At 37.7% G+C, this 115343-nt stretch carries 84 protein-coding genes (2 of these 84 only partly in view); 43 read left to right on the top strand and 41 right to left on the bottom strand.

All coding sequences use genetic code 11. From position 1 onward, the window contains the following. From BM207_RS06730 to BM207_RS06630, 21 genes are all read right to left on the bottom strand, one after another. Positions 1 to 30, bottom strand: the 5' end (the start) of a protein-coding gene (locus tag BM207_RS06730) for a glycosyltransferase family 2 protein (protein ID WP_090992804.1). Its footprint begins 819 nt before the window's first position; 30 of the gene's 849 nt are visible here — the first part of the coding sequence; its start codon is at positions 28 to 30; its stop codon lies beyond the left edge, outside the window. Then, positions 20 to 1183 (bottom strand): XrtY-associated glycosyltransferase XYAG1, encoded by a 1164-nt coding sequence (locus tag BM207_RS06725; protein WP_090992803.1) that lies wholly within the window; start codon positions 1181 to 1183, stop codon positions 20 to 22. Before BM207_RS06725 ends, BM207_RS06730 begins: the two co-directional genes overlap by 11 nt. Beyond that, positions 1180 to 2577 (bottom strand): hypothetical protein, encoded by a 1398-nt coding sequence (locus tag BM207_RS06720; protein WP_090992802.1) that lies wholly within the window; start codon positions 2575 to 2577, stop codon positions 1180 to 1182. Before BM207_RS06720 ends, BM207_RS06725 begins: the two co-directional genes overlap by 4 nt. Next, complete coding sequence (locus BM207_RS06715; RefSeq protein WP_090992801.1) at positions 2574 to 3545, bottom strand: glycosyltransferase family 2 protein; 972 nt, start codon at positions 3543 to 3545, stop codon at positions 2574 to 2576. The genes BM207_RS06720 and BM207_RS06715 overlap by 4 nt, the downstream gene beginning before the upstream one ends. Further along, complete coding sequence (locus BM207_RS06710) at positions 3535 to 4683, bottom strand: glycosyltransferase family 4 protein (RefSeq protein WP_177217073.1); 1149 nt, start codon at positions 4681 to 4683, stop codon at positions 3535 to 3537. Before BM207_RS06710 ends, BM207_RS06715 begins: the two co-directional genes overlap by 11 nt. Continuing rightward, on the bottom strand, positions 4684 to 5349 hold the full coding sequence (locus BM207_RS06705; RefSeq protein WP_177217072.1) for an FkbM family methyltransferase: 666 nt from the start codon (positions 5347 to 5349) through the stop codon (positions 4684 to 4686). A gap of 218 nt (positions 5350 to 5567) precedes the next feature. Further along, entirely contained in the window at positions 5568 to 6839 is a 1272-nt protein-coding gene (locus BM207_RS06700; RefSeq protein ID WP_090992799.1) for a glycosyltransferase, read from the bottom strand. Next, the gene (locus BM207_RS06695) at positions 6832 to 8091 is read right to left on the bottom strand and encodes a glycosyltransferase family 4 protein (protein WP_090992798.1); all 1260 of its coding nucleotides are present in this window, start codon (positions 8089 to 8091) and stop codon (positions 6832 to 6834) included. The genes BM207_RS06700 and BM207_RS06695 overlap by 8 nt, the downstream gene beginning before the upstream one ends. A gap of 3 nt (positions 8092 to 8094) precedes the next feature. Further along, on the bottom strand, positions 8095 to 9240 hold the full coding sequence (locus BM207_RS06690) for a glycosyltransferase family protein (protein ID WP_218155025.1): 1146 nt from the start codon (positions 9238 to 9240) through the stop codon (positions 8095 to 8097). Between the two features lie 74 nt (positions 9241 to 9314). After that, positions 9315 to 10439, bottom strand: coding sequence for a glycosyltransferase (locus BM207_RS06685; protein WP_090992796.1), 1125 nt, complete (start codon positions 10437 to 10439; stop codon positions 9315 to 9317). Beyond that, complete coding sequence (locus BM207_RS06680) at positions 10436 to 11359, bottom strand: glycosyltransferase family 2 protein (protein WP_090992795.1); 924 nt, start codon at positions 11357 to 11359, stop codon at positions 10436 to 10438. The genes BM207_RS06685 and BM207_RS06680 overlap by 4 nt, the downstream gene beginning before the upstream one ends. A gap of 1 nt (position 11360) precedes the next feature. Further along, positions 11361 to 13496: an NAD-dependent epimerase/dehydratase family protein gene (locus BM207_RS06675; RefSeq protein WP_090992794.1), complete on the bottom strand. Its 2136-nt coding sequence runs from the start codon at positions 13494 to 13496 to the stop codon at positions 11361 to 11363. Further along, on the bottom strand, positions 13489 to 14430 hold the full coding sequence (locus BM207_RS06670) for a glycosyltransferase family 2 protein (RefSeq protein WP_090992793.1): 942 nt from the start codon (positions 14428 to 14430) through the stop codon (positions 13489 to 13491). The genes BM207_RS06675 and BM207_RS06670 overlap by 8 nt, the downstream gene beginning before the upstream one ends. A 31-nt stretch (positions 14431 to 14461) precedes the next feature. Beyond that, the gene (locus tag BM207_RS06665) at positions 14462 to 15292 is read right to left on the bottom strand and encodes a glycosyltransferase family 2 protein (protein ID WP_090992792.1); all 831 of its coding nucleotides are present in this window, start codon (positions 15290 to 15292) and stop codon (positions 14462 to 14464) included. A gap of 59 nt (positions 15293 to 15351) precedes the next feature. Further along, complete coding sequence (locus BM207_RS06660; RefSeq protein ID WP_090992791.1) at positions 15352 to 16578, bottom strand: ABC transporter ATP-binding protein; 1227 nt, start codon at positions 16576 to 16578, stop codon at positions 15352 to 15354. Between the two features lie 13 nt (positions 16579 to 16591). Continuing rightward, complete coding sequence (locus BM207_RS06655; protein WP_090992790.1) at positions 16592 to 17446, bottom strand: ABC transporter permease; 855 nt, start codon at positions 17444 to 17446, stop codon at positions 16592 to 16594. After that, complete coding sequence (locus BM207_RS06650) at positions 17440 to 18549, bottom strand: glycosyltransferase family 4 protein (protein WP_090992789.1); 1110 nt, start codon at positions 18547 to 18549, stop codon at positions 17440 to 17442. The genes BM207_RS06655 and BM207_RS06650 overlap by 7 nt, the downstream gene beginning before the upstream one ends. 79 nt (positions 18550 to 18628) lie before the next feature. Continuing rightward, positions 18629 to 20416, bottom strand: coding sequence for an asparagine synthase (glutamine-hydrolyzing) (gene asnB, locus BM207_RS06645; protein WP_090992788.1), 1788 nt, complete (start codon positions 20414 to 20416; stop codon positions 18629 to 18631). A 169-nt stretch (positions 20417 to 20585) separates the two neighbouring features. After that, positions 20586 to 21113 carry a UpxY family transcription antiterminator gene (locus BM207_RS06640; protein ID WP_245768049.1) on the bottom strand — a complete coding sequence of 176 codons (528 nt, stop codon included), beginning with the start codon at positions 21111 to 21113 and terminating at the stop codon, positions 20586 to 20588. Then, positions 21086 to 23488 carry a GumC family protein gene (locus BM207_RS06635; protein WP_090992786.1) on the bottom strand — a complete coding sequence of 801 codons (2403 nt, stop codon included), beginning with the start codon at positions 23486 to 23488 and terminating at the stop codon, positions 21086 to 21088. Before BM207_RS06635 ends, BM207_RS06640 begins: the two co-directional genes overlap by 28 nt. After that, on the bottom strand, positions 23488 to 24309 hold the full coding sequence (locus BM207_RS06630; RefSeq protein WP_090992785.1) for a polysaccharide biosynthesis/export family protein: 822 nt from the start codon (positions 24307 to 24309) through the stop codon (positions 23488 to 23490). Before BM207_RS06630 ends, BM207_RS06635 begins: the two co-directional genes overlap by 1 nt. 307 nt (positions 24310 to 24616) lie before the next feature. Here BM207_RS06630 and BM207_RS06625 point away from each other — a divergent pair, with 307 nt between their 5' ends. From BM207_RS06625 to BM207_RS06510, 24 genes are all read left to right on the top strand, one after another. Then, entirely contained in the window at positions 24617 to 25006 is a 390-nt protein-coding gene (locus tag BM207_RS06625; RefSeq protein WP_090992784.1) for a hypothetical protein, read from the top strand. Between the two features lie 203 nt (positions 25007 to 25209). Further along, positions 25210 to 25635 carry a hypothetical protein gene (locus BM207_RS06620; protein WP_143095923.1) on the top strand — a complete coding sequence of 142 codons (426 nt, stop codon included), beginning with the start codon at positions 25210 to 25212 and terminating at the stop codon, positions 25633 to 25635. 298 nt (positions 25636 to 25933) lie between these two features. After that, entirely contained in the window at positions 25934 to 26392 is a 459-nt protein-coding gene (locus BM207_RS06615; RefSeq protein ID WP_090992782.1) for a hypothetical protein, read from the top strand. A 326-nt stretch (positions 26393 to 26718) separates the two neighbouring features. Then, positions 26719 to 27246 (top strand): hypothetical protein, encoded by a 528-nt coding sequence (locus tag BM207_RS06610; protein WP_090992781.1) that lies wholly within the window; start codon positions 26719 to 26721, stop codon positions 27244 to 27246. 31 nt (positions 27247 to 27277) lie between these two features. After that, positions 27278 to 28021: a glycosyltransferase family 2 protein gene (locus tag BM207_RS06605; protein ID WP_090992780.1), complete on the top strand. Its 744-nt coding sequence runs from the start codon at positions 27278 to 27280 to the stop codon at positions 28019 to 28021. 32 nt (positions 28022 to 28053) lie between these two features. Then, complete coding sequence (locus BM207_RS06600; protein WP_245768048.1) at positions 28054 to 29184, top strand: MraY family glycosyltransferase; 1131 nt, start codon at positions 28054 to 28056, stop codon at positions 29182 to 29184. Between the two features lie 16 nt (positions 29185 to 29200). After that, a complete protein-coding gene (gene gap / locus BM207_RS06595; RefSeq protein ID WP_090992779.1) occupies positions 29201 to 30196 on the top strand; it encodes a type I glyceraldehyde-3-phosphate dehydrogenase in 996 nt (331 codons plus the stop codon). Beyond that, positions 30189 to 30626 carry a GNAT family N-acetyltransferase gene (locus tag BM207_RS06590; protein WP_090992778.1) on the top strand — a complete coding sequence of 146 codons (438 nt, stop codon included), beginning with the start codon at positions 30189 to 30191 and terminating at the stop codon, positions 30624 to 30626. Before gap ends, BM207_RS06590 begins: the two co-directional genes overlap by 8 nt. Then, positions 30623 to 31813, top strand: a complete 1191-nt coding sequence (locus BM207_RS06585) for a phosphoglycerate kinase (protein WP_090992777.1) — start codon at positions 30623 to 30625, stop codon at positions 31811 to 31813. The genes BM207_RS06590 and BM207_RS06585 overlap by 4 nt, the downstream gene beginning before the upstream one ends. Before the next feature lie 557 nt (positions 31814 to 32370). Then, entirely contained in the window at positions 32371 to 32841 is a 471-nt protein-coding gene (mraZ, locus tag BM207_RS06580) for a division/cell wall cluster transcriptional repressor MraZ (RefSeq protein ID WP_090992776.1), read from the top strand. Beyond that, complete coding sequence (gene rsmH / locus BM207_RS06575; RefSeq protein WP_090992963.1) at positions 32831 to 33736, top strand: 16S rRNA (cytosine(1402)-N(4))-methyltransferase RsmH; 906 nt, start codon at positions 32831 to 32833, stop codon at positions 33734 to 33736. Before mraZ ends, rsmH begins: the two co-directional genes overlap by 11 nt. Beyond that, positions 33733 to 34143, top strand: a complete 411-nt coding sequence (locus tag BM207_RS06570; protein ID WP_090992775.1) for an FtsL-like putative cell division protein — start codon at positions 33733 to 33735, stop codon at positions 34141 to 34143. The genes rsmH and BM207_RS06570 overlap by 4 nt, the downstream gene beginning before the upstream one ends. Further along, complete coding sequence (locus BM207_RS06565; RefSeq protein WP_090992774.1) at positions 34140 to 36245, top strand: penicillin-binding protein; 2106 nt, start codon at positions 34140 to 34142, stop codon at positions 36243 to 36245. Before BM207_RS06570 ends, BM207_RS06565 begins: the two co-directional genes overlap by 4 nt. Positions 36246 to 36405: 160 nt before the next feature. Then, complete coding sequence (locus BM207_RS06560) at positions 36406 to 37863, top strand: UDP-N-acetylmuramoyl-L-alanyl-D-glutamate--2,6-diaminopimelate ligase (RefSeq protein ID WP_090992773.1); 1458 nt, start codon at positions 36406 to 36408, stop codon at positions 37861 to 37863. Then, positions 37863 to 39110: a phospho-N-acetylmuramoyl-pentapeptide-transferase gene (gene mraY, locus BM207_RS06555; RefSeq protein ID WP_090992772.1), complete on the top strand. Its 1248-nt coding sequence runs from the start codon at positions 37863 to 37865 to the stop codon at positions 39108 to 39110. The genes BM207_RS06560 and mraY overlap by 1 nt, the downstream gene beginning before the upstream one ends. Continuing rightward, the gene (gene murD / locus BM207_RS06550) at positions 39110 to 40453 is read left to right on the top strand and encodes a UDP-N-acetylmuramoyl-L-alanine--D-glutamate ligase (protein WP_090992771.1); all 1344 of its coding nucleotides are present in this window, start codon (positions 39110 to 39112) and stop codon (positions 40451 to 40453) included. Before mraY ends, murD begins: the two co-directional genes overlap by 1 nt. A 2-nt stretch (positions 40454 to 40455) precedes the next feature. Next, positions 40456 to 41628: an FtsW/RodA/SpoVE family cell cycle protein gene (locus BM207_RS06545; protein ID WP_090992770.1), complete on the top strand. Its 1173-nt coding sequence runs from the start codon at positions 40456 to 40458 to the stop codon at positions 41626 to 41628. Positions 41629 to 41684: 56 nt separating this feature from the next. After that, on the top strand, positions 41685 to 42791 hold the full coding sequence (murG, locus tag BM207_RS06540; RefSeq protein ID WP_090992769.1) for an undecaprenyldiphospho-muramoylpentapeptide beta-N-acetylglucosaminyltransferase: 1107 nt from the start codon (positions 41685 to 41687) through the stop codon (positions 42789 to 42791). A 142-nt stretch (positions 42792 to 42933) separates the two neighbouring features. Further along, the gene (gene murC / locus BM207_RS06535) at positions 42934 to 44286 is read left to right on the top strand and encodes a UDP-N-acetylmuramate--L-alanine ligase (RefSeq protein WP_090992768.1); all 1353 of its coding nucleotides are present in this window, start codon (positions 42934 to 42936) and stop codon (positions 44284 to 44286) included. Further along, positions 44279 to 45316 carry a cell division protein FtsQ/DivIB gene (locus BM207_RS06530; protein ID WP_177217071.1) on the top strand — a complete coding sequence of 346 codons (1038 nt, stop codon included), beginning with the start codon at positions 44279 to 44281 and terminating at the stop codon, positions 45314 to 45316. The genes murC and BM207_RS06530 overlap by 8 nt, the downstream gene beginning before the upstream one ends. A gap of 21 nt (positions 45317 to 45337) precedes the next feature. Continuing rightward, a complete protein-coding gene (gene ftsA / locus BM207_RS06525; protein ID WP_090992767.1) occupies positions 45338 to 46693 on the top strand; it encodes a cell division protein FtsA in 1356 nt (451 codons plus the stop codon). A gap of 128 nt (positions 46694 to 46821) precedes the next feature. After that, complete coding sequence (gene ftsZ / locus BM207_RS06520) at positions 46822 to 48468, top strand: cell division protein FtsZ (protein WP_090992766.1); 1647 nt, start codon at positions 46822 to 46824, stop codon at positions 48466 to 48468. Positions 48469 to 48600: 132 nt separating this feature from the next. Then, the gene (locus BM207_RS06515; protein ID WP_090992765.1) at positions 48601 to 49842 is read left to right on the top strand and encodes an aminotransferase class I/II-fold pyridoxal phosphate-dependent enzyme; all 1242 of its coding nucleotides are present in this window, start codon (positions 48601 to 48603) and stop codon (positions 49840 to 49842) included. A 256-nt stretch (positions 49843 to 50098) separates the two neighbouring features. After that, positions 50099 to 50275, top strand: coding sequence for a histone H1 (locus BM207_RS06510; protein ID WP_090992764.1), 177 nt, complete (start codon positions 50099 to 50101; stop codon positions 50273 to 50275). Positions 50276 to 50348: 73 nt separating this feature from the next. Here BM207_RS06510 and BM207_RS06505 read toward each other — a convergent pair whose 3' ends face one another. The 4 genes from BM207_RS06505 to BM207_RS06490 form a co-directional block, all read right to left on the bottom strand. Next, the gene (locus BM207_RS06505; RefSeq protein ID WP_090992763.1) at positions 50349 to 50681 is read right to left on the bottom strand and encodes a YegP family protein; all 333 of its coding nucleotides are present in this window, start codon (positions 50679 to 50681) and stop codon (positions 50349 to 50351) included. A 59-nt stretch (positions 50682 to 50740) separates the two neighbouring features. Next, on the bottom strand, positions 50741 to 51622 hold the full coding sequence (gene dapA / locus BM207_RS06500; RefSeq protein ID WP_090992762.1) for a 4-hydroxy-tetrahydrodipicolinate synthase: 882 nt from the start codon (positions 51620 to 51622) through the stop codon (positions 50741 to 50743). 70 nt (positions 51623 to 51692) lie between these two features. Next, positions 51693 to 53705, bottom strand: coding sequence for an NAD-dependent DNA ligase LigA (gene ligA / locus BM207_RS06495; RefSeq protein ID WP_090992761.1), 2013 nt, complete (start codon positions 53703 to 53705; stop codon positions 51693 to 51695). 27 nt (positions 53706 to 53732) lie between these two features. Then, entirely contained in the window at positions 53733 to 54407 is a 675-nt protein-coding gene (locus BM207_RS06490; RefSeq protein ID WP_090992760.1) for an ACP phosphodiesterase, read from the bottom strand. A 164-nt stretch (positions 54408 to 54571) separates the two neighbouring features. Here BM207_RS06490 and tyrS point away from each other — a divergent pair, with 164 nt between their 5' ends. Further along, a complete protein-coding gene (gene tyrS / locus BM207_RS06485; protein ID WP_090992759.1) occupies positions 54572 to 55858 on the top strand; it encodes a tyrosine--tRNA ligase in 1287 nt (428 codons plus the stop codon). Between the two features lie 5 nt (positions 55859 to 55863). Here the strand turns inward: tyrS and BM207_RS06480 are convergent, their stop codons facing one another. From BM207_RS06480 to BM207_RS06470, 3 genes are read right to left on the bottom strand one after another with little or no spacing between them, the layout of a single operon-like run. Continuing rightward, entirely contained in the window at positions 55864 to 56847 is a 984-nt protein-coding gene (locus BM207_RS06480; protein ID WP_394332965.1) for a LuxE/PaaK family acyltransferase, read from the bottom strand. Positions 56848 to 56873: 26 nt separating this feature from the next. Then, on the bottom strand, positions 56874 to 57224 hold the full coding sequence (locus BM207_RS06475) for a hypothetical protein (protein WP_090992758.1): 351 nt from the start codon (positions 57222 to 57224) through the stop codon (positions 56874 to 56876). Positions 57225 to 57226: 2 nt separating this feature from the next. Further along, a complete protein-coding gene (locus BM207_RS06470) occupies positions 57227 to 59659 on the bottom strand; it encodes a penicillin acylase family protein (protein WP_090992757.1) in 2433 nt (810 codons plus the stop codon). Between the two features lie 230 nt (positions 59660 to 59889). On the opposite strand from BM207_RS06470, the gene BM207_RS06465 reads away from it, so the two are divergent. The 8 genes from BM207_RS06465 (at position 59890) to glgB (ending at position 75476) form a co-directional block, all read left to right on the top strand. Beyond that, positions 59890 to 62808, top strand: a complete 2919-nt coding sequence (locus tag BM207_RS06465; protein ID WP_090992756.1) for a TonB-dependent receptor — start codon at positions 59890 to 59892, stop codon at positions 62806 to 62808. Between the two features lie 71 nt (positions 62809 to 62879). Continuing rightward, entirely contained in the window at positions 62880 to 64721 is a 1842-nt protein-coding gene (locus tag BM207_RS06460; RefSeq protein WP_090992755.1) for a glycoside hydrolase family 13 protein, read from the top strand. A 1-nt stretch (position 64722) separates the two neighbouring features. Then, a complete protein-coding gene (gene pgmB / locus BM207_RS06455) occupies positions 64723 to 65376 on the top strand; it encodes a beta-phosphoglucomutase (RefSeq protein WP_090992754.1) in 654 nt (217 codons plus the stop codon). Positions 65377 to 65378: 2 nt separating this feature from the next. Next, the gene (locus tag BM207_RS06450) at positions 65379 to 67700 is read left to right on the top strand and encodes a glycoside hydrolase family 65 protein (protein ID WP_090992753.1); all 2322 of its coding nucleotides are present in this window, start codon (positions 65379 to 65381) and stop codon (positions 67698 to 67700) included. A 29-nt stretch (positions 67701 to 67729) separates the two neighbouring features. Beyond that, positions 67730 to 69520 (top strand): alpha-amylase family glycosyl hydrolase, encoded by a 1791-nt coding sequence (locus BM207_RS06445; RefSeq protein ID WP_245768047.1) that lies wholly within the window; start codon positions 67730 to 67732, stop codon positions 69518 to 69520. A 22-nt stretch (positions 69521 to 69542) separates the two neighbouring features. Further along, complete coding sequence (locus BM207_RS06440) at positions 69543 to 70955, top strand: MFS transporter (protein WP_090992752.1); 1413 nt, start codon at positions 69543 to 69545, stop codon at positions 70953 to 70955. Positions 70956 to 70969: 14 nt separating this feature from the next. Next, on the top strand, positions 70970 to 73435 hold the full coding sequence (locus BM207_RS06435; protein WP_090992751.1) for a glycoside hydrolase family 31 protein: 2466 nt from the start codon (positions 70970 to 70972) through the stop codon (positions 73433 to 73435). A gap of 94 nt (positions 73436 to 73529) precedes the next feature. Beyond that, positions 73530 to 75476 (top strand): 1,4-alpha-glucan branching protein GlgB, encoded by a 1947-nt coding sequence (gene glgB / locus BM207_RS06430; RefSeq protein WP_090992750.1) that lies wholly within the window; start codon positions 73530 to 73532, stop codon positions 75474 to 75476. A gap of 42 nt (positions 75477 to 75518) precedes the next feature. Here glgB and BM207_RS06425 read toward each other — a convergent pair whose 3' ends face one another. From BM207_RS06425 to BM207_RS06415, 3 genes are all read right to left on the bottom strand, one after another. Continuing rightward, positions 75519 to 78203 (bottom strand): CHAT domain-containing protein, encoded by a 2685-nt coding sequence (locus BM207_RS06425; protein WP_090992749.1) that lies wholly within the window; start codon positions 78201 to 78203, stop codon positions 75519 to 75521. Positions 78204 to 78383: 180 nt separating this feature from the next. Further along, a complete protein-coding gene (locus BM207_RS06420) occupies positions 78384 to 80369 on the bottom strand; it encodes a DUF7849 domain-containing protein (RefSeq protein ID WP_090992748.1) in 1986 nt (661 codons plus the stop codon). Positions 80370 to 80479: 110 nt separating this feature from the next. Then, a complete protein-coding gene (locus tag BM207_RS06415; RefSeq protein ID WP_090992747.1) occupies positions 80480 to 81451 on the bottom strand; it encodes a hypothetical protein in 972 nt (323 codons plus the stop codon). Positions 81452 to 81597: 146 nt separating this feature from the next. On the opposite strand from BM207_RS06415, the gene BM207_RS06410 reads away from it, so the two are divergent. Together BM207_RS06410 and BM207_RS06405 are read left to right on the top strand one after the other, a co-directional pair. Then, on the top strand, positions 81598 to 82170 hold the full coding sequence (locus BM207_RS06410) for an RNA polymerase sigma factor (RefSeq protein ID WP_090992746.1): 573 nt from the start codon (positions 81598 to 81600) through the stop codon (positions 82168 to 82170). After that, positions 82163 to 82882 carry a hypothetical protein gene (locus tag BM207_RS06405; protein WP_090992745.1) on the top strand — a complete coding sequence of 240 codons (720 nt, stop codon included), beginning with the start codon at positions 82163 to 82165 and terminating at the stop codon, positions 82880 to 82882. The genes BM207_RS06410 and BM207_RS06405 overlap by 8 nt, the downstream gene beginning before the upstream one ends. Positions 82883 to 82951: 69 nt before the next feature. Here BM207_RS06405 and BM207_RS06400 read toward each other — a convergent pair whose 3' ends face one another. From BM207_RS06400 to BM207_RS06355, 10 genes are all read right to left on the bottom strand, one after another. Beyond that, positions 82952 to 84097: a thioredoxin family protein gene (locus tag BM207_RS06400; protein ID WP_090992744.1), complete on the bottom strand. Its 1146-nt coding sequence runs from the start codon at positions 84095 to 84097 to the stop codon at positions 82952 to 82954. A 2-nt stretch (positions 84098 to 84099) separates the two neighbouring features. Further along, positions 84100 to 85593, bottom strand: a complete 1494-nt coding sequence (locus tag BM207_RS06395; protein ID WP_090992743.1) for a retropepsin-like aspartic protease — start codon at positions 85591 to 85593, stop codon at positions 84100 to 84102. Between the two features lie 182 nt (positions 85594 to 85775). Beyond that, positions 85776 to 86966 carry a TlpA family protein disulfide reductase gene (locus BM207_RS06390; protein WP_090992742.1) on the bottom strand — a complete coding sequence of 397 codons (1191 nt, stop codon included), beginning with the start codon at positions 86964 to 86966 and terminating at the stop codon, positions 85776 to 85778. Between the two features lie 43 nt (positions 86967 to 87009). Next, positions 87010 to 88395 carry a TlpA family protein disulfide reductase gene (locus BM207_RS06385; protein ID WP_090992741.1) on the bottom strand — a complete coding sequence of 462 codons (1386 nt, stop codon included), beginning with the start codon at positions 88393 to 88395 and terminating at the stop codon, positions 87010 to 87012. 24 nt (positions 88396 to 88419) lie between these two features. Next, positions 88420 to 89943: a PKD-like family lipoprotein gene (locus tag BM207_RS06380; RefSeq protein WP_090992740.1), complete on the bottom strand. Its 1524-nt coding sequence runs from the start codon at positions 89941 to 89943 to the stop codon at positions 88420 to 88422. Between the two features lie 23 nt (positions 89944 to 89966). Further along, a complete protein-coding gene (locus BM207_RS06375; RefSeq protein ID WP_090992739.1) occupies positions 89967 to 90725 on the bottom strand; it encodes a DUF4843 domain-containing protein in 759 nt (252 codons plus the stop codon). Positions 90726 to 90742: 17 nt separating this feature from the next. Next, positions 90743 to 92173, bottom strand: coding sequence for a RagB/SusD family nutrient uptake outer membrane protein (locus tag BM207_RS06370; protein ID WP_090992738.1), 1431 nt, complete (start codon positions 92171 to 92173; stop codon positions 90743 to 90745). 13 nt (positions 92174 to 92186) lie between these two features. Next, on the bottom strand, positions 92187 to 95531 hold the full coding sequence (locus BM207_RS06365; protein WP_090992737.1) for a SusC/RagA family TonB-linked outer membrane protein: 3345 nt from the start codon (positions 95529 to 95531) through the stop codon (positions 92187 to 92189). A 156-nt stretch (positions 95532 to 95687) separates the two neighbouring features. Further along, the gene (locus BM207_RS06360; protein WP_090992736.1) at positions 95688 to 96845 is read right to left on the bottom strand and encodes a FecR family protein; all 1158 of its coding nucleotides are present in this window, start codon (positions 96843 to 96845) and stop codon (positions 95688 to 95690) included. A gap of 102 nt (positions 96846 to 96947) precedes the next feature. Continuing rightward, positions 96948 to 101012 (bottom strand): hybrid sensor histidine kinase/response regulator transcription factor, encoded by a 4065-nt coding sequence (locus tag BM207_RS06355; protein ID WP_090992735.1) that lies wholly within the window; start codon positions 101010 to 101012, stop codon positions 96948 to 96950. Positions 101013 to 101195: 183 nt separating this feature from the next. Here BM207_RS06355 and BM207_RS06350 point away from each other — a divergent pair, with 183 nt between their 5' ends. The 8 genes from BM207_RS06350 to BM207_RS06315 form a co-directional block, all read left to right on the top strand. Further along, complete coding sequence (locus tag BM207_RS06350; protein ID WP_090992734.1) at positions 101196 to 101681, top strand: CHRD domain-containing protein; 486 nt, start codon at positions 101196 to 101198, stop codon at positions 101679 to 101681. Positions 101682 to 101705: 24 nt separating this feature from the next. After that, on the top strand, positions 101706 to 104534 hold the full coding sequence (locus BM207_RS06345; RefSeq protein WP_090992733.1) for a SusC/RagA family TonB-linked outer membrane protein: 2829 nt from the start codon (positions 101706 to 101708) through the stop codon (positions 104532 to 104534). 43 nt (positions 104535 to 104577) lie between these two features. Further along, a complete protein-coding gene (locus tag BM207_RS06340) occupies positions 104578 to 106314 on the top strand; it encodes a RagB/SusD family nutrient uptake outer membrane protein (protein WP_177217070.1) in 1737 nt (578 codons plus the stop codon). Positions 106315 to 106332: 18 nt separating this feature from the next. Then, complete coding sequence (locus BM207_RS06335; protein ID WP_090992731.1) at positions 106333 to 109446, top strand: SusC/RagA family TonB-linked outer membrane protein; 3114 nt, start codon at positions 106333 to 106335, stop codon at positions 109444 to 109446. Between the two features lie 11 nt (positions 109447 to 109457). Beyond that, complete coding sequence (locus BM207_RS06330) at positions 109458 to 111224, top strand: RagB/SusD family nutrient uptake outer membrane protein (RefSeq protein ID WP_090992730.1); 1767 nt, start codon at positions 109458 to 109460, stop codon at positions 111222 to 111224. Positions 111225 to 111385: 161 nt separating this feature from the next. Further along, entirely contained in the window at positions 111386 to 112993 is a 1608-nt protein-coding gene (locus BM207_RS06325) for a beta-N-acetylhexosaminidase (RefSeq protein WP_090992729.1), read from the top strand. Position 112994: 1 nt separating this feature from the next. Then, the gene (locus tag BM207_RS06320) at positions 112995 to 114182 is read left to right on the top strand and encodes a glycoside hydrolase family 88 protein (protein ID WP_090992728.1); all 1188 of its coding nucleotides are present in this window, start codon (positions 112995 to 112997) and stop codon (positions 114180 to 114182) included. Positions 114183 to 114203: 21 nt separating this feature from the next. Further along, positions 114204 to 115343, top strand: the 5' portion of a protein-coding gene (locus tag BM207_RS06315; protein ID WP_090992727.1) for an alpha-L-fucosidase. The gene runs 339 nt beyond the window's last position; 1140 of the gene's 1479 nt are visible here — the first part of the coding sequence; its start codon is at positions 114204 to 114206; the stop codon falls past the right edge of the window.

The raw sequence follows: 115343 nt of genomic DNA, 5'->3' as shown, positions 1-115343 counted from the left end.
GAGGATGATAAAAGAAAAATCAGGTTTCATTTAAGATTTGCTGGTACAGCGTTAAATATTTTTGTGTAAGTGCTTCTTCGTTAAAGTCCTTCGCGATGAATAGGGGTGCTTCCAATCGGATACTTTGTCTTTTTGCTGTGTTTTTATAAGCCTGGAGAAGATCTTCAGTAATTTGCCGGGAATCTACACTGGTAATGAATCCTAATTGATTTGCTTCCACATAGCTGCTTAAACCAACTTCCCTGCTTATAAATACGGGAGTACCCACATGCAAACTTTCAATCACTACATTAGCAAAATTTTCGTTGTGAGAAGTTAGTACTAACAAATCGTGCTTTGCCATGAGTTTAAATTTGTCGCTGTTGCCAACTTGTCCCAGCCAATTTATGTGGGAGTCTATTTTTAAACTTTTAGCTTTCAGCTTCAAACTTTCAAGGTAGGTTTCTTTACCAGTTCCGGCGATGGTTAGGTGCCATGGGATAGTTGTCAGGCTTGCTAATGAATCAAATAGGATGTCGAGCCCCTTTTTTTCTTCTATTCGAGAAAGGAATAGTAGCTGGAATGTTGAGGGATTCATACCTGTATTCTGAGTCTGTAAGTTTTTTGGCAGGCTAACCAAATTGGGAAGAATATTGATACTTTTTGGTCTGATAATTTGCAGCACATCTTCTTTTTCTTGTTCGCTTGAGGCGATGATATGCGCATATTTTAATAATGATTTTCCTATAAGAGAATGCAATATCTGTTTGAAGAAAGAATTGCGGTTGTTTTGGGTATAGTTGGTGAGCATACCCCGTGGAGACACTACAACAGGAATTTGGTATAGCTTTGCTACCCAGCAACTGAAAATAGTGACTAGGTTCCACCAGGAGTGTATGTGAATAACTAGGGCGTTATTATTTTGGTTCTTGATCTTTTGTCGGAGCGCTAGGAGCAAAGCTGGTGAAAAGTGCGTATGATCTTTTGTAATTCTTTTAAAATAGGTAACGGGAACGCCATCAACGTTTACTTGTTTATTTTGTTCAACGTCTAGTTCATTTTTTCCATTAGCAGTGGTAGTGAGTACTTCGAGATTGGAATCCTTGTCATGCACCAATGCTTCACATAGTTTTGCTACAGACATGGTTGGACCACCATAAATGTAAGCGGGTTTATAGGAAGGGGTGATTTGGAGGATTTTCAATTGGTAATATATTGATCGATTTTTTTGATCACGTATTTATTTAGGAACCAACAAATAAGCACGAAGAAAATCATACTCCCGAAAGCTTTGTCTAATGCAGTTTCAAAGAGATTAATTTGAAATGTGAACGGCATAATCAACGCATAGCCCCATAACTCGTTATAAGAGTTTTTAATTATATAATTAAAAATAAGGCCAATTAAGACTCCCCATAACAACAAGGGAATTAACATTAGCGGATAGCCAAAATCAATATATGTTTCTGCGACATATCCCAAACTAATTGATGTTCCTGACTCTGAGCCCGCAAAAGGAAGACCAGTGTACGTTATTGTTTTTCCAGTATCATCTATGATGCTTTTATTTGGGAACAAAATTCTAGGCATAAAAATTCTACTAATTGCATCAAACCACAGGCGTCCCTCTTCATGTGGTTTTGCATGAGGCACATAGGTGATGGCCGCTGAGAAAATATCGATGTAAGCCATACGGTCCAATAGTGTAACTACTGCATCCTCATATCTGATATTTTCTGACTCGGATGTCAAATCATATAATTTCAAAAGGGCATCTGATTTGGAAACTGTTACAGATTGTGCATTTTCGCCTCCAGAAAGATATTTTCTGTATTCGGGTTTAACATATTGCCATACAACTAGCAAGTTAAAAAGTAACACTACAATGACACTTGAGAACATATAGTTTACAAGGCTAAATGACCTTTTAACGAAGATGTATGCTATACCCCCTATAAAGAAGAAATCCTTAAAACTACTAAAGTAGCCTGTAAAACTCATCAATATTTCTAGAACCAATATGATGTAAATAATTTTTTTGTTAACATCAAAAAGAAAATATCTACAAAATAGCATGAAAAACAGTGCCCACTTTAAGTCTAGAAGCTTAACGAAAAATTGTTGCGTACCTGGAATCAAATAAGAGACTAAAATTATAAAAGGTAGTGTCGCGGTCGCAATTATATAAGTAATCGTAACCTTCTTAAGGTTGTAGTCTTCAAATTTCTTTTTGATTACCTCGAAAGTTATTGGTTCCTTATTCCTTAACACCAAAAAGATACCTATGTTTATCGCATAAAGTGATGACAAACTATAGTAATACGCTTTATGGATATCTGTGAAATACAGAAATAGATTTCCAAAGTCTTGAAAAATGTAATCTGCATAAAGCACTTTTACACATACTTGTGCCCATTGCATTAGTAGTGCAAAAAATAGTACAGGTGGCTCGTTTTTTTTCCATAGCAATTTAGCGGAAACCGGTAGATAAAGTATGGCTAAAAATGTTGCAAGTGGATTAATAGTAAATAGAGAAAGGACAAGAATTATCCCAATCCCAATTTTAAGACTTCCAAATTTGATATAGTATTCGTTCATCTATCGCTAGGTGTAAAAAGTTGATCGATTAAAGATGCCTTATGTTTTGCAAAATGAGCTTTACCTAAAGCTTTAGACTTTGCCCAATATAAAGCAAGCAAGAAAATATTATCTTCCTTTGCTAATGCACTGAGACCTGTTGTAAAAGCTTTAAATTCTCGATTATATAAAAGCTTGATAGCGGTATTAAAATAGTAAACTAGGACTATTTCTCTCTTTACTTTTTGTTTAAAATAATCTGGGGCATTTAATCTTGATAAGAGCTCACGTAGTATCGGAATATTCTCCAAAATGGAGTGCAGCGTATTTACGGGCCTATGGGTAACTTGATTTGCATGATTTCTAATCAAGCATAACTTCGTATTAATAAAACCCACTGGATACTTTTTAGCTATTCTTGTCCATAGCTCAAAATCCCCAGAATGCTTTAGGTTTTCATTAAACAAGAAATCACCTTCAATATTTTTTATATTGAGCGAAACCTGAGAAATGCTTCCTGCTAAACAACCAAATGCGATTGAAAATTGTGCATAAGTTAATTGATTTAATACTACTGGGGTTTGGTCATCTTGCCAAGAGATGGTTATTTCTCCGGCTTCATTTATGTAATTGCTTCCACAATAGCTCATCCCAAGGTTTTGATGAGTTTGATGAAAGTTTAGCACAGTACTGACTAATTCAGGGAGCATAACGTCATCATGGCTCCAGAATTGGACAATTGGCGCCTTTGCATTTTTTAATAAAAAATTAAAGTTGCCAAACTGACCAAGTCCTTTTGATTGTTTAAAAACAGTAATCCTGTCATCGTCAAATTGATTAATAATTGCTAAGGTATTGTCATTTGAATGATCATCGCTAATTAAGAGTTCAAAATTCAGATGATCTTGTTTTAGAACAGAGGCAATGGATTCATAAATGAAATCAGCACCGTTGCGTACAGGTAATAAGATCGATATTTCAGGCTTCAATTAAATGTTTTTTAATAATATCTATAGCAATTTGGTAACTAAAATGTTTTACTTTTTGTTTTGATTCAACGCCCTTCTGAAGCAAGTCTTCTTTGGTAAGGGAAATTAAAATTGAGGTTAATTTTCCTTCATCACCTGCTTTAAATATAAAGCCATTTGAAGAATTTACTAAATCAAAATGACAGCCAACTTTATCACTTACTATAACAGCTTTTCCAGCTGCCATTGCCTCATTTATAGCCAACCCCCATGTTTCACCAGGACCCTTCGAAGGTAAGCAAAATAGATCACACGCTTGATAAATTACTGGCATCTCCGTTTGATTTTGAAAATTCATAAAATGTATTCTCTGAGCACGAGATCCTGAGCTTTGGGTTTTGAGCTTTGATTCAAGTTCACCATTTCCGACGAAGAGAATATGAATTTTTGGATTATCCAGTTTTAAAAATGCACTTAACAAGGTTTCCGGATCTTTCTTGGATTCAAATTTTCCTGCAAACAAAATAAGTATATCATCGGTGTTGAGACCTAATTCTTTACGTAATGTATTGCTTTCAGTGCTTCTATCTTGTGAAAAACGGTTATTATCTATCGTATGGGGTAGATAAATAAGTTGAGAAGGTTTTAAACCAAACTGTTCATAATAGCGCTTGTTGGCTTCTCCGACATAAAATGCAGTATCAACATAACTGTAAATCCATTTTAAAAGGAGTGAACGGATTACTTTTTTAGCATTGCTTTGATCATCTAATAGATTAGAATCACCTCGAAAATAAATAGGAACCTTATTTTTAAAGTGTCTCATCACTTTTAAATGGCTTGCATATGACCAGCCATACACAAGTAATTTATCTGGATTAAAATTTGTTAGTTGACCTATTAAATCGGGATTACGAATTCCCATAAAATGATGAGAACCGGGATCACTAGCCGTGTTTTTAACGACTTCAAAAGAATAGCCATCCAACAGAGGGATGTCCCAGCTAATTTTTCGGTTAAAATCTGGATCAAATTTTTCACCTAAGCCTCCCTCTCCCCAGGTATAAAATACTTTTAAATCACAAATTTTTGCCAATAATCGAAATAATGGCACATAGTATTGGATAGGGTGGGTAACGATGATTGCGAGTTTTGTCAATTAAATTTTTTCATTAAAAATTTCAAATGGTTTAGCTTCATTTAATCTCTTTTCGACAAAAGCAAGATCCCGTATGTAAATGGTGTTGGAATTCCTAATACTTTGAAGTTCCTTTAGTGCTCTTGTAATTGGATCATATGTATAAGATTTAAAGGAGAGATCAAGTAATTTTAAATGAATTTCATTTTCGTCATAACCATATTGAGCACCTCCACCAATTAGTTCAATAATTATGGCTTTCAAACAGTTATCCTGCAATATACTAGATGCTCCATTGAGTACCTCTGTCTCAAAGCCCTCCACATCAATTTTAAGTAAAGCAGGCTTTGAAGATGGGTAATAGCCATCTAACGTTACTACGGGAACATTCACTGCGGCCGTATTTCCGTCATCGCCAATGAGCACATGATTTGTTGTATCACCATTTGTAGTAAATTTGAGATTGCCGACTTCCTTTCCTACGCCTTTATTCTCCGCTTGCACTAAATGAACGATTTTATTGAGTTCGATATTTTGCTTTAGTATATCATAAGTTTGCGGAATTGGCTCAAAGCTAATTGATTTTGCTTTGCAGACAGATGATGCGAGCAGCGTATACGACCCTACATTGGCTCCAACGTCAAAAAATGTGTCGCCAGATCTCAAGAAGTGTAATAAAAAACCCATATCATTAAATTCATGCAGACCTGTGTAAATATTCCCAGTTAGGCCCGTCAATCCTTTTTTCGCTAAAAAGTAAGTTTTTTCTAAGAAATGGACTTTTATTAAACCAAAGTATATACGCGATCTAAATTGCCAAAATATGAAGCGCAAATATGACTTTATGAGATGTCGTTTTGCCAATGGATGCTGGTTAATAAACCCAAAAGTTCTTCTGAAAGCGTTCATTTAATAATTTTATTAAAGAGATTGCATTGTCGCTCAGTAAATTCCTGTGCTTTATTCAACTTAAGCACAGTTTCGTTTATTAAAGAATGAGGGTACTTTTCTACTAAATTTTTTATGGATAACTCGAACTCCTTCACAGCAGACTTTCCCTCGTAATCTAAGATGGTGGCTTCACAGTATTGGTTAATAAGATGTTTGGCAGGGCTTTCTGATTTGAAAATAGCAATTACTGGTTTCTCTGCTAATGCATAAGTGAAAATTTTAGACGGGTTATATGCCTGATCATCTGACCCAAGGATAAGTAGAGCACTTGCCTCTTTTAGGGTTGCTAGTGATTCAAAATAACCAATTCGATTAGGTTGCTCTGTAATAACATCTTCAATAGCGTAACTTTTAGCTAATGGTAATACTGTGGGAAAGCCCTCGTTATTTGGTGCGTAACTGGTTCCAATAAAGTAAAATTGGATCTGCCTATAGAGCTGGTAATTGCTAATTTTGAGTTGGGCTAATGCGTTACATAGAAAAGTGATGCTTTCCCTCATGATATGACCAACGGCACCCACATAAACTATATTTAATTTTGAACTATCCAACTCAATACTTTTACTTTTAATATGGCAATTTGCTATTTCAAAATCTAGTACGTGGCTTCCAAATGGAATAATGTCGCTTGGTTTATTAGCTAATTTAGGATACCTTTCGATTAAAGAGGATACATAATCCTTAGAAACACTTATCAAGCCGTCGACCTCTTTCATGGCAATTGGTTCTAAGTATTTGTTCAGGCGATAAGAGAACCAATATTTTTTTGGACGCTCGCTCTTCGGCTTTGACTGATAGTATTCAGTGTGCCACGGATCTTGTACATCAATTACATAAGGAATATTAAATTTTCCTTTCCAATAGCTCCCTAAAATGCATACTGGAAATTGGGTGGTTGAGAAATAAATCAGGTCAAATTTTTCTTTTTGCAAAAGTCGATTTACATAAGATTTATAAAACCATATAGATCTTAACGCAATGCTACCCAAGCCTAATTTTGAGGTCCATTTTTTTGAGAATGCCTCAACGCGATGTATTTTGATATTAGGTGGAACCGATTTAAGCAAAAGGTGATCTTTAGTTAAGTCCGAATATTTTTCCTCAACACAAACTATTTCGGGTATCCATCCAAATTTTTCAAAATAAGGCAGGCTCGTCCGCACACGCTGCATGTCTGCAGCATTGCTGGGCGGGAAATACGGTGAAATGATTAGAACCTTAGGCATCAATGTGTTGGGAGAGCTCAGTAATTAATTTTTTCTGGTAGGCAGGCCATTGATATACTTTGGCTCTCATTAGCGCCTTTTCCCCCATGTTCGACAAAACATCCTTATTGTCAATGCACCATTTCATTTTCTCAAATAAATCTAATGTTTCTCCAGCCTTTATGATCAATCCGCTGTGCTCATGTTCTATTAAATCTGGGCCGGCTGAATTGTCACTAGCAATCACCGGTAATCCTCTGGCCATTGCTTCTGTTATTACCATTCCAAAACCATCAGCTAATGTTGGAAAGACAAAAATGTTTGCTTGATCATATAATTTTTCAAGTTCACTTTGATGTACAAAATCATGTATTTCTATATTACTTGCCCTTATTGCTGTTACGGCTGCTGGAAGTAAATTCTTGCCAACTAAAATGAGTTTAACGTTAGTTTGATTAGCGAATTCTTTTTCCCAAACTTCTAATAAAAGGTGTGTGCCTTTTCTAATACTTAAAGAACCTGCATATAGGAAGGTGAAAATTTCTGTGGACCTGATTGGAGACTTGGTGACGGCTTCTGGAAATGCTAGGGGTATCACGATAATTTTTTTCTCCTCGATACTAGCATTTAGGAGTGTTCTTTTTGTAAATGTTGAATTGCATATGATAAAATCAGCCAATTCATGTTCTTTTTTCTTTCTATTATTTCTTTTCAACAGAAGATCTCCAGAGATCCGTTCATTATATGTAGACTTCAAATGAGGATATCTTTCAAATTGCTCATTTATTAGATTCTCATAAAATGCATAATGCTGGCTGGTTTGTTCTAGAATCTTAATAATTCCTATTTGTGTAGCTCTCTCAAATGTAGTTAAGGCGGCATGCTCATAAGCATGTACAATCTTTATTTTAGAATTTAATTGTTTAGCTGCCCATTTGTCAAAACTAAGTTCAGCCCACTCCCATATTTTATCGGCAGTTATCAAAGAAAAAAATTTCACAGCAACTAGTCTTAAAATTTCTTTAAAAGGATATAGTTTCTGTTTATTCACGGGAATTTCACTAAAGTTTCGGCTCTTAAATTTATATATGATGCTTGGATATAGAAAACGAACTAACTTAACCCAATTTTTCTGTTTATTGACAACAATTGTGGTTAACATCTTGTTTAACCAACCAGCTTCCTGATATGCGGTAATGGTTTTTGTTGTAAATATGCCAATTCCTGGAAAAGAATGGATAACACTATTATTTAATTTCTCAGTTTTAGGCATCCCTTAATTTTTACTAATCAACGAAATTTGCTCTAGGAGCTTATTTTTTTCTAAGTCCCAGTTAAATATTAGTTTTGCGGCATTTACCGATTGCTGTTTAGCTGTTTCAAGAGTTTCAGGATTTTCAGTCCAGTAGGCTAATTGGCATGCTGCCGATCCCATATCATCTTCTCTTACCACAATTCCAATACCTGGAGTTTTATCAAAAACCCATTTTTGCCCATTGGTATTGGTTGCTATTACCCCTAAACCAGCGGAAATGTATTGAAAAATTTTATTGGAGATACAAAGTTTCTTATTAAGGTCCCCTGAGTGTTCTAATGCTAAACCAATATCAAAATGCCTTAGCCATTCTTCGAGGTAAATACCAGAACACTGGGGATAGAAGAATATTCTCGATTTCCATTCCTCAGTTGTGTAATTTAATAAGGCAGATTTAACCTCTTCTGTATAACTGCCTCTCAAATGCAGTTCAAATAAATTAAATTCAAGCGCAGATAATGCCTGAATAAACTCCTGAAGACCTCGATTTAAACCAATAGTTTGAGAAAACCACACAAGTTTTAATGGCTTAGAAACGGTGCTCCCTTCTGAATTTATATGACTAAACGGGAATACGTTATTAATTGTAATTATCTTGACTTCTGGATATCTTTTCCGGTAGAACTCACTTGAGAGTGGGCTTGCTGTACTGAGATAGGCACAGTTCTGAATGAATTCGTTTTCAAGCGCAGTTATGATTTGTTGCCTTTCAATATTATTTGTTTCACCACTGTGATAGTCTTCCGCATCAAGCGCATATTTACTATGATGGTATTCTGCTGCCCAGGCCGCCGCAGGAAATGCCGCGACTGTATGTGCAATATAAAGATCAGTTTTTATTGATTTTAAGGCAAATTTCATCTCTGGGAGCATACGACTTTGCGCAAGCCATTTGTATTTCTTTAACGATTTTATAAATCCAGCATTAACTAACTTTAACCTTATAGCTGATTTTACCCTCAAATACCGTCCCCACAAAGTCTCTTTCTGATAATTAATAATATGAATATTCGCAGGATAAAGCTGTTCGAAAATTTCAGCATCAAATCTAGAAAGCTCAGCTAAATTTTGTGCACAGAGTATATTTAGCTTATATCCTGCAGACAATAATGCGCTAGCTTCTTTAACTAGCCTCGGATTAGAGCTTAGATGACTACTTGTGATCAGCGTTATTGTTAAACTCATAATTTTAAAAGTGAGTCTAATAACTCTTTCTTATTGTTATAGGTCTTTATCCAATAGCCCTTTTTTCTCCACGCATCCATGTCTCCTAAATTATTGGCGATAATAGGTAGCTGGAATTTGATGGCTTCGTAGAGGACAAATGGTCCTGTCTCGTACCAAATTGAAGGAATGCAAATGAGATCGACTTTTTGATAAAATTCTTGGATATCAGTATTATTTAAATCGAACTCCCAAAAAATATTATCATTGCCATTGGATAACTTAATAAGTTTATGAAAATATGGGTCTTGTTTATCCGGAACAATTGCCGCCACATGCAATTCCAATTTTTCTATTTTAGCTTCTAAAAAAGCATCTAACAAAATGTGAAGTCCTTTCTCATAAGTTATCCTGCCCACAAAACCTATCTTTATTTTGTTTTTTCCTCTGCTTATAACCGGAAAGTCTGTATCCTTTGGCGGTGCAGCAACTTCCATTTGCCGAACCTGAACTAATTTCTCTGGCTCAAACCCGTTTTTGATGAAAATCGTTTTCTGCCAATCTGTAAAAATGAATACCTTGTTGCAAAGTCTGTTTAAAGCTGAAATCTCGGCGAGCTTCATTTCTACTGCACTGCTTATGCCTTTCGGATAATTTATGAGAGTAGTAAGTCCTCCAATTAAATTTGAAAAAGGTTTTGGTATTTTTTTTTTACTGATATAACATGATGTACACCGATGTTTAAGTATATAACCATCACATGCTATTTTTCCAAATTGCATTAAATCACCACGAATGCAAGTCACTGCAGGAATGTGAGCAGTAAAATAAATTTCAGCACCTGTTGTTTGGGCTACCGCAATATGATAGGTATCAAATGCAGGTGTGAGCGTATGGAAGTGTATTCGATTATACTTTTCCCTAGTTAGAATATCCGCAAACAAGTCTAGGTTGTTAGCAAGTTTAACCACTTTCACAGAAATACCGTGATATTGATAGTCTGCGAATTCAGTAAGACTGACAGTGATAACCTCGACCTCATTTCCTTCTAAAATTAACTTATTAGCTAATTCGAAAACATACTTTTCAGTCCCTCCCTTACTCTGTGGATAAAAATATTCTGAAACTAAACAGATCTTCATTCTAGCAACTTCCTTTTGATTCTGGCAATGCCTTCAGCATTTTTATAGCCAATTAGCTTAGAAATATATCGTAATAATCCCTTTTCCTCTGGAATATAATTTGGTTCTATTTGCAATAGAAAATCGATAGCCTGTTGAGCAGTATGGTTATCTAGCAATGTTAACCGATTAATACCATGTCTTAAAACATCTATCACTGCTTTCTTTTTCAGTGGATTATTGCCAAAATCGGCCTCCCATATTTGACTTATATCGCGTGCATTCATCACACAATCCTTCACAAAAGCAGTATCATTCCTTTTGGAAAGTGAATTTTGCTGACCGTCTCTATATTGAGCCATTAATGCTGGTAAATAGACAAATTTTCCTTTAGCAAGCGCTGCATCAAGTAAATATCTTGCATCTTGGATTACCGGTAAATTTTCATTCCAGGACAATCGATTGGTGATTCGCTTTGAATATAGCAAGACAGCAGGGGGGCACCAAAAATTGGTGAAAAGAGCGATCTCGACATCTCCAGTTATTTGCTGGTTAACAGTTTCAGTGACCAAGATTTTTTTATTTTCTTGTATAAACCTTTGCCAATTGCCATATGCCACGTCGGCATCATTTTCTTGGAGAGCTTTTACCTGCAAGGTTAATTTCCCTGGTAGTATAAGGTCATCCGAATCTAGAAATTGAATATATTCGCCGCGGGCATGGCTCAAACCTAAATTTCGTGCATGGCTTACGCCTTTATTTGGCGTGGATATTAACTTAATTTTAGTTCCGTAATTAGCTAATATTGACTCCGTAGCGTCAGTCGACCCATCATTTACTATAATGATTTCAATCGGAGAATAATCTTGTGCAAAGACTGATTCTAAAGTTTGCGTTATCGTTTTGCTAGCGTTATATGCTGGAATAATTACCGAAACCATGTTAATTTAATGAGTCCTCCAACCAAGCTTTAGTGTTTTTCAATCCTACATCAATAGATATCTTAGATTTCCATTCTAAAATTTCATTTGCCTTTTTTGAAGAAAATCTACTTCTCGTTAAACCAAATAACTCATTAAGCCATGTAGGAGGATTAAATTTTTCCTCAGTGTTAGTGGTTAGCATATCTTGGCTTAATGCTGACCATACTATTTGGCGTTGATCGTCTAATTTCCCCCTAAAACTGGGTATCTTCGAAAATAATGATTTTTTAACACTGCCTAAGAACGGATGAGCGTTAATTAAGGAAACGAATTCAAAATTGCTTAATAGATACCTAAGTATTTGTTTAGTAGAGGTTTTTTCGTTAAAAGTTGCATTTAATAAATCACTTGTTTTTAGTGAAGGAATTGTTTCAGCCTTTTTGCCTAAGAGGGGAGTAAAAAAATCCTTCCATGTTAATGCACCATCAGTTATGATAAAGTTCTGACCATGTGCAGCTTTCACTGATAAAGCTTTTTCAATAGCATCTAACAAGTTGTCGATGTATACAACATTTGCTAAACCCTGACCCTCCTCAATCCAACAAAATCGATTGCCATCCGCTAAAGTGCGAGGTAAGGTGGTGTATGTTTTTCCATTTGGTCCATAAACGCAGGTGGGGTTTAAAACAATAATACGCGTTTTATGTTGTGTTTTCGCAAAGTCTAAGCACCACTTTTGCATGATCTTTTTAGTTTTACCATAATTCCCTCCAGCCGAATTTTGAGGCGAGTTTTCTGTTACCACACCCGATGGAAAACCATAGACATTCATGGTACTTAATATCACAACTGCTTCAGCACCTTGTTCGCAAGCTGCCTTCACTATGTTCTGGGTTGCAGTAACATTCATTTCATATGCATTCCCACCGTCAGTAGAATAGGCAAGGTGAATTACGTATTTTTTATCTTTTAGGCTCTCCTTTACCTCCGTATAATCTAACAGGTTTAACCTTGGCAGACCAATCTTAAAGCGTGCAATAGGAGCACAGTTTTTATAACTCCTTACAGGAGCTAAGATGTTTGTTTTTCCTTCACTCCATAGTCTTTCGATTAAGGCCGAGCCAATAAAACCTGTTCCACCAGTAACCAGGTATGAATCTTCCGATTTCCTCACCTCAGCCAACGGTCTGTTCTCATAGGCAAACTCGATTAGCCTCACTACAGCCGTTGCTTCTTTTATATTAACTAATTCAGTCTCCTTTTTCTCAACAAGGTTAGTGAGTTGTTCTACAAAGCATGATTCGAATATATAATTGAGCTTATCATCACTAAAGGCGTTATTAAGCTTAATTTGATGTGTTGTTTGATCATTTCCCTCAAAATAACACGAGGCAAACTGATCTTTCTCTATCCACAATTTTCCTTTTGTTCCAATCACTTCAAAAGTGTTTTTAAGCGTATGTGTTCTGGAGAGTTTAAGGGAGATGGGAATATTATTGGAAGTTTTTAAAGTGTATTGACAATTGGCTTCCACGCCACCGTGTGCGTCATCTTTATAACTCACTGGACTTAGTTCTCCAAGTAAATGATATAATAAATCCAGATAATGTACACCCATGTCTGCAAGCACCCCTCCATTTTTAGGGTCAAAAAAAGCATATGTGTCAGCTACCCAAGCAAAAGGATTTCCGTCTTCTACGTTCACTTCGGTAATTTTACCCACAAGTTCTAAGCTGTTTTTTAATGCTTTGAAGGAAGGCATAAACCTACGGACCATTCCAGTAAAAACCTGAACATTTGATTCTGCTTGGTATTTCCCAATAAGTTCACAGGACTTGCTACTTAAACTTAAAGGTTTTTCGCAAAGTACAGTTATGTGGTTTTTCGTACAATTCCGAATAGCATCTTCGTGAAGGTAGTTTGGAAGTGTTATAATAGCGAAGTTGTACTCGTCCGTATTTTGTTCAAAAAAGGTCTCATATTTTAATTCAATTACAGATATATCTTCTGATTTTAGTAGCTTGGAGGCCTTTGGATCAGGTTCAATAATAGTAATTGAATCTAGTAAATTCAAGTGTTTTAAAGCAGGTATGTAGTATTCTCTAACTACTGCACCACCGCCGAGAATTAATATTTTATAATCAACGTTATCCATTCAGTTTTTCTTTTGTGATTTTCATGGTAAATTTTATTAACCAAGTTTTTTTTGGAAATTTAAAAAAAGATAAAGATTTGATATACTGAGATAAATATTTCTTTTTGCCGTAAAAAGAAATATAAGATTTCCAGTTATTATAAAATGCACCTTCCAATACTTCAAAATCTTTTTTGCTGCTGCAAAAATGTTTTAAACACATTAAATGAATATCTTGAATTTCTTTCTTTACCAATATCTTCCTACCTAAGCTATGTGTTACAGTGTTGTCGTGTCGTCTGTAAAAGTTTAATGACTGAGAACAAAACATAAGGTTATGGTCTCTCATCATACTTATCCATGTATACCAGTCTCCACATAATTTGAAATTTTCATTTCCTTCAACATACTCTAGATATACATTTTTTTTAAATAATGCGGAACTTGCGTTTATGAGTATGTTTTTATGAATCCAGTAATGTAATACTGCATCTTTTCCAACAAGACAAAAATCTTTTAACCAAAGATCCTTAGATAAATCATTCGTCCAGTTTAAGATATTATTCGTAATTGTTCCTTCTGAAACTAAATGACTTTGACAATAAATTAAGCTTACTTGCGAATTCTCTTCCAAATATGAAGTAAGGACGGATAAAAAGTTGTTTTCAGCATAGTCATCGCTTTCAGCAATCCAAATGTATTTTCCTTTTGCAATAGAAATGCCTTTATTCCATTGTTTAAATGTGGAACCACTATTTGTATCGTTTCTTATATAGGTAATATTTGATTTATTTTCTATAAGTTTTTTGATAACGATATCACTATCGTCACTCGAGGCATCATCAAGAATTATTAGCTCGTAGTTTATGAAGTCTTGTGAGAAAATCGAATTTAATCTTTTTTCTAGATAAATTGAATGATTAAAATTTGGTACTATTATGCTAACTAAATACATATGTTGAATTTACTGATACAAATTGTAAGCTTCAGTTCTTTATCAAAAAGGATTTAATTGAGTTAAGAAGTCTATAGGCTATCATACTCTTAACGCGTTTTTCAAATCCAATAAGATGCAATTGTTTTTTTAAAATAGCGTGTATTTCTCCAAAATGCTCATCATATATTTCGATGTTTTTAATATAGATTTCTCTCTTAACAAGCTTGAATAAATTTTCAGTTTCATGAAGATTTTTAATCATTGAAGACTCCTTCAACCTATAATAAAAGCCTATTGTTTTTAGTTGTACTACATTAGAATTCTTATCGAGTAACCTTATCCAAAAATCCCAATCTTCTAAACCGTTCTTTAAATTTTCATCATAGCCGTTTATTCTCACCGCATCAGATTTTCTATAAATTGCAGAACAGAATATCATATTAGAAATCAAAAGATTTGAGTAACTATAAACTCCTAGTTCCCACTCCTTATTTTCGGCACCAAAATTAACCGCTTTACAATAAATTAATGTAGTGTTTCTTGATGTAGTGAATAATTCAATTGCTTGTTGAATATACTCCTTTCCAATTTTATCGTCAGCATCTAAGGGAAGAATAAATTCGCCTTTAGCTAAAACTATTCCACTATTTCTAGCACTGGAAAGACCACCATTAGTTTTTCTTATGTAAATAAAACGTTTATCTTTTTTTTCCCATTCGCGAGATATAATTTCCGTTTCGTCTGGAGATCCGTCATCTATTATAATGCATTCCCAATTCTGATAGTTTTGATCGAGTACAGATTTTAATGCATCCTCTAAGTATTTGGCTTGCATATAGCAAGGTACTATAATCGATACCAAAGGCGATTCGGATTTCATAGAAATTATTTTTTGAAGAGTATTTCTCCTTAATTTGAAGACTTGTTTAAGATTGGAAGTTATAAATTATCCAGTTGCTTCCAGTCAACTGTAGGGTATACTGATCCTATATCATTGGGAGAAACATCTTTGTCTAGATTAATCATGTCGGAGATCTGGATTGAAAGAATGTTTTCACCAATAAAATAATCATCTTTACCATTGCCGAACCAGACCGATAAATTATAAGTTCCATTTAATAATTTAGGATTTCTAATCTCGGCGATTATAACCCCTCGTGACGATTTCTTAATTTCTATTTCAGGGATTTTAATTCTTGGATTAGTTCCAAAAATTTTATTATTGTAGATGTCGCTCACTATAAACCCTAGGAACGGAAAATCAAAATCTTCGCAGTTTTGGTAATAACATTCAATTTGTAGGTAATCTTCTATTTGATTAAAACGAAGGCGGCTTACATATTTATTGGATATAATCAACTCTTGAAATTTGGATTGTGCCTCTTGATATTTTTCAATAATTCTATTAGTTGTGTCAAATCCAATGTTTTTTCCATTTTTCAATAACAATGATTTATTGCACAAGCGATTAATTGACTGCATATTATGACTAACAAAAAGCACCGTTCTTCCTTCACCCTTACTTACATCACCCATCTTTCCTAAACACTTCTTTTGAAACTCTGCATCACCAACCGCCAACACCTCATCAACAATTAAAATCTCAGACTCGAGATGTGCGGCCACAGCAAATGCCAGACGAACATACATACCGGAAGAATATCGTTTTACTGGCGTATCAATGTATCTTTCTATCCCTGCGAAGTCTACAATCTCATCGAACTTACGTTGAATTTCTTTCTTACGCATTCCTAAAATAGCTCCATTCAGAAAAATATTTTCCCGGCCACTTAGTTCGGGATGGAAACCGGTGCCAACCTCTAATAAACTGGCAATACGCCCATGTCCACTAATTTTACCTGTGGTAGGGGCAGTAACTTTACTTAATATTTTTAACAGCGTACTTTTTCCTGCTCCATTTCGACCAATGATCCCTACGGCATCACCTTGCTCTATCTCGAAATTGAGATCTCTCAAACTCCAAACAATATCACTCTCCCCTTTAATGCTGCGGTCATTTGCTTCACCAATTCGAAGGTATGGATCTTCTTTGCCGCGCATACGTGCATACCAACGCTCAAGATCTCTACTAATCGTACCTGTTCCGATTTGTCCTAATTGGTATGCTTTACCTAAATTTTCTGCTTTAATTGCAATATTAGACATCTAAATAATTTGATTAAACCGTATCAACAAATGTTTTCTCTACCTTGTTAAAAATGACAATACCTAATATTAAAAATAGCATTGTTATCCCCGTAGCATATCCCAAGGCACCCCAACTGAAAGCACCTTCACCTAAAAAGCCATATCTAAATGTTTCAATGATGGGTGTCATTGGGTTGAATTCAATAATCCAACTATAGGCAGGATATTTTTCAATAGCCGTTGAGAGTGGGTAGATTACAGATGTGGCATACATTAACAGCTGCACTCCAAAAGTAACCAAGAAAGCCAAATCTCTGTACTTGGTAGTCATAGCCGAGATGATCATTCCAGTACCTAAGCCCAATAGCGCCATTAAAACCACTATAACTGGAAATAATGCAATTGCCCAGGTAATTTGAAATGATGCACCAGTAAAGTAATAGTATGCTACCAGCATCAAAAATAGAATCATCTGCACCCCGAAGCGTACAAGGTTACTCACTACAATACTTAAGGGCATAATTAAGCGAGGGAAATAAACTTTACCGAAAATATTGGCATTATCTTTAAAAACTGTTGACGTTTTGGTTAAACAATCTGCAAAATAATTCCAAGCGGTAATGCCAGCCATATAGAATAGCGGCTTAGGCAAACCGTCTGTAGAAATGCCCGCTAAATTACCAAAGATGAACGTAAAGATAATCGTTGTAAACAAGGGCTGAATAAAAAACCATAGGGGCCCTAAAATGGTCTGCTTGTAAAATGATACAAAATCTCTTCTTACCAACAGCCCTAAAAGATCGCGATAAGCCCATACCTCTCTTAACTTAAGATCAATTAAGGAGCTTTTCGCTTCAATGGTCCAGCTATGATTGTCTTTTAACATAAAATTAGTTTTTTAACTTGGTCTACATACTTTGCATAGCTAAAATTCTCGATGCATAGGTCCTGTATGAGCCTTGGTTCTTTTTTATTTATGAGGTTATTTTCAATAGCCACAGTCATTTCGTCCGAATTGCTTGGATCTATCAATGTACCCATTTTGCCATTTAGTAAGGCATCCACACTTCCGTCCTTATTTCCACCAATGATTTGCGCACCACAGGCAGCGGCTTCAATAAATACAATTCCGAAACCCTCCATCGTACTTGGCATGATAAAAATGTCGCCTAGCTGGTAATGATCTAATAGCTCTTCATCTTTCACGAAGCCAATTAAAGTTACGTTTGCTTTAAGATTTAACTGTTCAATTAAATCTTCTACTCTTTTTCTTTCTGCCTTATCCGCTTTACCTGCTAAGAAATAATGTAAGGTAGGAAATTTCTTTAAAAGATTAGGAATTGCCATTATTACCCTGTCATAACCTTTATAAGTTTCTTGAGATGATAATCTTGTTAGTGTGAAAAGAGTTGGCTGGTTCTCATTTATATTATATCTTTTTAGTAAAGATAGTGGTTTTTCAAAGAGGTGAGGAAGCTCAAATAAAGGATCTAAACCATTGTTTAGTACCTTTATTTTGGAGGGCTCAAGCTGATGCATTTCAACTAATTTCGATGCGGTATAGCTACTTACTGCCCAAATCTCCACATGGTGGTGTAAGAACTTTTTCTTCCAAGAGGAGAGAGGTCTCCAAACTTCAATGCCGTGAGCAAATAAAATAATTTTAGTTTGAGGAGAAAAGAACTTTATCAGCATGGCAAATAATAATAAGTTAATGTGGCTTAAGATTACTTGCTTGGAACGAATACCCTTTAACAAAGAAGAAATCCCAAAGCTAACTTTACTGCTGCTAAAACCCTCAAAGTTAGCAGTAGATAGATATCGTGTATCCAAATCAGCGTTCTTATCATGTAAGGAAAGGAGGGAAAAATCTGTTCCTGTAAGGATGTCCGAAAGCGCTTTTGCTACACATCGGCATACCTTTTCTATTCCTCCGGTTAAACTGAAAGTGTGAAGGGTTAAGAAGAGTACGCGAGAATTATTTTTCATTTAGATTGCTTCGCTGCGCTCGCAATGACGGGACTGCGCTCGCAATGACGGGACTAACTTAATAATGATGCGACTAAGCTCATGATGACGGGTTAAAAACCTGATACAACGCATATGCTTTTGACCAATGCAAATTCCCGGCTTTAAATTTTTCCATTAATTTATTGGCCAAACTGTTTTCTTTATACAAGCCGGGGTCTGTTATTTTTTTATTCTCCCTTAGCCAACCTTGCAAGGGGAAGGTAAAACCCATTTTTGGACGGTTCCAAATTGATTCCGGCAAGATATCCTTGAAGCTATTAACTAACAAACCCTTAGGTTGATCGCCGAATTTGATGTCGCTCGAAATTTGATGTATTGCTTTGATTAATTCCTGATCTAAAAATGGCACCCTAACCTCTATGCTATGAGCCATACTCATATAGTCAGTGTCTTTTAACAGCTGATTTTTCATAAAAAGATTGGTTTCCATCCACGAAGCACGCTCGCCACCCGCTAGTTTCTTAATTTCCTGATCTAATGGAAAGTTCTCCAATAGCTGATCTACTTGATGTTTGGGTATTGATAAAAGCTGTGATACGGCTGTAGGTGTGAAAAATCCCCTTAAAAAGAGATATTCACCTACTGGATTATCATAACTCAGAAAATAGATTCGCTTTAATTTTTCGGAAGGTAGTTTATCGGCTAGTCTTAGTACAAACTTAGGCAAACGCTTTAAAGCTTTCACCAATTTCATTCTCTTAAAAGAAGGGTATCCTCCAAATAACTCATCGGCTCCTATGCCAGACAAAACCGCTTTCAAGCCATTTTCCTTAGCGCACTTATTCACAAACCAAGAGTTAATGGCATCATTACTAGGCTGGTCCATGGCTGATAAGATTTCGTCTAAATTTTTTTCTAAATCTTGCTGGGTAACTAAGTAAGAAGTATGCGTGCCTTGGGTTTGATCTGCAATAATTTTTTGATATTTTTCTTCCGAGAAAGCTTGTTCTGCAAAATTGATAGATAATGTTTTGAGATTGCTTGCAATTGCTTTATCTGCAAGCAAAGTGAGTATACTCGAGTCTATCCCCCCACTTAAAAACACACCCACTGGTGCATCTGCGATTAAATGGTTTTCTACTGCTTTCTCTAACCGATGTTTAACCAGCTCTTCGGCACTATGCTCATCGTTAACTTTTGTGGTATAATCGGTTTGGCTAAAAGCCACAATTTCATGACTTGCTGTTTGATGGTCCCATTTCAAAAAGCAAGAATTTGTTAACGAGTAAACATTTTCTAATGTAGTGAAGGGGTGGGGGATATGGCCAAAGGTTAAGAAATAAGTTTTCCAATCCTTGCTTTCCTCAAATGAATATGAAGTGGTTTTGAAAGCTTTCACCTCCGAGGCAAATATTAACATGCCCGAATTGATGCTGTAATAAAGTGGTTTGATTCCAGATTGGTCGCGCACTAAATAAGTAGAATCTTGTTTCTTATCGTATAAAGCAAAAGCAAACATGCCTTCTAATTTTTCAAAAACCGAAACGCCCCAAGCCGTATAGCCAGCCAGAATTACTTCGGTATCGGTTGCGTTAGTAAAATCGAAACCTGAGTTCTGGAGTTCTCCTTTTAACTCCAGATAATTATATATTTCACCATTAAAGACAATGCTTATGTCTTTGTAATGCATGGGCTGGTGACCAGCTTCGCTTAAATCTATCAAAGCAAGACGGCGGTGACCGAAAACGAACCCGTTTTGTTCAGCAGTGGTGATTCCCTCATCATCTGGTCCGCCATGAGCCATGATGTTGCACATCGCTTTCACGTTGTCGTGAAGGTTGGGATAATTTTCGTTTTTACTAATAATTCCTGCTATTCGGCACATTTATTTTGTCTTTTATTCCGTCATTGCGAGGTACGAAGCAATCTAAAACGAGATTGCTTCGTACCTCGCAATGACGGTCCCGTTTCGCAATGATGATTCTACCAACCACACACAGCTTCGCCCTCTCAGTCACACTGATATTTTTTAATTTATTAATAATCAACCATTTCTACAATCGTTCAATATTAGCCAAAGACGTATTGATCGAAATAGTGTAGCCAAGGTTTTCTAGTCGCAAGACTATTTTTTGGTTATGCTTTAAATATACTAATTCTGCTAAGATTCCTTTAAAGGGGCCTGCTTTTATAATTACTTTTTCTCCAGGCGCTACTTCCGTTTCATTTATTTCCAAATCTGATCCATCACTGAGCAATAATTTAAGATCGTCTAGCTGTTTAGTTGGGATACTTACAATTGATCCCGAAAAATAGATAAAACGCGATACCCCATAAGTCATCAAAACTTCGGTGAATTCTTTAGCGGAAATATAAATGAATAAATAGGACTTTAATAAAGGTTCTAACGTAACTTTTTTACGATCACTCCATTGTTTTTCAACTTTGATTAATGGTAAATAAGTAATAATATTCTTCTGATTTAATGCTATCTGCGTTTTCTTTTCTGCTCTCGAACGTGTGTAAATCGGATACCATTTATAATCTTTGTCTATCATTTTTTCTTCCAAAATTCCCACCATTTTTTAGGGTCTTCATCATAGTAGCCACTGCCAGCATAGCCTGAATAATCTGAATAATAATAGGTGCTATTGCCACCACCTCTAGAATAATCAGTGGTATAATAATTAGCATGTAATGCATCATCGCCAAACGCATTTAGTACGATGGCTAAATTGCTGAGTCCGTATTCTCTAGACAACCTTTCTGGAATAGCAGCAGCTCTTAATTGCGATTTGCCAGAGCGTATTACAAAAAGGTTTACATCGGACTGGCGAATTAAAGGAATCGCATCAGATACCAGACCTACAGGAGCGGTATCCACTAATACGTAGTCATATTTAGGGGCTAAGATTGCCAATAGCTCTTTCATTTTCTCCGTATGCAGCAGCTCAGATGGATTGGGGGGAACTGGACCAGAAGGTAAAAAATCTATACCATGAACAGTGTCGTGCATAATCACGTTTTCGAGGGTTTCTATTCCTGCTAAATAAGAACTTAAACCTACTTTGTTGGGACTACCAAAAGCTTTATGCAGCTTAGATTTTCGTAAATCGGCCGCAATTAAAATAATCTTCTTATCAATTAGGGCAAGTGTACTTGCAAGATTAACGGTAACAAATGATTTTCCTTCACCCGACACCTCCGAAGTAATGCAGATTGTCTTACTTTTCTTATGGCTCGCCATAAAACTTAAGTTTGTTCGAACGGAGCGTACAGACTCAGCAAAAACTGATTTAGGCTTTGACAATGAAAGTGCTTGTCTGTTGTTTTTATCAATATATTCAGGAAACTTTCTAATTACACCAATAATTGGGGTTCTTGTTAAGGCTTCGACAGTTTCTTTGTCGTATATGTATGGGTTTAAAAATCTAACTAATAAAATCAATCCAATACCTACAGCCAAACCTAGTACAAGAGCTGTGGCATAAGTTTTACTCGGATTTATGGCAATCGAGTAGAAATTAGGGTAAGCCAAATTAACAATTGCTGCGCCCGGAACCACAGCTGCAGCATTCATCTCGGCTTCTAGCTTTTTCTCGGTTAAATAAGATCGCACCTTGTTATTTACTTCGTAGCTTGTTTGCAATTTGATATAGTCTTGTTCTTTTACAGGTATGCTGTTAAGACTTTGATTAAGCGTGGTAATTTGGGAATTGAGATACTGAAGCGTTCTTTGATTACGGGCAAGTAAGGAGTTAATGTTTTTTCGAATACTTTCTTTAACTGTTCTTATTTTAGTATCTAAAATCTTAATAGGCTCCGAGTCTTCGTTAAAATCTACCAGGCTATTTGTACGAGCTTCTATCAAACTATTAAATTGGGTAATCAAACCACTCAATAAGCCGCCCACGTTTCCTTCTAAGTTATTATTTGGGAGGAGTGCGCCTTGGGTAGAATTTATTTGATCTTTTAATTGGTTGATGCCTTCCAACTCGATCTCCAATAATGATTTCTGCGACTGAAAATCGGCCAGTTTACCAGCAATGTTCGAAGTGGTTGTATTTAAATCAACAATTTTGTTCTGGGTTTTATAACTGGCCAAAGAATTTCCCGAGGTGTCAACCTGCTTGGTGATAAAGCTCAACTGGCGGTCGATAAAATCGACAGTCTGCCGGGCAGATCTTCGTTTGTCAAGAATATCGAACTTTACATATTCCTTCATCACCGCATTAATCGCATCTGCAGCAAAAGTGGCGTTTTTGTCTGTTTGCGACACTGCCATTACATTGGTAAACCTACCAGCCTCCGATACATTTAATCCGCCCTGTATGCGGCCAGCTAATTCCTGCTTGGCATTAAACCTGAAGTTGTATTCTGTTGGAATTCGAGAAGTAATGGCGAAAATCATTTGGCCGGCACTTATTGGTTGTCCGTATTTATACCGTTTAGGTTTACCTTTCGGATCATCGGGTGTAAGCAAAGAGAAGCTATCGTTGTCTATCGGCTTAACGTCATATAGTCCACTATTGAAAAATAAAGTATCCTGTTTAATGATTTTTATCTTAAAGGGTACTAATGGATAAACTTCACGTAGATTCCATCTGTCTTTATAGAAGTAGGCAATCTGATAATTTAACACTTTCACTGCATTATCCATTACTTCCTGAGAACGAATTACATAGCTCTCGGCTTGAATTTTATCCGTGTAATTGTAAACTTGTGATGCAGATGAGGTTCCACTACTGAGCATGGGATTGCTTTCTTGTAACTTTAGCTGACCCATGGTGTTGTATACTGGCTCAGTATAGGCTAAATTTAGTCTAGCAATAGCTAAAGCAATAATTACACAACCGGCAATCCAGTACCATCTGCTTAAAAAAACCTTGAATATTTTGTAGAAATCAATACTCTGACTTACGGGTTTCTTTTCTTCTATTTTGTCTGATACTTCCATTACTTGCTTAAAGTGAAAACTAGGATTACGAGGTTAACTACAACTAATAATGGTTGTATGATATTGTTAAATCTTTGAATTTTTTCTTGATCTAACGCGTTCTTATTTGGCTTGATAGTTATAATATCATTGTTTTGGAGTATCAACTTCCTGTTTCCAATGATACTTGCATCAGTAAGATTGACATGTATGGTCTCTCTTCCACGAATAATTTTTAACGTTCTAGGATCTGCAGTTTTCGGAATTCCGCCCGCCTCGGCTAAAATCTCCAGCAATGTAGTATTATCTTTAGTTAGGAAATAATTGCCTTGTGAGCTGAATTCTCCCAATAAGGAAACCTTTAAATTAACAATATTCAGTTCTATAATTGGATCTACCAAAAGATTCGCTACATATAAATCTTGTATTTTTTGGGTCGCCTCTTTTCTGGTTAAACCAGAAATTTTAACGGGAGCCTTTAAAGCAGGTAGTTTAACCATTCCATGGTCATCTACAATGTAGGTAATTGCAGTAGTCTCTGCGGTATTTGTAGCAGCTATACTTGTTTCGGCACCTGAAGTCGTACCTCCCGACTGACCTATACCCCATCGTTTATTCTGTAAATTTCGGATGGCAATTACATCTCCCTCCTTAATTTTGTAATATAGATCCGCTTGACCCTGGTCATTTACCACATAGATATCCTTGAGCGATTCGACACTAATATCAGAATCGGCATTAAACAAGGTTTGTTGATTTGTTGATCCACAAGAACTCAAAAGTAAAATTGCAAGAAGAACAAAAAACTGGGAATAGGACTTTAAATCGAATTTTTTTGCCATTTTATGATATTAATTGCATAAAGATCTTTATAAAAAAAATATAATCAAACAACGTTCCACACTAAACTTATTAACAATTTCTTGTTGGTTAAAATATTGTTAATATCCTGGTTAAAGATATCTTTTGATAAGATGCTACCATGTTTAGGAAGTCTATTGATCAACAATTAGCTGAAACTATTTGTTTGGGTTTTTGCCAACTCAAGCTGTAGACTCATTGCCGCGGCATAACTATTGTCACGCTTTCATAGTTCGAGTAATCGAAAATTAATTGGTTTTTCTGGCAATTTACTAGTAATTTAATGGCATGAAGAGGAGTAAGGTAATTTGGGTTTTGTTTTTATTGTTGATTTTTTCACAACCTGTTTTCGCGACGGTAGGCTGTTTAGTGGGCAATAAACTTCATACAAGAACAAATGCTGGAAGCTCGGGGGGGATCCCTTCCTATGACGATAGCCCTAACATAAATGCAACGGGTTTTTGCATTAGAAATGGAACCAGTTCAACACCTTGCCAAGTGAGGGTTTGGTTCTTTGTGTGGTTTACGACGGCGAACGGCTTTCAAGGAGATTATGGAATCGGGGCGCCAATTTATTGTCCAATAGATACCTATATAAATTGGATGCTAATTCCAATAGGTTTGGTAGGGATGTTTTTTATACGGAAAAGGTATGTACGATTGTTATCTTTAGGGTAATAATTTTCCCATTTTGAGGAAAAATATGGCTCTAGCTCTCAGTAAATTATTTATGAAATTTTTCTGCCTTAGCCTATATTTACTCATTATTAAGTTTTTAGGAAATCTTTATTTAAAATAACGCTGTGGCACGTATTTGGAGTTGATGTCGAAAAGTGTTTACTAATTAGAATCTAGGTTTGAAAAAATTTAAAATAGGCATCGTGACTTTACTGTTATCGATTTTGAGTATAAATGCCCATTCAACTTATACAGTAATTGGATGTGTTTCAGATGATACAGGCTATTTATATACCGGCCCTGCGGGAGTATATAGCCCTCGCCCGGGCGGCTATGGCCCAGCTTATGAAACTAGCCCCGTGGTAACTTCCGGACAAATAGGCACGGGTATCTACTGTGCACCTGTGTCTATGGGAAATTGTGTAATTAGAACTAAGAATAATTGCCGGGATTGTACAGGGCCCTATGATTATGACCCCTCTAAAAAGGGGCAAAATTATTATTATGAGCAGGCGGGTAGACTAAAAGGCTTCATGCAGTGCCCAATTGATGACTACGTAGGTTTTATGGTTGCCGCTATGGCGGGATTAGGTTTTCTTTTTATCCGAAGAAGCAACCTATTGGTTTAAGCTGACGGGAATGGTTGCTAGAGATTGAGTAATTTTGAGGTGTCATGCGGTGAATTTTCCCCGATTTTCCTCGTGCAATCCACAAAAACTACCTTTTATTAATTCCATTAATTGAACTTCTCTTAGTAAGATATTTATCAATTTCATCTTATTAAATAACGATAAGATGCCAAATTGTGCTTTCCTCCCATTTTATTTGAGTTAAAGCAACTTGTTTATATAACTATTACACTGGCAATCTTTAGTTTAACTAAAGAAACCGTTATTTATTGGCATAGCCATTGCCCTAAACACACATATGCGGTTTACAAAGCCAGTTATATTTTTCTTCAATATTTTCATATTGTCGATTAGTGGTTTTGCTCAAACTGTGACAGGTTGTAGGATCGGAAACGATAATTTTCTCTATATCAATTATCAAGGTGTTCAAAGTTATCCTGTTAGTCAGTGGTACCAGCCTAATTTCCCGACTTACTCATCTCCTACAAAGCCGTTTTTACAGGATTGGTATAATGATTATGCAAGTTGCCCCCGATTTGTTGGAAATCCAAGTTACGGGGCACAGTGCGCTGTTCAAGGAATTACAATCGCTAGCGGAGGATGGGTGCAGCATCTCGGTTTAACCATTACCTATACATTGAGCTACGACTGTCCGATGGACAATCAAGTTTTTGCACTGTTCATTGGAGTTAGCATTCTTTCCATTTATTTTATTCGCAGACAAATTATTTGGGCTAAACCGCTTAATACTATATAAATGTAAAATCGGGAATGAATTTTCAAACTTGACTGCGGATTTTTGAGTAATTTAGTAGAGGTTATTACCCGATATTCCGCATCGCTATGCCGTAGAAAAAAAATCGTTAAATTTTTCTTGACAAATGGTTGGGAGTATACGTATAGTCTTTTTAGGGAATAGCTAGCCTAACGGTTGCTATTGTTAATAAAATCTTTGATATTTGTAGTTAGTGTTTTAATAATCACGTAATTACTCTGACGTTCAATGTTTCTTTGAGGTCAATTTTTTTTTATCTACAGGTTGGGCATAACCTTTGTTAGATAAGACTATACTTTGCTATTGCTATGAGAAAACTTCTGATCCTAATTTTATTAATGCTCCCCGCTTATCTGGTCTCTGCTGATATCTCTGGTACTGGTTGCAAAATTGGCCAAGGCTATGTTTATACCGAATATTTAGGTTCCGCCCCTGCTTACACCGGAACGGCTCCCATTAAGTATTATAAAAGTAATGGTGCAAAAATTCCTATTTATTGGGGGAATGGCCACAATCAATATCAAGGTTATCGATGTGGCTATATTAATTCCTATCCAGCGAGTAGTTATTACGATTACGATACGAAGACGAATGTGCCTATCCCTGCGGAGAATGAATTTAGCTATTTAGGCGAGCAATGTGTAATTTCCCCTTATTTAGGCGGTCCGCCTATCTCAACAGATAGCTATGTGTCATATTCTTATATGAAAACCAGTAAATGTAGTACCGATCAAACCCCAGTGCCACTAGATGATTATGTGTGGGTTGTAATAGTTGGGATTGGAGCATTAAGTACTTTCTTTATACGAAATAGATTAATGTGCCCGGAAGTCTAATCGCTTCCGTATCTTACATTTTTATTTGTGTATGAAAATTTCAATTATTACGGTAGTTTACAATGGCAAAGCCTTTTTAGAAGATTGTATCAAATCTGTAATTGAACAAACCTACCCCGAAATTGAATATATTGTGATCGACGGCGGCTCTAAAGACGGTAGTCTGGAAGTTATTGAAAAATATAAAGCACATATCGATCATTTTGTCTCTGAAAAAGATGAAGGCATGTACGATGCCCTAAATAAAGGGATCAGGATCGCAACTGGAGAGGTAGTTGGGATACTAAATGCAGACGACATGCTGGCCGCTCCAGATGTAATTGAATCGATCGCGAATTGCTTTACCAACGAAGATCCAGATGCATTATTTGGAAATCTGAATTATATAGATCCCATTAACACAAGCAAAATCGTTAGAAAATGGATTGCTAAACCCTTTACAAAAAGTGACATTGTTTTGGGATGGATGCCAGCCCATCCTACTTTTTATGTCAAAAGATCGCTTTTTGAAGAACTCGGTTACTATTCTTTAAATTTTGATAGTGCGGCGGATTATGAATTAATGCTTCGTTTTTTATATAAAAATCATATTAAAGCCGTATTTTTAGATAAATTGATCGTTAGAATGCGTACAGGTGGAATGAGCAATGCCTCTATGAAACATCGATACAAAGCCTTAATAAATGATTATAAAGCGTTGAAATCAAATCATATACCGTTTGCTTTTTTAACGATTATATTGAAAAAATTGAGTAAGATAAAGCAATTTATATAACTTACTTAGCGTAAATTTTAATTTAAATACAAGTGGAATTATTAGCCGGAAACTTACTTTATTATTTTGCAATTATTGGTCTGGCCTTCCTACTTGCCGTATCAGGTATTCCTTCCATTATTCATATTGCTTTAAAGTATCGATTGTTCGATAGTGCCGAAAGCCATCGAAAGTCGCACCGTGTTCAGATTTCTAGACTAGGAGGGGTAGCGATATTTTGCAGTTTCACCATTACTATACTATTATTCGCCACTACGGTAAACTACCAGAAGGCCAATTTTTTGATCACCTCCTGTATTATTTTATTCGGGTTAGGTCTGAAGGATGATCTATATGGCGTAAATCCAGGCACAAAATTCTTTTTACAGATGATCGTAGCAATTATTTTGGTGGTGCTGGGAGGTTTTAGGCTTAGTAGCTTGTACGGTGTATTTTTCTTATGGGAAGTAAATGTGTTTTGGGGTGGACTCTTTTCTATGGTATTGATTATTTTCGTAAACAATGCGTTTAATTTAATTGACGGAATTGACGGCCTGGCCGGAACGATAGGAGTCATTGTTACCCTTAGTTTTGGGATCTTTTTTGCTATCGGAAATGAACTACCCTATGCGTTTATAGCGTTTGCTATGACGGGTGCGATCGCAGGATTTCTAGTGTACAACTATTCGCCGGCAAAGATTTTCATGGGCGACACCGGTGCTTTATTGATCGGCTTGGTAGCCATCATATTAGCCATTAAATTTATCGAACTTAATAAAATTGGAACTATTCCAAATCCCAATTTTTACTCGGCTCCGGCCATTGCAGTCGCCGTACTTTTAGTGCCTGTATTTGACTCATTGAGAATATTTTTTATCCGGATTCTTCATAGGAAATCTCCGTTTATGGGCGATAGAAACCACCTGCATCATCGGTTACAACAGCTAGGATTCAGCACAAAAAAAATCTTATGGTGTCTAGGTCTGTTCAATATCTGTATGATTTTTTTAGCAGTATCCCTTCAAAACCTAGGTAATTTTATACTTATTTCGCTGTTAATCGGTATATGTATTGTGTTTAATTCCTTGATAACCTATAGTTTGGGCAAAATGAAAGACCCCGCTTACGCCTTGAAGGATGTCTTATTTAAAGATACATTTAAGGGTAAAAACATCGATTTATAAATCGTAGTTTTGCGATATGAACATCGCAATAAACGGTTTTGGCAGAATTGGCCGTACTTTTTTACGTACTGCGCTTGAACGCAATTTGAATATTGTTGCTATTAATGATCTAACAGCGCCAGCAACTTTAGCGCATCTTTTTAAGTACGATTCGGTGCATGGCAAATTTAAAGGTGAGGTATTGCACGACGAAGAATATTTAATTATCGACGGTAAAAAAATTAAGGTTTTAGCAAATGCCAATCCTGCAGCATTGCCGTGGACAGACTTAAATATTGACCTCGTTATTGAGGCTACTGGTAAATTTGCCAATTATAGTGGCGCATCTATGCATTTGGCTGCTGGCGCAAAACAGGTTATCATTTCTGCTCCGGCAAGTGATAAGGAAATTCCAATGGTAGTGATCGGTGTAAATGATGATATCATTGATTTGGAAGCCAAAATTCTTTCAAACGCCTCTTGTACAACAAACAATGTTGCACCCATGGTTAAAATTTTGGATGACAATTGGGGAATAAAAGATGGTTATATTACCACTGTTCACTCGATTACTGGCGACCAAAGTTTACATGACACACCTCATAAAGATTTAAGACGCGCTCGAGCGGCTTCTTCCTCGATTATCCCTACGAGTACAGGTGCTGCAAAAGCGATTACCCATATTTTCCCGCATTTAGCAGATAAACTGGGAGGTGCAGGAATTCGTGTGCCTGTTTTAAATGGTTCACTTACAGATTTTACCTGTACGTTGAAAAACAAAACAAGTATAGAAGAAATTAATGCGGTTTTTAAAAAAGAAGCAGCAGGGAAGATGCGCTCAATTGTTGAATATACTATCGATCCGATCGTTTCCGTTGATATTATAAATAACCCTCACTCTTGTATCTTTGATGCGCAACTTACCTCGGTAGTTGGTGACTTGGTAAAAGTAGTAGGCTGGTATGACAATGAATCGGGTTATTCAAATAGATTGGTAGATTTAGTAGAAAAAATAGCTCTTAGAAATGATTAAGTATATTTCTTCGCAAGAAACTTTGCCGCTGAGAAGCAAGATGTTAAGGGATAATTCACCTTTAGCAAATTGTCTATTCCCTACAGACGATATAGATGGTGCTTTTCATTTAGGTTTCTTTATGAACGAACAGATTGTGACAGTGGCATCTTTTTTTCCAAAACAGTACCAAGATAGGGCGGGATTAGGTTATCAACTTCGCGGGATGGCAACGGATAGCGAGTTTGCAGGAAAGGGTTATGGTGCAAAATTAATGGATTTTGCGATCAGCGAGCTGAATGCGTTAAAAGCAGCTTATTTATGGTGTAATGCAAGAAGCGGTGCAACTCAATTTTATCAAAAAAAAGGATTTAAACTGGTATCTTCCGAATTTGAAATTGAAGATGTTGGACCACATTATGAAATGATTCTAAACTTAAATATAATATGAACACAGTAGACCAATATAATTTTAAAGACAAAAAGGCCTTAATCCGGGTAGATTTTAATGTGCCATTGGATAAAGACTTTAATATAACGGACGATAAGAGAATGCGCGCCGCACTGCCTACCATCCAAAAAGTGCTTAAAGACGGGGGGTCAGTAATTTTAATGTCGCATTTAGGTCGCCCTAAAGGTGGCCCTGATCAGAAATATTCCTTAAAGCATATCTTAGGAGATTTATCGAGAATGCTCGACTTAACTGTGAAATTTGCAGAAGATTGTGTTGGTGAAGATGCAGAGAAGAAGGCTAGAAATTTATTTCCGGGTGATGTGCTGTTATTGGAAAATCTTCGCTTTCATGAGGAGGAAGAAGAAGGAGATGTCCAATTTGCAGAAGCATTATCGAAGTTAGGAGATGTTTATGTGAATGACGCATTTGGAACCGCTCATCGCGCACATGCGTCAACAACAATTGTTGCTCAATTTTTTAAAGGAGCTAAATATTTTGGCTTTCTAATGGGCGAAGAACTTAAAAATGCTGAGAAAGTTAACCACGGTGCAAAAAAGCCATTTACAGCGATTATGGGTGGCGCCAAAGTATCAGATAAGATTTTATTAATCGAAAGCTTATTAGAAAAGGTTGACAACTTAATTATAGGTGGCGGAATGGCTTATACTTTCGCAAAAGCACAAGGTGGAAAAATTGGAACTTCCTTGCTGGAAGAAGATAGAATGGCTTTGTGTTTAGAATTATTGGAAAAGGCTAAAGCGAAAGGCGTTAATTTAGTACTTCCGGTAGATACGGTAATTGCTGATAAATTTGATAACAATGCAAATAAAGACAGTGTAGATAGTGGGGAAATCCCAGACAACTGGATGGGCTTGGACATCGGTCCGAAAACAATCGCGTTATTTGCTGAGGTGATAAAAAACTCGAAAACATTATTATGGAACGGTCCGATGGGTGTTTTTGAAATGGAAAATTTTGAACACGGAACTAGGGCTATTGCAGAAGCAGTAGTTGAAGCTACGAAAAATAGTGCTTTTTCGCTAATTGGAGGTGGTGATTCGGCTGCGGCAATCGCAAAATTTGGCATGGAAGACGCTGTTAGTTATGTTTCAACTGGTGGAGGAGCATTGCTCGAATATATGGAAGGTAAAGAGTTGCCAGGTGTAAAAGCAATCCAAGAATAAGAACACATTAATGAGCTAAAATATAAATGCTCCCGCCGACTTAAGCTTGTCGGGTGGGAGCATTTTGCTATACTGCCTATACAAACGGTATATTCCTTCGATACTCGTTTAATACAGCCGTGCGTTAGCCGTGCATCAGCCGTGCATTGGCTGTGCATAAGCCGTGCCTAGATGCACAGTGAATCCAGCGCTATGGCACAACTTATGCAGGCTTTCTTGCGAGCGGTTATAGACGACAGTCGAACAGATCTTAAACTCTTAATGCGTAAGGCTTATTGACTTTAAAATTTGAAATATTTTATTTCTACCGGGCAGTTTGCGCCGCCAAAAGTGAAAATAAAGCAATCCTAATCCTTTAATGTAGGGTAAAAATAAGCAAAAACATCAAGAAACTGACTACAATTTAATTTTATATGCTACTCTGAATCAGCTAAAAATGCCAAAAAAGAGAAGCGTAAAGGCATTTATCGGATGTTGAAAACTTTTTTGTGGTAAGAAGTGGTAAATTGTGGTAGAAGTATTTATTTTTACACTACATAAATTGTGTAGGTGGTAAAATGATACAGCTATTAGGAGAATTTGATTGTAAGTTAGATGCGAAGGGACGCCTGATGGTGCCTTCGAGTCTGAAAAAACAATTGCCTAATGTGGAGGCTGATGGTCTTGTCATCAACCGTGGTTTCGAGAAACACCTGGTTATTTATCCTAAAAAAGTTTGGGAAGGCATCGTATCCGAATTAAGTAAGTTAAATCAGTACGAGAAGAAAACAAGGGAGTTTATTCGTTTTTTTACGCGTGGTGCTACCGAGTTAAATGTAGATGCGGCCGGGCGGGTTTTGTTGCCAAAGTCTTTAATGGAGTTTGCGGGTATTGAAGGCGAAGTGGTTTTAGCTTGTCAATTTGATAAAATCGAAGTTTGGTCGAAAGCTGCTTACGACAGTTTATTGGATAATGAGCCTGAAAATTTTGCAAATCTTGCGGAAGAAGTAATGGGTGGTAAAAATAGGAGGGATGAGGATGGAGCATAATTACCATGTACCGGTGATGTTAAAAGAGTGTATCGAAGCTTTAGCGATTAAGCCTGCGGGTGTATATGTTGATGTGACGTTTGGTGGAGGGGGACACTCGAGAGCAATTCTTGATTGTTTGGGAAAAGATGGTGTGCTGATCGCTTTTGATCAGGATCCAGATGCACAGCAAAATAAAATAGAGGATCCACGTTTCATTTTTGTAGATCAGAACTTCGGTTACCTTAAAAACAACCTCCGCTTGTTAGGTTATCAAAAAGTGGACGGAATTTTGGCTGATCTAGGAGTTTCCTCTCATCAGTTTAATGAGCCAGCGAGAGGTTTTTCGACTAGGTTTGAAGCAGATTTGGATATGAGGATGGATAAACAACGTCCGTTAACTGCTGCTGTGGTGCTGAATACCTACGCAGAGGATAAATTGCATAAAATTTTTGGAATTTATGGAGAGGTTAAAAATGCCAAATCCTTAGCTAAAACGGTAGCAACATCTCGCATGGAAAAACCGATTTTGACTCTGGCAGATTTCAAAAAGGTTATCGCAGCTCATATTCCAAAAGGTAAGGAAAATAAATATATGGCGCAGGTTTTTCAGGCGTTACGTATTGAAGTTAATGCGGAGATAGCTGTTTTAGAAGATTTTTTAACACAAACGGCAGATGTGCTAAATCCGGGAGGCCGGCTGGTGGTTATGTCCTACCATTCGTTAGAGGATCGTCCGGTGAAGAATTTTTTGGCAAAAGGAAAATTTAGAGGTGAAGTTGAAAAGGATTTTTTCGGAAATGAGCAAAAGCCGTTGCAGGCTATCAACCGAAAAGCAATTATTGCTGACACTGATGAATTAGCCAAAAATAGCAGGGCTAGAAGTGCAAAATTAAGGATTGGAGAAAAGTTATGAATAACCAATTCAAGAAGAAAATAGAGGAAAGGGAAGCTGAATTACGGGAGGCTGAAGAACAAGAAGAGCAGAAGCCAGAAAGTCCTGAAGGAAGCATGATGGTGTTCTTAAGAAAGTTTTTCAATGAGGGCGTAGTAAGCAAGGAAGTTGCTACGGAAATGCTTCCATTTTTGATTTTTATCTGTGTTTTGGTTATGATTTATATTGGTAATAGTCATATGGCGGTAACCAACATTCGAAAAATAGATAAATTAAGTAAGGAAGTTACGGAGTTGAGCTGGGAGTTTAAGTCGCTCAAAGCGGATTTGATGTTTAAGAGCAAACTTACCGAAGTAGCAAAAAAAGTAGATACGTTGGGGATTAAAGAGTTAGTTGAACCTCCCAAGAAAATAGTAGTGAATAGATGAACATTAGAGCGAACATATTATTAAGAGTGTATTTGGCTTTTGGCCTGATCGTACTGCTTGCGTTTGCTGTATTGTTAAAGTTGGGCGATGTTCAGTTTGTCAATGGAGCAAAATGGCGTGCAATGGCCGATAGTCTCTCCGTAAAGGAGTTTGATATTGCGGCTGCAAGAGGAAATATCTATTCCAATGACGGGAGTTTGCTCGCTACTTCTGTGCCTGAGTATGAATTGCGTATGGATATGCTTGCTGGTGGAATAGAGGATAAAGAGGTTTTTTATTCGAAAGTAGATTCGCTAGCCATGAAATTAGCTGCATTTTTTAAGGACAAAAGTGCGAAGGATTATTCCCGGTTTTTAAGAAAAGCTAGAGAAAATCGTTCCAGATATGCGTTAATTAAACGCAAGGTTTCCTATCAGGATTTAAAAATAGTTAGAACTTTTCCCTTATACAATGTTGGGAAACACGGGGGCTTAGTGGCCATTCAGAAAAATAAGAGAATCCTCCCATTCAAATCATTAGCAGCTAGAACTATTGGTTATGCAAATGAAAATGTTAAAAATCCGGTTGGACTGGAAGGTGCCTATGGCGAATACATCAATGGAGAAAGCGGAAAGCAGCTGATGGAAAGAATGTCGGGTGGTGTTTGGAGGCCTGTAAATAATGAGGCAGAAATTGCACCAAGAGATGGGGCAGATATCATTTCCACTATTGATATTAAAATGCAGGATGTTGCCCAGAGCGCATTGGAAGAAGGGTTAATTAAAAGTAAAGCACATCATGGTGCGGTGATTGTAATGGACGTTGCCTCTGGGGAGGTAAGAGCTATTGCTAACTTTACCAAGGTAGAAGAGGGCGTTTATAAGGAACAGTTAAACTATGCGATCGCGGGAAATCAAGACCCAGGTTCTACATTTAAACTGGCATCGTACATGGCGCTTTTGGAGGATAAATTAATTGACACCAATACCATGGTAGAAACAGGGAATTATCCTGTACCGGGTAGCAGACATATTATCAGAGATTCTCATGGGAGTATTGGAAGAGTGACTGTCAAAAGAGCTTTCGAGCAATCATCGAATGCGGCGATTGCCTATTTGGTAAATAGTAACTATGGCGACAACCAATCAAAATTTACAGATCATTTGTACAATTGGCACTTAAACGAAAAGATGCAGCTTCAAATTGAGGGCGAAGCTCAACCTGCCGTAAAAAGTCCAAAAACAAACAAGAGCTGGCATAAATTTTTAACCTTGCCTCAAATGGCCTATGGTTATGAAATGCAATTAACTCCCTTAAAAATGCTAACGCTTTACAATGCTGTAGCGAACGACGGAAAGATGGTCGCTCCCATTTTTGTAAAAGAAATTAGACGCTTAGGCAATCCAATAGAGCAGTTTAAGGCTAGGGTAATTAATGAGAAAATTTGTTCCGATGTTACTTTGAGTAAAATAAAAAGTATGCTTGAGGGTGTGGTAACAGAGGGTAGCGGAAGACAAACCGTACATAATCCATTGTATAAAATTGCTGGTAAAACTGGAACGGCACAGGTAGCCGATGATAACTTAGGTTACAAAGCCAAAAAGCAATATCAGGCATCTTTTGTAGGGTATTTTCCGGCTGAAAAACCAAAGTACTCCATGATTGTGGTAATTAATGACCCTAAGAACGAATATTATGGGGCCTTGGTTTCGGGTCCTGTTTTTAGAAAAATTGCTGATCGTATTTATGCCTCAGATAATGAAATGTATAGCCAGGTTAAAACAAATAAAATTGGCAATACACAAATACCTGAAGCAAAAGCTGGGCACAGTAAGGCAACGCGTAAGGTTTATAGTGCCTTTGGGATAAAAACGCTTTACGCAGCTAAATCAGATTATTTCCATACAGTTGATACAAGCAATGGGGTTGTTTTTCAAGAAAATATTCCGGTAAGAGGTGTTATGCCAAACGTGAGTGGGATGGGATTAAAAGATGCAATGTATTTATTGGGGAATGCTGGGTTAAAGACAAAAGTTAGTGGTAGTGGAAAAGTAGTTCTTCAATCGATACAGGCGGGAACCAAAGTGCATAAAGGAGCTTTAGTGCAAATTGAGTTGCAGTAGGAGATTGCTTCGCTACGCTCGCAATGACGGAATGATCAACATAAAATGAAATAAAGTAATAACAAAGGCCTAAATAGCCAACCAAAAAAATAGAAAACCAAAAAACTAAACATTCAAAAAAACCAACTAACTAAAGAACCAAACATCCAAACACGAACTAATGAATTTGCAAGATTTACTATATGGTGTAGCTATTAAACATATTGTTGGTAAAACCGATTGTATAGTGGATTCTATTACTTTTGATTCGCGGACTGTTAAGGTTAACACCTTATTTTTTGCTGTAAAAGGTGTGCAAACGGATGGTCACCAATACATTGCGCAAACAATTGACGCTGGCGCCAATGTTATTGTTTGTGAGTTACTTCCTGATACGATACCCGCCAATGTTACTTTTGTACAGGTAGAAAATTCGGCAGTTGCACTGGGCATTGTGGCGAGTAATTTTCATGGAAATCCATCTTCGCAACTTAAATTGATAGGGATTACTGGTACAAATGGTAAAACGACTATTGCAACATTGCTTTTCCAGTTATTTAGAAAACTTGATTTCAATGTTGGCTTAATTTCAACAGTCCAAAATCATATCAACGAAGAAATTATACCCGCTACACACACCACGCCGAATCCTATAGCTTTAAACGCCTTGTTACGCCAAATGGTTGAAGCGGATTGTGAATATTGCTTCATGGAAGTAAGTTCCCATGCCGTAGCACAACACCGTATTTCGGGACTGTTTTTTACAGGTGGAGTTTTTTCGAACATAACCCATGACCATTTAGACTTTCATTTAACGTTCGATAATTATCTAAAAGCTAAAAAAGAGTTTTTCGATACGCTTCCTAAAACAGCATTTGCATTAACCAATATCGACGATAAAAACGGGATGGTGATGCTGCAAAATACGCATGCCTATAAAAAGACCTACGCATTAAAGCAGATGGGTGATTTCAATGCAAAGATAATCGAAAACAAGTTTAGCGGTTTAAACTTACTGGTAGATCAAACGGATGTTTTCTTTAAAATGGTAGGCTCATTTAACGCCTATAATTTACTTGCCGCCTACGCTACAGCGATGTTGTTGGAGCAGGATAAATTAAAGGTACTAACTATTTTGAGTAGTTTAAAGGGAGCAGAAGGTAGATTTGATTACACAGTTTCAAAACAAGGAATTGTTGGTATTGTAGATTATGCCCATACCCCAGATGCAGTTCAAAATGTTCTCAGCACAATTACCAATATTAGAAAGGGCACGGAACAAGTAATTACCGTGATTGGTTGTGGTGGAGATAGAGATAAAACTAAAAGACCAATAATGGCGCGCGTAGCATGTGATTGGAGTGATAAAGTAATTCTCACATCCGACAATCCGAGAACAGAAAATCCTAGCTCGATTATAGCAGAAATGGAAAAAGGTGTTTCGCCGACTAACCAACGTAAAGTAATTTCAATTTTAGACCGTAAGGAGGCCATTAAAACAGCGTGCCATATTGCCAAAGCAGGGGATATAATTCTGCTTGCGGGCAAAGGCCATGAGAAATACCAAGAAATCAATGCCGTAAGACTGCATTTTGATGATAAAGAAGTGTTAATCGAACAATTAAACCTACTAAGCTAATGTTATATTTATTATTTGAATACCTGCATAAGCACTATGATTTTCCTGGGTTAAGGTTGTTCCAATACCTTACGTTCCGCTCTTCGTTATCGATTATCTTGTCGTTATTTATCACTACAGTTTATGGGCGCCGCATCATTGATTATTTACACCGTAAGCAAGTTGGCGAAACGGTAAGGAACCTTGGATTGGAAGGTCAGATGCAGAAACAGGGTACCCCGACAATGGGAGGGATAATGATTTTGTTAGGTATTCTTGTTCCAACCTTGCTTTTTGCCAATATTGCCAATATTTATGTAATACTGATGATCATTACCACCATATGGATGGGGGTAATTGGATTCGTTGATGATTATATCAAGGTTTTTAGGAAAAATAAGGAAGGCTTAGCGGGAAGATTTAAAATTGTTGGCCAAGTAGGGTTGGCTATTATAGTGGGTTTAACGATGTTCTATCACCCTAATATTGTGGTTAGGCAAACGGTTGATGAAACTGCAATCTCGAAGAGTTCGGCTCCGATGGTTTTAAGAAAAAAGGCAGAGAGCTATTATTATACCCAAGATGTAAAGTCGACCATTACTAATGTTCCTTTTTACAAGAACAACGAGTTCGACTATGCAAAGGTACTTAAGTTTTTGGGTAAGGATTATCAGAAATATGCTGTTATAGTATTCTTGTTTTTCGTGATTACCATCGTTACTGCCGTTTCAAATGGAGCTAATTTAACAGATGGGATCGATGGGCTGGCGACAGGCACCTCTGCGATCATTGGAATTACCCTCGGTATTTTAGCTTATGTTTCAGGAAATACTGTTATTGCTGATTATCTGAATATAATGTACATCCCAAATTCGGGTGAGCTGATAATTTTTGCGAGCGCATTTGTGGGCGCTTGTGTTGGATTTTTATGGTATAATTCCTATCCAGCCCAAATTTTTATGGGCGATACGGGAAGTTTAACCATTGGTGGTATCATTGCTGTTTTTGCGATCATGATCCGAAAAGAGCTTTTGATACCGATACTTTGCGGTGTGTTTCTGGTTGAAGTGTTGTCGGTGACTTTGCAAGTTTCGTATTTCAAATACACTAAAAAACGCTTTGGCGAAGGCAGACGCATTTTTTTAATGTCTCCGCTACATCACCACTACCAGAAAAAAGGATACCATGAGGCCAAAATCGTAACACGTTTTTGGATTATAGGTATCATGCTTGCCGTTATCACTTTTGTAACCCTAAAATTAAGATAATGGAGCAGAAGAGATTGGTTATTCTAGGTGCTGGAGAAAGTGGAGTAGGAGCGGCAATGCTTGCTAAAAAGCAGGGGTTTGAAGTCTTCGTGTCAGATTTTGGTACAATCGCCGGTCGTTATAAAACGAAACTAGCAGAGATGGGAGTTGAATTTGAAGAAAAACAACACTCGTCAGACCAAATTTTAAATGCAACAGAAGTCATCAAGAGCCCCGGTATACAGAGTACAGCTCCAATTGTCAAAGAAATTAGCAAAAAAGGAATACCCGTAATATCCGAAATTGAATTTGCAAAGCGCTATACTAAGGCCAAAACGATCTGCATTACTGGGTCAAATGGTAAGTCGACCACCACCATGCTAACGTACCACATATTGAAAAATGCTGGAATGAGGGTTGGATTGGGGGGTAACATCGGACAAAGCTTTGCTGCTCAGGTAGCAACAGCGGAATTCGATTGGTATGTGCTTGAAATATCGAGCTTTATGCTGGATGATATGTTCGAATTCAAAGCAGACATCGCAGTGTTGCTAAATATTACGCCTGATCACTTAGATCGATATGAATACAAAATAGAAAAATATGCCGCTTCAAAAATGCGGATTATTCAAAATCAAACAGCCGACGATGTATTTGTTTATTGTGCAGACGATGAAGAAACACAAAGATGCTTGAAGGAAATTACACTTATACCAAAGCAGTATCCATTCTCTATACATACAAGTCTGCCACAAGGCGCTTATCTAGAAGATCAAACCATACACATCAACACTAACCCAAAAGAACCATTAACTATGTCAATTTCAGAATTAGCCTTACAAGGAAAGCACAACATTTACAATTCAATGGCTTCTGGCATCGTAGCCAAGGTATTAGAGTTGCGCAATGAAACCATTCGTGAAAGTATGGGAGATTTCAAAAATATTGAGCACCGGTTGGAGTTTGTAGCAAAGATTTCGGATGTAACCTACATCAACGATTCAAAAGCCACTAATGTAAATTCGACCTGGTATGCACTAGAAAGTGTGGGTTCGGAAGTAGTTTTAATTCTAGGAGGTGTTGATAAAGGTAACGATTATGGGATGCTTAAAGATTTAGTACGCAGCAAAGTAAAGGCGATTGTGTGTCTCGGGAAGGATAATAAGCGTATTCATGAAGCTTTTGAAGACGATGTGGATATTATCGTAAATACTTTTTCCGCTCATGAAGCGGTACAAGTTGCTTATCACCTGGCAAAAAAAGGAAGTACCGTATTGCTGTCGCCAGCCTGTGCCAGTTTCGATTTGTTTAAAAATTACGAGGATAGAGGAAATCAGTTTAAGGCTGCAGTTAAAGAATTATAAATATGTTTGACGTTAAGGCACTTTTAGAGAGAACAAAAGGAGATCGCTGGATTTGGTTGATCATCATTATATTATCTATGATTTCTATCATGGCCGTCTATAGTGCAACCGGAATTTTGGCCTATAAAAGTGGTAAAACCGTTGAGTGGTTGTGGCTTACGAAACATGGTATTTTTGTGCTTTTGGGAATTGGAATGATTTATATCTCGCATTTGCTCGATTATAAGTATTATGCTGGAGTGTCTAAGATATTGATGATCATCACCATTCCCTTATTAATATATACCTTGATTTTTGGAGCAAATTTGAATGAAGCCTCTCGCTGGGTTAAAATACCTGTGATTGGCCTAACTTTCCAAACTTCGGATTTAGCCAAGCTAGCATTGATTACATTTTTAGCAAGGATGCTAACCAAAAAGCAGGAAAATATTAAAGATGTAAAGAACTCATTCTTGCCAATTATGGGATCTGTGGTAATCGTATTTGGCTTAATCGCTAAAGCAAATATGTCGACCGGCCTCATGCTGTTTGGGGTAAGTATTTTATTGCTCATAGTTGGGCGCGTAAGTATTAAACAAATTGCGATTGTTTGTGTTGGAGGTATAGTAATGATGTTTGTGCTCTTTTTAACGGTTGAAAGAGCTGGTACATGGCGCTCTCGGATAGATACGTTTATGCATCCCGAAAGGCAAAATTCTGATAAGACCTACCAGGCAGACCATGCAAAAATTGCATTGGCAACGGGAGGCTTGTTTGGAAAAGGTCCTGGAAATAGTACGGAAAGAAATTACCTGCCACACCCATATTCTGATTTTATTTTTGCCATAATAATTGAGGAATATGGAACCGTGGGCGGACTGGTTATCGTGGTTTTATATCTGGTTTTATTATATCGATGCGTGAGGATCGTGACCCGGAGCCCGAAAGCATTTGGGGCGTTGCTGGCAGCGGGCTTGAGTTTTAGTTTAACTATTCAAGCTTTCGCCCATATGGCGGTTGCAGTTGGGTTGGGTCCGGTAACGGGAGTTCCATTGCCATTGGTGAGTATGGGTGGAACATCTATGATTTTTACCAGTATAGCATTTGGAATTATTTTGAGTGTGAGCAGAGATGTAGAAGAACATAGTACAAAAAAAGACAAAGTGATTGTTGGTGAAATACCGGCAATGGCTTAGGAGAGATTTTCGTCATTACGAGGAAGTATGACGAAGCAATAAAACAAAAAAACAAGATGAATAATTTCCCAAAAATTATCATATCAGGTGGTGGCACAGGCGGGCATATATTTCCCGCCATTGCTATCGCCAATGCCCTAAAAAGATTAGTTCCTAATTGTGAACTATTGTTTGTTGGGGCCGAAGGCAGAATGGAGATGGAAAAGGTTCCGGCTGCCGGATATAGAATTGTGGGTTTAAATATTAGTGGATTACAAAGAGGATCGATCCTTAAAAATTTGGGGCTACCATTTAAGGTGCTCTCAAGCGTTAGAAAGGCCATGAAGCTGATTGAAGATTTTAAACCAAATGTAGTAGTAGGAGTAGGAGGTTATGCTTCCGGACCGTTGCTATATGCTGCGTCTTTAAAAGGAATCCCTTATTTAATCCAAGAGCAAAATTCGTATGCAGGGATTACAAATAAGTGGCTGGGAAAAAAGGCGGCGAAAATATGCGTTGCTTTTGATGACATGGATCAGTTTTTTCCTGCCAAAGCTATTCTTAAAACAGGCAATCCAGTAAGAAAGGATGTTGTAGCTATACAGGATAAACATCATCAGGGCGCCGAACTGCTAAGCGTAGATCCGCTTAAGAAAACGATTTTAGTTACTGGCGGAAGCCTGGGTGCCGGTACTTTAAATAAAAGTGTCGAGAAACATATACAGAGATTTATTGATGAAGATGTCCAGGTAATATGGCAAACAGGTAAATTTTATTATAAAGGAATTACGGAACGCTTGGGTGTGAATTTTCATCCTAGTGTTCGCATCCTCGAGTTCTTGAATAGAATGGACCTGGCCTATGCTGCGGCAGATTTAATTATCTCAAGAGCTGGAGCAGGCACCATTGCAGAGCTTTGCCTGATCAAAAAACCAGTCATTTTGGTTCCGTCTCCAAATGTAGCCGAAGATCATCAAACAAAAAATGCAATGGCTTTGGTGAAAAATGATGCAGCGGTACTGATCAATGATCGCATTGCTGAAGATACGTTGGTTTTAGAGGCATTGAAACTATTAAAAGAAACTGCCCGCTGTAAAACCTTAAGTGAGAATATTGGTAAAATGGCATTAAAAGATGCCGATATTATGATAGCAGAAGAAGTATTAAAATTGGTTAAAAATTAAATTAAAAGTAGCAAGTTAAAAGTAGAAAGAGCAAAGAACATGGAACTAGAAGCAAGAAACGAGAAGCAAAGAAAGGATGGTAACCTGCCTTTTCGCTCTCTGCGAAACTCTCTGCGCTCTTTGCGTTTAAAAAGAAAAGTAAATGGAATTAAGTAAAATAAACAGAGTGTATTTTGTAGGTATTGGTGGTATCGGCATGAGTGCGCTTGCCCGTTATTTTGCTAAGCGCGGATGTGTAGTTTGTGGTTATGATAAAACACGAACCAATTTAACGATTGCGCTAGAGAACGAAGGTGTTTTAATCTCTTATCTGGATGATGAATCGGTGGTTCCGGTTTCTTTTATGGAGCATCATGAGGATAGCCTCGTTGTTTATACACCCGCAATTCCAAAGAATTCTCAAATCTTAAATCATTTCAAGAACAATGGTTTTAGTTTGAAAAAGCGTTCAGAAGTTTTAGGTATTATTAGTAAAGGTATGTTTTGCATTGCGGTGGCGGGCACGCATGGTAAAACAACCACTTCATCAATGGTGGCACATATATTAACCGATACGGGTTTTGGCTGTACGGCATTTTTAGGTGGCATTACAAGTAATTATAATTCAAATGTACTATTTGGAAAAAACAACGTGGTGGTTGTAGAAGCAGATGAGTACGATCGTTCTTTTTTAACACTTCATCCAGATATTGCAGTAATTACCTCCATGGATGCAGATCATTTAGATATTTATGGCGACGAGTTTCATTTACATGAGTCATTTCATCTTTTTGCTGATCAACTAAAGGAAAACGGTAAGTTGTTTATTAAAGAAGGATTGCCAATCTACGGGATTACTTATAGTGCGACTTCGGATTCGCAGATCAACGCGAAAAATATTCGCGTTGAAAATGGAAATTTTGTTTTCGATTTCGAAGATGGTTTTACAAGTATTAAAGAGCTAAACTTGGCCATGCCAGGCAAACATAATGTAGAAAATGCAGTTGCAGCAATAGGTGTAGCGTTGAGCTTAGGTATACGCGCAAAAAGTATAAAAAAGGCGGTTGCAAGTTTCAAAGGTGTAAAAAGAAGGTTTGAGAAAGTGGTAAATAATGATGAACATATTTATATAGATGATTATGCGCATCATCCGGAAGAGTTAAGTGCCTGTTTTGATGCCGTTAGACAATTACACCCAAATAAAAAGATGACGGTTATATTTCAACCCCACCTTTTTACCAGGACAAGAGATTTCGCAGATCAGTTTGCTAAAGTGCTGAGCACTGCTGATGAACTAATTTTATTAGACATTTATCCTGCAAGAGAGTTGCCTATTGAGGGTGTGAGCTCAGAATTATTGAGAAATCAGATGAGTTTAAAAGACGTGACTTTATGTGGAAAAGATTCGGTGTTGGAATTGATAAAAAATAAAAACCCTGAGCTACTTTTAACAGTTGGTGCAGGAGATATTGATACCTTGGTTGAACCTTTAAAAAATCTTTTGAATAATGCTTAGGCGTATAAATTGGAAAGCGATAGCTAAAGGGTTTGCTTGGGCGGTTTGTTTAAGCGGAGTAGTGGTGTTGCTTAGTTTTATCGGAGTTAAAAAACAGGAGTTAAAATGCACAAACGTAAAAATTCTAATCCCAGGTGTCGATAACTTTATCGAAAGAGAAGAAATTGATGCTATTTTAAAACAAAGTCAAGGAGAATTGGTGGGGAGAAAATTAGCAAATATCAATATACATGAGATAGAAAAAACGATCCAGGCAAATCCCTATATAGCCTTTGCAAAGGTTTATGCTGATATGGATGGGGTAATACAAATTCAGATCAAACAGAGACAGCCTGTTTTAAGGATAATCAATGCTGGCGGACAAAATTATTATATAGATAGAGAGGGACTGAAAATGCCATTATCTCCAAATTTTACTGCCAATGTTTTAGTGGCTACCGGAAATATTTTAGAAGGTTTTGGGGGAAGGGTAGACACTTTGATTACACCATTGCTTGCCGATTTGTATAAGACCGCCTTATTTATGAAACAAGATAGTTTATGGGATGCACAGTTTGAGCAGATTTATGTAAATCATAAAAAGGATATGGAATTGATTCCAAGAGTAGGTAAACAGCGGATTATTTTAGGTAATGCTGATTCGCTAATAACTAAAATGGATAATTTGCTTGCTTTTTATAAACAAGCGATGCCAGAAGTTGGATGGAATGCGTATAAGACTATTAATATTAAATATGTGAATCAGATTGTTTGTGAAAAAAACAGAATTGATTCAGCCGCAGTAAAAAGACCTGTTCTGCAATCAGATAGTGCCACTGTTGCGAAACAATTAGTGGCTTCAGCCGTAAAGAATATAATTGAAGAAGAAATTAAAAAGGAAAGCGAAAAAGTAGCCGCAAAAGAAACGAAAGCAGGGAGTATAGTGCGAGATCCCTCACTCTACAGATCGCCTAATAAATCTGCCCCTGAAAAGACAAAAGCTGGGGCAGCAACAAAAGAAAAAACAGATACCAAGAAAAGCAATAAATAAACGCAACAAAAGAATAAAGTTATGGGCAAAGAAAAATCTACCATTCAATCTCCAATTGTAGTAGGATTAGACATCGGTACTACAAAGATTTGTGTTATTGTTGGGCGCAGAACACAACATGATAAAATCGAAGTATTAGGTATTGGAAAAGCAGAATCAGCAGGGGTAACCCGTGGAGTAGTTTCTAATATTCAAAAGACAGTTCAGGGTATTGCATCAGCTGTTGAATTAGCGAGCGCACAATCTAATGTAGAAATCCGCGTGGTGAATGTAGGAATTGCAGGCCAGCACATTAAAAGCTTGCAACATCGTGGAATTTTGACGAGAAGGGAGCTTAATAATGAGATCAGTAAAAAAGATATCGACAAGTTAGTGGACGATATGTTTAAACTGGTAATGCCCCCTGGAGAAGAGATTATCCATGTATTGCCCCAAGAGTTCACAATAGATAATGAGCCTGGGATTAAGGATCCGATTGGTATGGCAGGTGTTCGTTTAGAAGCAAATTTCCACATTATTTCTGGTCAGGTTACTGCAGTTAAAAATATTATGCGCTGTGTAACCAATGCAGGTTTACAAACTCAGGAGCTTATTTTAGAGCCCTTGGCCTCTTCTGAATCGGTATTGAGTGATGAAGAAAAAGAAGCGGGCGTTTGTTTAGTAGATATTGGTGGTGGTACAACCGACATTGCGATTTTTCACGAAGGAATTATTCGCCATACCGCCGTTATTCCGTTTGGAGGAAATAGTGTTACAGAAGATATTAGAGAAGGGTGTTCAGTGATGCGCAATCAGGCAGAGCTATTAAAAACCCGCTTTGGTTCTGCGTTAGCTGAAGAAAACAAAGAGAATGAAATTATCTGTGTGCCCGGACTTCGTGGTAGAGAGCCTAAAGAAATATCAGTAAAGAACTTAGCGTATGTAATCCAGGCCCGTATGGAAGAGATAGTTGAGCATGTTTACTATGAGATTAAATCTTCAGGTTATGAAAAAAAATTGATAGGAGGCGTAGTAATTACCGGTGGCGGAGCGTTATTAAAACACTTGAACCAGTTAGTGGAGTATGTAACAGGATTAGATTGTAGAGTAGGTTATCCGAATGAGCATTTGTCTAAATATGAAGATATGCCTAAAACAATCTACGACGATCTAAAAAGCCCAATGTACGCTACTAGCGTTGGTTTATTGATTAAAGGAATTCAAAAGGCTGAAGAGTTGTTAGAAGAGATGAAACAACCGGGTGTTTTTGTAGAAAGCCCATCTGCAGCAAAAGAAAAAGTAAAAAGAGGCGGGTTGTTTGATAAACTGTTAAAGAAAACGACAGATTTTATCAAAGATGATATGAATGTTAGCGATGAAGATTATATTAAGCCATAGTTTTTTTCCACAAAACATGATTTTTCCACATTATTAACACTTGTGGAAAACGCCTGTTAAAAAAGTGTTAATATTACATCTAGAGATGAACAGCAAATACAATTTTTAAACCACTGATTCATAACAATATGAAGTTCGAAATGTTAAAAGATAAGTCGTCAATCATCAAGGTTATTGGTGTTGGAGGCGGTGGAGGTAATGCGGTAAACCATATGTACCGTCAAGGAATTACAGGTGTAGACTTTATTATTTGTAATACCGACGCACAGGCACTTGAGTTTAGCCCTATCCCAAATAAGGTTCAGCTGGGTTCTAGCTTAACCGAAGGAATGGGTGCAGGTTCAATTCCAGAAGTAGGTAAAAATTCAGCGATAGAAAACATCGATGACATTAAAGCGATGTTGGGGAGCACCACAAAAATGCTTTTCATCACGGCTGGAATGGGCGGTGGTACAGGTACAGGAGCGAGCCCGATTATTGCAAAAGCAGCTAAGGAAATGGATATCTTAACGGTAGCCATTATCACTACTCCTTTTGCTTTTGAAGGCAAACGCCGTAAAATGCAGGCCGACGATGGTTTGGATGAACTTAAGAAATATGTTGATTCTTATCTTGTAATTTCTAACGATAGGTTAAGAGAGATTTTTGGAAACTTAACTTTAGGTTCTGCATTTGCGCAAGCAGATGATATTTTAACCACAGCCGCTAAAGGCATTGCCGAAATTATTACTGTGCCTGGATACATTAACGTGGATTTTAAAGATGTACGCACGGTAATGAAAGAGAGCGGTGTATCTATTATGGGTAGTTATGCAGCTGAAGGAGAAAACCGGGCTTTAGCAGCGGTTGAGGGTGCCTTAGCGTCTCCTTTGTTAAAAGATAATGAAATTGAAGGAGCCAGATACATCTTATTGAACATTAGTTCTGGGTTACGAGAAGTAACCATGGATGAGGTTACTATTATCACAGATTTTATCCAAGATAAAGCAGGTTTGTCGGCAGACTTAATATGGGGTAACTGTATTGACGAGAGTTTAGAGGAAAAGCTATCGGTAACGATTATTGCGACAGGCTTCCAAACTACCGAACAAAGAGCAAAAGATAAAGAGAATGTTAAAAAGATCTCACTTTTAACACCTGACGAAGCTCCGTTGGTTAGACCAATTGAACCGGTAAATTCGTTCATAGAAACAAAACCTGAGCCAGTTAATACGGAACCAGTATTGAAAGTTCAGGAGGAGCCTAAACAATCGGATTTATTCGGCGATTTGTTTAATTTAAACCGACCTAGCCAACAGGTGGAAGAGCCTGAGAATTTTACAATTGTACATCAGTTGGCCCCTGAAGAAGCTCCTCTTGCAGAAGAAAGACAAGAAGCGGGTTTTGAATTCGAGGTAAAGGTTTCTGAAACTGACTTTGTATTCGAAACTCCGGTAGCCCAGTTTAGTTTTGAAGAAGATATTCCTGCGCCGCCAGTTGATGAAGTCGCAGAAGTTGGAGCTGATGATGATAAAAATGATGATTCAATTGAAGACCAATTAAGGAAATCGAAAGAGCGTATTTTAAGGCTGAAAGATTTAAGCATGAAGTTGCGAACTACAAATGGTTTGCAAGAGCTGGAAAATGAGCCTGCCTATAAGCGTAAGCAGATGCAACTGCAGCAAATTCAACACTCATCTGAATCACAAGTATCAAGGTTTACCTTAAGTAATGACGAAGAGGGGGCAACTGAAATAAGGCCAAATAATTCATTTTTACATGATAATGTTGATTAATACGATTAAATAACTAAACTAAGCCTTGATAATGAAAATTGTTAAGGCTTTTTTGTGGAGTCCATTCCTTGATAAATACCTATTTTAACCGTAAATTTGCGCACATAAAAGTTACATTAAACATATATAACATTGGATATTTTCGAAAAAGTAGCAAAACGAATGGGGCCATTGGGAGAACATTATAAATGGTCTCACGGATATTTCTCTTTTCCAAGATTAGAAGGGGAGATTGCACCACATATGAATTTTAGAGGTAAAGAGCATTTGGTGTGGAGCTTGAATAACTATTTAGGTTTGGCAAATCACCCTGAAGTAAGAAAGGCAGACGAACAAGGAGCCGCAGATTTTGGTATGGCTTACCCGATGGGGGCACGTATGATGTCTGGAAACTCTAAATACCATGAACAATTGGAGCAGGAATTGGCAGCCTTTGTTGGTAAAGAAGATGCATTCGTTTTAAATTATGGTTATCAAGGAATGGTATCTATTATCGATGCCTTGGTAGACAGAAATGATGTTGTGGTATATGATGGTGAGTCTCATGCTTGTATAGTTGATGGATTGCGCTTACATATGGGGAAACGTTTTGTATATAAGCATAATAATATTGAAGACTGCAAAAAGCAACTTGAAAGAGCAACTAAATTGGTTGCACAAACGGGTGGTGGCATTCTAGTTATAACTGAGGGTGTTTTCGGTATGTCTGGTGCGCAGGGTAAACTGAAGGAAATTATCGATTTGAAAAAAGAATTTAATTTCAGGATTCTTATTGACGATGCACATGGATTTGGTACTATGGGTCCAACAGGAGCAGGTACACACGAAGCGCAAAATTGTATCGAAGGAATTGATGTTTATTTCGGAACATTTGCTAAATCAATGGCGGGTATCGGGGGTTTCGTTGCTTCGACTGAACAATTAACCAACTATTTTAGATATAATCTCCGTTCTCAAACTTATGCAAAGGCCTTGCCCATGCCAATGGTAATTGGTTTGCTAAAACGTCTGGAACTATTAAAAAATAATCCAGAACTAAGAGAGAAACTTTGGCTAATTGCAACTACCTTACAAAAAGGGTTACGTGAGCGTGGTTTCGATTTAGGTATTACCGACACCGTAGTTACTCCGGTTTTCTTAAAAGGTGAGCTTTTAGAAGCAACTGCGATAACGATGGATTTACGGGAAAATTATGGTATTTTCTGCTCTATAGTGGTATACCCCGTTATTCCTAAAGGAATGATTGAGTTGAGATTAATCCCAACAGCAGCGCATTCATTAGAAGATGTACAAAGAACGTTGGATGCCTTTAGTGAAGTTGCTGAAAAATTAAAAAATGGTAACTATAAAGAAGCTAAAGTCCCTGTTACTTAAAAAACCATAAAAAATGCCCTTGGCGTATGCTGAAGGGCGTTTTTATTTAAGATATGGAGTCAATGCATTGAAAATCAGCCTTTAAAGCTGGTTTTTTTGGTATGTACTTGTTTATAAACCTCTTAAATGTGGAAAAAAACAGCTATTTGAGCTATTTTTTATTGTTGGAAAAGTTTTTTTATTAAAATAAACATCTTACTTTAGTATAGAGTATTAATCAAAACCTTAAAAAAAAACTAAAAGGAGTAATTTAAAAATGAAAAAATTTAACGAAGTAAAGGCACTAGTTGCAGCTTTAGAAGCTGATGCAGACAAATTCTATAACAAGGCTAACAGCGCAGCTGGGACACGCGTACGTAAAGGTATGCAAGATCTTAAAAACTTAGCTCAAAGCATTCGTTTAGAAGTTCAAGAAACTAAAAACAAAGGATAATTTATACCTTGTTTAAACAAAAAAAGCGCCCTTAACCAAGGCGCTTTTTTTATAAGCTATAGTTGCTATTAATTTAGTTGCTCTGATCATCAATTGTTGCATCTGGAGCATTATTTTTTACAGAAGTTATACCATTTTCTCGAGATGCTTCACTCTCATACATTTCACTTGTTCCGATGATTTGTCCATTTGCTGCCTTCAAGTTAAAATAAGCTTTACCATTCGCAGAAGTTTTTCTCTCAAAGCGATTGTCGTCCTTAGAATTGGTCTTAACAGATTCAATTCCATTTTCACAACTTGATTTTGATGAATATCCTTCACTTGCTAAAATTGTTTGCCCGTTGTTGGCCTTAAGATTAAACTGAAATTCTCCGTTTTTTCTTTTGGTAATTAAGAATTTTCCCATTGTTCTATTTTTTTTATGAAACTTAATTAAATGTACGGAAATTTCTTGTGAACGTTATGTTAATACAAATGACGTTCAAATTGAGCTGCTAAGCTTTTATTTAATCCAGTCGATGCTTTAACCAATGGTAAACGAACAACATCATCACAAACCCCTAATTGTTTTAATGTAGCTTTAACACCTGCGGGATTTCCTTCGGAAAACATCAGGCGCGTAATTTCTAATAAACTTAAGTGCGCCGGCAATGCAGCCGCAAAGTCTCCTTTTAAGCATAACCTAATCATATCTGATAGCATGCGAGGCAAAGCATTCCCAACTACAGAAATTACACCAACGGCACCAATGCTTATCATCGGTAAAGCAATCGGATCATCGCCAGAAATCAATAAGAAATCCGCCGGCTTGTCTCTCATGATTTGATTAAATTGCTCAAAACTACCTGAAGCTTCTTTGGTGCCGATAATGTTCTTGAAATCATGGGCTAATCTGCAGGTTGTCTCGGAACTCATATTACTGCCGGTTCTGCCTGGTACATTATATAAAAGTATAGGAAGCTCACTAAGCTCGCTCAAATATTTGTAATGTTGGTATATGCCTTCCTGTGTAGGTTTACTATAATAAGGACTTACAGATAAGATAGCACTGTATTGATTGTTTTCGAAACTCTTAATGGCATCACCAATTACCTGGCTATCATTGCCACCTATACCCGCTACCAGGGGTAAGCGGCCATTGTTAATTTCAGCAGTAAATTCCCACACCTTCTTCTTCTCATCCTTGCTCAATGTAGCTGTTTCGCCTGTTGTACCTAGGGATACAAGGTAATCTATACCTCCATCAACCAAGTGATTGATCAAAGCTTTCAAGCCCTGATAGTCCACTGTTCCGTCTGTGTTAAATGGTGTAACTAATGCCACACCCGTACCATGAAATTTATTCATTATTTTATATTAGTGTCAAGTAATTTGATGATCGGCAAAAGTAAATATTTTAAGCGAATATCCCTTAAAGCTAACCAATCATTTCTATCAGCTCTTCTTCGCTAAGCAAGGGAATGTTGAGTTTGGTGGCCTTTTCTAGCTTAGATGGCCCCATGTTTGCTCCCGCCACTAAAAAATCTAGCTTTGCGGAAATGCTGCTTAAAATTTTACCTCCGTTTTGTTCTATAAGCTCTTTTAACTCTTCTCTACTGTATTTTTCAAAAACACCAGAAATCACAAAGGTTTTCTCCGCTAGTTTATCGCTCAGCGAGATAATCTCAGTCTCTATTATTTCAAATTTCAAGCCTTTAGCCTTTAAAAGCTCAATTTGCCTTAAATGTTCGGGTTTTGAGAAGTATTCGCGAATGCTTTCTGCAATACGGACTCCGATTTCATCAATGGCAGTTAATTCCTCCAGACTTGCTTTAGCTAAGTTATCAATGTTTTTAACGCCTCTCGCTAATTTCTTTGCAACAGTTTCCCCAACATATCGGATGCCTAATCCAAACAGCACTTTTTCAAAAGGCATTTGCTTTGAATCTTCAATGCCTTTCAGCATGTTCTCGATCGATTTTTCACCGAAACGTTCAATTTTTTTCAGTTCATCAGCTTTGTCATGTAAAAAATATAAATCACTTATGTGACTAACTAATCCCCGCTGGTAAAAGGCTTCTATGGTTTCATCTCCGAGGCCATCGATATTCATTGCTTTTCGCCCGATGAAATGTTGTATTTTACCCACAATTTGCGGTGCACAGCCTTCGTCATTCGGACAATAGAAAGCAACTTCTCCCTCTTTTCGGATTAATGTTGTGGCGCATATCGGACAAGCGGTAATGTATTTAATAGGAATAGGATTTGCGGATCTTAGTGCTTCATTAACACGTATAATTTTGGGAATAATCTCTCCGCCTTTTTCTACGAAAACGGTGTCATTTTCACATAGGCCTAGGCGCGCAATTTCGTCAGCATTGTGCAAAGTTGCTCGTTTAACCGTTGTGCCGGCTAATAAAACAGGTTTTAGGTTAGCTACAGGAGTAACAGCCCCGGTTCTGCCCACCTGATAGGTTACCTTTTCTAAAATAGTTTGAACTTCAGCGGCTTTGTATTTGTAGGAAATTGCCCAACGTGGCGATTTAGCGGTAAAACCTAGTTCATGTTGTTGGGCGTAATTGTTTACTTTAATAACAATGCCATCAATATCATAGCCCAATTTAAAGCGATTTTCTTCCCAGTAGGCAATAAAAGAAAACACATCTTCTATATCACTACTTAGCCTGGTATGCTCACATACATTAAAACCCCATTTTTTTACAGTTTGTAAACTCTCCCAGTGAGTTTTAAACAACTTTTTTTCGCTGTATAAGGCATATAAGAAGCAATCTAAGGGGCGTTTTGCAACTTCCTTAGAGTCTTGCATTTTAACTGTCCCAGCGGCGAAATTGCGTGGATTAGCATAAGCAATTTCTCCCAATTCCTCTCTTTCTTTATTCAATCGCTCAAAGGCAGCTCTATGCATAAAAACTTCCCCCCTAATTTCAAACAAGGCGGGTATTTCCTTTCCTTTTAACTGATGGGGAATGGTGTGTATTGTTTTAATATTGCTAGTCACATCATCGCCCTGTGAACCGTCGCCGCGGGTTACTGCGCTAATTAACTTGCCATTTTCGTAAGTTAAACTAATCGACAAACCATCAAATTTAAGCTCACAAACATATTCAAAATCATTTCCAATTGCTTTTTTAACGCGCTCATCAAAATCCCGCAAATCTTGCTCATTATAGGTATTGCCTAAAGAAAGCATTGGCCACTTATGCTTTACCGTGATAAAGTTTTTAGTAATGTCGCCACCAACTTTTTGTGTTGGAGAATTAGGGTCTGCCAATTCAGGATATTCCTTTTCCAACCCAGCTAACTTCTCGAGTTTCTGATCAAATTCATAATCGGCAATGGTTGGCATTGCTAAAACGTAGTAATTATACGTATGCTCGTTCAGTTCTTTAACTAAAGCGTCAATCTGCTCTTTTACCTTTAAATTGGACATGAAACAAAGATAATTATTCGTGTAATGTTAATGAAGTTTAAGGCCTATTTCATCAAAAATTTCTAAATAATCTTTCTCAAGTATTACTTTATAAATTTCTAACCTTTCAGTTAAAAGCAAAATGGTATCCTCTGCAAATGGATGAGTCCACAGTCGCATACAGATGCGCTGTAAAGCGTAACTGATATTTTCCAATTTTTGATAACTTAATAAATATCGGCTGGATTTAAAACTAGTTAAGAACTTAAAAAAATGATCGGTTTCAGCAGCGTCACATCTGGTTAAAAATAAAGCTAATTTTGAATCATCTACGTTATTTAGATGGTCATAAAATGAATTAATTTCAATTTTTCTATTGATAACGAGTAAATGATCTAATAGCAGTTCGACACCAATATGGGCTAAAAATGATGGGCGCACCGGACTATCTTTCAATATAGGCAAGATATTTTGCTTTAATTGAGCTGTGTGATGATTGAAGAAATCTGAAGAATGGAATAAAACATCAACTTCGAGATGCCGTTTCCATCCTTTTAAAATGGATTTTAATGAATTATCGGCAACGAAAAGTTCTTCTTTTTTTTGCGGATAAAAATTCCAGTCTTTATGTGCATTTTTTACAAGATCTGGCAATACGGTTCCAATAACCATGTTGGAGTCGGGGTTTGCTCGTTCAAAGTAATAATGAGAAAGAAAGTTCATGTTGTGAAGCTAAAAGATAAAAGCTAAAAGACCAAAGCTTAATCGAGTTAAAGATCAAAATTTTACCTTTTTTAACAATTTCTTTATTTACCTGTGTATTTACTTTGAGCTTTCTCCTTCTTTGAGCTTAAACTGCTATATTTGCGGCTTAAAGGAGTAAAAAGATGAAAAATTTTGTAGAAGAATTACGTTGGAGAGGAATGTTGCATGATATCATGCCCAACACGGAAGAAAAGTTAAACTCGGGAATGACATCGGGATACATTGGCTTTGATCCAACAGCTGATTCTTTACATATAGGTCACCTTACGCAAATTATGACTTTAATTCATTTCCAAAATGCAGGGCATAAGCCTTTTGCGTTGATTGGTGGTGCTACAGGTATGGTGGGCGATCCCTCTGGGAAATCTGATGAGCGAAACCTACAAACCGAAGAAATGGTTGCGCATAACCTGGAGGGAATGAAAAAGCAGCTCGCTAAATTCCTGACATTTGATGATGCAGGGAACGGTGCCGTGATGGTTAACAATGCCGATTGGTTTAAGAACATGAGCTTTTTAGACTTTATTCGTGATGTTGGTAAACACCTTACCGTAAATTATATGATGGCAAAGGATAGTGTGAAGAAACGTTTAGAGGGTGATACGGGGATGTCATTTACAGAGTTTAGTTACCAGTTGGTACAGGGTTACGATTTCTATTACTTATGGAAACACTATAATTGCGTAGTTCAAATGGGGGGATCAGATCAATGGGGAAACATTGTTACAGGTACTGAACTGATTAGACGAAAAGATGCAGGAACCGCTTATGCCATTACCACACAGTTGATTAAAAAAACCGATGGTACTAAGTTTGGTAAAACAGAAAGTGGTGCGATTTGGCTTAATGCAGATAGAACTTCTCCCTATAAATTTTATCAGTTTTGGCTCAATGCATCTGATGATGATGTAAAAAAATGGATCAGGATTTTTACTTTAAAAAACCAAGCTGAGATAGAAAATTTAGAGAAAGAGCATGATGCAGCACCGCATCTTCGTATTCTGCAAAAAGCTTTAGCTGAAGATATTACCGTAAGAACGCACTCTGCTGAAGCACTTGAAACCGCTATTAAAACCTCAGAATTTTTGTTTGGAAATGGCGCATTATCGTTTTTACAAACTTTGGATTCAAAAGCTGTATTGGAGATTTTCGAAGGCGTGCCCCAGTATAATATTTCAAAAACGGAACTCAAAGAAGGAATTGACATTGCTTCACTTTTGGCAGAAAAAACTGCGGTTTTCCCATCTAAAGGAGAAGTTAAGAAAACAATACAAGGAGGTGGCTTAAGTATAAATAAAGCTAAAGTAAGCGAGATGATGGCTACGTATTCAAACAGTGATTTGATTAATGACCAGTTTATCGTTGTTCAAAAAGGTAAGAAAAACTACTTTCTTTTGATCGCTGAATAGGAAGATTATTGAACTAGTAAATTACATCCCCTAATATCGGCATTGTCAAATCTGCCGAGCACTTCGAAACTACCATTAGGATGTATCTTACCTAAGTCTTGTGTCGCAATAAAGGAACAGGAGTTAATATTAGCTAAATCGATCACGTTTATCCCCCCAGTTTTTTTTGAGGCTACTAGCGTAAGTGGGTCGTAGGTGTCGCGTAGTAAAATTTTCATCCAGGGGGGGCAATTAAACACTCCCTCACCAGAAGAATAGGCTTGCGAAAGTAGCTCCGTCATTCCATATTCACTATGGATTTTTGTTACACCAAAGCCATCACAGAGCAACTGATGTAGTTCTTCCCGAACGAGTTCTTTGCGCTTGCCTTTCATTCCGCCGGTTTCCATAACAATTAAATCGGGGAAATCAAGTTTGAATTGCTCCACGAAATCCAATAATGCGTAAGTAACCCCAATTAAAATTGTTTTAGTGCCATTTGCCTTTAATGAATTTAAAGTCTGGCAGAGCGTCGCTAAATCATGTAAAAAATATCCGCTTTGAGGATGCTTACTTTGACTTAAAAGTGAATCAACCATATATATAAGCGATGACCCTTTACGCTCTAAATAGGAAGGAAGAAGCGCCAACAAACAAGTGTCTTGGATAGAGCCATAAAATAGCTCAAATGCTAAGTTAAAACTCTGCTCGTAAATTTTAACGTCAGCTACCAAATGCTTACTCTGTGTTTGCCCGGTGGTGCCGGAACTACTAAAAGTAATTGCTGCCGTCTGACCAAGACTGAGAACGTCATGACTTTTAAAAAAGCTGATTGGTAAAAAAGGGATTTGAAGATAGGAAGTAATTTCAGTCGGAATAATACCGAGGTGATGTATAAAGTCCCGGTAAACTTGGCAGTTTTTAGCTTGGTAATAGAAAATACTTAATGCCGCTTGCTCAAACGCTCGATCGTCTTTTATGGAAAAAAAGGGCTCAGGATTAATATTCACTGAGCAAAAGTACAAAGAATTATAATTTAAGTATTGGTTTTTTTAGCGATAACCGCCTTTCTAAAGTGGTAGCCGCAAATACCACTAATAGCTGCAGCAATACCCCCTAATAACGCGGTAATAAGTAATACGATATACCATAGCTTCACGCCAACCATTTCGGCTACCCGAGTAGCCAGCACATTGTTGTTTGGTAAGCTTTTGAAGAGCGCCATGCCGAGCCATAACACGAAAACCGCTAAAAATGGGTTCCAGAAAGAAATCTTAGCAGTTTTTCCGATTAAGCCACAGGTAGCGAAAGATAAAATGATAATTACCCACCATGGTAAAATCATTTGTAGCACGAAAGAAGCGATCAAAATGACTAAAAAGACCATAATTATTTTTTTGAGATTTTTAAACGTGAAATTATTTTACCGGATTTATCGTCTTCTGACTGCATAAAAAATAAATCATATAACTTTCCCTGAGCCCATGTATCAACCATGTTATCATAAAATGGACTCCCAGGATTACCGGATTGTCCACCTGGATAAACACCATGGCCTTTAGGCGTCTTGCCAAGTTCAACAACCATCCGCCATGAAGGACCATTCGCTTCGCTCATCGCATTTACGGTGCTTTTGCCCCCTCCGATATTTAAGGTTTTCGTTCCAAAACCAGGTATTTTGGCCAAATGCGGCACATTAGTGTTTTTAACATTTCCCCATTCCCAGTTTTTACCAATCGGACCGTATTTTCTCTCCAAACTATCGCAGGTAAACTTAAATGCCTCGTTCACGAGGTCTCTTAATGTTTCCTTTTCTTTAGTTTTTACATTATCAAACCAAGTAGAATTGGGCTCATTTTGAATTAATTCTATACTTCTATCCCTTGATGGGTATCGCATTGGAATATTTTTAATATTAAACTCATCATCCCAGATATTGTAAAAAAGTCTTTTTGTCCATAAGTCGAAAATACTTGCTGCGATTTCTTTAGCTTCGAAATATTTATTCCACTTGGCGCTCAAGTTAAAAGCTTCCTTTTGAGTTGCGTTTAACTGAGCCTGGTTAACTAAGGATAGGATTGTTGGCAACAGGTTTTGTGCAGTAATACTATAGGAGTCCATCTGCAAATTTCGCATACTATCAACATTTGCTTTGTTCATTACTGTTAAGCGGTCATTAATTCGTTTACCTCTTTCATATGGTGAAAATTCCCAATTGATATAGTAAGGGTAGTTTGGATCTGTAGAGGATTGATTAGCTGAGCTCACAAAGTTGCGCGAAGGGTTTTTTACAGTAGGATTTTGGGATGCGGGAATCCAACCTTGCCAATCATTTGCTGGATTGGAACCATCTAGTACAAATTTACCTTGATTTTTCCACTTTATGGGGAATTTACCATTGGGTGTGATGGCAATATCATTTTTATTGCTGGCAAAAATAAAGTTTTGCGCCGGAGCAGTGTAATAGGTTAGCGCCTTTCGATAATCATGATAGTTTTTTCCTCTATTTAAGATATAAAAGGTCATCAGCTCATTGGATTTATCATGAGCTATCCAGCGCAAAGCACTACCAATGGGTACATTACTGGCCTTACCATAGGATGGTTTTTGAAAATATACTACTGGTCCCTGATGCGTGTAATAAACAGTGTCTATAAGCGTTTTTGCTCCTCTGATCTGAATTTTTTCTAAACGTTTACGAGTTTTCTTCCACGCATTGTCATACCAGTACTGATCGTGGGTTTGATCTTTAAACTTAATTTGATAAAAGTCTAATACATCCGCCGCCACATTCGTAACTCCCCAGGCAATGTCTTTGTTAAAACCTATTGTTACGCCTGGTGCGCCTGGGAGTGAAACGCCATAGGTATTAAGACCGGGGGCGTGGAGTTGAATTTGATACCAAATAGAGGGTAGTGATAAATCGAGATGTGGATCATTTGCCAACAGGGGAAAACCAGAGGCCGTTTTGGCACCCGAAAGTGCCCAATTATTACTCCCGATTCCCTCTATTTTTTCTTTTGTTCGCACCGTACTCCCCATTATTTCTGTAACGAGTTTAGGTACATCGGGAATAGATAATGGTTTAAAATCCCATTTTGTACCAACAGGGATGATAGGGTCTTCTTTAAACGGGTAGTCTGGAAAGAGATCTTTCGTAACTTCAGGGCCAAACTTCTTTAAAATATTGGTCATATAGAACTCGTCAGATCCCATTGCCAATACGGCCGACATCTGCTTCAGTAACAAAGCGCACTTAATCGGGGTCCAGTCTTCAGGTTTAAAATCAAGTATTTTGTATTCAATAGGGTAATTTGCCCTCGATAGCGAATGAATATACGCATTGATGCCTGCAGTATAGGCCAAGATCATCTCTTTAGATTTTGGGTCTTCCATCATGCCTTTTAACGAATTTTCTGCACCGTAAACCATGCCCATTCTACGCTGATAGCGATCAACCTCAATAGCTTTTTCTCCAACAATTTCAGAGATTCGTCCGGCAGCGAAACGAGTTTGAAAATCCATTTGCCATAACCTGTGCATGGCAGTAACGTAACCCTGAGCATAATATACATCGTGATCATTTTGTGCGAACACATGGGGGATCATGCGATCGTCGAATACAATATTTATTTCTGCTTTGGCCCCTTTCAGTGCAATCTTGTGTTTGGTAGTTTGTCTATTGCCCTCCGCATTTTGCCAAAAACCGGTAAATGGATTTAGAAATTTTAAAAGCGGAGGAGTACTGCCAAATTTGGTATTGAGTGTGTAGGCTAATAAAATAGGTATGAGTACGCATATAAAGGCTTTAACTCTATTCATCAGTTTTTAGGTTACTTGGTTAACGTATTGCATTTCGCTAGTCATACAATCTGCAATTTAGTATAAATTAAATTCTAAGTATTAAAAATATAAATATAACTACATGAAACCAATATGTGTGCTCCAAAGAAATAAGATTTTGTAAAATAAATTTAATGCAGAATAGAATTTGTTTGTATCAAATTTTGTATTTAAGTTTATAGTAAATATCAAATATAAACGACTCACTTATGAACAAATCCTTTACAAAAATCATTTGTATGTTTTTTGTGCTAACCGCGACCACAGTTGCCGCCTTTGCACAAAGTATTGCTGTTAGTGGTACTGTGACCGACAAAACAACTAAAGAACCCATTCCAGGCGTTAGCGTTACTATTAAAGGAAAAACAATAGGGAATGCTACCAATGACAAGGGGCAATTCTCTTTCAGTACAACTGAAAGGGTACCTTTTACGATTGTAGTATCCTATATTGGCTATGTAACAATGGAAAGAGAAATCACCTCAAATGCAACCAATTTGAATTTTGAGTTAGAGACGGGAGTTATTTTAGGACAGGAAGTTGTTATTTCAGCTTCTAGAACGCCAGAGCGTATTTTAGAATCTCCCGTAAGTATTGAACGGATTGGCGCTGCGGCATTAAAAGAATTACCAGCACCCTCTTTCTATGATGCCTTAAATAATTTAAAGGGTGTAGAGATGAGCACACAAAGTTTGACCTTTAAATCTGTAAATACACGTGGATTTAATGCGAACGGAAACACTCGTTTTAATCAGTATATTGATGGAATGGATAATCAAGCTCCGGGCTTGAACTTCTCCGTTGGTAATATTGTAGGCTTATCTGATTTGGATGTAGACAACGTAGAGTTACTTCCTGGTGCAGCGTCTGCTTTATATGGAGCTGGGGGTATTAATGGTACATTGTTAATGACCTCTAAAAATCCATATCAATATCAAGGAGTTAGTTTCCAGTATAAAGGAGGAATTAACCATGTTGATGATAACAGTACCAATCAAGGTATACAGGAATTTAAACAATTTGATTTACGTTTAGCTAAATCGTGGAATAATAAATTCGGGATCAAAACTTCCTTCTCGTTTTTACAAGCCAAAGACTGGGCTGCGGCTGATACGAGAAATTTTGATAGAACTTCTCGTCAATTGAAGGCTGGTGATCGTAGTTCTGATCCAAACTATGACGGCATTAATGTTTATGGTGATGAAATTAGTCAAAATATGATTAACGTTGCCCAATCTCTAAACGCAGGGATTATTGCAGGAGTAAATGCAGCAAGTGGAGGGCAAATTCCTAATATCCAAACTTCGCTGAATGGTGCATTCAGTGCTTTAGGTGTTGGGGCTGGGGCGGCACCAAGTTCAGCCCAACAAGCAGCAGCATTAGGCTTTTTCCCTGCAGCTTTAAGACCAACTATTCAAAGCTATATGCCTTTTTATATTGGCTTAAGAGTCCCTGGGTTAATTCCAAACCAATTTGTATCTAGGACAGGTTATGCGGAGCACGATTTGGTAGATTACGACACTAAATCATTAAAAACCTCTACCTCGTTACATTATAGATTTAACAATACCATTGAGGCTATTGCACAGGCTAACTGGGGAACCGGTACCTCAGTGTATACCGGAACAGACCGTTATTCATTAAGAAATTTTAGCATTGGTCAGTATAAATTAGAATTAAAGGGGCAAGATTTCTTTGTAAGAGGTTATACAACTCAAGAACGTTCTGGAGATGCTTATAATGCTACTATCTTAGGAACTTTTATCAATGAGGCATGGAAACCATCAGGGGGCTTAACGGGTTGGTATGCACAATATATCGGTAATTACATTGGTGCCAGAGCAGGAGGACAAAATGATGCTGCTGCTCAAACATTTGCCAGATCTCAAGCAGATGTTGGACGTTTTGTACCCGGTTCAGTAGGTTATGAAACTGCCAAAAAGGCAATCACGGAAAAAACTATTGGTCCTCAAAATGGTGCGAAATTTAATGACAAAACTAACCTTTTCCATTACGAGGGTATGTATAATTTTTCTAATGCTTTGAATAATGTGGTAGATTTACAGGTCGGTGCCTCTTATCGTGATTATTTCCTGCATTCAGATGGTACTATATTTGATGATGCAAACCGTGATATCTCGATTGGTGAATTTGGAGCGTTTGTTCAATTAGGTAAAAAGTTGTCGGATAAATTCAAAATGACTGTTGCAGGTCGTTATGATAAAAGTAAAAATTTTGAAGGTCGCCTAACTCCTCGAGTAACAGGAGTTTACACTGTGGCCCCTAATAATAATTTAAGAATATCTTATCAAAGTGGTTACCGTAATCCAACCGCGCAAGATCAATATATTGATCTAGCAGTGGGGGGTGGCTCAACCCGTTTAATTGGGGGTTTACCTGAATCAATCACAAAATATGGCTTGAACACCAATAAAGGGGTACTAGCTTCAAGTTATAAGGCGTTTTTAGCTTCAGTTGCATCAGGTGCTCCAAATCCAGCCTTATTAACACCATATACTTTTGATGAAGGAGGTCTTCGTCCAGAGAGTGTTCAATCTTTCGAATTTGGTTATAAAGGCCTGGCAACACCAAGATTATTAATTGATGCTTATGCCTATTACAACATTTACGAAGATTTTATTGGTGGCGTAGATTTGTATCAAAACCCTACCACAACTGCAGTTAGATTTACAGTGCCTGTAAATATTGCAGGAAAAGTTAAATCATATGGAGGTGCGTTTGGGTTAGATTATCAAGTGGGTAAATGGAATTGGAATGGTAACGCATCTTACAATAAAATCGGAAACACTCCTGCTAATTTCGACAATAACTTTAATACTCCAGAATGGAGATTTAATGCCGGAATAGGTAATAGAGAGATCGCAAAAAACTTAGGTTTTAACGTACAATATCGTTGGCAAGATGAGTTCTTATGGAACTCTACCTTTGCAAGAGGGATAGTGCCATCCTATTCAACATTTGATGCACAGGTTAACTTAAAGGTTCCTTCTGTGAACTCGATGATCAAGTTGGGCGGATCTAATATTTTAAATAAATATTACGCAACTTCATTTGGTAATCCACAAGTTGGCGCTATTTATTATATTGGTTTCACCTATAACCCGTAATTATTATTAAATTTGTCAAGCTCCCCTCTGCCAATGTAGGGGAGCTTGACTTTATTTTAACCAAATTAAACATGATAAAGAGAATAATTTTAATAGCCTTATTCTTGTCGGCGCAGGCTCAGATCCTGTTGGCGCAGCTGCCTAATATCGAAAGAATTGAACCCATGAATTGGTGGGTAGGCTTCAAGAACCAATCCCTTCAGTTATTAGTTAGAGGTAACAAAATTGCCGATAGGAGCGTTAGCCTAAATTACCCTGGCGTAAAGTTGGTTAGTGTACAAAAAGTTGAAAACCCTAATTATCTTTTCTTAAACCTTCAAATTTCTTCAGCTACAAAGCCGGGAACGTTCCCAATATTGTTTAGCAAAAGTGGTGAAAGGGTGATGAAATATAATTACGAACTTAAATCTAGAACAAATCGTACTGAGGGAGTAACCAATAAAGATTTGATCTATTTAATTATGCCAGACCGCTTTGCTAATGGCGATGTGAGCAACGATAGGGTGGAAGGCATGAAAGATATGAGTCTTAATAGGGATTCAATGTACCATCGTCACGGGGGCGACATCCAAGGTATCATCAATAAATTACCTTATTTGCAGGATTTAGGCGTAACAACCTTATGGTTAAACCCAGTGTTAGAAAATAATGAATATAAAACCTCCTATCATGGCTATGCCAATACCGAAAACTATCAAATAGATCGCCGGTATGGAACCAATTTACTTTATAAAAAGCTGGTGGACGAATGTCATAAAAGAGGAATGAAAATGATCAAAGATCTGGTGCACAATCATATGGGCGACCAACACTTTCTTTTTTTGGATCCGCCGGCCAACAACTGGTTTCATCAATGGCCAAAATATACGGGAACAACCTATAAAGATCAAGCGATATTTGATCCTTATGCCTCAAAGGCAGATCAAAAACTGATGACTGATGGTTGGTTTGATAAACACATGCCGGATGTTGACCAAGATAATCCCTTGGTTAGAAATTATATTACCCAAAGCCATATTTGGTGGATAGAATTTGCAGGGTTGGATGGCTTTAGGTTAGATACTTATGCCTATAATGACCTTAACTATATGGCAGAATGGGCAAAGGCAGTAACAAGAGAGTTTCCTAAATTTACATTTTTTGGGGAAACCTGGGTACATGGAACAGCCAATCAGGTTTTTTTTACGGAAGGAAGGACAGCCAATCAGCCAATTAATACCCACCTGCAGGGTGTCACAGATTTTCAAACGTATTTTGCAATTAACGAAACGCTAAACGGCAAGTTTGGGTGGACAGACGGAGTAAACAAGTTGTACACAGTTTTGGCAAGTGACTATCAATACAAGGACCCAACCCGTAATGTGCTTTTTTTGGATAACCATGATACGGACCGATTTTTATCTAAAGTTGGTGAAGATTATGAAAAATTTAAGTCAGGAGTAATCTTATTGCTTTCTCTTCGGGGTATCCCACAGTTGTATTACGGAACGGAGGTTTTGATGAAGAACTTCGCAAATCCCGATGGTAAAGTTCGTGAAGATTTTGCTGGTGGCTGGCCAAATGATCAAACTGACAAATTTGTTGCAGAAGGGAGAAATAAAAAGGAAACTGAAGCATTCAACTTTGTTAAAAAGTTAGCTAATTACCGAAAGCATAATCCAGTACTACAAAATGGTAAACTGATGCAGTACGTACCCGAAAATGGAATGTATGTTTACTTTAGATACAATGATCAAAAAACAGTGATGGTAATGATGAACACAAATGATACCGCTGAAAAACTCGATACCAAGCGGTTTGAAGAAAGAATTGGTAAGTTAAAAACTGGTGTAAATATTGTGACTGATGAAAGAGTGGCTCTTGATGTTATAGAAATTCCGGCGAAAGGGACTTTTATACTTGAACTTCAATAATATGAGTAAAATTAAAGCATGCATTTTTGATCTTGATGGTGTTATTGTAGATACTGCGGTGTACCACTACAAGGCATGGCGCAGATTAGCTAATAAATTGGGATTTGATTTCACTGAAGAACAAAATGAGGAGCTAAAAGGTGTTAGTAGGGTAGAATCGCTTAAAATAATCTTAAGCTGGGGTGGAGTATATAAAACTGAACTGGAAATGGAAGAGCTGGCTGCTTTAAAAAATAAGTGGTACGTAGCGATGATTAAGGAAATGACACCAAGTGAAATACTCCCAGGAGCAAAGGAGTTTTTAGCGACAGTAAAGGAGCATAATTATTTAATAGCTTTAGGTTCGGCAAGTAAAAACTCTGAAATGATTTTAAATCAGATTAGGCTAACTAGCTATTTTGATGTATTAATAGACGGCAATAAGGTTACGAAATCCAAGCCGGATCCAGAGGTGTTTTTAGCGGGGGCGAAAGCATTGGCAGTAGAGCCGCATGAATGTGTCGTTTTTGAGGATGCAATTGCAGGGGTGGAAGCGGCAAAGGCAGGTAAAATGAAAGCTGTTGGAATAGGAAAAGAAGAAGTACTTAAAGAGGCTGACCTAGTAGTTAGCGGACTGGCTGAAATGACAATTGAAAAATTGCAAACTTTATCATAGACATGAAGAATTATATCAAACATAGTGAGTGGAATATTATTGAGGAGGGTTTTGATCCAAGTCTAAATAAGATTTCAGAAAGTATATTTAGTATTGGAAATGGCCGCATGGGTCAGCGCGCTAATTTTGAAGAGCACTACGGTGGCGAAACCTTGCAGGGTAATTATGTGGCAGGTGTATACTACCCGGATAAAACCCGCGTAGGCTGGTGGAAAAATGGCTATCCGGAATACTTTGCTAAGGTGTTGAATGCTGTGAACTGGATCAGTATAAATATTAAGGTGAATGGAGAAATTTTGGATCTGCATACAGCTAAAGTACTTGATTTCAAAAGGGTACTGGATATGCAGGGAGGTACATTAACCAGAACCTTTAGTGTTGAACTACAAAATGGGAACGTTCTCGATGTTGAGGCGGTTCGCTTTTGTAGCATTGTTGATGATGAAGCAGGAGCAATAAAATATACCTTAACACCTCGTAATTTCGACGGAGAGATTGAAGTTGAGTCAATACTTGACGGAGATGTTAGCAATCAAGACTCAAACTACGACGAACAATTTTGGAATGTCGTTGATTCTGCAGTAGGCGAGTTTGCATGGCTAACCATGGAGACTAAAAAAACTACTTTCTGGGTAACTTCCGGAATGCATACGCACATTTCGCAAGACGGTCATGCCTTAAATCAAAAACCAACCTATGGTTCGAAGGAAAAATGTGTGTCGCAGCGATTTATAGTGAAGACAAAAAAGAATCAAGCGACCAGTATTTACAAGTTTGCCGTAAACCTATCATCAGAGAACTATAGAAGAGAAGAACTTGCCGAAGCGGCACTTGGAACACTTAAGCGAATTGTTGCAAAGGGTTTTGATAAAATGTTGCTGGAACAGGCAGAGGCATGGAAGAAGAAGTGGGAACATGGTGATGTCATTATTGAAGGCGATATTGCAGCACAGCAGGCAATTAGATTTAATATTTTCCAAATGCATCAAACTTATACGGGAGAAGATGCAAGACTAAACATTGGACCAAAGGGCTTTACAGGTGAAAAGTATGGCGGTTCAACCTACTGGGATACGGAAGCTTATTGTTTGCCGTTTTATTTGGCAACAGCCGACCAAAAAGTAGCAGAAAACTTGCTGATTTACCGTTATAAGCACTTGGAAAAAGCGATTGAAAATGCCGCCAAGCTAGGCTTTACCAATGGAGCAGCTTTGTATCCAATGGTTACCATCAACGGCGAAGAATGCCATAATGAATGGGAAATTACCTTTGAAGAAATTCATCGTAATGGGGCTATTGCCTTTGCTATTTTTAATTACATCCGTTATACGGGCGAAAACAGTTATTTAGTACAGTACGGACTAGAAGTACTCATTGGCATTGCTCGTTTTTGGGCACAGCGGGTAAACTGGAGCATTGAAAAGAAAAAGTTTGTAATGCTCGGCGTTACTGGTCCAAATGAGTATGAAAACAACATAAATAACAACTGGTATACCAGTACGATTGCTACCTGGTGCCTAAAATATACCATTGAAGCTATGGAAGAGGCTGAGGAGCAGGACCCGGAGAGGTTTGCCCAGATTTTAACGAAGACAAAGTTTAAAGCTGAGGAAGAAGTCGCTAATTGGCAGGCAATCATTGATCAAATGTATTATCCTGAAGATAAAAACCTGGGGATTTTCTTGCAACAAGATGGTTATTTAGATAAAGAGCAAATTTTAGTAAAAGATTTGCCCGATAGTGATCGCCCGCTCAATCAGAAATGGAGTTGGGATCGAATTCTGAGATCTTGCTTTATTAAACAGGCCGATGTTTTACAGGGAATTTATTTCTTCGAAGAAGATTACGACATCGAAACAATCCGCAGAAACTATGATTTTTATGAAGCAAGAACGGTACACGAAAGCTCATTGTCGCCCTGTGTGCACGCGATTATTGCTGCCAAATTAGGCGATTTAGATCGTGCTTACGAATTTTATCTGCGTACTTCACGCTTAGATTTAGACGATTATAATAACGATACAGAGGATGGTTTGCATATCACTTCCATGGCTGGCACTTGGTTAAGTGTGGTGGAAGGCTTCGGTGGAATGCGAATAAAACATAATCAATTACATCTTTATCCAGTGTTACCCAAAAACTGGAAATCGTACACTTTTAAAATAGGATTTAGAGGGACGACGATTACAGTGAACGTAGATCATGAAAAAGTTAGTTTGGCAAGCAATAGCGCTCATAATTTAACACTAAATATTTTTGGAGAAAATGTAGAGTTATCTGGAAAGAAAACTATTGAAGTGTTCCTTAAATCTTTTACGCATTGAAAACGTTTAGTAGCATATTAATACTTGTTATGGTAACAAGTTTATTGGCTTGTATGAGTGAAAATAAAATACAAATGCTTGATCCCAATCAAAGACTAAATGAAAAAACCGAAGATAAAAAGATCATTATCTACCAAGCATTGGTACGTTATTTTGGAAATAAAAATACAACAAATACTTACTATGGTTCCATTAACGAAAATGGAAGCGGTAAGTTTAATGATATTGATGAAAAGGCTTTAACTGCTTTAAAGAATTTTGGCGTAGATTATATCTGGTACACTGGCGTAATTGAGCATGCTACCATGACAGACTATAGTGAGTTTGGAATTAAATTAGACGACCCAGACGTAGTGAAAGGTAAGGCAGGATCTCCCTATGCGATTAAAGATTATTACGACGTAGATCCGGATCTTGCAGTTGAGGTAAATAACCGAATGGCAGAGTATGAAGCGCTTCTTAACCGGACGCATGCAGCGGGAATAAAAGTCTTGATGGACTTTATACCAAATCACGTAGCGAGAACCTACCATTCGGATGTAAAACCTGATGGAGTAGAAAATTTTGGAGCGAATGATGATCCTCGCAAAAGCTTTGATCCTAACAATGACTTCTATTATATTCCGAATGAAAAGTTTGTAGTACCTACAGGCTATATCCCTGGAGGGGAGCACTATCAGCATCCACTGAAGGACGGCAAATTTAATGAGTATCCAGCTAAAGCTACTGGAAATAATGTATTTAAATCGGATCCAAGTCTGGATGACTGGTTTGAAACTATTAAATTAAATTATGGTGTAGATATACAGAAAAACAATACCAAACATTTTTTACCCCAGCCCCCGGTTTGGAAAAAGATGCGTGATATTTTAGGTTTTTGGGCTTCGAAAGGAATAGATGGGTTTAGATGTGATGTAGCCGAGATGGTTCCTGTTGAATTTTGGAATTGGGTTATTACGGATTTGAAAAAGCAATATCCTAACCTCATTTTTATTGGCGAAGCTTATGATAGAAATGAATATAAAAACTTTCTCGTAAATGGGAAGTTTGATTTTTTGTATGATAAGGTTGGCTTATATGATGGACTGAAAAGGCTTATAATGGCAGATAAGAAAGCTACTGTAAAGGATATTAGCTTTGTTTGGCGAAAGGAAAGTAATGGCTTTTCGCAACACATGCTTAGATTTTTAGAAAACCATGACGAAACGCGTATCGCTTCCAAAGCATTTGCGGGTAATCCCTTGTATGCGGTGCCAGGTATGGTTATAACGGCGACGCTAGCGTCAGGACCGGTAATGATTTACAATGGACAGGAAGTAGGGGAGGCGGGGCTTGGCATAGAAGGTTTTGGAGGAGACGATGGTCGGTCGACAATTTTTGATTATTGGGGAATGCCAAAGCATCAGTTGTGGATGAATAATGGTGCTTTTGATGGAGGTAAATTAGATGAGGATGATCAAAAACTACGGAATTTTTATGCAAAGCTTATTGCAATAGCTAAAAAACATGAGGCTATTAGCAGAGGCGATTTTTATGAACTACTTGCAGCAAACCAATCATCTCAGGGCTTCAATGATAAAGTATATGCCTATCTTAGGTATACACCAACAAAGCAAGTGCTTATTTTAACAAATTTTAATAGGAAAGCAGTTAAGCTAAAGGTAAGGTTGCCAGATGATGTTTTAACCGCATTTAACATTAACAACAAAGCAATTACTTTCAAGGACCTGCTAACGGGAACAATATTAAAAACGGAAAATATAAATAATGGCTTGGCAATTAATATGCCAGCAACCAGTGCGGTAATATTAGAGTTTTAACCACCAACGAAACAACCATCTTATGACCAACTTTCAACGTAAACCAAAACTCTCCTTTTGGAGTATTTTTAATATGAGCTTCGGCTTTCTAGGTATCCAGTTTGGCTTTGCCTTGCAAGGTGGATTTATGTCGCGGATTTTTCAAACCTTAGGCGCGAGTCAGGATAGTATTCCAGCCCTATGGATTGCCGCTCCATTAACTGGACTATTGGTGCAACCCATTATCGGATATCTTAGCGATCGCACTTGGAATGTAAGATGGGGGCGTAGAAAACCTTTCTTTTTAATTGGTGCTGTTTTAAGTACTATAACCTTGTTCTTTTTACCTAACTCACCGGTGCTGTGGGTTGCAGCGGGGTGTTTATGGGTTTTAGATGCATCCATTAACATCACTATGGAGCCTTTTAGAGCTTTAGTAGCCGACAAATTGCCCGATTCGCAACGCTCTTATGGCTTTGTGATGCAAACCTTGATTATTGGTATTGGCACTTGGGTGGCAAGTAATTTACCCTGGTTAATTAACCAACTGGGAGTTTCAAACGAAGCGCTACCAGGGGTGGTACCTTTGTCTGTAAAGATTGCATTTGGTATTGGGGGAGTGGTGTTCCTGTTGTCTGTGCTCTATACCATATTTACAACTTCAGAGTACCCACCTGATGATTTGGAAGAGTTTAAAAAGGAGAATGAAGAAAGCAAAGGGCTGGTAAAAGGCATGAAGGAAATTGGAAACAGCATAGGTAGGATGCCTAAAACCATGAAGCTTTTGGGGGTTATCCAGTTTTTTAGTTGGTTTGCATTTTTTGCCATGTGGAGCCTCGCTACACCCGCATTAACAACTCATGTGTTTAATGCGCCTGCTCCGGTAGAAACAGCGTTCGATTTAACCAATGAAATCTCTAAAGCATCTTTTATGCAAGCTAATAAGGCCTATAATGATGCTGCAGACTTAGTAGGCTCCTATATGGGGATGTATGGTTTATCATCCATGGCATTCGCGTTATTGCTTACATTTTATGCGGCAAAGAAACGGATCAATAGAAAGTATATTCATATGGCTAGTTTAATTGCTGGGGGGCTAGGGTTTATTTCGATGTACTTTATAGAGAATCCACAAAACCTTATCTGTTCCTTTATATTGATAGGTATTTCATGGGGGAGCATTCTTTCAATGCCCTACGCCATGTTGTCGAGTGCGATAAATCCAAAAAAAATGGGGATTTATATGGGGATTTTTAATATGTTTATTGTAATTCCTCAAATTATCGCTGCAACTGGTGGTTTAAATTATTTATACCAAGCAATTTTCGGCGAAGCGGTAATTAATGCAATGCTATTAGCGGGTACTTCATTAATAATTGGAGGATTGGCAAACTTCTTGATTACAGATCAAAAGGTAATCTCGCATCAGGCAGAGGATACGGAAGTATTAAGTTAATTGTTTAAATTTTTATGGCAGACGAGATAAATAAAGACCACATCGAAGAAATTAAATCAGAACATATTGAAGAAGAAATCATTCAGCACTTAAATAATCCTGTTACTAATTTAAAACCAATAGTTAAGGAATATTTAACTGATGTTAAGAAAGTTAAAAAAGAGGGTAATAAATTTTATTTCTCAGATGGCAATGCCAAAGTAGAAGTGCGGGTAGTAAGTGATGAGATCATTAGAGTTAGACTCGCACCGCATGGTGTTTTTTTAGATGATTTCTCCTATGCTGTTCCTCAAGTTGATCAAAAAGTAACAACATTTAGCTTAAAGGAAAATGATGATGATTATACCATTTCTACTAATACCGTCACCTGTAAAGTTAACAAGGCGGATTTCTTAATTTCTTTCTCGGATAATTTAACGGGATTGGAAATGAGCAAAGATGCCTCGGCTATGCATTGGGAAGAAAATGTGGAGTTTGGAGGCTATTACGTTTATGCGACCAAAGAATGTCTTCCTGAAGAAAACTTCTTTGGCTTAGGCGATAAATCGGGCAATATGAATTTGCGCGGACGGAAATTTCAAAACTGGAATACCGATGCTTATTCTTTTGGCTGGGATCAAGATCCGTTGTACCGAACTATTCCGTTTTATATAGGCGTTCATGAAGCGGCCGCCTACGGTATCTTCTTCGATAATACTTTTCGTTCTTATTTCGATTTCGGAAAGGAGAATTACGAAAAAACAAGTTTCTGGGCTGATGGTGGAGAGCTACAATATTACTATATCCACGGGCCTCATATGATGGACGTAGTTAAACGTTATCAAACTTTAACAGGCACACATCAACTACCACCAAAATGGGCATTAGGTTTTCATCAATGTAGATGGAGCTATTATCCGGAAAAGAAGGTTAGGGAAATTGCTGAAGGCTTTAGGCAACGTCAAATTCCATGCGATGCCATTTATTTGGATATCGATTATATGGATGGGTATAGGTGTTTTACTTGGAACAAAAAATATTTTCCTGATCCCAAAAAGATGATCAAGGATTTAGCCAATATTGGCATGAAAACCGTTGTGATGATCGATCCTGGAATTAAAGTCGACGATAACTATTGGGTTTTTAAAGAAGGTAAAGAAAACAATTATTTTTGTCGCCGGAGCGATGATTACTTTATGGAAGGGCATGTATGGCCGGGCCGTTGTCAATTTCCAGATTTTACCAATCCAACCGTAAGAGAATGGTGGGGTGGTTTGTATAAAGAATTGATTGATTTGGGCGTTGCTGGATTTTGGAATGACATGAATGAGCCCGCCGTATTTGGAGCTGGAACATTCCCAAATGATGTACGCCATAATTACGATGGCTATCGTGGTTCACATCGCAAAGCGCATAACATTTATGGAATGCAAATGGTGCGATCAACCTATGACGGTTTGAAAAAACTGATGCGTAATAAACGTCCGTTTACCATTACTAGAGCAGGCTATTCGGGTGTGCAACGTTATGCATGCGTTTGGACGGGCGACAATGTGGCTACATGGGAACATTTAAAATTAGGTAATATTCAATGTCAGCGCATGTCGATTTCTGGTGTTCCCTTTGTTGGTACCGATATAGGTGGTTTTAGTGGCGAGCCAGATGGCGAATTATTTACCCGTTGGATCCAATTAGGTACTTTCTCACCTTTTATGCGCGCACATTCTGCCGGAGATACCTCGGAACGTGAACCATGGAGCTTTGGAGAACCTTTTACAAGTATTAACCGTAAGTTTATTGAACTGCGATATCAATTAATGCCTTATATCTATTCGGTATTTTGGGAGCATCACCGCTATGGTTTCCCAATTTTAAGACCATTGGCAATGCTTGAACAAGAGTATGTGAGCAATCACTACCGTCAGGATGAGTTTACATTTGGAGATAAAATTCTGGTATGCCCGGTTTTGGAGCAAGGTGCAACCTCACGACTGGTGTACCTGCCTAAAGGTCAGTGGTATAATTTCTGGACACATGAATTGTTGAATGGTGAAAATGAATACGATGTTCAGGCACCTTTAGAAGATATGCCATTGTTTGTGAGAGCAGGCTCTGTTGTTCCGGAATACCCAGTTATGCAATATGTTGGCGAAAAACCGATTGACGAGGTATGGTTAAATATTTACTATGCTGGGTATGAAGTAAATTCGTTCATGTTCGAAGATCACGGCGATACATTTGCTTACGAACAGGATATTTACTTAGAGAAAAAATTTAGTGTTAAAGGTGATGGCAAAAACTTGGTCATCCAACAAGTTATCGAAGGACTTTATACACCCAACTATGAGTTATATGATTACAACGTAATTGGTCTGCCTTTTGAAGTAAGCAAAATCTTTGTCGATGATAAAGAGATAACCGAATTTAATATTGATGATCGAAAAAGACTTAGGTTTAAGTCGAATAAGAATTTTATGCATATTAAGGTCATTGGCGCTTAGTGTTTTAGGCCGTCATGAGAAGTCCCGTCATTGCGAGGCACGAAAATCATAAAATCACTGGGTTAATTGAACTGAAACTATCAACTAAAAAACTATGCTTCCAGAACGCCAACCGCCAACCGCTAAGCGCTTAACACAAACCGTTTGGGAGCATAGTTTATTGACTGATTTTGACATAGGCTTGTTCTTATCAGGAAAACATTTTCGTCTCTACGAAAAAATGGGTGCTCATCTTTGCGAGCTTGATAAAATTAAAGGCACGTATTTCGCAGTATGGGCTCCCAACGCGCAAGAAGTTACCGTGATTGGAAATTTTAACAATTGGAGCCGCCATACACATTATCTGAATAAAAGACGGGATGCCTCCGGGATTTGGGAAGGCTTTATCCCGAATGTTGGCAAAGGCGAAGTTTATAAATATTATATCAAAGGGTTTGATGGAAGTGATATCGAAAAGGGAGACCCTTATGCTTTACGTTGGGAGCATCCACCCCAAAAGGCTTCTATAGTTTGGGATACAGCTTATCGTTGGAAAGACAAAGCCTGGTTAAGTAAACGTCCCAAATTAAATGCACTCAATCAGCCAATTTCTGTCTATGAAGTGCATTTGGGGTCATGGCAACGTGACCCGGCAAATCCAGAACGTGTATTAAGTTATGGCGAAATTGCGAAAACCTTAGTTCCATATCTATTGGAGATGGGCTTTACACATGTTGAACTGATGCCGATTATGGAATATCCCTATTATCCTTCATGGGGATATCAGATTACAGGATATTTTGCAGCCAGTTCCAGGCATGGACATCCACAGGATTTAATGTACCTAATAGAAGAATTGCATAAAAATAATATCGCAGTAATTTTAGATTGGGTACCGTCGCATTTTCCAGGCGATGCAAATGGCCTATTCTACTTTGATGGCACGCATTTATTTGAGCACGCCGATATGCGCAAAGGTTTTCACCCCGATTGGAAATCTTATATTTTTAACTATGATAGAAATGAGGTTCGTTCATTTTTAATTAGCAATGCATTATTTTGGATCGATCAGTTTCATGCCGATGGCTTAAGGGTCGATGCCGTTGCCTCCATGCTTTATTTCGATTTTTCTAGAACTCCAGAGGAAGCAGGAACCAATGAATTTGGGGGCAGCGAAAATTTAGGCGCAATTACTTTTCTTAAAGATTTAAATGAAGCTATTTACGGGAATTATAATGGTGTTCAGACCATCGCAGAAGAGAGCAGTACATTTGATGGAGTAACACGGCCTGTGTATGCTGGGGGACTAGGTTTTGGCATGAAATGGATGATGGGATGGATGAATGATACGCTGAAATATTTCAAGAATGATCCGATTAATCGAAAAGCTACGCATCACCAATTAACATTTAGTATAACGTATGCTTTTACCGAGAATTTTATGCTTCCCTTTTCGCATGATGAAGTGGTGCACGGTAAATCATCCATGATCTATAAAATGCCTGGCGATGAATGGCAAAAGTTCGCTAATTTAAGAACGCTGTATGCTTATATGTTTACCCATCCAGGTACCAAACTCTTATTTATGGGCAATGAGTTTGCACAAACTACCGAATGGAACTTTACCCAGTCGCTAAACTGGGACTTGCTCCAATATCCGCCACATGCGGGAATGCAACAATTGGTGAAAGCACTTAATAATCTCTACCGAAAGGAACCTGCTTTATATCATTATAATTTCTCTTATGAGGGTTTTGACTGGATTAATGCAGATGATGCCGATCATTCGGTTTACAGTTATGTTCGTCGTTCTAATAAAGCAAAAGACACTTTGTTGGTTTTAATAAACGTCACACCTGTTTTTAGGACGGATTATCGTGTTGGTGCACCGGGTAAAGGCAAATGGAAGGAAATATTTAATACAGATTCAATGGAGTTCTTTGGCAGTGGAAAATTAAATGAAGAAGCGGTTAGTGCAGAAAACATTGAATGGGATGGACAGCAGCAATCTATTTTAATTAATGTGCCGCCATTGGGGGTAGCTATTTTTAAAAAGGCTTAACTGAATCATTTTTTATGAAAAGAACTTTTTATCCCATTTATTTTAAGGCAAAGAAGTAGATGGTTTTAAATAGATCTTTGTTAACCATGCTAATATTGCCAAAATCAATATCCCCCCAGTGATTCCAATTATCAGCTTCCAGTCGGTGGCTTTAGATAATGGTATCACCTGATCATTGCCCATTAAGATCAAGTTATCCCAATAATAGGGCAGGTAAAGCGAGCTGTTGTTTTGAGGGTTATTTAACCAATCTATTTTAGCTTGATGCAAAGCTTCTCCACTACTTTTTCCGTTTACCAAATGCAGATAAAAACTACTGATGATTTTCGCTGCGGTTACATCATTTACATTCCACAAACCGGCGATGGTAGCGGGGGTTCCAATTGCATTAAAACCTCTTGATAGACTGATGATTCCTTCGCCGTTTGCAAGTAATCCATCTGCAGTTCGGCAGGCACTTAAAACCACTAGTGAGGGCGAATATTTTTTTGCCGAGAGCTCAAATAGAAATAATTTTTCTTGGTCGAGATCTAAGGTAGGTTCTTGATTGTTGCCCGATAAATACGCATGGGTACTAATATGTAATACTCTACTCTGTTCGAAAGCACGATTAAGTGCGGATGTGGTCACTTCCTCATTGAATAGGAAGTCCCCTTCGATAGTTTTCTCAATCGCATGAGCTTCATCTTCTACTGCTTTTAGGGGTTGATTGCTGTTTTTTTGGTGTGTTACAAAAAGCCCGCTAAAATTTGCACCAGTAGATTCCATTTTATTGGCAACCAAAGTTTTTAGAGAGAAAGCATAAGTAATGTGATTATTCTTAATTAAAAATGGCCAATTTGAAATGCTAGGTCTATAACGTTGATCAGTGATTAAACCATCAAAAGAGATATAACCCAGCACATCATCGGGGACAATCATTACCGCTTCGTTTTTTGGAAGCTCAATGCCACCTAGAATAGATTGGTAAATTTTATTCGATGCTGCGTAAAATGCCTTGGGCGCATTGATCATTGCATTAGGTCCGAGCTGAAAATAGGTGTTTGTGTAAGCTTTAATAGCTAGCTTAATGGATTTCGCATTATTTAATTTAATGACATTGTTAACCTTTCTTTTTTCGATATCAATGAGATAGATGGCTTTACTACCAAAGAAATAAACGATTGTTTTTTGGTTCGGCATGGCCGCTAAAACTTTATCAATCGGCAAACTATTATAGTCAGCATTAAATTGCTGATATTTTTGCTTGATCTTTTTGTCTACTAAAGCGAGATCATATTTTAAGGCCGCTGTTGCAATTGACACCTTATTTGTTCTGCCTTCAATTTCTTGTTTTTCATTGTAGACGATTGCTCTTTCTAAAGCTTGTTTCCGAATAAAAAGAGAGTCTTTTTTATTTACCGAACCTAAATTCTGATTACGATTAATTTGGTCTAAGAGTGTTCTAGCTTTAGTTTGCTCAGCCAAAGTTAAGATTTCATTTAGAAGCGATGGATCTTTAATTTTTTGGTATAAATTGAAACAGATTTCAATGCCTTTTTCTGCAATGGTCTTTAGATTCCCCTGTAAACGCTCTTTGGTTCTATCATCGCCAAATTCATTTCTAATTTTATCCGCCGATAGCAAGGCCCGTTTAATGTTTTGATAGGCTTCATTGGGGTTTTTTAATTGCAGATAAGCTTCTGCACGTTCTCTAAAAGCATCAATGAGCATATTATCACCATATATTTTGTGATTATTAACTTTAGCATTACGGTCGGTTATTTTTAAAGTAAAAAGTGTTTGATTAAAGTAATCGATTGCAGCCAATGGGTCTTTCTCGAGTAATTTGATTGTACCTAAATGAGTTAAGATATTTGCCTTTTCTCTTAATCTAGTGCCATTATAGTATTTATCGAGTATTCCTAATGCCTTATGGAGATAGTTTTCGGCCCTTTTCAGTTTATTTAGCGCCTTATTAATTTTTCCGGCAGTAGTATAGGATCCCATTAACCAATAGGCGGTAGTTACGGTTACTTTTTTTTGTTTTTGGATGTTATTTTCAATCAATTTTTCTGCCTGCAGATATGCTTGTTGATCAACTAACACTTCCGCTAATATATTAGTTAAAATAATGTTTAACTGACTGTTGGTGCCCACCAATTTCAAGCCGGCATTGATATGCTTTTCAGCAGCTGCAAGGTTGCCCATCGATTGATAAGAAATAGCGATATTGCTATACACAGCAGCAATATTTTCAGGCTTGTCTTTAATTTTTATCAAAAACTTAACGGATAGTAACTGCATGTATAGAGCTCTTTCATAGTCGCCTATTCTAGTGTAGTTATTACTCAAGGGTTTCAAAGTATATTCTACAATTTCGTAACCAGAAATTTTATTTTTTAGATAGTAGGCGTAGGCATCCTCATAACTTTTAATAGCGCCCAATATATTGCCATCCAGCAGTTGATAATATCCCTGGTTGTTCAGTAGATCTAAAAAAATATAATGCTCCTCATAGGTTTTTGGCTTACGCCAAAACAGTTGCTGACTCTCCATTAAATAAGCAAATCGTTGTTCGGGATTTATGGAAACATAATCTAGTCGCTCAATAATCCACGAACCTAAGTCGTCTTTTGCTTTTAAAGAGTCCAGTTTTTTTTGAATGGCATCGTTTTGCGCAAATAAAAAAGAATTTGAGGTTATAAGTAAAGTTAAAAATGTAAACCGTAGTAAAACTGAACGCATAAAGGGAATTGCATTTCAGCTAATTTAAAGAAATTGATTGTTTTTCCTAGAGTCCGACTTACGAAATCCCATCATTTACGAGATCCCGTCATTGCGAAATCCCGTCATTGCGAGGCACGAAGCAATCTCTCCATTAGATTGCTTCATGCCTCGCAATGACGCTTCGTGCCTAATTGTTGTTTAAAACTTCCAGGTTACATAAGTCGCCATCCTGTTATTATTGGTTTTAGGATCAAATAAATACCGGAAACCAATGGAAGGGCCAACTCGCACCAAACCTAATTGTACATCGGCGAAGAAGGAGACGTTCGCATCTGTAAAATTCTTTTTAAGTTCGTTTGCTATCACCTTCAAATCTGAATTAGCGGTTGTGCCATTTGCATTTTGGGTACTTAAAGTGTAATCCAGTATATCAGTGGTTTTGTTATAAATATCCAATGAAACCAGCGCACCAGCACCCACACCTACAAATTTGTTAACATTATATCTTAGCTGGGCAGGCACTATGTTCAAAGTACTTACCTTTTTATATTTTGTATAATCTTTACTTAATATCCGATAAGGTATTCTGTTTACTACAGTATCTTTACCCAAGCCTTCTGAGCTAATTAAATCCGCCCCTTCTTTAAAAGAATTTAGATAGGCCTCTACTTGCCAATAATACCTATGAGGTGCATAAGGTGCCAAACTAGCACCGATTACTATATTCTTATTGTTCATATAATTCTTTTTGTAGGTTTCAAAAGGAAAGCCATAACCTACAATTAAACCCGGCGAAAGGCCCATTTTAAATCGGCCCACAGCTCTGTTAGTGTAAATTGGCTCATTCTTGTCGAATACGATCGCTGCACCACTTTTGATAGGGAGCTTTTTTGGTTTTTCCTTGAATTTGATTTTATACTCTACAAACCCCATGGTCGAATCAGCATCATTAACCCCTTTTTGCTGTAACCCGGGTAAATAGATATTGCTAAATACAAAGTGTACACTATCGGTTCCTTTGATCATTTTAATGCAGCTTTGGTTAGTATAGGCAGAGTCGCAATTAATCACTTCGGGTTTGGTATTGGTAATTTTAATAGTTTGTTGGTCAAAAACCTCAGAAATATTAACCGCAACATCAACCTTTTTCGCAGGTCCTTTGCCTGTATTCTGAAATCTTATTTTATAGGTTAATTCTCTATTCTTTCCCGTAAGACGATAGTTCATTCTACTTTTTCTCAGTACCATTTTATTGGGGTCATGGGACGCCACAATCTGCAATTCCATGTTAAAGAATTCTTTTTCTACAAGGGGGTTATCTGGAATAAAAACCGCAGTAAGCCTCACTACAGCATTGGTGTCCTTAATCATTTCTGGCGTAGTTTTGAAATGCATAAACAAAAAGCGCTCTTCATGCTGCTTTAAATTTTCGAACCGCCAGGTTTCACTACTTTTAAAATCTTTGGCTTTCTCACTTAAAAGCGTTTGTTCATCTGCTTTAAGCTGTATTTCGTTTATCGATGCATAATAAACCGGCGGATTATTCTTTTTAATCGGCAAATAAGCAGTAGTTAACAAAGATTTTAAATCTGCTTTTTTCTCACCATGATAAGCTCTGGTTTCGGCTAATACGAAATTGTTATTCGCAAACTCCTTATCATTAAATAAAATGGCAACTGTTCCATTTAAACTTTGCTGACCGTTTTCTGCCTTATTTCGGTAGCCGAAAACCAGCATCATATCATCTCCCGGCTTGGGCATGCAGTTACTTTTCAATTCTATATTACCGCCCATTTTAAATAAAGTTGGTTCCTTCGAGGTTGATGCGATCATTGGTCTGGTTGAGGCAGGCTTAATTGGTCTGGGCCTGGTAGGTGGTCTCTTTCCATCATCATAATTGTTGGTGGCATAAAGCCTTGCTAAAATCGGATCATTGCCCTTGTAAACATGCATTGGCTCCGGCTCAAAACTAAAACCTCCATCTCCAAACTCCCAAAAATAAGTGTAGAATGGGGCAGGGGCACCAGCAATTGCCCTCAATGGCCTCAGTTCTGAACTGAACTTGGTAACTCCATTTGTTGTCGTATAATGGATAATGGCCGGTACAGTATCAGTTGGTAAAACCTGTGCATATATTGAACCTGTTCCTAGTAATAGTAAAATAATAAGTACCGTTTTCCTCATGATTAAATTTAGCTAAATTTATCTGCAATAGAAAAAGATGAGACCAATTAGGCCTCATCTGGTCGAGTTACGAAGTTAGAAAGGCTAAGCGCAAGGCAAACTTCGTAAGTCTAATAGTTGTTTAAGCTATTGATTGCTGCCTGTACCTGTGCTTCAGTGGTTTCAGCTAAGGTTAAAGTAACGTGTTGACTGGCAGTAATCGTAGTTTCAAGCTCTGCATAATAATATTTACCGTCTTTAATAGCGAAGGATAAATATTTGCCTTCTGCACCAATTGGCATCATGTTATCATAACTTTTCACTGTGTTAGGGCCATCTAAAGTATAGATCTGCGCTGCAACATTACTTCCTTTAGCGCAAAAGAATACAAATGTTTCGCCGCTAAATGCTCTGAAAGAGGCCAAAGCTCCAGGATTGTTTACCAAGGTAATTCGAGTGGTGGTTTTTGGATTGGTATAGCTATAAAATACATCGCAATTGATCCAACCTAAGTTACCCATGTCGAATGTAAATAAACCAGCCGCTGCATCCACTTCGCCTTTAATTTGTACCCCTCCACCTGCTGCATTGGGCACAGGTGCCTGCCATGCCATCTGATTATCAGCACCAATTTTTTCTACCCCTTCCCATATCTGTGTAAAACCTGTTCTCTTAGCAGGAATGGAGATTTTTATGGCAGCATTTAACGCTTGATCTGCTTTTATACCATTTACACTTGCATTCAAATAGATAAAACCATCTGATGCCAATGGCGCACCGCTGATGTGGTTGGTATTGGTGCCACTAAATAACACATCGCTTCGATTTAAAACTTCCATGGCATCGATGTTAATTTCGCCCGTTACCGCAACACCACCTAATTTAATGGCTCCGGCTGGGATGGTGATTTTTGTTCCGCCTTTTAATGTAAAGGTGTTTGAAGTGCTTCCATTGATTTTTACGCTTTGAATTCCCGGTCCATAAAGAGCGGCAAATTCTTTAGCCGATTTAGCATTGATAATGGTTGTTCCATCTTTTTTACATGCTGCAGAAAATAAGATTATTATTGCAACAATAGCATAGGTTAAATTTAACTTTTTCATGATTTTTATTTTTAAGTTTTGCTTACTCTTTTTAAGGGCTTTTCAGCGTGCGCCATTTCATAGGTTTCGATAGTATATCAGCAACACTTAAAATTTGTTACCCCTTATCCTTTAATTTTTTTAAATTAGCCTTAAATCTATCGCTAATGGCAAAACCCGTGCATGCTGATCAACGTTATTTAATTGCTTTAATTAATAATGACGCTGGACTTATTAATGAGATCTATCAAAAATGTGCAGGCAAGGTAAAATCCTTTGTTGTTTTTAATAATGGTACGACGAACGATGCGGAAGATATTTTTCAGGAAGCTTTAGTTGATATCTATAATCAGGCAAAATTTAAAGACCTTCAACTTACTTGTCCTTTTGAGCCCTTCTTATTATTGGTATGCAAGCGAAAATGGCTAAATGCTTTAAAGAAAAAATCTGTTTTACAGGTAACAAATAGTGAAGATGATTTATTACTAATTGGCGAGGATACATTTGAACAAGCCGAGCAGTTGGAAGAACAGGCGGCACAGGCCGATTTATTTTTAAGAGCCTTTGAGAAATTGGGGGGACGCTGCAAGGAAATCATTAAATGGAGCATGCAGGGCGATGCACAAGAAAAGGTAGCGGAAGCTTTGGGTGTAACCTATGGTTATTTAAGAAAGAAAAAATCAGAATGTATGGCAAGCCTAGTTAAATTAATTCATTTAAAAGATAGAAATAATGACTGAAGACAAAATCTTATGGGTTGCACGCTACGTTGAGGGAGATATGGATGATGCTGAAGTTGCTGATTTTGAATCACGTTTAGCCGATGATGCTGAGCTCCAACAAAATTTAAGCAATTATAAAGATATTCATCAAAGCTTGAAGATGAAGTTGAGTGATAATGAAGAGTTGGAACATACTTTAAAAGGCCTTAATAAGCAATACTTTGGTGAGGAAACCAAGGTTGTTTCTTTTAAACCTACAATTAAATGGTTGGGTGCCGTTGCGGCTGTGTTGGTAATTGGTTTGTTTATTTGGGCACCATGGAATAATAGTCTGTATAACACTTATAACGATCACAGCGATATGCTCGTAACCGAAAGAGGAGCGACGGAAGCAGGTGATTTAGTAAACGCTGCGGCTTTGTACAATGCAAAAAATTATGCCGCTGCTAAAGCTATGCTCCAAAAACTATATGCCAAGCAAAAAACCAACGCAATGATCGGTTACTATTATGGCCTTTCCCTATTAAAAACAAACGAAGTCGAACAATCTAGAGAAGTACTTACCCCAATTTACGATGGAGAATCGGTATTTAAATATGATGCGGCGTATGCCATTGCATTAGGTTATTTGAAAGAAAACAATAAAGCTGATTGTAAAGCTTGGTTAACGAAAATACCTGAGGGAACAACACGCTATCAGCAGGCACAAGATCTGTTGGGAGAGCTGTAAATAGAAAAGCTTACCCATCCAGGTAAGCATTTTCCAAACTAACTATTTATTAAATTTATTGCATGTGTTTTAAGAGGCTTTATTTAATTGAGCTTCTAACTCAGCATAAGGCATTTGATATTTCTTAGCCTTATCTATCGCCATTTGTAAGAATTTCTTATGGTCGGCTAAACTTCCAGCGGCCTTGCTAATGTTTGCCGCCGCTTTAATTATTTCCATTGTAGTATTTGGCGTAACGGCACCATTAGCCCATGCAGCAAATAATGCTAACCTTTCGGAGTTAAGCTGTTTTTTAACCAACATGTTATTGTACAGTGCCGTTAAGTGGAAGTTGTTGATAGTTGGATTTTTAACGCGAAACTTTAAATAGCCTGTTGTATCTTTCTTTAGGCCTAAAAAATATCGTTCGCCAATTGTTTGCAGACTAACTTTCCATTCTTTCGAGGTAAACAGCCTCGCTTTCTCAGTTAAGAAATTTTCAAATTCCGCCTCCGAGCTGGTTGCTTTTAAACTGCGATCTACTGCTTGTTGAAGAATGCGATCAATTACCGGTTGCAAAACCTCTACGCCATATACTGCGGCATAACCTGCATAATCTCTCAAAATTTCGCTACTTACCTGCTCGTTGGTTGTTCGGGCAATTAAAAATGGTAAGAGCGCATAGTTGGCCTTGAAATCTTTTACTGAAGCGCTATAAGTCGCTAAAGTTTCTTTAGTTAATCCTTTTCTGGTTTTAGCAAATTCGGTATAAATGGTCGGATAATGCCGGTCATTATACTGGGCAGCATAACCGCTTAAATAAGCTCCTTTTTTATATTTAGCTTTTGCATCATTTAAAAGTTGGATCAAATCTCCTGGGTCTTGGTACCCCGAGGTATTAACCAATAGTTTGCCATCTCCATTTAACACTAAAAAAGTTGGAAAACCATTTAAAATATGTTGAACTTTTAAGGTATCACCTAGTTTTTCTGTAAACACATTAACTTTTAAAGTAATAAAATCCCTTTCTAATGCTTTGCCCACTGCTGCATTTGGGAACACATCTTTGTCCATTTGCTCACAGGGAATACATCCTGTAAAGTAGCAATCGATAAAAACTAGTTTGTTTTCTTTTTTTGCCTTGGTAAGCGCTTGAGCTAACGAAGGCGAATTTTGAGCATAACTAACCGTTAAGCTAAAGACCAGTAAAACGAGTAAGGTTATTTTTTTGTTCATATTTAAGATTTGGTTAGGGTAGTGCTTTGTTTAATATTACCTTGTAAGTACTCTAGTTTAATTACCGACCCGGCAGGTAAGGCTGTTATACCATGCAATTTTTTAGCATCTTTTAACAACGTATCTTTAGAGACCCCATTAATAGCGGTTATTTGCATTCCCGCCTTAAGTGTTTCCGTTCCGCCAAAGTTGCTTACCTGACTGATTATTTTTAAGTTGCCAGTTAAGTCGAAACCGAATAAATAGCCACCCAGTACAAAATCATTAGGATTATTAAAACTCTTATTCGGGGCCAAGTGAATCTCTTTTTCTTGCAGGTTAATCGTAAAATTATACCTGCTGATTAACCTGATACCGATGGAACCATCAAACCCCGGATTCCAGGTTTCGCTTTGCCCGCCTCCTGCCATTAAAGTAATAGGGAAGTCGGTAACACTGGGCATATTGGCAAAAGTGAAAGAGCTAGCCTTACCGCTATAAGTGGGTGTGCTCATCCCCATGCTGGTAGTGGTGCCATGATAATCGGATTTAAAGCCACTTACTAAAAGCTTGTGCTTTTTTACAAATGGCCTAAAGCAAATTAAACTATAGGAAGCTCCTGTATCAAAAACGAATTCTCCAGCGTTGACTTGGTTTGGCGTTACCGCAACAGCACCAGGGATAATGAATAATCCATTTGGCGTGGTAATGGGAATGGAGTTCCCGGAAGTTTCATAGGTGTAGGTGCCAAAATCATAAAGGGACAGTTCCTTTTTGTCGAAATCTACTTTAGTGATGTATTGTTTGGTCATCGTGTTCCCAATTAGGCCATCAGTACCTTTGTGCAGGTCCTTAAATAAGGCTATGCTTTGGTTTTTAAGAACAAATGTGTCTAAGTGTACATCATTTTTCTCTGAAATGGAGATCTGCATCGATCCTCCCACCACTGAGGCATTTTGTTTCCTTGTTGTCTTCAAGCCTAAAGTATCTGCCAATGCCTCGCTAATTGCCATGCCATCGGCACCGGTATCAAATAAAAATTTAAGCGGACGGGGAGAATTATTCAACTTCAAAGTTAGTACAATGGCATTATCAATTACCTCAAATGGGATTTTAGCCCTTAGTTGCGAGGGTTTATAACGGTTCATTCCATACAGTTGATCAAATAAATCGACATATAATATTTTATTCTCTTTAGTGTAAATAGCACTTGTTATTGCCGGCTTTCCAGTAGGGTAGAAGGTAACTTCCATCTTTTTTTTGTCTAAAACCTGGGTTTCTTTTTTGAAGACAATCGAATCGCACGCATAGCGCTGTGATAGGGTTTGGAGCATTCCTATTGCCGATCTGTTAGTGTAAGCTCCGATAGAGAAGTTGGTGTCTAAACTTTCTTTAACTGGGTCGAGTTTCTTTTGCTGAAAAGCCACATTTAGCTTTGTTACCAATTGCTTGCTCTCTTGTTGTGCAGCAGCATTTAAGTAAGTACTTAGTAGGATAAATATGATTATTTTGTTCATTGGTTGTCTGTTAATGTTGTTTTGTGGAGGTTATTGCTAATCCGTCATTGCCCACATTCCGTCATTGCGAGCGCAGCGAAGCAATCTGGACGCTGGAATGAGATTGCTTCGCTGCGCTCGCAAGGATGCTGCGCTCGCAAGGATGCTACGCGCGCAAGGATGCTACGCTCGCAATGACGGGGTTAAAACCCATAAATTTTCTGTAACTCTTTGTCAATGTCATCTGTAGCGGATGCAGTAACTCGAAGAATGACTTTTCCATTTTGATCTACCAAAATTTTAGTGGGAAACGCAGTTACCTGATAACTCTTTACAATGTCTTGCTTTTCAATCCCATCTTGATTTAAAATATGGACCCAGTTAATTCCATCATCAGCAATTGCTTTAAGCCAACTGGCTTGCGATTCTTCGATAGTTTTACCACGTTCTTGGGCGATGGCAATAATTTCAAAACCTTTACCTTTATACTTGTCGTATAATGTTTTTAGGTGCGGGTGGCTTGCCCTGCACGGAGCACACCAGCTACCCCAAAAATCAAGTAAAATGGTTTTCCCTTTAAAAGTATTTAGATTAACTACCTTACCGTCTTTGTCTTTCCTCTCAAATGCGGCTGCAGTGGCGCCTGCCAATGTGTTGCTTATTTTTGCGATATAGGCATTAATTCCTTTTGCTGCCGGATGATTTTTATACTTATCCGACATGCTGTTCCACACTTTTGTGTAATCGTTGGCATTATATAGATTTTGTAACCTACTCATTAAAAAAACTGATGCAAAAGCACCGGGATGGTCTGTTACAAAGTCTTTTTGTTTTTGATAGGTGCGAAAACGAGCAGCAGTGGCCTCTTCCTGCAATGCATTTGCATCTCCGGATAAAGGTTTATCATGATATTTCGAATTAAATATGGCAATAGTAATTTCATGAACCCGTTGTTCATCCGCTTTGATCTGCTGTTTGTAAACATTGAATGAGTTGTTTTCATCATCACCAGTTACCATAGCTAGTTGTACTAACGAAGCCTCGCCAACTATTCTGATGTCCCTATTATAAACGAATAAATCTAACGGAGGAGCAGGGTTGCCAATTGAGCTTCCATTCACTGTTGCTGATAAACTTCTATTAAAACTAACATCAAAACGTGCCGTGGCAGGGCTTTTCAATTTTGGAACTTTGAAAGAAAAGACATCATTCATTGCCATTGTTTTGTAGCTTTTGGTTTTGCCTTCATCATCCGCGAAAGCAATGTAAACTCCTTTGTTTGCTAGCCCATTTAGTTTTCCACTAATCGTAATGCTATCAGTTTGCGCATAAATTTTTGGCAATAAGCAAACCATTACAATGCTTGAAAGCATTATTTGTTTAATTTTTAGCATAAACTTTAAATTAAGGCTTGCCTAAAAAGGCAAGCCTGTTTGATTATTTTGCTAACTCTTTTTCTAGCAAAGCTTTTAACTCAGGGTTAGAAGGGCGTGGTGAATCGACAGTTACTATTTTACCTTGTTTATCAAACACTAAGAAACGAGGAATGGTATTTACTTTATAATACTGTGAAAATTCATTGCCTGGTCCGCCAGCGAATAATTGGATACCACCTAAATTTTCATCCTTAATCATTTTTAACCACTTCTCTTTGTCGGTAACTGCATCAGTACTTAAGCTAATAATAGCTACATCTTTCCCTTTCATTTCCTCTTCTAATTTTTTAAGGTGAGGAATTTCTACTTTACATGGCCCGCACCAAGTAGCCCAAACATCTACTAGTACAACTTTTCCTTTTAGACTAGCCATGGTAACGGTTTTTCCATCTTTATCTGGATAAGAGAATGCAAGTGCATTTTCGCCTGTTTTTAATGTTAATAAAGGAGTAAGGATGTCTAAACTTCTTTTCTTCTGACCAGCGGTTATGACATACTTTCCGTAGGCATCCATTAATGTTTTATAATCTGCGTAGGTTTTGTAACGCGCTGCATTATCTAAAACTAAATCACCTTTTAAAGTATCGTTAGGAACAAAGGCTAAATTGTTCTTTAAACCTGCTAAACCGGGTTCAAATTTAAAACCTCCCTGTCTTAGATTTAAGCTCATTAAACCGCTTAGCGTTCTATTTCCCCAAGGATTTGCATAAACATCTGTTGTGTTTTTAGCAAAATCTTCTGCCTTCAATGTTGCATAAAATGGACTATATTCTTCTACTGCAGGATGTGCTGAGCGAGGAGTATTGATGAAATTCGTTGCATAGCTTGCTAAATCCCAAGCTATGTATTTTCTCATATTTGCATCAAATTTTGTATTTCCAGTTGCTTTACCGTTCAGGAAAGTCTTAGCTTTTGCCACAATTTCTTCTTGTAATGGGAAATAGTCAACAAATGTACTTTGTACTTTCATAAAATTAACAGCTTTCATTTCTAAAGGGAAAACTAAATCATGCCATTGTGTTAAAACAATATTTTCTTTAGAGTTTAATTTTCCAGTTAATACATAGCTCGAATCCAATAGGTTTACAGCTAGTTTTTCACCTCCTTTAAAATAAAATTTATAATTGTCATTCGGACTTCCAACCGTTCCAGTCCCTAATACGTATAAGCCTTCATATTCTGGATAAAATATAAAGCCAAATTTGCCGTTAGTGGTGGGTGCAGTGCTCGCTAGTTCTACTGCTTTTCCTTCATGAACTTTAAATAGTTTTACAGGAATAATTCTTTTCTTTACGAGTGTTCCAGTTATTTCTACTGGCTGTTGAGCCAAGGCGGAAAAAGTAAAAAATGAGATCAGAAGGGCAAAATAATAATGTTTTAATTTCATGTTTGTATGTTTTAACAGTTGTTATTAACGTTCTCTGTAAGTAAGGTCTTTGATCTTTCCAAAGCCACTATAGTTTTCGTCTAGGACTAAGTTCCCGTTCACTGGTGGCACGGTGTAAATGCTTAAACTACCATCACTTCCACTAGGTAATGCAGGGTCATAGGTGCCAATCATTAATTTGTTAGAGCCTAAATATTTTGAAGGGCGTTTAAACGGATGGAATTTAAAGTAGGAAATTTTTTTGCTCTCCAAATTCAGCATCAGCTTCGAAGTTTTGTAAACCATATCATACTCATACACTTTACTACCTACGTTATAAAATATATAACCTAAGTCTGGGCTCACAGCAAAAAACTCGGCATTTGCGATGTCAGTGCCAATAATTTCATCATAATAGGTTTGGATATTACTTGAACTATTAAATCGAGCGAGATATTTTTTCGTAGTGTTTGGGTCTTTTAAAATGCTAAATACTTCACCACCGTTAAAAGGAGCCCAAGTCATAAACAATAAATCCATCCCAGTGCTAAAGCTAAATTTCTTTTGGTCTGCGGTAGGCTCGGGTAATGTGGTGCAAGTTGATGCATTTGCCGAATGCTTTACAAATCTTTTATTAGTTTTATCATAAAAAATTGTATTGCCTACAAATGTTGTAGCGTCACTCGCAATAAATGGGGCCACCTCAAAGCCTTTTTGCTCTTCCGCTATATAGCTTATTGGTGCAGAAAAGTATATATTTTGCGTCCTTTCATAGTAATAAGCATTACCATGCCCAATCATGTGCGCCGACCCACTTCCCTTTTGTTGAATAACATCAGCATAAAACCCAGTAGGAATATCTCCAAACATCTCGTAATTTAAACGCATGGTGTTCGTCCACTTAAATGTATTGGGATCTACTTTAGTTGTCCCTTTATCAGTGCTGAAATAAACACCGAAGTTAATCGCGTCCGGGCCAATAAGTAAACCCGTGCTGTAGGTATAAGTCATTACAGGTTTGCCTTCTAGCTGGAGTTCAGAGCCGGTTGTTGCAAGCAGGTCATTGATCACGTTGAAATTTCCTTCGGAGTTTAAGGATAACATATCCACTCTGGCTTTATTATTTACATCGGTCATTAATATCCACCCCTCATTAATCTCGTTTACAACTTTTAAGGTAAAGCTGGTTCGGTATCTTATGCCAGTTTGTTTTTCTATAACGGCATAATAGGCAGGGTAGGTTCCCGCAACCAAACCCACTTTTAGATCGAGGTTGCGGGTAGTTGCTAGGTTAAATAATTTTGTACCTCCCAAACCATTTGGGCCGATATAATACCATTCATAAGTGTATTTCGATTCGTCGAAATTTGGATCCTTACTAAATTTAGTAATTGGCGTAAGAGTTAAATTTTTTCCGTAAGTAGCGGTTACCTCCGAAGGTAGATTAGTAATCTCACTTAACTCATTAATTTCTTTGTAACTATAATTGCCGATATCTTTCTTACAAGCACCCATTAATAGTGTTGCCAGTAAGGCAATCACTACAGGTGTATATATTTTTAAGTTCATAATCTGTAGGTTTAATTAATCAATTATTGCGCTGCTGACCCCATTATCATTGCCGAACCATCTTCTTCTAAAATGGTATTTCCTGCAGCTCGTTGGTCGTTTAAATAACGTTGCATAAATTTTCCGTATGCAAGAGTTTCAGCAATGGAAACAGAAGAGTCTAGCTTTATTGGGTCAACACCTAAAACCTCCACCATTAAAAAGAGCTTCTTACGGGAAAACGTTCCGAGGTATACATCGAGCCATCTTCCAGGTCTTTTAATAATGTCATTCACAAACCATCTATAGTTTACAAATGAATGGATTTTGCCTGCTGAATTAATTGTTTTATAGCTCATTAATGTAGCAAAACTCTCATTCTCTTCCAAATCAAAACTGAGCAAGAAATTCGTAGCTTGCATATCCATTGTTCTAAAGAATTTTATCTTCACGGTATCTAAAGTTTTACTCTTCTTTATCGAGAAATCCCTTGTTAGAAATTCGTAGTGCTTGCCTTCTATCGCAGTTGAACTAGGGTTTATAACTAATTTATAAGTTCTGTCTACATCACTTGTCGCACCAGTAGCCGCAATCACCATATTGATAATGGAGTCTTTTGACTTTGCTAAGCTAAACGACAAATTGGTCGAATCTTTAATAGGCTCTCCTGAATAAACCGGTAATCTGCCCGCCTCATTAAAATAAATAGATGATTTACCACTGTAAGTTTCAAGTGGTTTTTCGCAGGATAATCCGAGCATCACCGTCATGATGGCGCATAGGGTATATATAATTTTCTTCATTTCGCTTGAATTAAATGTTAACGATATTGAGATTCTGATAAAGGCATAGGGATTGTATAGTTGACGGTAATATTGGAGGTACTCGATCCATTTGGGATAGCCGTTATATTCATTCTCTTATAGTAATAAAACAGCTGTCCCTCGCCAAAAAACTCTTTTTGATACTCTTTCCTAAGTTCGGTGTTAACCGACACTGTATTAGCCAATGGAGTCAATCCGCGGTTTGACCTAACAATATTTAATAGTGCAATGCCATTGGCGCTGACTGGTTCACATTCAGCGGCTATAAAATACATCTCACTGATTTTTAATAGCGGTATGGTAAATCTAAAAGACTTTGTCTTGTCAATTACATCGGTATATTTATAAAAAGTTCTAAATGGTTTAACCCCGGTTGATGGGATTTGCCAATTTAAGTTAAAACGATAGTCGTTTTCATTGCTCTCGAAAACAGTGTTTAAACGGGCAGTTAAAGGCGCTAAAATGGTACCATCCGCAATGGAAGGATCATACAGTGCTGTGTGACTAGTGTATAATTGCGTATTCGTGATGCCAAAAATCATTTCTGTAGAAAATATGCGATCTGGATTCTGTTTCTCACTAAGCGCATTTGTAACGGTAGTCCACTTAAATTTATCAGCAACAGCAATAACATCTTTTGCAATTTTTAAGGCGGATGTTTTATCTCCACGATACAAGCTTACTCTGGCTTGTAAACCTTTAACCGCATAGTAATTAAATCTATAATTACGGTTATTTTTTAGGAAATCAGCAACGTTGTTTGGACCGGCAATATTTATGCCGTCGGTAATTATATGATCTTCAGCTAGTAGGTTTTCGGCCGCCGACAAGTCAATCAATACTTTTGCTATAAACTCGTTTGCAGGGATTAAAGGGTTGATAGAAGATTTAGTTGCTTCGTAATAAGGCAAACTAAGTTTTGTCGAGTCAACAGTGCTATATCGTGGTCCATATAAGCGCATTAAGTCAAAATGCAAAAATGCGCGTATGGCGAGAGCCTCTCCTTTATAAATGGCTTCGGTTTTAGCATCTACTACGCCTTTATATTTTTCTATGTTTTCTAAAAAGCTATTAACATTTAAAATCCCTGTGTAGGCATTAGTCCAAATACTCTCCAATCTACCTCTCACCGGTTCATCCGCATAAGCATAGTTCGCAATCTTAGTTAAACTATGAGTAGATGGAATATTATAGCGCTGGGCAAAGATTTCGATGGTTGACAGCGACAAGTTTTCGCCATATAATTGATTTTTCGATAAGTCGATATATAACCCATTGAGTACCGATTTCACACCCTGCGGGGTACTAAATAACTGAGTTTCGATAATTTTATCTTCTGGCTGTACATCTAGATACTTTTTGCACGAGTTTAGTAGGGCAACGGTTGCCGATACCAATACCATTAATTTTATATAATTTCGTTTCATTTCTATTTATCAGTTAAAATGATGCTTTTAAAGAAAATGCAAATGTTCTTGCATAGGGATAGGAAATACCACGCTCTCTCCTAATAGTGGAGGCATAAAGGAAGTCATTGCCAAATATATTTAGTCCAAGTGTTTTTAAACCAAGACTTTTAATCCAGGGGGAATTTTCGAGCGTGTAACCAATATTAAGCGATTCGCTGCTCATGGAATTTTCGTTTTGAACAAATCGAGAAGAGATTGGAGTAGTACTGGTTAGCGAGACTCCTTTGAATTGTGAAACATCACCTGGGTTTTTCCACCTTTCATACAGTGCGCGCTTATCTTGATTGTTAGCAATACTTGCATTGGTAATGTTTTCGACTTTGTTGTACAATACAGTATTAAATACATCGCCACCTAACCTGTAGCGGAATGCAACTCCAAAGTTGAAATTTTTATATCTTAGGTTTGTTGTAAATACTCCTTCAGCAAGTGGGACAGTATTGCCTACATTAACAATATTGCCAGTGTTATAATCAAATGTATATTGCCCATCTTTGGTCAAGAAGATTTCTCTTCCGGTTGCAGGATCTATTCCCATAGACTGTATAGCCCAAATTGTTTCTGCACTGTTATTGTCAGTATAGCGCAATAGTGTTTTGTTATTTTCTTGTTGTTTGTTTAACGTATTCAGACTATTGCCAATACCTCCATACTTACTTTTATAGGCAGAGCCAGAAATACCAATACTCCACATTACTCTATCTGCGACATTGTAGATAGGAAAGTAGGTTAACTTGGTCTCTATTCCGTTGTAAGTTAGATTTCCCACATTATAAGGGAAGTTAAATACCCCGGTTGATGAAGGTAGGTCTACGGGTACAATAAGCGGATCTGTTCTTTTATTATAGGCATTTACATATCCTACAAATCGGTTGTTAAACAATGAGAAGTCTAAGGTCGTACTAATTTGCCGGGTTTTTTGCGGTTCTAAATTAGGGTTGCCTAAAGTAACGAGCGATACACCTTGCCCAAATGCATTGTAATTTGTATTACTATTGTAATTGAAAACCGAAATAGAGCTAATATTGCCAAAATTTTGATTTCCAGTAAAGCCTATGTTGCCTGTAAGGCGGAGTGAATTAATCCACGTTTTACTTTTAACGAAGACCTCGTTATGAAGGTTCCAACCTAATCCGACCGCGAAATAGGGAGAAAATTGTTTATTTGAACCATAGGCTGTAGATCCGTCTATACGGTAAGTAAAATCGGCTAAGTATCTGTTGTCGAATGAGTAGTTGGCGGTTACAGTTGTATTTATTGTTCTGTATATGCCATTGCTCGCACGTGGTGAACCATTTTCTGTATAGTTATAGGCAAATCGCGGATTTCCTAAGTTTCCTTCGGGGAAACCCTCAGCAGTAGTAGCATAACTTTCGTTTTTATTTTGAGATATAGTGTTTCTCCAGTTGGCATTGAAGACATGTTTTTGGGCAAATACCTTCTGGTAAGTAAGCATAAGGTTTGCCTGATAAGAGAAGTTATTACCCCTATTGTCTGTATATCTTCCCTTTCTTAAGGTCGGTGTGCTGATAAAATCGCTCATTTCTGGCGATTTATAGGTTTTAGTATTTGTATTACCCTTGGTTATTTGAAGCGCTCCGTTCAATCTGAATGCTTTACTAAGATCAAAATTGGCATTCAAATTGTTTTGAAATTCCAGATTTGTCGTCTTATTATATTGGGGTAATAACGCATCATACAGTGGGTTACGAACGTTGAAAACTGAATTAAGAACAGCACTTTTTTGCTCTAAAAATAGACTGGTGTTATTTTTTTCGAAATAAGGGTTGGTATTTACAAAAGTACTGAACTGCCCGTATGGTGATTCGGTACTTTCGTACCCTCTAATGTAGGTGATATTATTTAAGTTAAGTGATTTTTTCCGATATGTTAGATTAATACTGCCACTGTAAGTATCTCTACCCGAACCGATCATTGCCCCTTTCCCCAATCTATAGTTCATTCCCACATTGTAAGTAAATGCTTGATCACCACCTGATGCATTGATCGATGAGTTTGTTGAATATCCATTTTGCAAAGGCTCACTAAGCCAATAGCTATCAATTCCTTTTTTTACATTGGACAAATGATCATTGTACAATTGTTCTAAGAAAATTTCCTGAGTTGGAGACTTATTTGGGTCAATATATCTGCCAGATAAACGCTCGAACTCTAATTTCTCAGCTGCATTCATCATATTATAGCCTGATAAATCAGGGAGCTCTAGTCGGAAATCTTGGGTGTAAGTAAATCTTAATTCACCTGGTTTTGGTCTAATTGTTTCAATAACCACCACCCCGTTTGAGGCTTGAGCACCATATAGAGCTGTCGAAGCAGCATCTTTCAAAATGATTACCGACGCAACCCTGTTCATATCCAAATCAACAATAGTTTGTAAGGTAGTAGGAAAGCCGTCTAAAACAAATAGAGGTTGATTTGGGTCGTTGCCAAATTGGTCACTTAAAGTAGTACTTGGAATACTGCTTTTTCCTCTCACCTCAATTATTGGAAGCACATTTGGATTTGATCCTGCTGCATTATTCTCCATTAAAAGAAATGATGGATCCAAGGTTCTTAAACTCTGAATAATGTTGTTGTTCCCAACTGCTTTTAGTTCCTCTCCAGTAAAAATAGCCGTAGTTCCGGTAAAACTGTCTTTCTTGCGGTTAATACCTGTACCAGTAATTACAATGTCTTTCATTACCGTTTGCGATTCCTTAAGTTTTATACTCAATGGCTCTCTGCTAGCTTTTACTTCCCTAGTTTCATAGCCAACGTAAGAAATTACAATAAGGTCGTTCTCCGAATCGACAACAACTTTAAAATTCCCGTCCTTATCAGTCGCAATAGCGGGGTCTTTCCTGCCTTTAACTTTTACTGATGCGCCAGGAATTGGCTTTCCATGTTCGTCTAACACTCGCCCAGTAACTACAAACGCTCGTGTTACCACAACTCGTTCAGGAGCGTTCCTTAAAATAATCGTCTTTTGCTCAATGGTATACGAAATGGCCTGATCTGCAAAACATGCTTTAAGCGCTTCTTCTACACTTACATTGTTTACTTTCAAAGTAATCGGTTTCGCATTGTTTAATATGCTGGCGCTATAAAAAAAATCGTAACCAGTTTGTTTCCTGATTTTTTGAATAACCTGCTCTAAAGGAGCATCTTTTTCATTTAACGTAATTTGGGCAAAGCTGGTTGCGCTCGCCTGAAGAATAACGGTAATTAATAGTATTAAAGTTAGTTTCAATTTTAATAATATTGTGGCATATACGTGGTCTGTTTTACCACGATTAAATGTCGTATAAAAATTCATACATTTGTTTTGTTTGGGTTTAGGGTCCAATGTTAATAGCTTGATTTATTAAACAGCCTTACCTGAATATTACTTTTAAGAGAGTAATTTAAACCAGGGGTGTTGCAACCACTCCTGGTTTTCTTTTTCAGATTACTGTTTTGAAGAGCGTAAATTTTAATGCATAACAGTAATCCTCCTTCCTTCTACTTTTAGGTGAACTGCATTTGTTTGTTCTATGATGTTAATCACATCTTTAATATTTTTAGTTCTCGAAACAGTTCCAATAAATTCCATTTGTTCTAAATCATCCGGACAAACAACCTCCACATCATACCATCTGGAAATCTTCCGCATAATACTGCCTAAATCTTCTTTGTTGAAATTGAAATTGTTATTTACCCAGGCTACGGCTTCTTCGGCATTAACAGGGCTTATCACGATGTTGCCATTTTTGAGCACAGCTTGCTGATGAGGCTTTAAAATTGCCGTATTTAGCTCGTTCAATTTGGCTCTGGATGACAATGACACTTTCACACTTCCTTCCAATAACGTCGTCGCCGTCACTTTCTCATCCGCATAAGCATTCACATTAAAATGGGTTCCCAATACTTCAACGGTTTGCTGACTGGTAACAACTTTAAAGGGTTGATCTTTGCGCTTTGCAACCTCAAAATAGCCTTCGCCCACCAATTCAACTACACGTTCACTGCCTATAAAACTTGTTGGATATTTTAAGGAAGATTCGGCGTTTAACCAAACCTTGGTGCCATCGGCAAGTGTTAAAATGTAGTAACCTCCTCTAGGGATCGTTAATAAATTATAAACCACGCTAGCTTCTTGACGATTTTCGGCATTGTAAACCAGTTCACCATTAGCTGTTTTAAAAACACTACTATTTGCTTGATCCGCTAATTTTCCATTCCGTGCATCGCCTAAAACGATCGACTGGCCATTAGCTAAGGTTAACAGTGCTTTTTTACCACCAGGTACAATGTTATTGTTTACAGCCGCAACAACATCCTCTTTGTTCGTTTTTTGCTTGCTAAAATATAATCCAACCGACGCTGACAAAACGATAATAGCGGCCGCAGCAATACGGATATACCTGCGCGGCAAACCCAACCAAAGCCTCACCTGTTTAGCCTTAAGGCTATCGTGTACCGGTAAAGTTGCCCAGATATGATCTTTTGCTTCATCCAGTTCCGCTATTGTGATGGCAATATCTTCTTCTTTGTCGTTTAAGTACCAGCTTTCTATTAGCGTTATTTCTTCTGGAGTACAGGCTCCTTCTCTATATTTTATAAGCAGATTTTTTGCGTCAATGTTATCCATAGGTATATTTTTTGTTAAGGAAGATTAACCCCTTTAATATATAGACGGCATAAGGTGGGCTAGGGGGTAGAAAGATTTAATAAAAAATTAAAATAGATTTAATTATTCTGCAGAACGATCCATTACGCTACGAGGACTTTCTCCAAATTGTTTTTTAAACTCCCTACTAAAATACTTCGGATCGTTAAAGCCTACCTGATAAGAAACCTCATAAATAGTATATCTATTTTGCATAAATAGTTGCTTGGCTTTTTTTAAACGAATAGACTTCACAAAATCGTTTACCGATAAGTCTGTTAACATCCTTACTTTTTTATACAAAACAGGTCTGCTCATCCCAATCTTTGATGCCAAGGCATCTACCCCAAAATTTTCATCAGCAATATGCTCATTGATAAAACCCAGTAGCTTAGACATAAACACTTCGTCTACAGAATTTAAAGTAACATCTTTAGGCTCTAAATTCGAGTATTTTAAATAGCGCTGCCTAACCGCCATCCGCGACATTAATAAGTTGCGAACACTGAGCAACAACAGGTCTGGACTAAAGGGTTTGGTAACATATATATCTGCACCAGTTTCCAGACCATCAATATGGTGGATATGGGAAGAACGCGCCGTTAGAATAATAATCGGAATGTGACTGGTTCGCTCATCGGCTTTAAGCCTGCGGCAAAGTTCCAAACCATCTATTTTGGGCATCATTACATCACAAATAATTAAATCTGGCAGTACTTTAATTGCTGTTTCCCATCCTTCAAGCCCATCGGCACTTTCCAGCACTTGATAATGTTTAGAGATAAGCTTCGAAATAAACTGCATAATTTCTGCATTATCTTCAACAAGCAGTATCGTTTCTTTGGCAGGCTGCTTGGCTTCTTTTACTAATTCGTCCAGTTTAACCTCATCATGTGCATAGGCATAGGTGTGAGCTAATTGTCTATGCTCCTTAACATTTTCAAACTCTTCCTGTTTATAATGGGATTTCCCCCTTTTTAAGCGAATACTAAAATTAGTGTACCCCGGTTCATTACCTTCTGAAGGATTACTTACAAAATTTATTTCTCCATGATGGGCTTCGACGATAATTTTGGAAAGCGCCAATCCGATTCCAGAACCAATTTGACTGGTATCCTGGTCATCTACCTGAAAATAGTCGCTGAATAACTTTGGCTGACTTTCAATGGGAATGCCTCGACCTGTATCTTGTATGCTAATAACAACATCTTCCTCCTGCACGGTGGCTGTAACGGTTATATGCCCATTGTGCTGGGTAAATTTAAAAGCATTTGAAAGTAGGTTATACAGCACCTTCTCAAGCTGTAGCTTATCATAGTAGAGCTTAATCTCCGCTAATTCGTGAATAAACGTATAGGTTATATGCTTATCTTGAGCAATATGTTTAAAGGAGAGAAAAATTTCATTTATAAAATCAATGATATTGTCTTCGCTTACATGGAGTTTAAGATGATGAGTTTCGGCCTTTCTAAAATCCATTAATTCCGTGATCAACCGAATTAAACGGTCTGCATTATGCTTAATAGGAACCAACTGTTTATGCAACTCTGGGTTTTTATGAGAAGTATTGAGCAAGCTTTCAAGTGGGCCGATAATAAGTGTCAACGGCGTCCTTATTTCATGAGCTATATAAGTAAAAAAATTTAACTTCATTCTTTGCAGATCTTCCGTTCGTTTTAATCGCTCTTGTACAAAAATGTAACGTATAATTAAAAATAGGATCCAGCCAAAAAGTAAGATGTATAGCAAATAGGCCCACCAAGTTGCCCAAAATGGCGGCAAAATCTTAATTTCAATCGTTGCTGGGCTTCCTCCATCTACACCATCATTATTGATGCCTTTTACAATAAAAGTGTAATTTCCTGGTTGCAGATTTGCATAGGTGGCGTTGGGGATATTGGTGTGAACCCAGTTCTCGTTGTAGCCTAAAAGCTTATAAGCATAATTATTTTTCTCTGGTTTAACGTAGTTTAATAGCGCAAATTCTATGCTAAAATTATTGTTGTTGTGTTCGAATACGAGCTTCTTTGTTGTTTTAATATCCTGTTTAAGCAATCCATCAGGTCCATTTACTAAAACAGGTTCGTTAAAGAGTTTTAATCCTGTAAAGGTAATTGGAGCAACCCGATTATTGACCTCAATCTGGTCTGATTTAAATGAAGTTACTCCGTCATATCCCCCAAAAAATAGTTGCCCCTTGCTGTCTTTGAAAAATGATCTAAAGTTAAAATCATTTCCTGCAATGCCGTCACTACGGGTATAATTGTAAAATTTCCCGGTAGCAACCTCCATCTTCGATAAGCCCTTATCGGTACTTAACCATAGGTTTTCATTTTGATCTTCGATGATCCCTAAAATATTGTTATTTGGTAGGCCATTTCTTTCAGAGAAGTTTGTGAACTTGCCAGTTTTGGTATTGAAAATACTGAGACCGCCTAGATAGGTGCCTACACAAATATGGCCGTTCTTAGTTTGGATAATACAATTAATGCGGTTAGATTGTAAACTATTCGAATCGGCAGCTTTATAATATGCCCTAACATTGCCAGTGAGGGGGAAGTAGGTGAAAAGCCCACCCATTGTACCTATCCATAAATTTTTTGACTTATCCTCAAATAAAACTTGAATGAATTTGTTGGAAAGTTTTTTTTCTACAGGGCTTTTAACGGTAGTGTTAAGATATTCACCGTTCGATTCTAAGATGGTAGAAAGTCCATTTTTGGAGCCAACCCAAACGGTACCTTCACTATCTTCCGTAATTGCAACAATCTCTGCAGTACCAACATAAGGATATTCTTCTTTTACATTAATTATTTTCTTAAACCGCTGTTTAACTGCATCGAAAACAAATAAACCACCCCTGTGTGTGCCTATCATTAATTTGCCAGCCTTATCAAGATAAAGTGTTTTGATAAGGTTGGTAGTTAATGCGTATGGATTATTTGGATTGGCAAAATAGTGACTGAAGGTATTTTCTCTTCTGTTAAGGTAATTTAATCCCCCTCCTTCAGTTCCAATCCATAAGTTATGGTACTGGTCTTCTACCATTGCGCTGATAATATTGCTGCTGATGCTAGCTTGGGACTTACTATTCTTATAAACGGTGAAATTTGTTGAATAAGGATAGACCACATTTACGCCCTTATAATAAGTGCCAATATACATGGAGCCACTTATGTCTTGAAAAATGCTATGGGTAGAATTCTGGCTCAATGAACCAGGTAAATCAGGATGGTGCCTATGGTTGGAGAATGTTTGATGTAGCGGATCAAATATGCTTATCCCTTCCTGCGTTGCAATCCATAATTTACCTGCCTTATCGAAAATTATCTTTCTAATGTCGTTGTTAATGAGCGAATTGCTCTTTGATAGGTCTTTCTGAAAACGACTAAATGATTTATTTTTATAATTAAATAAATTAAGTCCTTTATCTGTGCCCACCCATAAATTTTTGTTCTTATCACAAGTAATGCTTCTCACATAATTTGAGCTAATGCTTCGTAGGTCTTGAGGATTGTGTTTGAATAACTCATAGTGGTAGGTTCCTTTAATTGCATACATTCTAATGAGCCCACCTTCAGTCCCAAGCCAAATGTTTTGTTGAGCATCTTTAAAGATGGCTAAGATCATGTTACGGCGGGAAGGGCCTCCAGGTTTGTCAAAAAAAAATCTCTTAAACTTCTTCTTTTTTTGATCAACCAATAAATTAAGACCATCTAGTGTTCCCACCCATAAATTTTTTTTCGGGTCTTCATATAGGCACTCCACTAAATTACTACTTAAACTGCTTGAAGAGGTGTCTTTAAAAGCGCGTGTAAATCGATCAGTTTCTTCATCGTAAAAGTTTAATCCATTTTCTGTGCCCACCATAATCAATCCGCTTGAAGTGGTTAGGAGACTAACTATTGAGTTATCAGAGATACTATAAGGGTTTTCGTTATTAGTGTACACTTTAAATCTATACCCGTCGTACCTGTTTAAGCCACCGCGGGTACCAAACCATAAGAACTGATTTTTGTCCTGTGTGATGGCCATTACAGAATTTTGGGATAGGCCATTTTCCATCGACAAATGATTGAAGACAATGGGTTTTTGTGCGTAAATCCTGTTAAGAAATAATACAGATATTAAAAGCAGCCAATATTTCATTTATACAATTAATATGGAGGAGGTACTTGTAGTTTGTGGATTAAATATAAGCCGAACTTATCGAAACTGGCGCATTGTTGCGATTTTTCTACCCTTTCTTTTACAATTTTCAACCTTATTGAATCTACGCCCTTATACTTTTGAGTAATTGAAAACCTATCAATTAACCTAACCAAATCAAACATGAAAAAAATTCTACTACAATTGAAGGTACCATTAGGTGCTTGCTTGTTTTTGGCAATGTCCTTGTTGTTTTTGCCATCCTGTAAAAAGGACGACGTTTACAGATCCGATATTTTTATTAAGAAACAATGGAAATTAAATCTTTCGTCAACTAATGTTATTCCCGCACTAGCCAATAAAGATGATCATGCCGTAGCAATGGTGTATTTAATGAGCAATAAGGAGCTACACTATGATATCTATTTTGACAGGCCCTTAGAAAATGGCGATAGTCCTACCACCGTGAAGCTCTATTTCGGCGAAAGTGGCCAAACTGGCGAGTTGTTCCTCGACTTAAACGCGCCATCGTTTAATGCGCAACGTGAAACAAAAGGCAAAGTACTATTGGATGAGCCTAATTTTCTGAAAATACAGACGGCAAAAATTTACTGCCAGGTTTCCTCAACACAACAGCAGTCGGGGCTAGTTCGAGATCAACTAAATTAATTGGTATTAAAAAAACTTTATAAAATGGATAAAAAATCTACTTTATTCCAGCTAAAAAGTCAGCTAATTCTTTGGCTGCTTTGTCTCGCGGCAGTGGGACAGGTGTTAGCGCAGCAACAAAAGTCGGATGATGAGAACCTAATGGTGCCTGATTCTGTGCTAAAAAAGATAAAATTACAAGATAGACATATCAATCAATGGTTTTCCACTACACAAAAAAGAAAAAACGTTGAGGGTTCAACAACAATTTATAACGAGGATGTAATGACTACTCCCGTTTCTGATATTACGAATGTAATTGCTGGGCGATTGCCCGGTTTATACAGTTCGAAATCTTCGGGAAGAACCGGGCCAATGTTCGACGCCTCATCCTTAACATTAAGGGGGCAAACACCTTTACTGATTATTGATGGTGTGCAGCGATCCTTTACCAGTTTTAACGTAGACGACATTAAGTCCATTACTGTAATGAATGATGCGCTGTCAAACGCTATGTTCGGCTTGCGTTCAGGAAATGGGGTTATTTATATCACTACAAAAGATAGGTCGATTGAGAAACCCTTTGAACTAGGATTTTCTGCACAATTTGGTGCAAATGAACAATTCAAAAGACCAAACTTTATTACGGGAGCCGATTATGCTAGGCTTTATAATGAAGCACAGCAAAATACATTTCCCGGGGCAACCCCACTTTATTCGGAAGAACGGATCGCCGCATTACAAAATGGAACAAATGATCCGTATACAAACCCAAATAATGATTGGTATAATACGGTTTACAAAAAAAGTAATACGCAACAGCGCTACGCAATCAATGCAGCCGGAAATGGTAAAAATTATAGATTTTATACTTCTGTAGAACATTTTGCACAAGATGGAAATTTCTTAACTAATAAGGATAATCCATACAATACCGATAACTATTATAAAAGATATAACCTCCGTACCAATGCGCAAATTGATTTTAACGAGGATATCCAACTTGGCTTAAATATTTTTGGTTCAGTTGAAAATAACAATGAGCCGGGTGTTACAGGTTCTACTATCATGAGTAGGATTTATGGAACTTCACCTTTAGAATATCCTGCCAAAAATGCAGACGGATCTTATGGAGGTACCACGTCATTTCTTACCAATATTTTGGCGAGTACCATCAGCAGTGGATACATACAATATAACGAGCGTTCACTCAGTGCCGATGTATCGTTGAAATATAAATTGGACGATATCACAAAAGGCTTATGGACTAAAGCCTTATTATCGATCAATAACTATTACTTGCAGCGAATTGCGCGCACAAAATCGTTCGCTATTTATTACCCAAATCTTTCAACGGGCGAATATACAAAAGTGGGAAGCGATGGAGTTCTCGAAGCAGGAGCAGGAATTCAATCCATCAGTTCACAGTACAAACAAACGTTTTTCAATGGCCTAATTGGCTACGATAAAGCGATGGGGAACCATGAATTTAATGTATTGGCTACTTATAACTTAACCAATTTGATAGATTCTTATACCCAATTAAACCAGGTTTACCAAACTGCCGGTTTAAAAGCAAATTATAGCTATAATGAAAAATACCTTGCAGAATTAGCCTTAGCTTATAGCGGCTTTAACCGGTACGCCGAAGGTAACCGCTGGGGATTTTTACCCGCTATCGGTTTAGGTTGGATAGTGTCTAAAGAAGAATGGTTCAATAGCAAGGCAATTAACCTTTTAAAATTACGTGGAACTATCGGCAAATCGGCCTATGCTGATCCATCAAATTATTATACCTATCTGCAGAACTATTCCGTAGCATCAACAGGTTATAACTTTGGGGCAACGGCAACCGCAGTAGCCGGAGCACTCCAAAACAGCATGAATAATCCCAACATTACCTGGGAAAAAGCGCTTAAGATCGATGTTGGTATCGAAGCCCAGTTCTTAAATCATTTCAATATAGCGTTGAATTATTACAACAATAAGTATGTAGATGAGTTAATTAGCCCGGCAAATGGCTATGCTTCTGGCATTATTGGATTAGGATATCCGTCTGTAAATGCAGGTAAAACCCGCTATTTCGGTTATGAAACAAGCCTTGGTTATCAAAGCGAAAATGACGGCATCAATTATTTCATCAAAGGAAATCTATCGATTGCGAAAAATAAAATTATTTCTCGTGCTGAAGGCAATTACCCTTATAGCTGGATGTACAGAGCAGGGCAGCCATCGGCCACATTTGGATATGAGGCCATTGGCTTTTATCAAGCGGGAGAAGATTTTACCAAAACAGCAAATATTCCAGGTTATACGCCTAGCGCCGGAGATATCAGATATAATGATCTAAATAAAGATGGTGTGATAGATTTCCTTGACCAAAAGGCCATTGCAGGAACGAAGCCCTTAGTGTTCTTTGGATTGAATTTTGGCTTTAACTACAGAAATTTTGATTTCAATGCTTTAATTGAAGGCCGCGTAAATCGTGAAATATACTACGCTTCAAGTTCGTTTTTAGCCTTTAATAATAACAATGGAAACGTATTGGATTATACGACCGAAAATCGATGGACGCCCCAAAATCCAGTAAACGCAACTTTGCCGAGATTAACATTGGGTAATAACACCTATAACACGCAAAGTTCAAGTTTTTGGGTTAAGCGGGCAGATTATATCCGCTTAAAGAATGCAGAGATAGGGTATACGATTCCTGCAAAACTCCTGTCAAAAGCCAAGATTAGTAAACTTAGGGTTTTTGTAAATGGATATAATTTACTAACGGCTTCTAAATTAGCTTATTTAGATCCTGAAACCGGACTATCAGGTTTTGCTAATTATCGGATAATGAATGCTGGTGTATCACTTAAACTTTAAGCAAATGATCACATTATCAAATTTAAAACAAAAACTATACAGCATGAAAAATATAACCCTTTTCCTGTTTTCCTTTTTGCTCATCTTATCAGGCTGTAAAAAGATGATTGAGGATGCCCCTCTCGAAAATGCAAATATTGACCTGGTTTTTGATAGCCAAGATTCAATTGGAAAATATGCACAAGAATTCTTGAACAATACCTATGCTAGTTTGCCAGGCGGATTTAATAGAGTAGGAGGTAACTTGCTGGAATCTGGCTCTGATGATGCTTTGCCATCATCAACAGCTGATGTGGTACAGTTTTTCTCAAATGGGGCATTTAACCAGGTAAACTTGCCAGATAATACTTGGGATGCAAACTATGCAGGGATTAGAAAGGTAAATGTATTTCTTCAGAATATTGATAGAGTGCCTTTTAAAGAAAAAGGTCTTAAGAACAGGCTTAAAGCTGAAGCAAGAGGCTTAAGAGCAGTGTTTTATTTCGAATTAATTAAACGCTGGGGAGGTGTACCGATTATTGGAGACGAGGTTTTTACATTAGCAGATAATATTCAGTTTCCTAGGAACACATACCAGGAGTGTGTTAACTATATCAGTTCAGAAATTGAGGCCGTTATGCCTTTCTTATTAACGCCAAATGCTGCGAGTGGCTATACAGGTGTTTTTTTCGGACGCTTTACAAAAGGAGCAGCAATGGCTTTAAAAGCAAGGATGCTACTATATGCTGCAAGTCCGTTAAACAATACAAACAACGATCTTACCAAATGGGCACTTGCTGCCAAATCAGCTAAAGACGTAATGGACAGTGTAGCTGCAGGCAAATTTGTATATGGTTTGTCAACTTCCACAACTACGGCACATTATTCTGCCACAACTTTAGCCGGACTGGCGCCGTCAGCTAAAATGACGAGTTATGTGGCAGGCGTAAATAAATTTTTGAATGTTTTTTCTACACGTTACAATTCAGAAATTATTTTACCATACCTAAGGGCAACATCAACTGATGTGGAAAGTAATAATGAGCCAATTGGATATACAAGGGCGGGAGACGGAAAAACAAATCCAACCCAAGAATTGGTGAATGAATTCGAGACTCTTGATGGGAAGATGATTGAAGACAATAGCTCTGGCTGGAGTATTAATACTCCTTATTACAATCGCGATCCACGTCTAGCTGGCACAGTGTCTTTCAACGGCCTGTTTTGGTTAACTAGGAATGTACAAACATATGATGGGGGTAAGGATAGGCCAAAAGGCTTTGGAAATACGACGTCTGGTGAAACTAGAACCGGCTACTACCTGCGCAAATTTATGACTGGTACTACCAGTGAAACAGCTTATACTGCCACAAATCATAATTTTCCGATTTTCCGATACGCAGAGATTCTTTTAAACTATGCCGAAGCACAGAATGAAGCAGTAGGACCAGATGGATCGGTATATAGCGCAATTAATGCGATTCGTACCCGTAGCAATATGCCTGTTTTACCAGTTGGCTTAAACCAGACCGAAATGCGCTACCGTATTAGACATGAGCGACGCGTGGAAATGGCTTTTGAAGAACAGCGTTTTTTCGATATCAGAAGATGGAAGATTGCAGAAAATGTGCTGAATGGGGTTCTCCACGGCATACAGGGAACATTAAACGGAGCAACTGTAAACTACAATATTGTAGAGGTAGCTAATGCAAAATTCGATGCAAGTAAAATGTACCTCTATCCAATTCCTTTTAAAGAAACGGCTTCAAATAGTAAAATGGTACAAAATCCAAACTGGTAATTCATAAAATAGAAGAAGATGAAAACAAATATATTATATCTTATCCTCATTCTTACCGCATTTACTTTACCGGCATACAGTCAAGCCGGGCAGAAGATAACAGGTACGATACGCGATGCACGCGGACCAGTTCCGGGTGCAGGTATTTTTGAGAAGGATTTTACATCAAATGGAACGAGTGCCGACGAAAATGGAAATTTCTCTTTAACCTTAAAGGGAAGTGCTAAGATCATTGTGATTAAATCTATCGGATTTTTAACAAAAGAGTTAAAAATAACCGATAATGAACCTATTCAAATTCTGCTGGAAGAAGATGCCAAAGGTTTAGAAGAGATTGTTGTACTAGGATTTGGTGAAAAGGTAAAAAAACTAACCAATACCGGTGCAGCGAGTTCCATAACCGGACTAGAGCTTCGTCAATCGCCAACATCAAGTATTCAAAACTCACTGGCTGGTCGTTTACCTGGGTTTTTCTCACAGCAACGAAGTGGGCAGCCAGGTAGAGATGGAGCTAACTTTCAAATTAGAGGGGTGAGTACTTATCAAGGTACAACTACGCCACTTATTGTAGTCGACGATATTGAGGTAACTCCAGACCAAATTAGTATGTTGGATCAAAATGAAATAGAGAGCTTAACTATTTTAAAAGATGCCTCAACAACTGCAGTTTATGGGGTACGTGGCGCAAACGGAGTAATTGTAATTAGAACTCGAAGAGGGCAGACCGGAAAACCTCAGTTAACGTTTCGCCAAGAAACGGGTTTAAATAGCTCAACCATGAACTTGAAGACCAACAATTCTTATGAAACCTTGGCATTGCTGCAAGAATGGACGGCTCAGCAATACCTTGATCCAGCTACGCAATATCCTAAATTTTTTAGTGGCGATAATCTCGAACGATATAGGTTAAATGATGATCCATATAACTTCCCATATGTAAATTGGTGGGACGAGCTAACCTTGAAAAATAGTATTCAAAATCGAAGCAACTTTGATATCAGTGGTGGTACACAGCAAACAAAATACTTTGTTTCGTTAGGATACTTTAACCAAGGAGGTATGTATAAAGATTTTAGTAAAAACGAAGGGTATAATGGCAACTATAATTTTGATCGATATAATTTTCGCTCCAATGTAGATCTTAATCCTAATAAGGATTTGCATATCCGCTTCGATTTATCAGGCCGATTTGGCGTAACAAATTCGCCAAATGACGCTCCTGGAAATGGGGGGGCAGCTACCTTACAGTATTTATGGAATGGACAGTTATCTGCTTTTGGCTACCCATTGCTTAATGAAAATGGTACTTATGGAGGTTCTACAAGTGGAACGACCAAAATTAACCCGGTTGCTAATTTGCGCTGGTCTGGCTACAGTAGAGACTATTCAAATAACCTAAGTTTTGTATCACAGATAAATCATAAATTGGATTTTATTACCAAAGGCTTATCCGCAAACGCTTTGGTATCTTACGCGAGCGACTATAACTTTAACCGCTCATTAAAACGTACTTATACAGAATTTCCTATCTTTTACTGGGATGCTTTCTTAGGCGCTTATTCTCCTGTTTACAATGATGTTTATCGTTTGGGCAAACTGTCACGAACAGGAGGTCTGTCAAGTACAAACAGACTGGTAAATGTTCAAGCGTCTCTTAAATATAACAGGAGTTTTAGCAACCATAATGTTAGTGCAATGGGTTTGCTAAACCAAACTACATTGGCTAGCAATGCAGCAGAGCCCTATAATGTACGAGGTGTAACCGGTCGCGTAAGCTATGATTATAAGCAAAAGTATTTAGTTGATTTTAACGGTGCTTACAATGGGTCTGACAGGTTTCAATCTAGCAAGAAATATGGTTTTTTCCCTTCTGTAAGTGTTGGATATAACATTAGCGAGGAGCCTTTTTTCAAGAATAATATCAAGTTCATCGATAACTTAAAAATTAGAGCGTCTTACGGCTTAGTAGGTAATGATGGCATTGGAACAAGCGTATATGCCTTCTCTAAAACCTACGTATCAGGCAGCGGTAAGGGTTATATTTTTGGAGAAACTACCAATTCTGCATCACCTGGAATAATTGAGCCAACCTTAGAGAACAATGAAATCACCTGGGAAACGCAGAAAGATGCCAATATTGGAGTGGATATTAAAATGTTCAAGGGGAAATTATCATTTACTGCAGATTTCTTTAAAAAACGTAGGGAAGATATTTTAACCACCCGTTCTTCGATCGCCTCCGCATTTGGAGCGAGTTTGCCAACTGTAAATTTGGGTATCGTTGAAAATAAAGGTTACGAATTCGAAGTAAACTATCGAGATAATGCATTCGCAAATAAACTATCGTACTTTGTAAGGGGCCAAATAAGTCACGCAGAAAACAAGGTGGTGTTTAGAGATGAAGGTACCGCTAGATTCCCTTGGTTAGGGTTAACCGGGAAACCTGTGGGCGCATTGTTCGGATATAAAGCCGACGGATTTTATAATAGCTTATATGACCTGTATAATAGTCCGAAGCTTTTAACAGCAACGCCTTTGAGCAATTTAAATCTAGGAGGTGTTAAATTGGTAGACCTAAATGACGACGGAGTAATAAATCAATACGATATGGGTTATTTAGGCACCAACCAGCCAGAATTTATAGCAGGCTTAACCCTAGGTTTCTCCTTTAAAGGGTTTGATGTAAGCGCCCTATTCCAAAGTTCATTCAATTATTTTATCAATACACAACGTGGATTAATCAGCTATAGCCGTCCTGAAAATCAATCTATTCCCTACAATTTAGGTAGGTGGACACCTATTACAGGAGCTAATGCCACATTTCCTGTACTATCGGGAAGTGGGTCGCAAAACGGGGTTTATTCTACCTACTGGACTCAAAGAGGAGATTATGTGCGATGGAAAAGTTTGGAAGTTGGATACAGGTTGCCAAAATCGATGGCCAAAAAACTACACCTCGATAATATTAGGATCTATGCAAATGGGTATAACTTAGGATTGGTTTACAACGCATTGCCTGTATTCATTGATCCGGAATCTGCAACAGGTTCCTCATCAACGACCAATATTGGCGATATCAACGAGTATCCCCAGCAACGTATTATAAATTTTGGAATTCAATTCGGATTATAATTAGCATTATCATGAAATACAAATTTTCAATTCTTTTTATTGTTGTAGCAACAATAATAGCGTTTTCATCTTGCAAAAAAGTAGGCTTTCTAGATCGTAAAACGGAAACATTAACCGAAGAAAGGGTGTTTGCAGATAGTGCCTTGACTGTAGGGTTTATAAATGACATGTATGCCTATACCGGACAAGATGTTGTTCCTTATCGGTATTCGACCATTACATCGCCTGGCTCCAACGACTATGCTTGCTTTGATGAGCAAACAACATTAGCGATTAGTTATTATAGTGCTCCGCAACAAGGGCTAATGGCAGGCACCTATTCTGCGTCAAATTATGCGCTTAACAATTATTGGACTACCTACTATAAAAAAATTAGGCAAGCTACTTTATTTATGCAAAAAGCTGGAGCTACACCCTTATCTCCGCAACGCAAAACAGTATTGATGGCAGAAGCCAGATATTTGCGTGCATTCTTTTATGTAGGCCTAGTTCGTTTCTACGGTGGTGTGCAAATTATGCCTAATGAAACACTAAATGTTGAAGATGTGTTAATCTCTAAGCGAAATACCTACAAAGAGTGTGTAGATTATATTGTCAATGAACTGGATGATGCGGCAAAGGACCTTCCGAGTGCATTGCAACAAGATGGTTCTGAATATGGTCACGCCACTAAAGGAGCAGCACTGGCTTTAAAAGCCAGAATTTTGCTCATCGCAGCAAGCCCCTTATTCAATGGTAATTCTCATTCAACAAACGCTGCACTTTTGCCTTATGTAACCTATTCTGCTACTTACAACGAATCGCTATGGCAAAAAGCTGCAGATGCGATGAAAGCAGTAATAGATTTAAATGAATATAGTTTGGTGGAGGACAATACTACCAGACCAGGGCATGGTTTCTGGAAGTTCGCTATCAAAGGCAGAAAAACCACTGAACACATCATCCCTTTTATTGTTTCTAATGGAACTTCGTTAGAGTCTGCACGTTTTCCGAGAAGTCGGGCCGGAAGCGGTGGTGGGTATAGTAATCCCACCGATAATGCGGTTCAATATTTTGGAATGAAAAATGGTAAGGCAATCAATGATCCCACTTCTGGATATAATCCTGATAAGCCCTTTGAAAACAGGGATCCAAGATTTAATTATTCTATTATCTATAATCAGGCCCCAATTTGGAAAAGTGGAAACGGTACCACACTCGTGCCGGTAGATATATACTTCAACAAAGCAAGCAATGCAATTTCTGCCGATGGCATTCAAGCATATTATACCAAAACTGGATACTATTCGCGTAAAATGGCCAATGATTCAACAGTTACCAGTAGTTCAATCCAACGAGCACTCCCAGTGATGAGGTATGCAGAGATTTTGATGGGTTATGCTGAAGCATTAAATGAAGTTGGCCAAACCGAGAATGCAGTGTCCATACTGAACCAGGTTCGTAAAAGAGCCGGTATTGAACCAGGTGCTGATGGCAGGTATGGCATTGTGATGGGGATTGCCAAAGAGGGATTAAGAAAAATAATTCAACAAGATTATGTAGCCGAATTTTTGATGGAAGGCCATTTTTGGTATGATACCCGCAGATGGAAAACTGCTGAAGTTACTGAAGCAACCAATATATTCAGTAATTATATTACAAAAGAACTAAATGGTACTTACTCCTATGAAAGAAGAGTAGCACTTGCGGTAAACTGGCAAACAAGGGCCTACCTCGCCCCAATACCGCAAAGCGAAATTGATAAGTCGGCCACCTTAATTCAAAATCCCGGCTGGTAAAAAAAGAATACGTAGTTAAGTGGTTAGTTGCGGAACTAATGGGGGCTGGCGGATGCCCGCCCCAACATTAGGAAAACGGTTACGTTATCTCTAAAAGAAAATTATTTATGTATTTTTAAGAAGTTGGACCCATATGAATTTTCAAGCACAAAGTATTATAAATGAAATTAATTTATCAACTCCTATTCACATTCCTCAGCTTTGAGGCCCTTGCACAGCAGCAACTTATTCCAATGCCCAATAGTTTTGAGCAAAATGAAGGCAGTTTTGTTTTAAGCCCGACAACAGTAATCGTTGCGCCGCAACAACAGCTGCAAAAGTTGAGTTGGTACTTACGGAATGAACTGCAAACATTTGGAAAATTGAGCCTAAATGCTGTTGCTCAATCCGAAAGTCCGGGTATTTATTTGTCGCTCACCAATAAGGGTAAAAATAAAATTAATGAAGAAGCATATAAGCTAAGCATTACCAACCATAAAGTAATCATTTCTGCGCCTACAGAAGCAGGGATCTTTTATGGGATCACTACTTTTTTACAGTTAGTTAGAACAGCCAAACCAGGGAACAAGACATTAGCCATTCCTGCATTGTCGATCACTGATCAGCCTGCATATGCCTGGAGAGGTTTAATGCTTGATGAATCCCGTGCATTTTATGGAAAAGAAAAGGTAAAGGAGATCTTAGATTGGATGGCGTTTTACAAATTAAACCGTTTTCATTGGCATCTTACCGATGAGCCAGGTTGGCGTTTAGAAATAAAGAAATACCCAAAATTATCATTGATAGGGGGTATTGGAAATTATCTCAATCCCAATGCGCCCGCACAGTATTATACACAGAACGATATTAAAGAAATTGTAAGCTATGCTGCGGATCGTTTTATCACGGTAATTCCTGAAATCGATATGCCTGGCCATGCAACAGCGGCCAATATGGCATATCCAGAGCACTCTGGAGGCGGTTCAAAAGCACATCCCGAATTCACTTTTAACCCCGGTAAAGAAACTACTTATCAATATCTCACCAACATCGTAAAGGAAACAAACGTCTTATTCCCGGCAGGTTTAATTCATCTAGGTGGTGATGAAGTAAGTTATGGAAATGAAAAATGGAAAGTTGATCCGGCAATTGCGGATCTTAGAAAGCGTGAAAATTTAGCAGATGATAAGGCTGTAGAACGCTATTTTATGAAGAGAATGGCCGATTCGGTCTATCAAATGAATAGTAAAGTTTTGGTTTGGGATGAAATGGTAGATGCCGGTTTACCTACCGATCAAACGGTTATCTTTTGGTGGCGACATGATCAGGTAAAGCAATTAAAAACAGCGCTGAATAATAAGTATCAAACAGTATTATGCCCGCGCTTGCCTTTGTATTTTGATTTTGTGCAAGATAGCACACATCAATATGGACGTAAATGGGGTAAATTATATAATCCTATTCAACAGGTATATGATTTTAACCCACTTAAATTTATAGACAGTCCTTCCCAAAGTCAGCATATCTTAGGGCTTCAGGGTAATTTGTGGACAGAAACTGCGCCTACCGCACAAAGATTGGATTACCTGGTATTTCCCCGAATTGCAGCCCTTGCAGAAGCGGCATGGACTACCGTTGAAAACAAAAGCAGCGATCGGTTTATGATGAAAATGAAAACTCATATGCGCTTATATAAACAAGCTGGCCTATATTATTATGATCCAATGAATCCTTTATTTCATCCCGAGCCTGTGACAGAAAAAAAACAGCCCCAAAATTATATAGATTAACATGAAGAAATTTGTAACAGCCCTGCTAATGTGTATGGTGGCCGGTACTGCAATCGCCCAAAACCAACAAATGAAAGCATTGATCGAAGATCAGTTTCAATTTGCAAGGGAGCAATATAAAGTATTAGCTAAAAATGTTTCACCAACGGTGATGCCAAAAACGTATTACCAACAATCTGGTAAAATAGAAACAAGTGATACTAAATGGTGGTGCAGCGGTTTTTTTCCGGGAAGCCTGCTGTATATTTATGAATATACCGGCGATACAGCCATTTTAAGCGAAGCAAAAAGACGCTTGAATATACTGGAAAAAGAAAAACACTTTACAGGAAACCACGATTTAGGATTTATGATGTTTTGTAGCTTTGGGAATGCTTATCGTATTCTTAAAGATCCTGCGTATCGCAAAACGGTCGATACGGCTGCGGCTTCGCTGAGTACCCGTTACCGCCCAAATGCCCAGGTGATACAATCGTGGAACGCCAGTAAAAAATGGGGAGGCCCGGTGATCATTGATAATATGATGAACCTGGAATTATTGAACTGGGTAAGTGATCATGGTGGAGATCCGAGATTTAAAGCAATAGCCATTAAACACGCTAACCAAACATTAAAGAACCATTTTCGCAATGATTATAGTTCCTATCATGTAATAGATTATAACCTGCAAACCGGGGAAGTAGTAAAAAAACAAACCGCACAGGGTGCGGCAGATGAATCGGCATGGAGCCGCGGACAGGCATGGGGATTATATGGCTATCTTGTCATGTTCAGGTCTACTAAAGATAAACGCTACTTAAAGCAAGCTAAAAATATCGCAAAATTTATTTTAAATCATCCAAATCTGCCCCAAGATAAAGTTCCATATTGGGATTTTAATGCCCCAACCATTCCCGATCCCAAAACAAATAGAGATGCTTCGGCCGCCGCAATTATTGCATCAGCTTTGCTGGAATTGGGCCAATATACTAGCAAACAGGAACGAACTAAGTATGTGGCAGTCGCCCAGCAAATGTTAACCTCCCTGTCAACTACTGCCTATCGCGCAAATTTAGGTGAAAATGGTGGGTTTTTACTTATGCACAGCACTGGCTCTTTGCCCGGCAATTCGGAGGTAGATGTTCCTCTAACGTATGCCGATTATTATTATTTAGAAGCCTTATTAAGGTATAAAAATTGGTATTTATAGCGTAATACAAGCACAAACATAATGAAACGATTATTTTTAGGCATTGCACTCCTCGTGCTTGCAACAGGAGGCACTTATGCCCAACAGACAACAAAAAGCAAAACAGATACAATCCCCTTAAAATATGGTAGCCATAGAATTGGCAACCGTACCGACGAGATGATGGAACGTTGGCGTAGCTACGGCCTCGGACAGTTTATACACTGGGGTGTATATGCGATTCCGGGCGGACATTGGGAGGGTAAATCTTATAATGGAGCTGCAGAATGGATCCGTTCATGGGGAGGAGCCTCGGCGCCTGCTAACTGGCAAGCAACTTACGATAATTTGTATAAGCAGTTTAACCCGGTAGCTTTCGATGCCAGAAAATGGGCAAAACAAGCCAAAGATATGGGAGCTAAGTATTTGATTTTTACCACGAAGCACCATGATGGATTTTCTTTATGGCCAAGTAAATACACGGATTACAGCATCACAAACACCCCCTATAAAAAGGATATCGTAAAACAAGTAGTGGATGCGTATGATGCCGAGGGAATTGATGTTTATCTCTATTTTTCTATCATAGATTGGAACCACCCTGGTTATAGATCGGGCGTACCAAAAACCGCTAAGGACAGCCTCGCTTATGAAGATTTTAAACAGTTTACCAGAAACCAGCTGCTTGAGCTTTTAACCAATTACCCGAAAACAAAAGGTTTGTGGTTTGATGGAACCTGGGATGCTGCCTGGGTTAAACAAAGCAAGTTTGCCGATGATCTGGAAAAGGAGCTACGGGCATTTCATCCGGGATTAATTATTGGAAGTCGCTTTCGTGCAGATGAAAATGGTAAACGCCACTTTGACTCGAACGGAAAAATGATGGGCGACTATGAGCAAGGATGGGAACGGAAACTACCAAAAAGTATAGAAGTGCTGGAGGGTAGGGATTGGGATTGTGTGATGACAATACCACCCAATCAATGGGGCTACAATTCAGACTGGAAATCGTCCTATATTAAAACTGCCCATGATTTAACTGATATGCTGCTCCACGCTGTATCGATGAATGGAAATTTGGTCGTTAATTTTGGTCCGGATGGGAAGGGAAACATCCGACCAGAAGAAAGCATCACGGCAGCTAAACTGGGCGAATGGACAAAAGTAAATGGAGCAGCTATT

Origin of the sequence: Pedobacter insulae (assembly GCF_900113525.1) — a bacterium.
Lineage (GTDB): Bacteria > Bacteroidota > Bacteroidia > Sphingobacteriales > Sphingobacteriaceae > Pedobacter > Pedobacter insulae.
The sequence above is the reverse complement of the archived record's forward strand: the minus strand, read 5'-3'. Positions and strand labels throughout refer to the sequence as shown.

Excerpts from the sequence above, each read along its gene's own strand:
- BM207_RS06720 (WP_090992802.1), bottom strand. The coding sequence starts at position 2,577 with ATGAACGAATACTATATCAAATTTGGAAGTCTTAAAATTGGGATTGGG.
- BM207_RS06705 (WP_177217072.1), bottom strand. The coding sequence starts at position 5,349 with ATGGGTTTTTTATTACACTTCTTGAGATCTGGCGACACATTTTTTGAC.
- BM207_RS06700 (WP_090992799.1), bottom strand. The coding sequence starts at position 6,839 with ATGCCTAAGGTTCTAATCATTTCACCGTATTTCCCGCCCAGCAATGCT.
- BM207_RS06695 (WP_090992798.1), bottom strand. The coding sequence starts at position 8,091 with ATGCCTAAAACTGAGAAATTAAATAATAGTGTTATCCATTCTTTTCCA.
- BM207_RS06685 (WP_090992796.1), bottom strand. The coding sequence starts at position 10,439 with ATGAAGATCTGTTTAGTTTCAGAATATTTTTATCCACAGAGTAAGGGA.
- BM207_RS06680 (WP_090992795.1), bottom strand. The coding sequence starts at position 11,359 with ATGGTTTCGGTAATTATTCCAGCATATAACGCTAGCAAAACGATAACG.
- BM207_RS06675 (WP_090992794.1), bottom strand. The coding sequence starts at position 13,496 with ATGGATAACGTTGATTATAAAATATTAATTCTCGGCGGTGGTGCAGTA.
- BM207_RS06670 (WP_090992793.1), bottom strand. The coding sequence starts at position 14,430 with ATGTATTTAGTTAGCATAATAGTACCAAATTTTAATCATTCAATTTAT.
- BM207_RS06665 (WP_090992792.1), bottom strand. The coding sequence starts at position 15,292 with ATGAAATCCGAATCGCCTTTGGTATCGATTATAGTACCTTGCTATATG.
- BM207_RS06660 (WP_090992791.1), bottom strand. The coding sequence starts at position 16,578 with ATGTCTAATATTGCAATTAAAGCAGAAAATTTAGGTAAAGCATACCAA.
- BM207_RS06655 (WP_090992790.1), bottom strand. The coding sequence starts at position 17,446 with ATGTTAAAAGACAATCATAGCTGGACCATTGAAGCGAAAAGCTCCTTA.
- BM207_RS06650 (WP_090992789.1), bottom strand. The coding sequence starts at position 18,549 with ATGAAAAATAATTCTCGCGTACTCTTCTTAACCCTTCACACTTTCAGT.
- asnB (WP_090992788.1), bottom strand. The coding sequence starts at position 20,416 with ATGTGCCGAATAGCAGGAATTATTAGTAAAAACGAAAATTATCCCAAC.
- BM207_RS06640 (WP_245768049.1), bottom strand. The coding sequence starts at position 21,113 with ATGGTGGGAATTTTGGAAGAAAAAATGATAGACAAAGATTATAAATGG.
- BM207_RS06635 (WP_090992786.1), bottom strand. The coding sequence starts at position 23,488 with ATGGAAGTATCAGACAAAATAGAAGAAAAGAAACCCGTAAGTCAGAGT.
- BM207_RS06630 (WP_090992785.1), bottom strand. The coding sequence starts at position 24,309 with ATGGCAAAAAAATTCGATTTAAAGTCCTATTCCCAGTTTTTTGTTCTT.
- BM207_RS06625 (WP_090992784.1), top strand. The coding sequence starts at position 24,617 with ATGAAGAGGAGTAAGGTAATTTGGGTTTTGTTTTTATTGTTGATTTTT.
- BM207_RS06615 (WP_090992782.1), top strand. The coding sequence starts at position 25,934 with ATGCGGTTTACAAAGCCAGTTATATTTTTCTTCAATATTTTCATATTG.
- BM207_RS06610 (WP_090992781.1), top strand. The coding sequence starts at position 26,719 with ATGAGAAAACTTCTGATCCTAATTTTATTAATGCTCCCCGCTTATCTG.
- BM207_RS06605 (WP_090992780.1), top strand. The coding sequence starts at position 27,278 with ATGAAAATTTCAATTATTACGGTAGTTTACAATGGCAAAGCCTTTTTA.
- gap (WP_090992779.1), top strand. The coding sequence starts at position 29,201 with ATGAACATCGCAATAAACGGTTTTGGCAGAATTGGCCGTACTTTTTTA.
- BM207_RS06590 (WP_090992778.1), top strand. The coding sequence starts at position 30,189 with ATGATTAAGTATATTTCTTCGCAAGAAACTTTGCCGCTGAGAAGCAAG.
- BM207_RS06585 (WP_090992777.1), top strand. The coding sequence starts at position 30,623 with ATGAACACAGTAGACCAATATAATTTTAAAGACAAAAAGGCCTTAATC.
- mraZ (WP_090992776.1), top strand. The coding sequence starts at position 32,371 with ATGATACAGCTATTAGGAGAATTTGATTGTAAGTTAGATGCGAAGGGA.
- rsmH (WP_090992963.1), top strand. The coding sequence starts at position 32,831 with ATGGAGCATAATTACCATGTACCGGTGATGTTAAAAGAGTGTATCGAA.
- BM207_RS06570 (WP_090992775.1), top strand. The coding sequence starts at position 33,733 with ATGAATAACCAATTCAAGAAGAAAATAGAGGAAAGGGAAGCTGAATTA.
- BM207_RS06565 (WP_090992774.1), top strand. The coding sequence starts at position 34,140 with ATGAACATTAGAGCGAACATATTATTAAGAGTGTATTTGGCTTTTGGC.
- BM207_RS06560 (WP_090992773.1), top strand. The coding sequence starts at position 36,406 with ATGAATTTGCAAGATTTACTATATGGTGTAGCTATTAAACATATTGTT.
- mraY (WP_090992772.1), top strand. The coding sequence starts at position 37,863 with ATGTTATATTTATTATTTGAATACCTGCATAAGCACTATGATTTTCCT.
- murD (WP_090992771.1), top strand. The coding sequence starts at position 39,110 with ATGGAGCAGAAGAGATTGGTTATTCTAGGTGCTGGAGAAAGTGGAGTA.
- BM207_RS06545 (WP_090992770.1), top strand. The coding sequence starts at position 40,456 with ATGTTTGACGTTAAGGCACTTTTAGAGAGAACAAAAGGAGATCGCTGG.
- murG (WP_090992769.1), top strand. The coding sequence starts at position 41,685 with ATGAATAATTTCCCAAAAATTATCATATCAGGTGGTGGCACAGGCGGG.
- murC (WP_090992768.1), top strand. The coding sequence starts at position 42,934 with ATGGAATTAAGTAAAATAAACAGAGTGTATTTTGTAGGTATTGGTGGT.
- BM207_RS06530 (WP_177217071.1), top strand. The coding sequence starts at position 44,279 with ATGCTTAGGCGTATAAATTGGAAAGCGATAGCTAAAGGGTTTGCTTGG.
- ftsA (WP_090992767.1), top strand. The coding sequence starts at position 45,338 with ATGGGCAAAGAAAAATCTACCATTCAATCTCCAATTGTAGTAGGATTA.
- ftsZ (WP_090992766.1), top strand. The coding sequence starts at position 46,822 with ATGAAGTTCGAAATGTTAAAAGATAAGTCGTCAATCATCAAGGTTATT.
- BM207_RS06510 (WP_090992764.1), top strand. The coding sequence starts at position 50,099 with ATGAAAAAATTTAACGAAGTAAAGGCACTAGTTGCAGCTTTAGAAGCT.
- BM207_RS06505 (WP_090992763.1), bottom strand. The coding sequence starts at position 50,681 with ATGGGAAAATTCTTAATTACCAAAAGAAAAAACGGAGAATTTCAGTTT.
- dapA (WP_090992762.1), bottom strand. The coding sequence starts at position 51,622 with ATGAATAAATTTCATGGTACGGGTGTGGCATTAGTTACACCATTTAAC.
- ligA (WP_090992761.1), bottom strand. The coding sequence starts at position 53,705 with ATGTCCAATTTAAAGGTAAAAGAGCAGATTGACGCTTTAGTTAAAGAA.
- BM207_RS06490 (WP_090992760.1), bottom strand. The coding sequence starts at position 54,407 with ATGAACTTTCTTTCTCATTATTACTTTGAACGAGCAAACCCCGACTCC.
- tyrS (WP_090992759.1), top strand. The coding sequence starts at position 54,572 with ATGAAAAATTTTGTAGAAGAATTACGTTGGAGAGGAATGTTGCATGAT.
- BM207_RS06475 (WP_090992758.1), bottom strand. The coding sequence starts at position 57,224 with ATGGTCTTTTTAGTCATTTTGATCGCTTCTTTCGTGCTACAAATGATT.
- BM207_RS06470 (WP_090992757.1), bottom strand. The coding sequence starts at position 59,659 with ATGAATAGAGTTAAAGCCTTTATATGCGTACTCATACCTATTTTATTA.
- BM207_RS06465 (WP_090992756.1), top strand. The coding sequence starts at position 59,890 with ATGAACAAATCCTTTACAAAAATCATTTGTATGTTTTTTGTGCTAACC.
- BM207_RS06460 (WP_090992755.1), top strand. The coding sequence starts at position 62,880 with ATGATAAAGAGAATAATTTTAATAGCCTTATTCTTGTCGGCGCAGGCT.
- pgmB (WP_090992754.1), top strand. The coding sequence starts at position 64,723 with ATGAGTAAAATTAAAGCATGCATTTTTGATCTTGATGGTGTTATTGTA.
- BM207_RS06450 (WP_090992753.1), top strand. The coding sequence starts at position 65,379 with ATGAAGAATTATATCAAACATAGTGAGTGGAATATTATTGAGGAGGGT.
- BM207_RS06445 (WP_245768047.1), top strand. The coding sequence starts at position 67,730 with ATGGTAACAAGTTTATTGGCTTGTATGAGTGAAAATAAAATACAAATG.
- BM207_RS06440 (WP_090992752.1), top strand. The coding sequence starts at position 69,543 with ATGACCAACTTTCAACGTAAACCAAAACTCTCCTTTTGGAGTATTTTT.
- BM207_RS06435 (WP_090992751.1), top strand. The coding sequence starts at position 70,970 with ATGGCAGACGAGATAAATAAAGACCACATCGAAGAAATTAAATCAGAA.
- glgB (WP_090992750.1), top strand. The coding sequence starts at position 73,530 with ATGCTTCCAGAACGCCAACCGCCAACCGCTAAGCGCTTAACACAAACC.
- BM207_RS06425 (WP_090992749.1), bottom strand. The coding sequence starts at position 78,203 with ATGCGTTCAGTTTTACTACGGTTTACATTTTTAACTTTACTTATAACC.
- BM207_RS06420 (WP_090992748.1), bottom strand. The coding sequence starts at position 80,369 with ATGAGGAAAACGGTACTTATTATTTTACTATTACTAGGAACAGGTTCA.
- BM207_RS06415 (WP_090992747.1), bottom strand. The coding sequence starts at position 81,451 with ATGAAAAAGTTAAATTTAACCTATGCTATTGTTGCAATAATAATCTTA.
- BM207_RS06410 (WP_090992746.1), top strand. The coding sequence starts at position 81,598 with ATGGCAAAACCCGTGCATGCTGATCAACGTTATTTAATTGCTTTAATT.
- BM207_RS06405 (WP_090992745.1), top strand. The coding sequence starts at position 82,163 with ATGACTGAAGACAAAATCTTATGGGTTGCACGCTACGTTGAGGGAGAT.
- BM207_RS06400 (WP_090992744.1), bottom strand. The coding sequence starts at position 84,097 with ATGAACAAAAAAATAACCTTACTCGTTTTACTGGTCTTTAGCTTAACG.
- BM207_RS06395 (WP_090992743.1), bottom strand. The coding sequence starts at position 85,593 with ATGAACAAAATAATCATATTTATCCTACTAAGTACTTACTTAAATGCT.
- BM207_RS06390 (WP_090992742.1), bottom strand. The coding sequence starts at position 86,966 with ATGCTAAAAATTAAACAAATAATGCTTTCAAGCATTGTAATGGTTTGC.
- BM207_RS06385 (WP_090992741.1), bottom strand. The coding sequence starts at position 88,395 with ATGAAATTAAAACATTATTATTTTGCCCTTCTGATCTCATTTTTTACT.
- BM207_RS06380 (WP_090992740.1), bottom strand. The coding sequence starts at position 89,943 with ATGAACTTAAAAATATATACACCTGTAGTGATTGCCTTACTGGCAACA.
- BM207_RS06375 (WP_090992739.1), bottom strand. The coding sequence starts at position 90,725 with ATGAAGAAAATTATATATACCCTATGCGCCATCATGACGGTGATGCTC.
- BM207_RS06370 (WP_090992738.1), bottom strand. The coding sequence starts at position 92,173 with ATGAAACGAAATTATATAAAATTAATGGTATTGGTATCGGCAACCGTT.
- BM207_RS06365 (WP_090992737.1), bottom strand. The coding sequence starts at position 95,531 with ATGAATTTTTATACGACATTTAATCGTGGTAAAACAGACCACGTATAT.
- BM207_RS06360 (WP_090992736.1), bottom strand. The coding sequence starts at position 96,845 with ATGGATAACATTGACGCAAAAAATCTGCTTATAAAATATAGAGAAGGA.
- BM207_RS06355 (WP_090992735.1), bottom strand. The coding sequence starts at position 101,012 with ATGAAATATTGGCTGCTTTTAATATCTGTATTATTTCTTAACAGGATT.
- BM207_RS06350 (WP_090992734.1), top strand. The coding sequence starts at position 101,196 with ATGAAAAAAATTCTACTACAATTGAAGGTACCATTAGGTGCTTGCTTG.
- BM207_RS06345 (WP_090992733.1), top strand. The coding sequence starts at position 101,706 with ATGGATAAAAAATCTACTTTATTCCAGCTAAAAAGTCAGCTAATTCTT.
- BM207_RS06340 (WP_177217070.1), top strand. The coding sequence starts at position 104,578 with ATGAAAAATATAACCCTTTTCCTGTTTTCCTTTTTGCTCATCTTATCA.
- BM207_RS06335 (WP_090992731.1), top strand. The coding sequence starts at position 106,333 with ATGAAAACAAATATATTATATCTTATCCTCATTCTTACCGCATTTACT.
- BM207_RS06330 (WP_090992730.1), top strand. The coding sequence starts at position 109,458 with ATGAAATACAAATTTTCAATTCTTTTTATTGTTGTAGCAACAATAATA.
- BM207_RS06325 (WP_090992729.1), top strand. The coding sequence starts at position 111,386 with ATGAAATTAATTTATCAACTCCTATTCACATTCCTCAGCTTTGAGGCC.
- BM207_RS06320 (WP_090992728.1), top strand. The coding sequence starts at position 112,995 with ATGAAGAAATTTGTAACAGCCCTGCTAATGTGTATGGTGGCCGGTACT.